The organism is Vibrio sp. 1-Bac 57 (genome assembly GCF_037546855.1).
Lineage (GTDB): Bacteria > Pseudomonadota > Gammaproteobacteria > Enterobacterales > Psychromonadaceae > Psychromonas.
Genome location: NZ_JALAAC010000004.1, coordinates 115,344 through 212,430 on the forward strand (window position 1 = coordinate 115,344; position 97,087 = coordinate 212,430).

General features: G+C 37.6%; 80 protein-coding genes, 1 pseudogene and 1 riboswitch (1 of these 82 running past the window's edge). Of the genes and pseudogenes, 41 read left to right on the top strand and 40 right to left on the bottom strand.

The annotated features are described in order from the left end of the window. The 10 genes from MT391_RS04085 to nlpI all read left to right on the top strand — a co-directional run. Nucleotides 1-708: the 3' end of an ABC transporter permease subunit gene (locus MT391_RS04085; RefSeq protein WP_499497004.1), read on the top strand. 1,518 nt of this gene lie to the left of the window's left edge; the window shows 708 of its 2,226 coding nt (coding positions 1,519-2,226); its start codon lies beyond the left edge, outside the window; the stop codon is at nucleotides 706-708. 16 nt (nucleotides 709-724) lie between these two features. Beyond that, nucleotides 725-2,383 (top strand): phosphate ABC transporter permease PstA, encoded by a 1,659-nt coding sequence (gene pstA, locus MT391_RS04090; RefSeq protein WP_499497005.1) that lies wholly within the window; start codon nucleotides 725-727, stop codon nucleotides 2,381-2,383. Between the two features lie 117 nt (nucleotides 2,384-2,500). After that, entirely contained in the window at nucleotides 2,501-3,313 is an 813-nt protein-coding gene (gene pstB, locus MT391_RS04095) for a phosphate ABC transporter ATP-binding protein PstB (protein ID WP_499497006.1), read from the top strand. 13 nt (nucleotides 3,314-3,326) lie between these two features. Next, nucleotides 3,327-4,031 (top strand): phosphate signaling complex protein PhoU, encoded by a 705-nt coding sequence (phoU, locus tag MT391_RS04100; protein ID WP_028867646.1) that lies wholly within the window; start codon nucleotides 3,327-3,329, stop codon nucleotides 4,029-4,031. A 157-nt stretch (nucleotides 4,032-4,188) separates the two neighbouring features. Beyond that, a complete protein-coding gene (gene queA, locus MT391_RS04105; protein WP_499497007.1) occupies nucleotides 4,189-5,235 on the top strand; it encodes a tRNA preQ1(34) S-adenosylmethionine ribosyltransferase-isomerase QueA in 1,047 nt (348 codons plus the stop codon). A gap of 171 nt (nucleotides 5,236-5,406) precedes the next feature. Beyond that, nucleotides 5,407-6,531, top strand: a complete 1,125-nt coding sequence (gene tgt, locus MT391_RS04110; protein WP_166370199.1) for a tRNA guanosine(34) transglycosylase Tgt — start codon at nucleotides 5,407-5,409, stop codon at nucleotides 6,529-6,531. 61 nt (nucleotides 6,532-6,592) lie between these two features. After that, entirely contained in the window at nucleotides 6,593-6,928 is a 336-nt protein-coding gene (gene yajC, locus MT391_RS04115) for a preprotein translocase subunit YajC (protein ID WP_166370197.1), read from the top strand. 68 nt (nucleotides 6,929-6,996) lie between these two features. Beyond that, nucleotides 6,997-8,859 carry a protein translocase subunit SecD gene (secD, locus tag MT391_RS04120; protein ID WP_499497008.1) on the top strand — a complete coding sequence of 621 codons (1,863 nt, stop codon included), beginning with the start codon at nucleotides 6,997-6,999 and terminating at the stop codon, nucleotides 8,857-8,859. Nucleotides 8,860-8,871: 12 nt separating this feature from the next. Further along, complete coding sequence (gene secF, locus MT391_RS04125; protein WP_499497009.1) at nucleotides 8,872-9,819, top strand: protein translocase subunit SecF; 948 nt, start codon at nucleotides 8,872-8,874, stop codon at nucleotides 9,817-9,819. Between the two features lie 420 nt (nucleotides 9,820-10,239). Further along, entirely contained in the window at nucleotides 10,240-11,199 is a 960-nt protein-coding gene (gene nlpI, locus MT391_RS04130) for a lipoprotein NlpI (protein ID WP_299659639.1), read from the top strand. Between the two features lie 197 nt (nucleotides 11,200-11,396). On the opposite strand, the gene nspC is transcribed toward nlpI, so the two are convergent. The 3 genes and pseudogenes from nspC to MT391_RS04145 form a co-directional block, all read right to left on the bottom strand. Next, nucleotides 11,397-12,524 carry a carboxynorspermidine decarboxylase gene (nspC, locus tag MT391_RS04135; protein ID WP_299659642.1) on the bottom strand — a complete coding sequence of 376 codons (1,128 nt, stop codon included), beginning with the start codon at nucleotides 12,522-12,524 and terminating at the stop codon, nucleotides 11,397-11,399. Between the two features lie 83 nt (nucleotides 12,525-12,607). Further along, nucleotides 12,608-13,828 carry a carboxynorspermidine synthase gene (locus MT391_RS04140; RefSeq protein ID WP_499497010.1) on the bottom strand — a complete coding sequence of 407 codons (1,221 nt, stop codon included), beginning with the start codon at nucleotides 13,826-13,828 and terminating at the stop codon, nucleotides 12,608-12,610. A 237-nt stretch (nucleotides 13,829-14,065) separates the two neighbouring features. Next, nucleotides 14,066-16,953, bottom strand: a pseudogene (locus tag MT391_RS04145) (pyridoxal phosphate-dependent class III aminotransferase). A 512-nt stretch (nucleotides 16,954-17,465) separates the two neighbouring features. Here MT391_RS04145 and MT391_RS04150 point away from each other — a divergent pair. The 3 genes from MT391_RS04150 to MT391_RS04160 all read left to right on the top strand — a co-directional run bounded on the left by MT391_RS04150 (nucleotide 17,466) and on the right by MT391_RS04160 (nucleotide 20,942). After that, nucleotides 17,466-18,200, top strand: coding sequence for a response regulator (locus MT391_RS04150; protein WP_166370181.1), 735 nt, complete (start codon nucleotides 17,466-17,468; stop codon nucleotides 18,198-18,200). Beyond that, a complete protein-coding gene (locus tag MT391_RS04155; protein WP_499497011.1) occupies nucleotides 18,200-19,633 on the top strand; it encodes an ATP-binding protein in 1,434 nt (477 codons plus the stop codon). The genes MT391_RS04150 and MT391_RS04155 overlap by 1 nt, the downstream gene beginning before the upstream one ends. Nucleotides 19,634-19,700: 67 nt before the next feature. Then, nucleotides 19,701-20,942 carry an ABC transporter substrate-binding protein gene (locus MT391_RS04160; RefSeq protein ID WP_240923571.1) on the top strand — a complete coding sequence of 414 codons (1,242 nt, stop codon included), beginning with the start codon at nucleotides 19,701-19,703 and terminating at the stop codon, nucleotides 20,940-20,942. Between the two features lie 430 nt (nucleotides 20,943-21,372). Here the strand turns inward: MT391_RS04160 and ptsG are convergent, their stop codons facing one another. From ptsG to MT391_RS04205, 9 genes are all read right to left on the bottom strand, one after another. Next, nucleotides 21,373-22,779, bottom strand: a complete 1,407-nt coding sequence (gene ptsG, locus MT391_RS04165) for a PTS glucose transporter subunit IIBC (RefSeq protein ID WP_166370177.1) — start codon at nucleotides 22,777-22,779, stop codon at nucleotides 21,373-21,375. Between the two features lie 515 nt (nucleotides 22,780-23,294). Beyond that, the gene (gene dbpA / locus MT391_RS04170) at nucleotides 23,295-24,683 is read right to left on the bottom strand and encodes an ATP-dependent RNA helicase DbpA (RefSeq protein ID WP_166370175.1); all 1,389 of its coding nucleotides are present in this window, start codon (nucleotides 24,681-24,683) and stop codon (nucleotides 23,295-23,297) included. A 217-nt stretch (nucleotides 24,684-24,900) separates the two neighbouring features. Next, nucleotides 24,901-26,601: a S1 family serine peptidase gene (locus MT391_RS04175; protein WP_499497012.1), complete on the bottom strand. Its 1,701-nt coding sequence runs from the start codon at nucleotides 26,599-26,601 to the stop codon at nucleotides 24,901-24,903. Between the two features lie 150 nt (nucleotides 26,602-26,751). Further along, nucleotides 26,752-27,099 (bottom strand): putative quinol monooxygenase, encoded by a 348-nt coding sequence (locus MT391_RS04180; protein WP_166370173.1) that lies wholly within the window; start codon nucleotides 27,097-27,099, stop codon nucleotides 26,752-26,754. 399 nt (nucleotides 27,100-27,498) lie between these two features. Then, the gene (locus tag MT391_RS04185; RefSeq protein ID WP_166370171.1) at nucleotides 27,499-27,963 is read right to left on the bottom strand and encodes an NfeD family protein; all 465 of its coding nucleotides are present in this window, start codon (nucleotides 27,961-27,963) and stop codon (nucleotides 27,499-27,501) included. A gap of 2 nt (nucleotides 27,964-27,965) precedes the next feature. Continuing rightward, complete coding sequence (locus MT391_RS04190) at nucleotides 27,966-28,901, bottom strand: SPFH domain-containing protein (protein ID WP_166370169.1); 936 nt, start codon at nucleotides 28,899-28,901, stop codon at nucleotides 27,966-27,968. Nucleotides 28,902-29,293: 392 nt separating this feature from the next. Beyond that, entirely contained in the window at nucleotides 29,294-29,860 is a 567-nt protein-coding gene (gene efpL / locus MT391_RS04195; RefSeq protein ID WP_499497013.1) for an elongation factor P-like protein EfpL, read from the bottom strand. 23 nt (nucleotides 29,861-29,883) lie between these two features. Further along, nucleotides 29,884-30,210 carry a TusE/DsrC/DsvC family sulfur relay protein gene (locus MT391_RS04200; RefSeq protein WP_499440509.1) on the bottom strand — a complete coding sequence of 109 codons (327 nt, stop codon included), beginning with the start codon at nucleotides 30,208-30,210 and terminating at the stop codon, nucleotides 29,884-29,886. A gap of 80 nt (nucleotides 30,211-30,290) precedes the next feature. Further along, on the bottom strand, nucleotides 30,291-32,483 hold the full coding sequence (locus MT391_RS04205; RefSeq protein WP_499497014.1) for an FUSC family membrane protein: 2,193 nt from the start codon (nucleotides 32,481-32,483) through the stop codon (nucleotides 30,291-30,293). 281 nt (nucleotides 32,484-32,764) lie between these two features. Here MT391_RS04205 and folD point away from each other — a divergent pair, with 281 nt between their 5' ends. Continuing rightward, a complete protein-coding gene (gene folD / locus MT391_RS04210) occupies nucleotides 32,765-33,619 on the top strand; it encodes a bifunctional methylenetetrahydrofolate dehydrogenase/methenyltetrahydrofolate cyclohydrolase FolD (RefSeq protein ID WP_166370161.1) in 855 nt (284 codons plus the stop codon). Between the two features lie 97 nt (nucleotides 33,620-33,716). On the opposite strand, the gene trxB is transcribed toward folD, so the two are convergent. Continuing rightward, nucleotides 33,717-34,667, bottom strand: a complete 951-nt coding sequence (trxB, locus tag MT391_RS04215) for a thioredoxin-disulfide reductase (protein WP_166370159.1) — start codon at nucleotides 34,665-34,667, stop codon at nucleotides 33,717-33,719. 169 nt (nucleotides 34,668-34,836) lie between these two features. Next, the gene (gene rne, locus MT391_RS04220) at nucleotides 34,837-37,926 is read right to left on the bottom strand and encodes a ribonuclease E (RefSeq protein WP_499497015.1); all 3,090 of its coding nucleotides are present in this window, start codon (nucleotides 37,924-37,926) and stop codon (nucleotides 34,837-34,839) included. 330 nt (nucleotides 37,927-38,256) lie between these two features. On the opposite strand from rne, the gene rluC reads away from it, so the two are divergent. The 3 genes from rluC (at nucleotide 38,257) to MT391_RS04235 (ending at nucleotide 40,989) form a co-directional block, all read left to right on the top strand. Next, nucleotides 38,257-39,195, top strand: coding sequence for a 23S rRNA pseudouridine(955/2504/2580) synthase RluC (rluC, locus tag MT391_RS04225; RefSeq protein ID WP_166370155.1), 939 nt, complete (start codon nucleotides 38,257-38,259; stop codon nucleotides 39,193-39,195). A 1-nt stretch (nucleotide 39,196) separates the two neighbouring features. Continuing rightward, entirely contained in the window at nucleotides 39,197-39,841 is a 645-nt protein-coding gene (locus tag MT391_RS04230) for an HAD-IA family hydrolase (protein WP_499497016.1), read from the top strand. Nucleotides 39,842-40,011: 170 nt separating this feature from the next. Then, a complete protein-coding gene (locus MT391_RS04235) occupies nucleotides 40,012-40,989 on the top strand; it encodes a glycosyl transferase family protein (RefSeq protein WP_499497017.1) in 978 nt (325 codons plus the stop codon). 113 nt (nucleotides 40,990-41,102) lie between these two features. Here the strand turns inward: MT391_RS04235 and MT391_RS04240 are convergent, their stop codons facing one another. The 3 genes from MT391_RS04240 to MT391_RS04250 form a co-directional block, all read right to left on the bottom strand. Next, nucleotides 41,103-42,047 carry a CsiV family protein gene (locus MT391_RS04240; protein ID WP_499497018.1) on the bottom strand — a complete coding sequence of 315 codons (945 nt, stop codon included), beginning with the start codon at nucleotides 42,045-42,047 and terminating at the stop codon, nucleotides 41,103-41,105. Nucleotides 42,048-42,068: 21 nt separating this feature from the next. Next, entirely contained in the window at nucleotides 42,069-45,548 is a 3,480-nt protein-coding gene (gene mfd / locus MT391_RS04245; protein ID WP_499497019.1) for a transcription-repair coupling factor, read from the bottom strand. Nucleotides 45,549-45,626: 78 nt separating this feature from the next. After that, on the bottom strand, nucleotides 45,627-46,184 hold the full coding sequence (locus MT391_RS04250; protein ID WP_166370145.1) for a PilZ domain-containing protein: 558 nt from the start codon (nucleotides 46,182-46,184) through the stop codon (nucleotides 45,627-45,629). A 356-nt stretch (nucleotides 46,185-46,540) separates the two neighbouring features. Here MT391_RS04250 and MT391_RS04255 point away from each other — a divergent pair, with 356 nt between their 5' ends. The 3 genes from MT391_RS04255 to lolE are packed head-to-tail and all read left to right on the top strand — an operon-like array spanning nucleotide 46,541 to nucleotide 49,684. Next, complete coding sequence (locus tag MT391_RS04255; protein WP_499497020.1) at nucleotides 46,541-47,767, top strand: lipoprotein-releasing ABC transporter permease subunit; 1,227 nt, start codon at nucleotides 46,541-46,543, stop codon at nucleotides 47,765-47,767. Next, nucleotides 47,760-48,443 carry a lipoprotein-releasing ABC transporter ATP-binding protein LolD gene (gene lolD / locus MT391_RS04260; protein ID WP_499497021.1) on the top strand — a complete coding sequence of 228 codons (684 nt, stop codon included), beginning with the start codon at nucleotides 47,760-47,762 and terminating at the stop codon, nucleotides 48,441-48,443. The genes MT391_RS04255 and lolD overlap by 8 nt, the downstream gene beginning before the upstream one ends. Next, nucleotides 48,443-49,684: a lipoprotein-releasing ABC transporter permease subunit LolE gene (lolE, locus tag MT391_RS04265; RefSeq protein WP_166370139.1), complete on the top strand. Its 1,242-nt coding sequence runs from the start codon at nucleotides 48,443-48,445 to the stop codon at nucleotides 49,682-49,684. The genes lolD and lolE overlap by 1 nt, the downstream gene beginning before the upstream one ends. Before the next feature lie 476 nt (nucleotides 49,685-50,160). On the opposite strand, the gene MT391_RS04270 is transcribed toward lolE, so the two are convergent. The 12 genes from MT391_RS04270 to trhP form a co-directional block, all read right to left on the bottom strand. Further along, nucleotides 50,161-50,817, bottom strand: coding sequence for a Bax inhibitor-1/YccA family protein (locus MT391_RS04270; protein ID WP_499497022.1), 657 nt, complete (start codon nucleotides 50,815-50,817; stop codon nucleotides 50,161-50,163). A gap of 256 nt (nucleotides 50,818-51,073) precedes the next feature. Further along, a complete protein-coding gene (gene tpiA, locus MT391_RS04275; RefSeq protein ID WP_166370137.1) occupies nucleotides 51,074-51,826 on the bottom strand; it encodes a triose-phosphate isomerase in 753 nt (250 codons plus the stop codon). 253 nt (nucleotides 51,827-52,079) lie between these two features. Beyond that, nucleotides 52,080-53,021, bottom strand: a complete 942-nt coding sequence (gene ttcA, locus MT391_RS04280) for a tRNA 2-thiocytidine(32) synthetase TtcA (protein ID WP_499440528.1) — start codon at nucleotides 53,019-53,021, stop codon at nucleotides 52,080-52,082. Between the two features lie 89 nt (nucleotides 53,022-53,110). Beyond that, entirely contained in the window at nucleotides 53,111-54,958 is a 1,848-nt protein-coding gene (locus MT391_RS04285) for an EAL domain-containing protein (protein ID WP_499497023.1), read from the bottom strand. 242 nt (nucleotides 54,959-55,200) lie between these two features. Beyond that, complete coding sequence (locus MT391_RS04290) at nucleotides 55,201-56,010, bottom strand: ATP-binding cassette domain-containing protein (protein WP_205962976.1); 810 nt, start codon at nucleotides 56,008-56,010, stop codon at nucleotides 55,201-55,203. Continuing rightward, complete coding sequence (locus MT391_RS04295) at nucleotides 55,983-56,993, bottom strand: oligopeptide/dipeptide ABC transporter ATP-binding protein (protein WP_166370131.1); 1,011 nt, start codon at nucleotides 56,991-56,993, stop codon at nucleotides 55,983-55,985. The genes MT391_RS04290 and MT391_RS04295 overlap by 28 nt, the downstream gene beginning before the upstream one ends. After that, the gene (locus tag MT391_RS04300) at nucleotides 56,993-57,883 is read right to left on the bottom strand and encodes an ABC transporter permease subunit (protein ID WP_166370129.1); all 891 of its coding nucleotides are present in this window, start codon (nucleotides 57,881-57,883) and stop codon (nucleotides 56,993-56,995) included. Before MT391_RS04300 ends, MT391_RS04295 begins: the two co-directional genes overlap by 1 nt. Further along, nucleotides 57,870-58,844: an ABC transporter permease subunit gene (locus MT391_RS04305; RefSeq protein ID WP_166370127.1), complete on the bottom strand. Its 975-nt coding sequence runs from the start codon at nucleotides 58,842-58,844 to the stop codon at nucleotides 57,870-57,872. Before MT391_RS04305 ends, MT391_RS04300 begins: the two co-directional genes overlap by 14 nt. 1 nt (nucleotide 58,845) lies before the next feature. Continuing rightward, nucleotides 58,846-60,450 carry an ABC transporter substrate-binding protein gene (locus MT391_RS04310; RefSeq protein ID WP_499497024.1) on the bottom strand — a complete coding sequence of 535 codons (1,605 nt, stop codon included), beginning with the start codon at nucleotides 60,448-60,450 and terminating at the stop codon, nucleotides 58,846-58,848. A 348-nt stretch (nucleotides 60,451-60,798) separates the two neighbouring features. Beyond that, on the bottom strand, nucleotides 60,799-62,133 hold the full coding sequence (locus tag MT391_RS04315; RefSeq protein ID WP_499497025.1) for an MATE family efflux transporter: 1,335 nt from the start codon (nucleotides 62,131-62,133) through the stop codon (nucleotides 60,799-60,801). Next, the gene (locus MT391_RS04320) at nucleotides 62,130-62,381 is read right to left on the bottom strand and encodes a YfhL family 4Fe-4S dicluster ferredoxin (protein ID WP_166370121.1); all 252 of its coding nucleotides are present in this window, start codon (nucleotides 62,379-62,381) and stop codon (nucleotides 62,130-62,132) included. The genes MT391_RS04315 and MT391_RS04320 overlap by 4 nt, the downstream gene beginning before the upstream one ends. 1 nt (nucleotide 62,382) lies before the next feature. Next, on the bottom strand, nucleotides 62,383-63,756 hold the full coding sequence (trhP, locus tag MT391_RS04325; RefSeq protein WP_499497026.1) for a prephenate-dependent tRNA uridine(34) hydroxylase TrhP: 1,374 nt from the start codon (nucleotides 63,754-63,756) through the stop codon (nucleotides 62,383-62,385). Between the two features lie 236 nt (nucleotides 63,757-63,992). On the opposite strand from trhP, the gene proQ reads away from it, so the two are divergent. From proQ to MT391_RS04340, 3 genes are all read left to right on the top strand, one after another. Then, nucleotides 63,993-64,622 (top strand): RNA chaperone ProQ, encoded by a 630-nt coding sequence (gene proQ, locus MT391_RS04330; RefSeq protein ID WP_499497027.1) that lies wholly within the window; start codon nucleotides 63,993-63,995, stop codon nucleotides 64,620-64,622. A gap of 11 nt (nucleotides 64,623-64,633) precedes the next feature. Beyond that, the gene (prc, locus tag MT391_RS04335; protein ID WP_499497028.1) at nucleotides 64,634-66,628 is read left to right on the top strand and encodes a carboxy terminal-processing peptidase; all 1,995 of its coding nucleotides are present in this window, start codon (nucleotides 64,634-64,636) and stop codon (nucleotides 66,626-66,628) included. 69 nt (nucleotides 66,629-66,697) lie between these two features. Then, nucleotides 66,698-68,359: an AMP-binding protein gene (locus tag MT391_RS04340; RefSeq protein ID WP_499497029.1), complete on the top strand. Its 1,662-nt coding sequence runs from the start codon at nucleotides 66,698-66,700 to the stop codon at nucleotides 68,357-68,359. Between the two features lie 276 nt (nucleotides 68,360-68,635). Here the strand turns inward: MT391_RS04340 and MT391_RS04345 are convergent, their stop codons facing one another. Continuing rightward, on the bottom strand, nucleotides 68,636-69,376 hold the full coding sequence (locus tag MT391_RS04345) for a UDP-2,3-diacylglucosamine diphosphatase (RefSeq protein WP_499497030.1): 741 nt from the start codon (nucleotides 69,374-69,376) through the stop codon (nucleotides 68,636-68,638). A gap of 6 nt (nucleotides 69,377-69,382) precedes the next feature. Further along, nucleotides 69,383-69,877 carry a peptidylprolyl isomerase gene (locus MT391_RS04350; RefSeq protein WP_166370109.1) on the bottom strand — a complete coding sequence of 165 codons (495 nt, stop codon included), beginning with the start codon at nucleotides 69,875-69,877 and terminating at the stop codon, nucleotides 69,383-69,385. 128 nt (nucleotides 69,878-70,005) lie between these two features. On the opposite strand from MT391_RS04350, the gene cysS reads away from it, so the two are divergent. Continuing rightward, complete coding sequence (gene cysS, locus MT391_RS04355; RefSeq protein ID WP_166370107.1) at nucleotides 70,006-71,409, top strand: cysteine--tRNA ligase; 1,404 nt, start codon at nucleotides 70,006-70,008, stop codon at nucleotides 71,407-71,409. 188 nt (nucleotides 71,410-71,597) lie between these two features. Here the strand turns inward: cysS and MT391_RS04360 are convergent, their stop codons facing one another. The 6 genes from MT391_RS04360 to MT391_RS04385 all read right to left on the bottom strand — a co-directional run bounded on the left by MT391_RS04360 (nucleotide 71,598) and on the right by MT391_RS04385 (nucleotide 78,132). Next, nucleotides 71,598-71,795 (bottom strand): DUF2496 domain-containing protein, encoded by a 198-nt coding sequence (locus MT391_RS04360; RefSeq protein ID WP_240923570.1) that lies wholly within the window; start codon nucleotides 71,793-71,795, stop codon nucleotides 71,598-71,600. Then, nucleotides 71,785-72,354, bottom strand: a complete 570-nt coding sequence (gene priC, locus MT391_RS04365; protein ID WP_499497031.1) for a primosomal replication protein PriC — start codon at nucleotides 72,352-72,354, stop codon at nucleotides 71,785-71,787. Before priC ends, MT391_RS04360 begins: the two co-directional genes overlap by 11 nt. Beyond that, nucleotides 72,339-73,121, bottom strand: a complete 783-nt coding sequence (locus tag MT391_RS04370) for a TSUP family transporter (RefSeq protein WP_166370103.1) — start codon at nucleotides 73,119-73,121, stop codon at nucleotides 72,339-72,341. The genes priC and MT391_RS04370 overlap by 16 nt, the downstream gene beginning before the upstream one ends. 1 nt (nucleotide 73,122) lies before the next feature. Further along, nucleotides 73,123-75,180, bottom strand: coding sequence for an ATP-dependent DNA helicase DinG (gene dinG / locus MT391_RS04375; protein WP_499497032.1), 2,058 nt, complete (start codon nucleotides 75,178-75,180; stop codon nucleotides 73,123-73,125). A gap of 327 nt (nucleotides 75,181-75,507) precedes the next feature. Further along, nucleotides 75,508-76,143, bottom strand: coding sequence for a two-component system response regulator NarL (narL, locus tag MT391_RS04380; protein ID WP_166370099.1), 636 nt, complete (start codon nucleotides 76,141-76,143; stop codon nucleotides 75,508-75,510). Between the two features lie 297 nt (nucleotides 76,144-76,440). Further along, nucleotides 76,441-78,132 (bottom strand): histidine kinase, encoded by a 1,692-nt coding sequence (locus MT391_RS04385; RefSeq protein ID WP_499497033.1) that lies wholly within the window; start codon nucleotides 78,130-78,132, stop codon nucleotides 76,441-76,443. 64 nt (nucleotides 78,133-78,196) lie between these two features. Continuing rightward, nucleotides 78,197-78,349, top strand: a riboswitch (molybdenum cofactor riboswitch). On the opposite strand from MT391_RS04385, the gene moaA reads away from it, so the two are divergent. From moaA to modC, 14 genes are all read left to right on the top strand, one after another. Further along, entirely contained in the window at nucleotides 78,334-79,317 is a 984-nt protein-coding gene (moaA, locus tag MT391_RS04390; RefSeq protein ID WP_499440567.1) for a GTP 3',8-cyclase MoaA, read from the top strand. It overlaps the preceding riboswitch by 16 nt. 166 nt (nucleotides 79,318-79,483) lie before the next feature. After that, a complete protein-coding gene (gene napF, locus MT391_RS04395; RefSeq protein WP_166370093.1) occupies nucleotides 79,484-79,966 on the top strand; it encodes a ferredoxin-type protein NapF in 483 nt (160 codons plus the stop codon). Then, nucleotides 79,963-80,238, top strand: a complete 276-nt coding sequence (locus tag MT391_RS04400) for a chaperone NapD (RefSeq protein ID WP_499497034.1) — start codon at nucleotides 79,963-79,965, stop codon at nucleotides 80,236-80,238. The genes napF and MT391_RS04400 overlap by 4 nt, the downstream gene beginning before the upstream one ends. Further along, the gene (gene napA, locus MT391_RS04405) at nucleotides 80,235-82,730 is read left to right on the top strand and encodes a nitrate reductase catalytic subunit NapA (protein WP_499497035.1); all 2,496 of its coding nucleotides are present in this window, start codon (nucleotides 80,235-80,237) and stop codon (nucleotides 82,728-82,730) included. The genes MT391_RS04400 and napA overlap by 4 nt, the downstream gene beginning before the upstream one ends. Nucleotides 82,731-82,844: 114 nt before the next feature. Next, on the top strand, nucleotides 82,845-83,312 hold the full coding sequence (locus MT391_RS04410; protein ID WP_499440547.1) for a nitrate reductase cytochrome c-type subunit: 468 nt from the start codon (nucleotides 82,845-82,847) through the stop codon (nucleotides 83,310-83,312). A gap of 15 nt (nucleotides 83,313-83,327) precedes the next feature. Then, a complete protein-coding gene (locus MT391_RS04415) occupies nucleotides 83,328-83,903 on the top strand; it encodes a NapC/NirT family cytochrome c (RefSeq protein WP_028870390.1) in 576 nt (191 codons plus the stop codon). A 167-nt stretch (nucleotides 83,904-84,070) separates the two neighbouring features. Further along, nucleotides 84,071-84,880 carry a molybdenum cofactor guanylyltransferase gene (gene mobA, locus MT391_RS04420; protein ID WP_499497036.1) on the top strand — a complete coding sequence of 270 codons (810 nt, stop codon included), beginning with the start codon at nucleotides 84,071-84,073 and terminating at the stop codon, nucleotides 84,878-84,880. A gap of 255 nt (nucleotides 84,881-85,135) precedes the next feature. Further along, nucleotides 85,136-85,654 carry a molybdenum cofactor biosynthesis protein B gene (gene moaB, locus MT391_RS04425; protein ID WP_499497037.1) on the top strand — a complete coding sequence of 173 codons (519 nt, stop codon included), beginning with the start codon at nucleotides 85,136-85,138 and terminating at the stop codon, nucleotides 85,652-85,654. After that, nucleotides 85,654-86,136: a cyclic pyranopterin monophosphate synthase MoaC gene (moaC, locus tag MT391_RS04430; RefSeq protein WP_499497038.1), complete on the top strand. Its 483-nt coding sequence runs from the start codon at nucleotides 85,654-85,656 to the stop codon at nucleotides 86,134-86,136. The genes moaB and moaC overlap by 1 nt, the downstream gene beginning before the upstream one ends. Nucleotides 86,137-86,145: 9 nt before the next feature. Further along, the gene (locus MT391_RS04435; protein WP_499497039.1) at nucleotides 86,146-86,394 is read left to right on the top strand and encodes a MoaD/ThiS family protein; all 249 of its coding nucleotides are present in this window, start codon (nucleotides 86,146-86,148) and stop codon (nucleotides 86,392-86,394) included. Then, nucleotides 86,395-86,844 carry a molybdopterin synthase catalytic subunit MoaE gene (gene moaE, locus MT391_RS04440; protein WP_499497040.1) on the top strand — a complete coding sequence of 150 codons (450 nt, stop codon included), beginning with the start codon at nucleotides 86,395-86,397 and terminating at the stop codon, nucleotides 86,842-86,844. Between the two features lie 126 nt (nucleotides 86,845-86,970). Further along, nucleotides 86,971-87,795 carry a molybdate ABC transporter substrate-binding protein gene (gene modA, locus MT391_RS04445; RefSeq protein ID WP_499497041.1) on the top strand — a complete coding sequence of 275 codons (825 nt, stop codon included), beginning with the start codon at nucleotides 86,971-86,973 and terminating at the stop codon, nucleotides 87,793-87,795. After that, nucleotides 87,795-88,481, top strand: a complete 687-nt coding sequence (gene modB / locus MT391_RS04450; protein WP_499497042.1) for a molybdate ABC transporter permease subunit — start codon at nucleotides 87,795-87,797, stop codon at nucleotides 88,479-88,481. The genes modA and modB overlap by 1 nt, the downstream gene beginning before the upstream one ends. After that, a complete protein-coding gene (gene modC, locus MT391_RS04455) occupies nucleotides 88,474-89,589 on the top strand; it encodes a molybdenum ABC transporter ATP-binding protein (RefSeq protein WP_499497043.1) in 1,116 nt (371 codons plus the stop codon). Before modB ends, modC begins: the two co-directional genes overlap by 8 nt. Before the next feature lie 62 nt (nucleotides 89,590-89,651). On the opposite strand, the gene MT391_RS04460 is transcribed toward modC, so the two are convergent. Then, nucleotides 89,652-90,530 carry a U32 family peptidase gene (locus MT391_RS04460; RefSeq protein WP_499497044.1) on the bottom strand — a complete coding sequence of 293 codons (879 nt, stop codon included), beginning with the start codon at nucleotides 90,528-90,530 and terminating at the stop codon, nucleotides 89,652-89,654. Between the two features lie 28 nt (nucleotides 90,531-90,558). Beyond that, a complete protein-coding gene (ubiU, locus tag MT391_RS04465; RefSeq protein ID WP_166370065.1) occupies nucleotides 90,559-91,554 on the bottom strand; it encodes a ubiquinone anaerobic biosynthesis protein UbiU in 996 nt (331 codons plus the stop codon). Between the two features lie 289 nt (nucleotides 91,555-91,843). Here ubiU and ubiT point away from each other — a divergent pair, with 289 nt between their 5' ends. Beyond that, nucleotides 91,844-92,380, top strand: coding sequence for a ubiquinone anaerobic biosynthesis accessory factor UbiT (ubiT, locus tag MT391_RS04470; RefSeq protein ID WP_499440561.1), 537 nt, complete (start codon nucleotides 91,844-91,846; stop codon nucleotides 92,378-92,380). A 121-nt stretch (nucleotides 92,381-92,501) separates the two neighbouring features. Further along, nucleotides 92,502-92,795, top strand: coding sequence for a YkgJ family cysteine cluster protein (locus MT391_RS04475; protein WP_166370437.1), 294 nt, complete (start codon nucleotides 92,502-92,504; stop codon nucleotides 92,793-92,795). Nucleotides 92,796-92,947: 152 nt separating this feature from the next. Here the strand turns inward: MT391_RS04475 and epd are convergent, their stop codons facing one another. Continuing rightward, the gene (gene epd / locus MT391_RS04480) at nucleotides 92,948-93,964 is read right to left on the bottom strand and encodes an erythrose-4-phosphate dehydrogenase (RefSeq protein WP_166370061.1); all 1,017 of its coding nucleotides are present in this window, start codon (nucleotides 93,962-93,964) and stop codon (nucleotides 92,948-92,950) included. Between the two features lie 605 nt (nucleotides 93,965-94,569). On the opposite strand from epd, the gene MT391_RS04485 reads away from it, so the two are divergent. Continuing rightward, nucleotides 94,570-96,147, top strand: coding sequence for a BCCT family transporter (locus MT391_RS04485; protein WP_499497045.1), 1,578 nt, complete (start codon nucleotides 94,570-94,572; stop codon nucleotides 96,145-96,147). The last annotated feature ends 940 nt before the right edge of the window (nucleotides 96,148-97,087 follow it).

Genomic DNA, 97,087 nt, shown 5'->3' on the forward strand with positions numbered 1-97,087 from the left:
TTACCTGGGATCGTATTATTATTAATTACCTTACCTGCTAGCGTGTTAGTAGCAGCCCTGATTTGGTCGAATTTACCCAAGTCATTAAGCGATAAAATCAGCGAAGGTGTGTTACCGCTGGTCCTATTACCTATTTTGGTGGCTGCGGGTTATTTATCTATGTCCTTTAGCGATACGCTTGAATTATGGTTATTCAATGGTGATACGCGTATGTATTTGACCAATGAATTAGGCATTAATTTTGACCAACGTAACTCGCTTATTGTTGGTATTGCGATGGGGTTTGCAGTTATCCCAACCATTTTTTCGATTGCTGAGGATGCTATTTTTAGTGTACCAAAGAGTTTAACCATGGGGTCATTGGCGTTAGGAGCAACACGTTGGCAGACTCTTTCTAAAGTGGTTATTTTAACCGCTAGCCCAGGTATTTTTTCTGCGGTGATGATGGGTATGGGACGCGCAGTGGGTGAAACTATGATCGTACTAATGGCGACGGGTAATACCCCGATTATGGATTGGAACATCTTTGAAGGTATGCGTTCTTTATCAGCGAATATTGCTGTTGAAATGCCTGAATCTGAAGTGGGTAGTTCACATTACCGCGTCCTATTCCTAGCCGCATTTGTATTGTTCATCTTCACCTTCTTTTTCAACACCATTGCTGAGTTTGTTCGTCAGCGTTTGCGTGAAAAATATTCAAGCCTATAAATAGGAGTTAGTTATTATGGGTAAGTGGTTTAAATCAGGCACACCGTGGATTTGGATGACCGGTGGCGCTGTAAGTTTGAGTTTGATTGCAGTAATAGGGTTGTTCTTATTAATCGGATGGAGAGGATTAAGTTTCTTTTGGCCTGCTACTGTGTATGAGTTTGATATGCAAAATGAGCAAGGTCAAAAATCAGTATTAATAGGTGAAATATACGACACTGAAAGTGTACTAAAGCAACAGTTACTTGATGCAGGGGTGATCGGTCTTGAGAACGAAGGCGATTCTTTGCAACGCTTTTTGATTAAAATAGGTAACCGTGAGTATGTTGATTTGGATTTCCAATGGATATTGGAAACTATTATTAAAGATAAAAAAATTGCCAACGATATTGTTGTGTTTGAAAGAACCAAAAACGGTAATTTTTATGGATACCTTGACGCTATTAATGAGGGCGAGCAGAAGTTAAATATTGAAAAAAGTGGCTTGGTTGATGAGCTAAATAAGCGCATTGAACGTGCGCTTGAGTTTCGAGACAAAGAGCATGCGTTGCTGACTGGTGATATCGGGCGTATCAACTACGACTTAGATCGAATTCGCTTAAATAAACGTAAATTAGAGCTTGATGGTAGTCTAACACCACAAAAGGTTGCTGAATTTGCTGCTCAAAGTGATAGCTTACGCGCCGAGTACTTAGCATTAGAAAATGAGTTATTTGATTACCGAGATCAAGCTAAACGCGATAGTGTGGTAGTGAAAGATATGACTGGGCGTTTAGTAACGATGCCGTTATCTTATATCTTAGATTTCTATCAACCTAATGACATGAGCTTTATGCAGAAAGTAGGGCATTGGTTCCATCAGGTTTATAAGTTTGTAAGTAGCGACCCGCGTGAAGCTAATACAGAAGGTGGTGTTTTCCCTGCTATTTTTGGTACCGTATTCATGGTGATGTTAATGGCTGTGATCGTTACCCCATTTGGTGTGGTTGCTGCTATTTATCTGCATGAATATGCCGGCAAAAATAATATTACTAAATTTATTCGTATTGCTGTGATTAACTTAGCGGGGGTTCCGTCAATTGTTTACGGTGTATTTGGTTTAGGGTTCTTTGTGTATATCTTAGGTGGCAGTATTGACCAACTACTTTACCCAGAAGCATTACCAACACCTACTTTTGGTTCTCCTGGTGTATTGTGGTCAGCGTTAACTTTGGCTATTTTGACCTTACCCGTGGTAATTGTGTCAACTGAGGAAGGGCTAAGCCGCATCCCAAGTACACTACGCGAAGGTTCATTAGCATTAGGCGCAACCAAGTCGGAAACGTTATGGCGTATTGTTATTCCAATGGCGAGTCCTGCTATTATGACGGGACTGATCTTAGCCGTTGCTCGCGCCGCGGGTGAAGTAGCTCCTTTAATGTTGGTTGGTGTGGTGAAGATAGCGCCCACGTTACCTGTAGATGGCAATTTCCCATTCTTACACTTGGATAGAAAGTTCATGCACCTTGGTTTCCACATCTATGATGTTGGTTTCCAAAGTCCAAATGTAGAAGCGGCAAGACCACTGGTGTATGCCACTTCATTCTTATTAGTGACTGTGATTATTGGCTTAAATTTAGCGGCCATTTCAATCCGTAATAATTTACGTGAAAAATACCGCTCATTGGAGCATTAAAGATAGCAATACAATACGCAGCCAGCGTTGATAAGAGTCGCGCATGGCTGCACATAAACAATGACACATTTTAAAAACAGACACAGTCTTGTGTGTGAATAAAGATTAGGAAAGACAATGATTGATTTATCAAATTTAAATATAAAAGGTAATGATTTAAGTGCTTTAACCGCTGAAAATACAGCATTGGAGATTAAAAACTTAGATCTGTTTTACGGTGACAAACAAGCGTTACATAACGTATCGATGAAAATACCAAAGGGTAAAGTCACCGCATTTATTGGACCATCGGGTTGTGGTAAATCAACGTTATTACGTTGTATTAATCGCATGAATGACCTCGTAGAGATTTGTCGTGTAGACGGTAATATAGAGTTACAAGGCATCAATATTTATGATAAATCGGTAGATGTTGCATCTTTACGTCGTCGTATAGGCATGGTATTTCAGCGTCCTAATCCTTTTCCAAAGTCAATTTATGAGAATGTGGTATATGGCTTACGATTACAAGGGATAAACGATCGTCGTACACTGGATGAAGCCTGTGAAACATCACTGCGTGGTGCCGCTTTATGGAATGAAGTGAAAGATAGGCTACACGATAATGCCTTTGGTCTTTCTGGTGGGCAACAGCAACGTTTAGTGATTGCTCGTGCTATCGCAATTGGACCAGAGGTGTTGTTATTAGACGAACCTACCTCTGCCCTAGACCCTATCTCTACACTAACGATTGAAGAACTGATTACTGAGCTTAAGAAAAAATTTACCGTGGTGATTGTGACACATAACATGCAACAGGCGGCGCGTGTCTCGGATCAAACTGCCTTTATGTACATGGGTAAATTGATTGAATACTCAGATACGAATACATTGTTTACTTCACCAAAACAAAAACAGACAGAAGATTACATCACCGGTCGTTACGGTTAGATAAGGAAATAAAATGGAAAACTTAAACTTAAACCGTCATATTTCAGGACAATTTAATAGTGAACTGGAAAGTGTGCGTAACCAAGTTATGCAGATGGGTGGACTCATTGAACAACAGTTAGGCGATGCTTTATCAGCAATGGCGGATAATGATTTAGAGCTAGCGCGTAAAGTAATAGTTAAAGATAATGAAGTGAATCAATTTGAAACCAAAGTGGATCAAGATTGTTCACGAATCATTGCTAAGCGCCAGCCAGCCGCCAGTGATTTACGCTTAATACTGACCATTATGAAAACGATAACTGAGCTTGAAAGAGTGGGGGACAGTGTTGTTGCGATTGCTAAAATGGTCATTGAGAATCACGGTAAAAAAGTGCCTTCATTAATTGGGCTAGAGAACATGGGGCAGATTGTATTAAAAATGTTACATAATGCTTTAGATGCTTTTACTCGTTTAGATATTAATACTGCTATTGCCGTGCATAATGAAGACAAAAAAGTAAATCGTCAGTACGAGAGTATCCTACGTGAACTGATGACTTTTATGATGGAAGATCCGCGTTCTGTACCCTTTGTATTAAATGTATTAGCCTCTGCACGAGCCATCGAACGTATTGGTGATAGATGCCAAAATATCTGTGAGCAAATCGTGTACTTAGTAAAAGGGATTGACGTTCGACACGCAACAGAAGAAGAGATCAATTCATTGATTGAGTAAAGCTCGACAGATTCTCCCACAAGCGTTGCTATTTATAAAAGCGAAGTTGAATGTATTCAGCTTCGCTTTTATATTTCTGCTGCTTTTAAAATCGAGAAACCTTTTCAGCCCATGTGGCATCAGGTATACTGCGCGTTTTATTTACTGGAACCGTTACATGAAAGTTGCTGATTTTTCTTTTCACCTTCCTGAAGAATTGATTGCGCGTTACCCAACGCCGGAGCGTACTCATAGTCGCTTACTTTCATTACAGGCAAACGCGGGCGAATTAAGCCATTTAAACTTTACTGATATTATTGATTTAGTGAATGCTAATGATTTACTTATCTTTAACGATACACGGGTTATTCCAGCGCGTTTATTTGGTAGCAAGGAAACGGGCGGTAAAATTGAGGTGCTAGTGGAGCGGGTGTTAGATGAGAAGTCTTTTCTAGCCCATGTTCGTAGCTCAAAATCTCCTAAACCAGGTTGTCAGTTATTATTAGAAAATGACGTTAAGGCTGAAATGGTGCAGCGTCAAGGTCCATTATTTGAAATTAAAGTCCACAGCAGTGAGACGGTATTACAAATTTTAGAGCGTATTGGCCATATGCCTTTACCCCCTTACATCGATAGACCCGATGAAGATGCCGATAAAGAACGCTACCAAACGGTATATAATAAAAATCCCGGCGCTGTTGCTGCGCCTACTGCGGGATTGCACTTTGATCAAGCCATTTTAGATAAGTTAACGGCAAAAGGAACTGACTTTGCCTTTGTTACCTTGCACGTGGGGGCTGGGACTTTTCAGCCAGTTAAAGTTGATAATATACTCGATCATCAAATGCACAGCGAGTATGCAGAGGTATCGCAACAAGTTGTGGATAAAATTAATGCCACTAAAGCGGCGGGTGGCAGAGTGATTGCGGTTGGCACAACGTCGGTACGTTCCGTAGAAAGTGCTGCTAGTGTTACCTTAGCAAAAGGGCAGGCGCTTGCTCCTTTCTTTTCTGAAACCAGTATCTTTATCTATCCGGGTTATCAATTTCAAGTGGTTGACGCCATGATCACTAATTTCCACTTATCGGAATCAACTTTATTAATGTTGGTCAGTGCTTTCTGTGGCAAAGAAAATATAGATAAAGCTTATCAAACTGCGATTGAAAAAAAATACCGTTTCTTTAGTTACGGTGATGCGATGTTTTTAACTAAAAAAACTAACTAAAAATTAACTGAAAACTAATTAATAAAGCCTTAAAAAGAGATTTTTAAGCTATTAATCTAAAAAAGTAAGACATTAAAACTCAAATCAATGACTTAGATCAAAGGTCATGATTCAGTTCGTTTTAATAATTGTTCAATCAAAAATCAGACTGTTTCTCTGATAAGGAAAACCATGAAATATGAATTAATAACAACCGATGGTCGCGCTCGTCGTGGCCGTTTAACCTTTGAACGCGGTACTGTGGAAACACCTGCGTTTATGCCTGTTGGCACCTACGGTACGGTAAAAGGCATGACGCCTGAAGAAGTACATGAAACAGGCGCAGAAATATTGTTAGGCAATACATTCCACCTTTGGTTACGCCCAGGACAAGAAGTGATCCGTCAACACGGTGATTTACACGACTTTATGAATTGGAGTGGACCAATACTAACTGACTCAGGTGGTTTCCAAGTATTCAGCTTGGGTAAAATGCGTAAAATCAAAGAAGAAGGTGTTTACTTTAGAAGTCCTGTTAATGGTGACCAAGTATTTTTATCTCCGGAAGTTTCCATGGATATCCAGTATGACCTAGGTTCAGATATCGTCATGATCTTCGATGAATGTACTGCGTATCCTGCAACAGAGCAAGAAGCAGACGTGTCAATGAAGCTTTCTCTACGTTGGGCTGAACGTAGTCGTCAACGTTTTGATGAGTTACAAAACCCCAATGCATTGTTTGGTATTATCCAAGGTGGCTGTTTTGAGCACTTACGTGATGTGTCGTTAGATGGTTTAACTAAGATTGGCTTTGATGGTTATGCTATCGGGGGGCTAGCAGTCGGCGAGCCAAAAGATGATATGCACCGTATTTTAGAATACATTGCACCTAAGATCCCTGAAGATAAACCGCGTTATTTAATGGGCGTGGGTAAACCTGAGGATCTTGTAGAAGGTGTGCGTCGTGGTGTTGATATGTTTGATTGTGTAATGCCAACAAGAAATGCACGTAACGGTCACTTATTTACTACCGATGGTGTGATTAAAATTCGTAACGCAAAACACCGTGAAGATACTAGCCCACTAGATGCCGAGTGTGATTGTTACACTTGTAAAAACTATACGCGCGCTTATTTATATCATCTTGACAAGTGTGGAGAAATACTTGGAGCTCGTTTAAACACGATCCATAACTTACGTTATTACCAACGTTTGATGAAAGGTTTGCGTGATGCCATTTCAGCAGGTACATTAGACGAGTTTGTTGATATATTTTATAAGCGAATTGGAAAAGAAAAACCAGTTCTAAATAATTGATAACACAATACAATTACCATACTATTACATAGTTTAATTTTTATACAATAAAGGATATAACATGAGTTTATTTATCTCTCAAGCACATGCAGCAGCAGAAGGTTCGGCAGAAGGCGGCGGCATGCAAATGATTTTTATGTTAGTTGTTTTTGCAGCTATCTTCTACTTTATGATCTACCGCCCTCAAGCGCGTCGCACTAAAGAGCATAAAAACCTGATGGAAAGCATCAGCAAAAACGATGAAATACTAACATCTGGTGGCCTAATTGGTCGTGTTGTTAAAATCAGTGCTGAAAGTGAATACGTTCAAATAGAGTTAAATGAAAATAACACTATCGTAATCAAAAGAGATTTCATTTCAGCGGTACTGCCTAAAGGTACGCTTAAATCAATCTAAATAAGAAGGGCAGGTTATCCTGCCTTTTTTGTTCTCTTTACCTTTAGCATCAAATAAAGGACATTATTGTGTTAAACAAATACCCTCTTTGGAAATATTTACTACTTGGGTTTATCGTTTTATTTACTCTCGTTTATGCTGCACCCAATCTCTATGCAGAAGACCCTGCTGTACAAGTTTCTGCAACACGTGGTGCTAAAGTTGAACTATCTACTTTAGACAAAGTTCAAGATATTTTAAAACAAGTTAATATCTCACCTAAATCAACCGCATTAGAAAATGGTCAAATCTTAGTGCGTCTTTCTTCTAGTGAAGATCAATTAATTGCTCGTGAAACTATCAGCGCACAAATAGGCGATGGTTTTGTGACTGCATTAAATTTAGCCCCATCGACACCTGCTTGGTTAGAAGCGATTGGTGGTGGTCCTTTAAAACTCGGTCTTGACTTACGTGGCGGTGTACATTTCTTAATGGAAGTGGACATGGATGAAGCGATCAGTAAAGAACAAGATCAAATGGTACAAGACTTACGCGCTGAATTACGTGAGCAAAAAATACGTTTTCGTGGTATCGAAAAAGCATCTACTGAAACCGGCGTAATATTGCGTTTTACATCGCAACAGATTCTAGATAGTGCAATTGATTACTTAAAACCGATCAACCCAGGTTTCGTGTTTAGCGAAAAAGAAAATAACGGTGCTTTCTACTTAACTATTAGCATGACAGAACAAAAATTAAAGTCTGCAAAAGAAGATGCATTGCAACAGAATCTAAGCATTTTACGTAACCGTGTTAATGAGTTAGGGGTTGCAGAGCCGCTTGTTCAGCGTCAAGGTGTAGACCGCATTGTGGTTGAATTGCCGGGTATTCAAGATACGGCGCGTGCCAAAGAAATACTAGGTGCAACGGCAACGCTAGAATTCCATCCTGTTGATTCTGATACTGATTTATCGGATGCTTTGGCGGGTCGAATTCCAGCTTCTTCAGTTTTATATAAAGAGCGCGATGGCACTCCTGTTGTTATCAAGAAAAAAATTATCTTAACGGGTAATCACATTGTTGATGCTCAATCGAGTGCTGATGAATATGGACGTGCACAGGTAAATATTTCTTTAGACTCTAAAGGTGGCAGCAAAATGTCACGTTTTACTAAAGATAATATCGGTAAGCCGATGGCCACTTTATTTATTGAATATTTACCAACGGGTAAAAAGAAAGCCAATGGCAAATCAGAAACTAAAAAACGCATAGAAGTCGCTAACGTAGCCACTATTCAAGCGCAATTAGGACGTAGTTTCCGTATCACTGGTTTAGATAATACTGCTGAAGCGCATAACTTAGCGTTGTTATTACGTGCAGGTGCATTAACCGCTCCGATTCAAATCGTAGAAGAACGTACGATTGGTCCAAGCCTAGGTCAGCAAAATATCGATAATGGTATGAAAGCAATGATCTATGGGTTGTTAGCCGTGGTTATCTTTATGTTTATTTACTACCGTAAATTTGGTGCGGTTGCAAATACTGCATTGATACTTAATCTTGTGATGATTGTTGGTTTGATGTCGATGATCCCAGGGGCAACATTAACCTTGCCGGGTATTGCAGGTATTGTATTAACCATTGGTATGGCTGTTGATGCTAATGTACTTATTTTTGAACGTATTCGTGAAGAGTTACATGCTGGTAAGTCGGTTCAACGTGCTATTAATGAAGGTTATGCTAATGCATTCTCTACCATTGCGGATGCGAATATTACCACCTTTATTACCGCCGTTATTTTGTTTGCTGTAGGTACTGGCTCAATCAAAGGTTTTGCTGTGACACTGGCAATCGGTATCTTAACTTCAATGTTTACTTCTATCTTCGGTACCCGTGCAATTGTTAATGCACTATGGGGTGGCCGCAATGATATTAAAAAACTTTCAATCTAAGCAGGGTCAACTATGTTGGAATTAATTAAATCGAAGCAAACCATTCGCTTCATGAAATATGCAAAGCCTGCAACTTGGTTATCCATTTTATTAGTGGTTATCTCGGTAGGGTCATTAAGTATAAATTGGATAAATTGGGGATTAGATTTCACCGGTGGAACATTAATTGAGGTTGGCTTTCAACAACCTGCTAATTTAGAGGATGTACGTTTAACCTTAAGTGAAGCTGATTTTCCGGATGCTGTTGTACAGCATTTTGGTAGCAGCCATGAAGTGATGGTTCGTTTAGCACCACGTGAAGGTGTTAAAGGCCAAGTGATCGGTAATCAAGTGTTAAACGCACTAACAGCTGGTGATTTCGGTGATGTGGATATGCGTCGCATAGAGTTCGTTGGGCCAAATGTGGGTGATGAGCTGGCTGAGAATGGTGGTATTGCTATTATCATCGCACTTATCTGTATCATGTTATACGTGAGCATGCGTTTTGAATGGCGATTAGCGATGGGCTCTGTATTAGCCTTGGGACACGATATCATAATCACGTTAGGTGTTTTCTCGTTATTCCAAATTGAATTTGATCTAACAGTGTTAGCGGCTTTATTAGCTGTAATAGGTTACTCACTCAATGATACGATCGTAGTATTTGACCGTATTCGTGAAAACTTCAGACTCATTGCAACAGCAACACCTGAAGAGATCGTTGACCAATCTTTAACACAAACATTAAGCAGAACGATCATTACGTCTGGTACAACTATCTTCACACTGGTTTCACTGTTTGTTGTAGGTGGTGAATTGATTCATGGTTTTGCTACCGCATTGCTGATTGGTATTTTTGTAGGTACTTATTCTTCAATTTATGTGGCCAGTGCGTTAGCGATTAACCTTGGTATATCGCGTGAACACATGATCCCTGAAGTGATTGAAAAAGAAGGCGCTGATCAAGACGCTTTGATGTAATTGATTTTATAGCCCGTTTACATCAATTTAAAAAAGCACTGCAGCGCAGTGCTTTTTTGTATCCGTTAACTTGCTTTATATTATGGATTTATTGCATCGGGTTTATATAATTGGTTTTAAAAAAGATATGACAAACTAAAGCTATTATAAATAATGCCCTTATCAATAAACCTCTTATTAATAAAGTGCCGAGCAATAAAGGGCTACATAATAAAAGATAAAGTGCGTGAATATGGTGATAGCCTATTACCTATCTGTAACAAATTTAAGTCATCAGCCACTCTTTTATTGTAAATATATTGTCATCAATACACCTTATTCCGTGAAAAATAGTGATTATTTATTGAATATAATGGGTAAAACTTTACATTATCAATGATATGGTACACTCTTGAAAATCTTGTTTATAAGGGTTCAACGATGCGATTATCTTTTAATAAATGGGCTATTGTCCTGTCTTTTGCCACATTGACTGCGTGTTCAAACAATCAACATGAAAGTAAAAGTTATACTTTAGAAGCTACCGGTAACGGTAATTCAGTCTTTCCTCTCGCGACTCCGCTACAAATAACATACCAAGATGAAGTCAAATTATTACGTATTAATCAATTAATTGCCGACAAAGATAAAGTCGATGATAAGCAACGCGCTGCTTTATTGTATGAGCGCGGATTAATTTACGATCGAATGGGACTTAATGCGCATAGTCGTTATGATTTCACTCAATCGATTCAGATTGATCCAACCTTTGCTCAATCCTATAACTCATTAGGTGTTTACCTATTAATGGGTGAAGCCTATGACGAAGCTTTCGACGCGTTCGATTCAGCGATTGAACTATCCGATAAAATGCAATACAGCTACCTTCACCGAGCCATAGGTTTATCACTAGTGAATCGGTATGATGGTGCGCAGAAAGATATAGAGCATTTTTACGAGCTTGATAAAAGTGACCCTTATCGTTCATTGTGGCGTTATATTATTAATGCGCACGTGGATCAAAAGCTAGCGGAAGGGCAATTGAAGGAAGTACAACCGGAAGAAGAAGATAAGCGCTTTGCATGGGCGATTATTGATGTTATCAACGGCGATTTATCTGAAAAAGACTTTTTTGACAATATCGCAAATGGTGTAGAAACAAATGATGAGTTAGCACAGCGTTTATGTGAAGCTTATTATTACTTAGCACATTGGCATATGAATAATAATCACCTTAACAAAGGCATTTATTATTTAAAATTAAGCGTTGCAACCAATGTAAAAGATTTTATTGAGTATAAATATGGTTTGATTGACTTAAGCCACATTCAAGAAAAGCTACAGGCACAAGCGTTAAAAGCCATTGCTGTACAGCAGAATAATTCTGAGCAACCTTTATAGTCTGCTTTGAGGATTTAAAAAATCAGCTAGAGCATTGAAAAATATTAGATTATTGCCAATTATCTAGCTGAATAACTTTCTACTTATTTTTCTAATTAAGCTTTCTAATTCACTCATCAAGCAACTTTAGTTAATACTAGTTAAAGTTGCTTGAATACAGCTAATTCAGATACTTATTCTTACAGGTCATATAGTTTCTATCGACCTAAAGTATCTTTGAAATGTTGGTAATTAAACTCGTTTAACAGATCGATACGACCATCAACTCTTTGAAAATAAATACTTGGCATTTTTAAACCATTAAACCAGTTTAGTTTGACCATGGTGTAACCCGCACTGTCTTCAATATGTAGCTTTTGACCTATTTTTAAGGGTTGTTCAAACTGTGTTTCACAAAACTGATCACCCGCCAAACAAGAGCATGAACCAATCACATAATTGTATGCAGCACCTTGTGTTGCTTCTTTAATCGACGCAGGTTCGTTATAAATTAGTGTATCTAAACGATGCGCTTCGGTAGCACTATCAACGATGGCAGTTTTCTTGTCATTTTCAACAATATCAATCACACTCACCACTAAATCTGCAGTACGCGTAATAATGGCTTCACCTGGTTCAAGATAAACTTGTAAATCATGTTTTTTAGCGAAGTTTTTTAGCGCTAATCCTAGTTTTTCAATGGGGTAACCCGGGTAAGTAAAGAATATACCACCGCCTAAACTAAGCCATGAAAGCTTATCTAAGTAAGTTGAAAATGTGCTTGAGATATGGTCAAGGACAGCAATAAAGGCATCAGCATCTTTATTTTCGCAGTTCATATGAAACATAAACCCATCAACTTTATCGAGTACATCTACACTTAAAAGCTGTTGTTTAACGCCCAGACGAGAATAAGGGCGTGCTGGGTTGGCTAAATCTTGTCCTGCAACACTCATTTCGGGGTTGATACGTAAACCAAGCGATGCATTGTCTTTACAAGCTGTGTAATGCGCTTCAAGTTGTGATAACGAATTAAAAATGATCTTATCTGCAAGGGGTTTAACAGCTTCTATATCTGCAGCTGAATAACCCACGCTGTAGGCGTGCGTTTCACCACCAAAGGTTTCATGGCCTAACTTTACTTCGTAGGGGCCAGAACTAGTTGTTCCGTCTAAATAAGGTTTAATAGTATCGAAGGTACCCCAAGTAGAAAAACATTTTAAAGCCAGCACTAATTTAGCGCCTGATATTTCTTTCAACTGCTTCGCTTTTTCTAGGTTATTGATCAAAGCTTGTTCATTGATCATAAAGTAGGGCGTATTGAGGTGTTGCTGTTGTAACGACATGACGCTTTCTCGACGGGTAAGGTATTTAAAAAACAAAGGCGAAGTTTGAACTTCGCCTTGATAGATAAGTTAGTAACTGCAGTCTATTTGACCTCAAGCTCCATTACTTCCCAACTCAAACCAATTTTAGGCATTAATTCTAAGAAATGATCTGGGTTTAGTTGTTCAACGTTGTATAGACCTTTATCGCTCCATTTACCTTGGAAATAAAGTAAAGCGGCTGTGATAGCTGGCACACCAGTAGTGTACGAGATAGCTTGGTGTTCTACTTCATTATATGACTCTTTATGGTCACAAATGTTGTAAATAAAGACACTTTTAGCTACGCCATCTTTTTTACCGCGTAACCAAGTACCAATACAGGTTTTACCTGTGTAGCCAGGTGCTAGTGAGGTTGGGTCTGGTAATATTGCTTTTAATACTTTAAGCGGTTCAACAGTAATACCATCACAGGTTGTAACAGGTTTTGTATCTAATAAGCCGATAGTACGCATTACGTTGAAGAAGTTTAAGTAGCTGTCTGAAAAGCCCATCCAAAACTCAATACGTTTTGCTGGAATGAACTCTGCCATTGAACGTACTTCATCATGTGCCATAGAATAAACTTTTTGTTTACCGACAACTGGGAAATCAAATTCCATCATACGGCTATGGCAAGGAACTTGGTTCCACTCTCCATTTTCGTAGTAGAAAGAGTCACCTTGAATTTCTAACATATTTGTTTCAGGGTCAAAATTAGTTGCAAATTTTTGGCCATGGTCGCCTGCATTAACATCCATAACATCTATGCTATCGATTTCATCGAATAGGTGTTTATGAGCGTAAGTAGCAAATACACTTACTACACCTGGATCAAACCCAGCACCTAAAATACCTGTAATACCAGCTTCTTTGAAACGATCGGCAAAAGCCCATTGTGGATCGTATGCTTCAGGCACTTGTTGACCTGGGCTACAAAGATCAGTTGCAACAGACGTATCTAGATAAGCCGTTTTAGTCTGTACACATGCTTCCATGATCGCCACGTTCACCCATGGAGGACCTGCATTGATCACTAGATCGGGTTGTACTTGATTAATCAAAGTAATCAAGGCTGAAATATCGTCGGCATCAATCGCTACCGCGTTGATAGTTTTGTTGCTGTCTTTAAGATTATTACGACCTTTGATTGAGGTAATAATCTTTTCGCATTTAGAAATAGTGCGAGAGGCAATAGTAATATCGCCGAATACATCATTATTCTGTGCGCATTTGTGTGCTATCACCCATCCTACGCCACCGGCGCCAATTTGTAGTACAGACATTTTTTTAGTCCCTATTCATTAAATTTTTATTGCTTAGCTAACTACTACTTAACCTTAAGTTAGTGTTAGTAATCTCATGTGTGCTCTGTACTGCTTAATTAACAGTTAGCTAGTTTGTTGTTAACACAACTAACAAGCTAACTTTATTGTTAACCGTATGTAATTAGAACGGATTAACTACTTTTCTATTAACCTATTAACCTATTAACCTATTTACTTATTTTTTTATCTATATATTCATTTCTTGATAATCGCTTGCGCTGCGTTTTCTATTTTTACGATTAAGGTATCAAAATCATGCAAGGTTAAACAAGGGTTTAACAGTGTGAATTTTAACGCTAATTGCCCATTAACTTTTGTTTCAGCAATCACTGCTTCACCACTTGTTAATAGTTTCAAACGCAATTTTTGATGCACTTGATCAAATTCCAGATCAGTTAACTCACCCTGTATAACAGGCGATAAACGGAACAACACGGTTGATAATAGTGGTGTACAACATAATTCGAAGTGCTTATTTTGATCAATTTTTACTGCAACTTGCTGTGTTAAGTCTAATAAATAATCGTAAAACTCTCCGAGCTGTGTTGCTCCGACAGCCTTGAGCGTCATAAATAGCTTTAATGCATCAAAACGCTTTGTCGTTGCAATGCTTTTATCAACCAAATTAGGTAACTCATCACCTTCACGATTTAGATAATCTGCATGGTGCAACAAAGTATTAAAGTTAGCTTTATCTTTAATAAGCAGGGCACCACAACTGATTGTTTGGTAAAACAGTTTATGAAAGTCTACGCTAACAGAGTCGGCAGATTCAATACCTTTCAAGCGAGATTTATGTACTTGGCTAAGTTGTAGCGCTGCACCATAAGCACCATCGACATGCGACCAACAACCTGCTGTACGAGCAATTTCAACCACTGCTTGTAAATCATCAATTGCACCATGATCCGTCGTACCTGCCATTGCTACGACAGCAAAAGGTAATAAATCCTGTGCTTTTAATGCATCAATGGTTAGTTGTAATTCATTAACATCGATTTGGCCTTGCACATTGGTTTTTACTAACACCACACTGCGTTCGCCCAATCCCATTAATGATGCAGACTTTTGTACAGTAAAATGGCTTTTATCTGAACAGATGATACGCATTTTCTGTGCGTAATCAGGTAAACCATCCTGCTGGACATCATGTTTTGATTGCTGATAAGCAAACCAATCGCGAGCCAGTAGTAAACCCATTAAATTGCTTTGCGTGCCACCACTAGTGAATACACCATCTGCGCGTTTACCTAATTGGTAAGTTTTACACAACCAATCAACCATTTGCTGTTCAACAAAAGTAGCTGCGGGAGCTTGATCCCATGAGTCCATTGATTGATTTAATGCGGCAATAAAATGCTCTGCCACAATTGATGCAATCAACGGTGGAGTATGCAAATGTGCAATCGTATGAGGATGTTGCACTAATAGAGAATTTTTAGCGATCAATTCATTGGTGGTTGCTATTACTTCTTGCAAAGGAGCTGCTTGCGAAAAATCCACCGCATTAATCTGCTGTTTTAATAACGTAGGTTCGACACCTGAATATGCATTTTGTGAATGCTTAAACAAGGCATTGATTGCATCTTGTGTTTGCTGGGTCGCTTGCTCAAAAGCTTGGTTTTCACCAAGCTGAGCGAAATAATTTGACCAGTTATTAGCTTGGGTCATTATTGTGTTTCCACCGCAATTTTGATTGCTTTTGCCATTGTCGTTGCAACAAATTCTATTTGCGTTTCACTAATGATAAGTGGTGGCAAGAAACGTAATACCGCTCCACGACGGCCACCTTTTTCAATGATCAAACCTAACTCTAATGCTGCGCGTTGAATCGCAATTGCTAATGCTGGATCTGCTTCGACTTGACCCAAGCTATTTAATACACCCGGTTTAACTATTTCAATACCATTCATCAAACCACGTCCACGTACTTCACCAATTTGTGGAAAGTCAGCTTGAATTGCACGTAATGCTGCACGAAGTTGCTCACCACGTTGCAATGCATTGTGAGCTAGGTTATCACGTTGGATAATTTCTAATGTTTTTGCACCACTAGCCATCGCAAGTTGGTTGCCTCGGAAAGTACCTGTGTGCTCGCCTGCATTCCAACAGTCAAATTTTTCATTAAATAAAATGATCGACATTGGCATACCGCCGCCAATGGCTTTAGACAAGATAAGTACATCAGGTTCAATACCTGATTCTTCAAACGCAAAGTGGTCACCACTGCGGCCAATACCACATTGAATTTCGTCAAAAATCAATAAAATGCCATGTTCAGTTGCAATACGACGCAATTCTTGTAGCCATTTTTTGGGAGCGGGTAATACGCCACCTTCACCTTGAATTGGTTCAACGATGATGGCAGCAGGTTTAGTGATACCTGATTCATCATCACATAAGACAGATTCAAGATAACGAATGCTTTGCGCAGCGCCTTCCTCACCACCTAAACCAAATTTACAACGGAAGTTGTATGGGAAAGGCATAAAATGTACGTCTGACATTAATCCAGTGCGACGACTTTTAGAGCTTAAGTTACCCGTTAAAGATAAAGAACCATTAGTCATACCATGGTAAGCACCGTGAAATGAAATCATGGTATTACGCTTGGTGTATAACTTAGCTAGTTTGATAGCGGCTTCTACTGCATCAGCGCCAGATGGTCCACAAAATTGAATACGCGCTGTTTTAGCAAAGTTAGTCGGTAGAAATTGCATCACCGCTTTGATGAATGCATCTTTGCTAGGTGTTGTTAAATCCAATGTTTGGTAAGGCACACCGGCATTGATTTGGTTAATCAATACTTGGTTGATTTCACTGTGGTTGTAACCTAATGGTAATGCACCAGCGCCCGCTAAACAGTCTAGATATATTTGTCCTTTAGTATCCTCAATAATCGCACCACGGCCACTTTTGATAGCAATAGGCAAACGTCTAGGATATGAACGAACTTCAGATTCATAATGTTCTTGGCTTAATAACATTTCATCTGGTGTTAAGTCATACGGTGTTGTAATAACAGGGACTTCTAGTTCGTTTGTTAATTTGCACTCCGGTGCTAAATTAAGGACGTTTTGCATTATACGCTCCACTAATTGGAAATAAATAAAGTACGAAAATTGGTTTATCAGCAGATAAACAGAATTGTGTAAATAAGGTATAGCAATAAATTTAATTACGAATATACGTTGCACTACAAGATTTTAAGCGTCTTAGCTCAAGGTTCTACTGTGCGTCCAGGATACTGTAATAAGTATTGATTTTGAGGTGTGAAATAACGATTCAAAGGTTCAGATGAGTCAATGTAAGTGTGTTGCATTGTTTGAGCCTCCGTGTTTGGTTAGTCGTTATAATAAAATAGGTTGAGTGTTAAAACGCGCGCATTTTATCATCCATTTTTGCTATAGCAAGGGTAAAAACTAACTAAAATTAACCTTTTTTATTAACATACTGATTAATAATTATATTTTTTATATAAAGTGTAAAAAATAAACACTTTAAACGCACTCGAGGTTTCCTATCTTTAACACTACCCAATGTTGAGTTATTTGGGTATTCTTCGCACATAAATAGTAATAAAGTGGGGGTAATAGTGAGTAACATAAAACAGATATTAGTCGTTGATGATGATCAAGATATTAGAGAATTATTAGCACAGTACCTTTCGAAAAATAGCTTTGATGTGATCACCGCTGCGGAAGGCATTGAAATGGATTCGTTATTAACACAACATACACCAGACTTAATTATTTTAGATATTATGTTACCAGGTGATGACGGATTTACGCTGTGTCAACGCATCCGTCAGCATTCGAATGTACCGATTATAATGCTCACAGCAAACTCCGATGAAATGGATAGAGTATTAGGTTTAGAGATCGGTGCTGATGATTATATTGCCAAGCCTTTTAGTCCTCGCGAATTGTTAGCACGTATTAAAGCGTTATTAAGACGCACTCATTTTTCTCAACAACAAAATAATGAGCAAAAAAATCAAGAAAGTAAGCGTTTTTATTCTTTTGCTCATTGGCAATTAGATACACAACAGCAAGTGCTAATAGATGACCATCAAAATGTATTCACATTAACTGGGGCGGACTTTCAATTGTTAATGTTATTTATTCACAGTAACAAGCAGCCTATTTCTAGAGACCAAATATGCCAAGCATTACATGGTCGAGATGCCTTTGCTAATGAGCGTGGCATTGATGTCCATGTCAGTCGTTTACGACATTTTTTAGGTGATGATGCCAAAGCACCGAATATAATTAAAACCGTGCGTGGTAAAGGTTATCTATTTATTGCACCGCTCAAAAGTGCTGATTAATGTCGATGTTTAAATTGTTTTTTCGCTCACTTATATCGCGCATGTTATTACTGACGATTTGCTCTGTTGTCGCAGGGCAAGCTATTAGCAGCTTTTTTTGGGTTCACCAGTTCTCAGAGAGTGAAAAAAAATCGGTGATTGCTAATGCTCAACATCTCGCTGAAAGTGCGCTAAGTACCGTCGTATTTTTTAATGATTTACCCCTTAAATATCGTCATCTTGTGCTCGAGCAATTGCGGGGCATGGGAGGGAGCCGTTTTTTTGTTTCTCTGAACAGTGAAAAAATAGACATTAATCCTATTCAAGATAGCAAATTGAAAAGGCAAGTCATTGCAACCGTTAGTGAAGTATTAACAACGGGTATCGCTGGTGATAAGAATTTGGAAATTGAATTCTCGTCTCCAGATGATTTACACGTATTAAAGAATGATATCCTATTAAAGGATCTGCCTCCGTCATGGGGCGCTTATTCGCTCATTATCCCTACTGCTGAGCCTCCTATATTGGTGTTGCAAATAGAAGTAGAAAGTAATGAGTGGCTATATCTTGCCGCGATTTTACCTCCCCCTTATTTACTTTCGGATAATCAGTTGATCTCAGCGCAACAGATTTTGACCCTGTTCTTTACAACATTATTATTATTGTTATTTATCTATTTATTATTTAGGCAACAAACTAAACCCTTACAGAAATTAGCGAAGGCTGTCTCTGTAATGAGTATTGACCTAGACCAAGCGCCACTTAAGGAACACGGGGCCACCGAAATCGTTGATGCAACACGTGCTTTTAATCGTATGCAACAAAAGTTACAACGTTACATACAAGATCGCGAATTGTTATTTCGCTCTATTTCACATGATTTAAAAACGCCCATTACTCGTTTGCGATTGCGTGCCGAATTATTAGATGATGAGCAACAAACAGAGCGCTTTAACCATGATTTAGACGATTTAGAGATACTGGTAAAAGGCGCGATACAAAGCGTTCAAGACACAGATATTCATGAAAATATTCAGTATGTTGATGTGCTTAAGTTATTATTACAAATTAGTGAAAATCGTAGTGAAAAAATCGTCATCCAACCGGCTAGTATTTATCCTTATCAAGGCAAACCTTTAGCGTTAAAACGTTGCTTATCTAACCTAATTGAAAATGGCGTTAAATATGGCGGCAAGGTTAATGTGCAAGTGATTGACAGTGATGAAAAATTAGAAATTATTATTCAAGATAATGGGCCTGGTATTCCAGAACATGAACTAAAAACCATCTTTCAACCCTATAAGCGCTTGCATAATGATGACCAAGGACATGGACTTGGACTGGGTATTGCGCGTAATATTATTCATGCTCATAATGGTGATTTACATCTGATCAATCGTGAGCAGGGCGGGTTGGAAGTTGTGATTATCTTCCCGCGCAATTACAAAAAATAAATTGAATGGTCATCTGACCCTAACTTAAAACGCTGGGTGAAAATAGCAATTGCGATTAATGAGACAAATGAAACTGAAAAAAATACTGCCGTTAATTCCTCTATTGTTGAGTATGCCAAGCAATGCAAACTCTTTGGAGGTATTGCACTGGTGGACGGCTCCCGGTGAGTTTGAAGCACAAAAGGTGCTGAAGCAGGCATTAGCAAAACAAGGCATAAGCTGGCAAGACTTTGCGATTGTGGGGTCTGGCGGTGGCAGTGCGATGCGAGTATTACAAATGCGTGCATTATCCGGTAATCCACCCGATGCAGCGCAAATCAAAGGTCCTGACATTGCTGAATGGTCAAAAATAGGCATGTTAAAAGAAGTTGATAATATATTAAATAACAAATTATGGGACAAAAATATTCCAGATGTGGTGAAGCAAACTATCACCTATCAAGGCCACTATATGGCATTGCCACTGAATATTCATCGCGTCAATTGGTTGTGGTTAAATAAGGCTATTTTTGATCAACTTAACCTCTCTCCCCCTACTACATGGGATGAGTTCTTTAGTATTGCAGATAAAATCCAAGCGGCAGGTTATATTGCACTGTCTCACGGCGGTACAAGTTGGGAGGATAATTTATTATTCGAATCGGTTGCGTTGTCGATCTTAGGAGCTGAAAAATACAAACGTGCTTTTGTAGAGTTTGATGAATCGATTCTTATTTCCTCTGACATGATCGACGCGTTTAGATTGTTTAAACGGTTACATCAATATGTCGATAAAGGTATGGTCGGTAAAAATTGGGAAATTGCCAGTCAAATGCTTACCGATAAAAAAGCTGGCATGTTATTCATGGGTGATTGGGCAAAAGGCTTATGGCACACTTCTGGTAAAGTGGCTAATGAGGATTACTTGTGTGTGGATGTCCCTGAAAGCAAAAACTTGTTTAGTTACAATATTGACAGCTTTGTTTTCTTTAAAAAGCAACATCAAAATGGTGATAATTTAAATACGGAAATATTAGCAAATACACTTCTCTCAGAGCAATTACAGCGTGATTTTAATATTGATAAAGGTTCTATTCCGGTACGAACGGATATTGATATTAGTGATTTTGATGCCTGTAGCCATAAATCATACAGTGACTTTAAACAGTCCGCTTTAGTCCCTTCTTTTTCTCAAAATATCGCTACAAGCAGCTTTTTACAAAGTGAAATGAGGAAAGTGATCAGTACTTATTTTAAGAGTGACAATCTCAGCGCTGAACAAGTAACTAAACAGTTAGCGTTAGCCATTAGAGCCGTTAATAAAAAGTAAGTTAAGCTCGTGACCATTCAATATGCAAAAATAAGTCAGTCGAGAGGCGAACAGATTCAAGCATCAAGTTGAACATATAACGGGCTAAATGGAGCTTTCATTCCTATCTATAACAAAAACTATAACAAAAATTTATAACAGCCTATAGCTACCAATAACACTAACCAATAACAAAAACAAAGCTAAGGTTCATTTTAACAAGCATAAATGACTAGCTATTTGCTTTGCTTAAATTGCTATTTGGCATTGTCTAAATGTCCGAGCTAGGCCTTGAATAATGCATATGAGTAGTAACTGAAATATATATAAGCCATAGAGGACACAAAGAGATAAAATCCATAAATAAAATCCATAAATAAAATCAATAGACAAAAAAATAGGCATCTCGAAGATGCCTATTTTATATTGGGTAGAAACTTGTGCCTTAAGGTTATTTACCTAAGTAAGCTTCCATATCTGTTTTTAAGTTATCTGATTTAGTACCAAAGATAGCTTGTACACCATTACCAGAAACGACCACTCCAGCAGCACCTAGTTTTTTAAGACCAGCTTGGTCAACAAGTGCAATATCAGCAACACTAATACGTAAACGTGTGATACATGCATCTAAGTTAACGATGTTTGCTTTACCGCCAAATGCAGTAACTAATGCAGAAGACATTTCTTCATTGTTTAATTTAGCCGTTGTAGCTTGCTCTTCATCTTCACGACCAGGTGTTTTTAGGTTTAGAGCACGGATCACGATGCGGAATAAAGAGTAATAAATTGCTGCATAGATAAGGCCAACAACAATAAAGTAGATAAGTTTTTGTGAGTTAGCTGAAAGTACCAAGAAATCGATTAAACCATGTGAGAATGATGTACCGTGAACCATACCTAACATGTTAGTTACAACAAACGCTGAACCAGCTAGTAATGCATGAATAGCGTATAATACAGGAGCAACAAACATGAATGAGAATTCGATTGGTTCAGTAATACCTGTTAAGAATGATGTTAAGGCAGCAGATACCATGATACCCATTACTTTTGCACGATTTTCTGGTTTTGCAGAGTGTGCAATAGCAATAGCAGCGGCTGGTAAACCAAACATTTTAAACATGTAACCGCCAGCTAATTGACCAAAACCATTACCAGCAGCACGAGAAGCATCATCAGCAGATAAGTAACAAGTTAAAATACCGTTTAATTGCTCACCGCTTGAATTAACACAAGAACCTGCTTCGAAGAAGAAAGGTACATTCCAGATATGGTGTAAACCAAATGGAATTAATGAACGTTCAACCACACCGTAGATACCAAAAGCTACCGTTGGGTTTTGGTTTGCAGCCCAGTGAGAGAATGAAGCAATACCTGCACCAATTGGAGGCCAAATAATTGATAAAATAGCACCCATGATAATTGCCACAAAACCCGTCATAATCGGCACTGCACGTTTACCCGCAAAGAAACCTAAGTAGTCAGGCAATGTGATGTTGAAAAAGCGATTATACATCGCAGCAGCAATACCGCCGGCAACGATACCACCTAATACGCCTGTGTTCGCGCCTGGTGCTAGTGTTTCAATAGTTTGCATCATGATGAAATAACCAACTGCAGCAGCAAGACCGGCTACACCATCATTTTTAGTAAAACCAAGTGCTACACCAATAGCAAATAGTAACGCCATGTTACCAAATACTGCGCCACCGGCTTGTTCCATCAGTTGTGATACAACATCAGGTAGGATACTAAATTTAGCAGCACCTACACCCAATAAAATACCTGCAATAGGTAACACTGATACAGGAAGCATTAAAGACTTCCCTACTTTTTGTAAATTCCCAAATATATTCATAGATTACTCCAAGGTGGTTAAGTTTTGATAAAATATCTGTAGCGATATTTGATGACGGGAGTGTAGCGATCGAAATGCAAAAAAAATGTGTAGATGATCACATAAAATAAGAAGTTACGTTTACTTACATTGTAGATAGTGCTGTTGCAATATGTTACAAATTAAAATTTGAAACAGCCTTTTTTATAGTCTAAGGATCTCGCAAGTTATTGATGTTTATTGCTGCACAAAGTGTTTATAAAAAAGTCATATTTGAAGAGGGTAGCTGAAAGTAATTATAGGAGAAAATTTAGGGGTTATAGGTTATAGGTTATAGGACTAGATAAGCCTCTAAATATTTCCCGCTTAGAGGAGGCATAGACTAAACGGGAAATTTATTTTTAAGACGCTAGATTTGTATAATTACTTTATTCCAGTAAAAATATCACAAGTCGTTAATTTTAAATGAAAAAATTTAATCACTACATGATATTTCTAGCGTGGTAATCGGTAATCGGTAATTGATAATTGCTAAATTAGCCTCTTACTACCATTACACGGAACTTTCTGCCTTTTAGTTTTCCTTCGCTCAGTTTTTTAAATGCAACTTTTAGTAATGCTCGATGAACTGCAACATAAGACCAGTTATCGGCAACGTAAATTTTACCTACTTGTTGTCCGGTAATACCATCTTGGCCGGTTAATGCACCCACGATATCACCTGGGCGAATTTTTTGTTTTTTCCCACCTTCAATACGAATTGTGATCATCTCTGATGGTGGTGGTGTTACTTCAAGTAAAGAGGCATCGGGTAGCGGGCTAGCACTGATATTACGGTCTAGAATATCTTCTAATAACTTAATACGGTAATCATCTTTATTGCTAAAGAAAGTAAAGGCTAATCCTTTGCTACCTGCACGACCGGTGCGCCCAATACGGTGAACATGTACTTCTTGGTCATGAGCAACATGGAAGTTGAATACCGCACTTAAATTATCAATATCTAATCCACGAGCAGCAACATCGGTTGCGACTAAAATACGTGCACTTTTGTTGGCAAAACGGATCAATGCTTGGTCGCGATCTTTCTGCTCTAAATCACCATGTAATGCAATGGCACTATAGCCTCGGTTAGCGAGTTCTTCAGCAACTTCAGTGACTTCTCGCTTTGTATTACAAAATACAACAGTAGATTCAGGTTGGTGACGATTCAATAACAAGCGTAACGCGATCATTCTTTCTTGGTTATTTTGTACCGAATAAAATGTTTGCTCGATAATGTTATTATCGTGTGTGGTTGCAACAGTTACTTGCTTTGGTGCATTCATAATACGCTGTGCAATTTTTTGTATCTGCTCAGGGTAAGTGGCACTAAATAGGAGTGTTTGGCGTTGTTTCGGGCTGTGCTCTATGATGCTATCAATGGCGTCTTGAAAGCCCATTTCTAACATTCTGTCCGCTTCATCAAGAACTAATACGCTGACATGCTCAAGGTTTAAAGAACCTCTGCTTAAATGATCTTGAAGTCGACCAGGTGTACCTACGATAATATGAGCACCGTGTTCTAAAGAAGCTGCCTGTGGGCTCAGTGGCGTACCACCACAAAGTGTCATTACTTTGATGTTATGGATTGACCTTGCTAGTTTTCTAATATCAGTCGCTACTTGATCTGCTAATTCACGAGTAGGACATACAACTAATGACTGGATCCTAAATTGTTTTACGTTTAAACGGTGTAAAATACCCAACGTAAACGCAGCTGTTTTACCTGAGCCCGTTTTACCCTGCGCAATCACATCTTCTCCATTTAGAATTAATGGTAAAGATTGAGCCTGTATTTCAGTCATCTTTAGGTAGTTTAAAGAGTCTAAATTGCTTAATAGGCTGTTTGATAGTGGCAAGGATGCAAAAGAGGTTTCACTCACGATAATAATTTCCTGATAGGGTAATGATAATGATCGCTACCATAACAGTTTGTCTGCTTAGTCACAAAATAATGTTGTAAAAATAAGCCGCTAAAATGCCACAATAACCAGTAAACGTCTCTATAAAATTTCTAAAGGTTGTAAAAGTTTTAAAGAACATTGTTTTCAAAAATAGTTTAAAAAAACTCAGCAAATTGGTTATTGATAGCAATAATGGTCATTGTGGTCGTTGAAAATAAAATAAACGCTGTTTATAACAGGCGAGTAACAACAATAAAAATAGACTCCAGTATTGTAAACTACCTCCGCCGCCTGAGCTTTTTGAAACAGAAGCATTAGTAAAAACTAAAGTAGGTGCGGTGATATCATTACTATCCACTTCACCTGGTTTTTGAAAACGGATATTGTTGATAAATGCTTTATCAGACCCACTGTTAATACTACTATCTTTTGAGTATTGCCAAGTAACAAGGTTGGTTGTGCCTGATAATGAGTAGGTTTTTGATGAAAATTGTTGATCGCCCGAAATCCTATCCATTTCAACGCCGTTAATCAGTAACGTTAATGTATCGTAGCCATCTTCGGAACTGACTGCCCAATCAAAATGTAAACTTCCTTGCCCTGATATAATAGCAACAAATTGAGTTTGTTGATTCGCGTTGATAGCGGGTGAGCTTAAATAGTTAACATCATTGACAACTAACCAAGGTGACGAGTTTGATTGATACCACCTAATTTGATTATTATTAGGCAGTGATACCGCATCTGCACTGACTTTACGCATGGCGGTTGCTGTTAATAATATAGGCGGATTAGTGATTGTACTAACACCTGTTTCAATCTCAATATTGGCTGAATCTTCACTATTATAGGAGCCGCTATTAGGGCTATAGGTTAAGTTTAATGTGCAGGTTGCTTGCGTCGCTAAATTGTCACAATTGTTACTTTCTAATTCAAACAGAGTGTCATTTGTAAGAGAGAATATAGGAGCAAACGATTGTTCTGACTGGTTTTGTATCAATATTTCAAAGGTATTACTTTCATCAATATCTGCCACAAAATAGTGGGTATCTGTGAGTGCTGTAATGCCTGTGATGTTAGACTCTATCCAATCTTGATAGTTAGATACTTTAGTATAAACACCCGCCGTCTGAGGTTGAGCGCATCCTTGACCAAAACTGACAATACCAATTTGTTGAACAGTTTCGGTGGCCGATTCAACTAATAACGGTCCGCCACTATCACCTTGGCAAGAATCTAAACCACCATTGTTCACATCACCCGCACAGATCATGTTATCTGTAATGTTTGGCATGACACTACTGCAACTTTGTGAAGATAAAAGTGGCAGTGTTACCTGCCTAAGGATACTTGGGTAGCTTACGGGTATATCTTGACCCTCGCCTTTAGAGGCATAGGCAATAGTAGATCCCCATCCGATAGCAGTAGCCATAATATTATCTACACTAATAGATTGTGCTGTTTCTAAGCTAGATAAACGGCTAACGGTTTGCTGTGTTAACGTTTCAGATAGTTTTAATAAAGCGATATCATTATTAAATGTTTTTTCATTAAAAGCAGGGTGGATGATAATTTTAGTTATATTTGTGGAAGTGGTACTAGGGTTGGAAGATAAATTATATTCACCCACGGTGGCAATGAGCTTACTTGCTGTTTGATCAATAACACAATGTGCAGCAGTCAGTACCCATTGTTTATCGATTAAAGTACCGGCACAAAAATGTTGTTTACTTGACTGGTATTTTAAACTAACCACCCAAGGGTAATCAGACTGTTCTGAAACCTGATCTCCACCGACGATTCGACTAGATATTTGAGACTCATCAGCCAATACATAAAATGATGGTAATAATAAAAACCAAAGGCTAAAAAGGTTATACAGTTTATATTTTTTCATTTTATCTCTGTCCACGTTAAGGCAATTAATGCATGTAAAGTGTATGTAAATTACTTCTGCATATACTTTTTCTATGACTTTATTATGAATTTTATTGGCTGAATTAAGCCTCAAAACTTAATTGTATTAATAATTATATATTTAATCTTTCTATAGGGTGGGAGCGTCATAGTGATGTGGTTGGTCACTATAAACACACACATTATGATCCTCAACCAAACCTGCTTCATCGACACATTGTTGTTGAAAAAACGCAAGGATCTCTTGACGTTGGCAATGAGCTTCAAAGGCGGCTTTATTTTCCCAAATTTCATTAAAAACCAGTGGAAAGCTGTCGCCCGAAGCAAACTCATTTTCTATTTTTCTGGTCACGAGATATTGTAAACAACCATCTTCTCTTAGTGTATTTGGCTCAAGAGATTGCAATATTTTGAATAGTGCTTCTTCTTTGCCAGGTTTGGCTTTAAACATGGCGATACAATAAATTTTTTGTGACATGGATTATCCTGATTGAATTCAAATAATAAGAGTAATAAATTAAAACGATATTACTGATTAGTCCTTTAATTAACAACTTTATAGCAAGACTAATTAATAAAAAAGCACTTAGCTATTTCTTTGTGAGTGCTTTTAGGGACGTAATACTTTTATTTCATTGGTAAATAGGGATGCAAAGGTTAAGTTGGCTTGAGGTCATGGTGACATAAGCATGTGTAACGATAAGCATAAAAATACTGCAAATTAATTGCGCTTGTCTGACAAGAATCTTAATTGCAGAGATGATCCTATGGCTTTATGAACCTATGACCTGAGTAGATAAGGGTTACTGGAAGCTATTAATTTCGATAAATAAACAAGATTTGAAAAATGCATAGTCAATGAGATATTTAAGTTCGATTAAGCAGATTCTTTAACCGCTTCAACAGTTAATAAGCCCACTTCCATTTTTACGATACTCACTTCAGTACCTGAAGTTAGGGGCTGTTTTGCTTTAACTTGCCAATCAATCCCTGAGTAACGATGGGTGATCCTTTTCCCCACTGTTAAATCTTCTGATAAAGTAAACTGGTGACCTATCATGTCATTGTTAACTTGATTTAACGTTACATTATTTTGCATACGTTTCATCGGTTTCCAACTGATCACCGCGACAATACTAGAGATTATGGCGATCGCTAACAATGCACTCAGTATCGTTTCCGATAGTATTCCTAGTAGCATCAATAAACCTGTAATTATTGTACCAATACCAATAAAAAATAGTACAAAGGTTGAGAAACCTAATACTAGTACTTCGGTTGCTAACATGATCAACCCTAGTACTATTAACATTTCTGGCAGATGAGAAAGTAAGTAGTCCATAATTAGCCTTTATTTAAGCTATTAATAATGGTCATAGCTTGTGCAACCATTGATGCCGCATCATTGCCACTATCAGGTAATAACACAACAGATGATTCTTTTGCGATCGCCGCTTTTGCTTCAATTGCTTTAGTCGCCAAATCGAGTTGAATCGCTTTTTGACCTTCCTCTGTATTAGCCGCTTCACCGACCATACGTAAAGATTCTGCCTGTGCTTTTGCAACGGCAATAATTGCTTGTGCTTCACCTTGAGCTCGTAATACTTGCTCTTCTTTTTCCGCTTCAGCGTTTAAGACAACAGAACGTTTTTTACCTTCGGCAACGTTAATAGCAGCTTGACGATCACCCTCAGACTCTAAAATTTGAGCACGTTTAATACGTTCTGCTTTCATCTGTGTTTCCATCGCTTCCATTACTGTTTGCGGTGGTACGATATCTTTTATCTCATAACGTAAAACTTGAATGCCCCATGGGCCAGATGCCTCATTAATAGCTGCAACTATGTTGGTATTGAGTACATCACGTTCTTCAAAGGTTTTATCTAATTCCATTTTACCTAGTTCAGAACGCATAGTTGTTTGAGATAACTGCGTTACTGCAAACACATAATCATCTACGCCATAACTGGCCTTCACCGGATCTAATACTCTGAAATACAAAACACCATCGACACTAAGAGAAATATTATCGCGTGTGATCGCACTTTGACTCGGTACATCGACAGCTTGTTCTTTTAAAGATCGATCAGCACCAATACGATCAATAAACGGAATAATAAAATTAAGGCCTGCTTCTCGAGTTGATTGGTATTTACCGAATCTTTCAATCATGTAAGCCCGATTTTGTGGAACAAAAATGATTGATGACTTTAAAATAACGAACACTAACACAAGAATAAAAACTTCAATTCTTAAAAAGTACTCAAACAAAATATCCATAGTAAATCCCGTTTTAGAAATAAATCAGTTAACAATCAATAGTCTTAAAATAGCAGGTTGCTTGGCACATTCATACTCTATTTACTTAGACATATAACATAATGGATTGTATTGCTTGGTTTAGTATTGAAGATGATCACGTTTTTAATGAAGGGGGAGGTTAAAAATTATTTAACTAGGGTATGACAAAGTAATTTATTACTATGTAAAGCGCCGTGTAAAGTGATATATAAATTGCGGTGTAAAGAGAAGCCGGTTTAAAAACCGGCTTCTTAACAGGTAGGTTATCTGAGTTGATTTAATTTACAGTCTGTACATTAACTTAAGCCTACATTTAACTTAGATCTACATTTAGCCTAAATCTTTCATTAAAACCAGAACCTGCATTAAAATTATGCACGCCCCATAAATTTCTTCTCGGCAGTGTTCACACGTATTTTATCACCAGTAGAGATATGTTCAGGTACTTGTACGGTTAAACCAGTAGATAAAATAGCTGGTTTAGTACGTGCCGTCGCAGAACCGCCTTTGATTGATGGGTCTGTTTCTACGATAGTTAAATCAACACTGGCAGGTAATTCAACACCTACCGGTGCGCCATCAACTATAACCACTTGTAGACCCTGTGTATTTTCATCAATAAACAAAACTTCATCAGCGATGCTTTCTTTGTTTAAGTTGTATGGTGTGTAGTCTTCACTATCCATGAATACTAACTCATCACCATCAAGGTATGAAAACATAACATTACGACGAATTAAGTCAGCCAGTGTTAACATATCGCTGTCTTTAAACGTTTCGTCGGTTTTTGCGCCAGATACTACATCGTACATACGCATGCGGTATAAACTACCACCTGCACGCCCCTGAGGTACTGAACGTTCAATGTCTTTGATAATGTAAACACTGTTGTTAAATTCAACAGCTGTATTTTTTTTGATATCACTTGCCTTAGGCATATTATATTTCCTTTATGTAGTGCTTATATACATCGTGCTGGTTTAGGTAAACCGGCAATTTTAGTCGCTTGTTTCGCTGGGCCGTCTGGGAATAATCGGTATAAATAACGGCTATTTATTTTCTCTGCTCCGTACTTGTTTTGCATCGCCTTTACTAATGCGCGTATGGCCGGAGAGGTATTAAACTGCTCATAAAAATCGCGTACAAAATAGATAACTTGCCAATGCTCGTCGCTCATGGTGATATTTTCTAATTCTGCGATAGCAGCCGCTAGAGATACATCCCACCCCTTCGCATCAAGTAGGTAACCCTGCGCATCTGTTGCTATTTCTTGACCGTTAAATATCAAGTTTAATTCCTCTAACTAGTGAACGCATAATGGGTGCAAAATTCTATATCAAAAATATTCAGTTGCCTATTCAAAAAATATTAATCTGACACTTTACTTTCAATTTGTTGCAGCAGTACCTGAATATCCATGGCGGTAAAAGCAATTAAACGTAATTGTTCAACGATTAATTTGGATTCATCTGACAAGCCTTGTTTATAGGACTCAAAAGACTCAATCTCAATTTTATCAATAGCCGTCTGTTTTAACTCTGGGCGGTACGTATATAAAATTTGTTCTGCTGTACTATCAAAAAGACGCTGTAATATTACTAAATCTTCATTGGTCTCTATTTTATGGCGATGTGAAGACAGTGCTGCCATATAGCAGTTAAGTGCATCACAACGGTTTACTAACCCATACATCTCTTGTTTAAGGTGCTGTTTGGAACTTGGCTCAAACAGCATGCTTTGCCAAGCCGTGGTTAAACCTGCATCAGCTTTAAATGAAGCAAAGCGGGTTTGTCTAAAAATCATACTTTCGCTACGCCCAAACTGGTACTGTTGAGATATTTGCTTGAAATAACGACTGCTATTAAGCAGTAAGCCATTGACCATCGCAGGAAAACGTTTGAACTGCCAATCAGGATAAATAACACTGATCGCTATTGCACTTAATACACAACCTATGATGGTTTCATAGATGCGCTCATACAACACATCGACTCCGGAAGGAGCCAGTAAGTTAGTTAAGAACATGACAAATAAGGTGATAAAAATAACCGCTAAACCATAGTTTGTTCTGACGTAGTTAATGAATAAAAAGGCGGACAAAATCATTAATACAATTTGTACTGGGTTATTTTCGATCAGGATGAACGCCGGAAAGCACATTAAAATACCGAGTAGCGTGCCAAAACTTCTTAAAACTAAACGTTTACGTGTCTCACTAAAACTAGGCTGGCAAACAAACAGCACCGTCGATAAAATCCAGAAGCCGTTATGAAGTTCGAATTGCACTTGAATTAAATAGGCAAACACCAGGGATAAACTAATCCGTACCGCATGCTTATATACGCCAGTTTTTTGAAGATAAGCATTGTGAATGCTTTTCCAGAATGAGTTTTTAGGTTGTTGCTCATTATCAACGATAATCGGATAGCTATGTCCTGATTTATTAAGTTCATGCATATCCCCCAAAGATACAAGTAAGCAATCTATGCCATCGAGGTTGTCGTAAATAGCTTGCAGCGCTTGCATTGCCTCTTGGTTATTATCAAATAATTGCAGTTTTTGCTTTAACAAATAAAGTTGGTCTGAAAGGGCATGAATGGTCCACTTCAGACGCCTTGAGTGTTGATATTGCTTTTTGTCATTGATGCTAGCACCGAGCATATGACAATCATCACTGAGTTGTAAAAACAGTTGATGGAAGCCTTCGAGAATTTGACTACGGCCAAAGGTATGTTCTAGTTGACTATATAAGTATTGGCTAGCGCTAATACGTTCATGTATTTGCTCTGCGACTAAATAGTATTGGTTTAATAAACTTAATTCACGCTGGTGGTTATTAGCTTGGTATTGGCCACGGATCATATCTCGTGATGATTCTAATCGCACCATGATGCTGATATTAAGCTGAGCTAATTTTTGTCGTGTTTCAGTGATGGCTTTTCGCGAATTACCTTTCTGAGCATCAAAGAGGTCTGATTTTTGATGCTGATAACGACTGATTGCATAAAATAGCTGTGCCAGTTGCTCTCGAATAGTGCGGTTAGGGCTAAAATGAGACCAAAAAATAGCAAATAATCCGTACCACAATACACCGATGGCTAATAACAATGGTTGTTCAAACCAAGCAACATTATCTCGATGTCCTATCATGGTGTAGATAGCAATTAAAATGGCACCAAAGCCAATTTTGCTATAATGCATACCTAAACTTGCCAACATCATAAATGCAAAGGAAGAGGTGCCTAAACCAATGGCAAAAAACAACGGGTAGGGTAGTAGCACTTCGACACTGGATGCGGCGATAAAAAAGCAGGCGATGACGGTTGCAATAAACTTTTGTCTATCTTTAGTATTCTCATCTACCTCTACAATGGCTGATGCCAATACGCCTAAACATAGTGACAGTGAAATAGCTAAATTCGATTGTTCAAAGAATCCAATATCGAGGTCAAATATGGCAGGGATAAAAGTACAGGTCATTGCAATCACGACTCTAAACCCAGAGTGGGCATTCGAGTCAGAAATTAAGCGTCTAACCATCAACGTTAAAGGGTTTTGCATAGATGACTTCTCATGGTTTCAATACTCAATAATGTAAAGTGAGGTGTTGTTATTCACATAACTCTTGAGCAACATACTATTGAATACTTATATTAATATCAGCCTATTTTTCAAGTAACTAAATACGTTAACTAAAAAACCAACTAATTTTGATTTAAAGTCAGGATATTACCTTAAAACCCTAACCCTAAGTTACTAAATTTTGTATCTTTGATGTGACATCTTAAGTGACTTTTGCGACAATAGCGTGGAATTTTTTTAACTAAAAAGAGTAATGTTTGATGTCTGCACAAATCATAGATGGAAAAGCGATTGCCGCTGCGATTACCGATAAAGTAACTGCGGGCGTAAATGCACGGAAAGAAAAAGGATTACGCGTACCTGGACTTGCCGTTGTATTGGTAGGGGGCGATCCTGCTTCACAAATATATGTACAAAGTAAGCGCCGTACCTGTGAAAAAGTAGGGTTTACTTCGAAAGCTTATGATTTACCAGAATCAACTTCTCAAGAGACATTATTAGCATTAATAGACGAGTTGAATGACGATAAGACCATTGATGGTATTTTAGTGCAATTTCCATTGCCAGACGGGTTAGATGAAACATCAGTAATAGAGCGTATTGCGCCTAACAAGGATGTGGATGGTTTTCATCCTTATAATGTCGGCCGTTTAGCACAACGTATTCCCCTATTAAGATCTTGTACTCCACGTGGCATGATCTCTATGATTGAAGCGATTGGTGTTGATATTCGTGGTATGCACGCCGTAGTTGTTGGTGCCTCAAACATAGTAGGTCGTCCGATGACGTTAGAGTTATTATTAGCGGGATGTACCACTACAACCTGCCATCGTTTTACTAGAGACCTCGAATACCATGTTCGTCAAGCTGAAGTTTTAGTGGTTGCACGTGGACAAGCCAACTTTATTCCCGGTGAATGGGTTAGAGAAGGTGCAATTGTATTAGATGTAGGTATTAATCGATTAGAAAATGGTAAAATAACCGGTGATGTAGAGTTTGATGTCGCTAAAGAAAGAGCGGCATGGATATCACCAGTACCTGGTGGTGTTGGGCCGATGACAGTAGCAACATTAATTGAAAATACGTTGTTCGCTTGTAATGAATTTCACTCTTAGACTGCGTAAATATTGTTAATTAATGTTTAAGTTTATGTTTTAGAAATAAAAAAGACTGCAAATGCAGTCTTTTTTATACGAATTTTTGTAAATATTATTACAGGTTATCTAGGTATTTTTCTGCATCTAGTGCAGCCATACAACCTGTTCCTGCAGAAGTGATCGCTTGACGGTAAATATGGTCAGACACATCACCGGCGGCAAAAACACCTTCGATAGAAGTTTGAGTAGCATTACCTTCGCTACCTGTGTGTACTTTTAAGTAACCATGATTCATGTCTAATTGGCCTGCAAACATATCTGTGTTTGGCTTATGACCAATGGCAATAAACACACCCATTACTGCAAGTTCTTCGGTTTTGTCAGATAATGTATCTTTTAAACGTAATCCTGTTACGCCCATATCATCACCTAATACTTCATCTAAAGTACGGTCAGTATGTAAGATGATATTACCGTTTTTAACTTTTTCATTTAATCGATCTAAAAGAATTTTCTCAGAACGGAAACCAGTACGGCGATGTATTAAATGTACTTCAGAAGCAATATTTGACAAGTATAATGCTTCTTCAACAGCCGTATTACCACCGCCAACAACCGCCACTTTTTGGTTACGGTAAAAGAAACCATCACAGGTTGCACAAGCAGAAACACCACGACCTTTAAATGCTTCTTCAGAATCTAAACCTAAATAACGAGCAGAAGCACCCGTTGCAATGATCAACGCATCACAAGTGTAAGTACCTGTATCGCCTTTTAATGTGAAAGGACGTTTAGTTAATTCAACTTCGTTGATATGGTCAAAAATAATTTCCGTATCAAAACGTAAAGCATGTTCTTTCATGCTTTCCATAAGACCAGGACCTGTCATATCCGCTGCGCCGCCAGGCCAGTTTTCTACTTCAGTTGTTGTTGTTAATTGTCCACCTTGTTGCATACCCGTTATCATAACTGGGTTAAGGTTTGCACGTGCGGCATAAACTGCGGCCGTGTAACCTGCAGGGCCAGATCCTAAAATTAACAATTTTTTATGTATAGTTTCGCTCATATCGTTACCTTGAATAATAAAAAGACTAGCCAGTTGTATTTTTTAAACTGCGCTAATTAATAATTGATAAAGTTTATTAATACTAAACTTTTGAAGTGACAATTTCAGTAAAAAAAAACGGATATCTCATCGAAATATCCGTTCTTATTGATAGGTAATAACTACTAAACTATAAAGACGTTTTTACCATTTCGCTACTAGCACGGTTACTTGCAAATGAACTACCAGCTTGTTGTGAAGCTTTCACAATTGCTTGACGTTCAGTTGCAGCTACAATTTGAATCTCTTTAGTTAAATCTAAAGGCTCTGAAATTGTTTTAACCATTGCTGAGGTTGATTTACCCTTAGCGTTGCTGACTGTGCCGTGAGAACTTGAGGTTGATTGATTACTAACAACCTGAGCAACTGTTTCCACAACAGGCGCAGTTTCAACTTCTTCTGCCTTAACTTCAGTTACCTCAATTTCAGTTTCTTCAACCTTAACTGCTTCAGCTTGCTCGGCTTCAGTTTCTTCAACCTTAACTGCTTCAGCTTGCTCAGCTTTAGTTTCGTCAACCTTAGTTTCCTCTGCCTTAGGCTCTTCAACATTTGCAGCTTCAACTTCTACAGTGTCAACTGCATTAGTTTCTTCTGTAACAGGTTGTTCGCTGTTCGTTGTTGCTAACTGCTCAGCGGCTTCTGATTTAACGGCTGCAGGTTTTTTTGTAACCGGTAAGATCTTTTCAGCTGCCGTTACAGGCACTTGTTGAACACTTTTTTGTAGTTGTTCAGCTTCCTGTTGAGGCGCTTGCTTATCCGCAATGTTATTAACATTTTCGGCAACAGGTACAGTGGCTTGTACTGAATTTTCTTCAATTGCTTGATCGTCTGATTCAGGGTAACGGCTAGTTACTGCTACTTCATCTACATTATCTTGGTTACGTTTATTATTACGTTGTCCATTGTTACGTAAGTAACGTGAACGACGGCTAGGGATCGCAACAGGAGTATGTGCTTCTTGATTCGCTTGCTCAGATGTTTCGTTCTCTTTTAGGTCTTTAGCATCATTAGCAGCAGGTGTTTCTGTTTCTGGAGTTTGCTTAGTCTCTTCAGGAGATTTTTTAACCTTAGCTTTCGGTTTTTTCGTTTCTACTGCTGGTTGATTATTTGCTTCAACTTTTACATCAGCAATATCTGCACTTTCTACCTTGCTAGTTTCGACTGCATTTTCAGGCTGTTGAACACGAACTTTCTTACGCATGTTACGACGTTTACGACGTGCGACGATAACTTCTTGGTTATTACCTTTGTCGTTATTATCTTGAGCCGGTTTTGCTTCGTTCTCGTATTTTTTAGTCTGTTGTGTTGCTTTGCGATCTGGAGACTTACGATTAGTGCGGCGATCAGTACTGTTGTCCGTTGTTTTATCGTTACGATCAGTGCGGTCGTTACGAGGATTGCGGTTACGGCTTTGATTGCTTTTAGTATTACGTGGGTTACGCGTATTACTAGGTTGCTCTTTTTTCTCTTCTGGTTTAGGAGAAGTTTCTGCTTTTACTTCTGGTTCTTTTTTTGAATCATCACTAAAGAATTTTGCAATAGATTGCACTATCTTAGTGAATAAAGAAGTCGTTGGAGCAACTACAGCTTGTGGTGCGGCTTTTGTTTCAACAGCAGCTGTTTCTTTATTTGGCGCACTAAAACCTGTTAATAAAGGTTCCTCGATCTCATTACTTTCTATTTGAGCGATATTAGGAATATAAACTGTGTGTTGTTTTTCAAGTGCATCGTAATTGATGTCTTCTTTACCATCTTTACGCGTACGCTTCACTTCAAAATGAGGAGTAAGCAGATTTGCGTCTGGTATGATGTAAACTTCACAATTATGACGATTTTCGATTTTAGCAACTGATTTTCGTTTTTCATTTAACAAATAAGCAGCGACGGCAACCGGTACACGCGCTTGAATTTGAGCAGTGTTTTCTTTTAGACCCTCTTCTTCAATCAAACGTAGGATTGCAAGAGATAAAGAGTCATTATCACGAATTGTGCCTTGGCCATGACAGCGCGGACAAACACGAGATGCTGATTCACCTAAAGAAGGGCGAATACGTTGACGAGACATTTCCATTAGACCAAAACGAGAAATTCGGCCTAATTGAATACGCGCTCTATCTTGACGTACAGATTCACGCATTCTGTTTTCAACTTCACGTTGATGACGAGCTGGTGTCATATCAATGAAATCGATAACTACTAAACCACCAAGGTCACGTAAACGTAATTGGCGAGCGATCTCTTCAGCAGCTTCTAAGTTGGTATTAAATGCTGTTTCTTCAATATCGCCACCACGTGTTGCACGCGCAGAGTTGATATCGATAGACGTTAGTGCTTCAGTTGGGTCAATAACAATGGAGCCACCAGAAGGTAAACGTACTTCACGTTGGAAAGCTGATTCAATTTGGCTTTCAACTTGGTAATGTGTAAAGAGTGGGATTTCACCTTGGTATAGTTTAAGGCGATTAACGTAATCAGGGCGGATCATTTCGATATGATTTTTGGCTAATTCAAAAGTCTTAGCATGGTCAATCACAATCTCACCAATATCACGGCGAAGATAATCACGAATTGAACGAACAATAACGTTACTTTCACGATGGATTAAAAAAGGAGCTGCTTTGGTTTTAGAAGCTTGATCAATAGCTTGCCAGTGATTAACCAGAACGTTTAAATCCCATTCTAATTCTTCAGCTGATTTACCAACGCCTGCGGTACGTACAATCAAACCCATACCATTTGGTAATTTAAGGTCAGATAATGCTGCTTTTAATTCAGTACGCTCATCACCTTCAATGCGACGTGAAATTCCGCCAGCTCTTGGGTTATTTGGCATTAGGACTAAATAGCTACCTGCTAAACTAATAAAGGTAGTTAGTGCTGCACCTTTATTACCACGTTCTTCTTTTTCGATTTGAATAATTACTTCTTGGCCTTCTTTAATAACATCTTTGATGTTAGGGCGGCCTTTGAATGAATATCCTTCTGGAAAGTAGTTTCGAGCAATTTCTTTAAGTGGTAAGAAACCATGGCGTTCAGCGCCGTAGTCTACAAATGCTGCTTCTAAACTTGCTTCAACACGTGTTATTTTACCTTTATAAATGTTTGCTTTCTTTTGTTCGTGACCTGGACTTTCGATATCAAGGTCGTACAGTTTTTGCCCATCAACGAGGGCGACACGTAACTCTTCTGCTTGAGTTGCGTTGATTAACATTCTTTTCATTTGTGAACTCTTGTTTTATTTTTTTCGTTATTTTTATATGTACTAACTGTTTTTGCATGCTTGACCTCATGTCTGGTTATACAATCTCTCGACTGGAAGTATTCTGAGGTGCGTTACAAAGCGGATACAAAAAAGTGTTAAATCAAAAATAATTTAACACTGCAGCGTTACATTCTAATCATTTGATTTGCTTTCGTAAATGCTATGCCTACTAGCGCTTTTAAAATCATAAAATCACGAGGCATTAACTTTGTTATTGTCGCATTTATATCTACTTACAAGCAACAAAGTTTTTACATATTATGTGATTAGGCGTGATAAACTTAACGAATGGAACAGATAAATCACTCAGTACGCATTATTGACATCGCTCAAGAAAATGCACAACAACGTATCGATAACTTTCTTCGCTTACACCTTAAGGGCGTGCCTAAAAGCATGATCTATAGAATTGTACGCAAGGGAGAAGTTCGTGTTAATAAAAAACGCATCAAACCCGATTACAAACTACAGGTAGGCGATAGTGTTCGTATCCCGCCAGTAAAAGTGGATCCGGAAAATGCATTACCGTCCCCTAAACTCAACAGCATCAAAAATTTAGAGTCAGAGATTGTGTATGAAGATGATGGTTTAATCATTCTTAATAAACCTTCTGGACTTGCGGTTCATGGTGGCAGTGGTCTAGATTTTGGTGCAATTGAAGGGTTACGCGCCTTACGTCCCGAAGCCCGATTCTTAGAGTTGGTACATCGCCTTGATAAAGCCACGTCAGGTTGTTTATTAATTGCTAAAAAACGCAGTGTATTACGTGCGTTACATGAACAACTTCGTCAAAAAACCATGAAAAAGCAATATTTTGCTTTAGTAAAAGGGCAGTGGAATATAAAAGACCGCTTAGTCCGTGAGCCGTTATTAAAAATACCTCAAGATTCTGTGGTTAAAGTGAGCCCATTAGGGAAAGCTTCAGAAACACATTTTAAAATTGTTCAGCGTTATGAAGGCGCAACCTTAGTTGAAGCGAGTCCTGTTACCGGACGAACGCATCAAATACGTGTTCATGCGGCATGTAAAGGACATAATATTGCCTGTGATGAACGTTATGGCGATAAAACTTTTGATAGTAATATGAAGTCATTAGGTTTAAACCGATTATTTCTACACGCTGCGCATATTACTTTTTTCCATCCTGTGCTAGAGAAAAGAATGACGGTGAGTGCACCTCTTTGCCCGCGTTTAGAAGAATTATTAGGTAAATTACAGCGAAGCTAATATGAAACATCCATTAATTATTTTTGACTGGGATGGGACCTTAATGGATTCCATCGATAAAATTGTGCTGTGTATGCAGCAAGCAGCAAAAAATCAACAACAAGTTGTGCCTACAGAACAGGCAGTTAAGAATATTATTGGTTTAAGTTTATTAAAAGCAATGCAGCAGTTGTTTCCCTCGTTATTATTATCACAGCAAGCTTCACTGGTTGAGGCTTATCGTGAGCAATATAATACAATGCATCATATCGAGACCCCTTTTTACGACGGAATCGCAGAGTTATTAACTCATCTGAAAGTACAGGGTTATGTTCTTGCGGTTGCAACGGGTAAGGGGCGTAATGGCCTTAACGGCATGATGCAAAAAACAAATACTGAACATCTATTCTCTGCAACCATATGTGCCGACGAATCGAACTCAAAACCGGATCCATCAATGATTCATTCATTATTAAAAGAATTGGATTTCAGCCCTTCACAGGCGTTAATGATAGGTGACTCTAGTTACGATTTAGACATGGCAGCTAATGCGGGTGTTAAAAGTTTAGGTGTGAGTTACGGCGTACACGGACGAGACAAGTTAATGTTATCTAACCCCATTGCCGTTGTTGATTGTTTGGTATCGCAATTACATCGATATATTTAACCTCAATTCTAGATAATGAAAGCACTCCTATATTTAAATTCATAAAGTTATATTACTTACTATAAAGTGCAGCTAGTGTTTTGCTTATCCTGAATAGAGAATTTTTAATTATGTTAGTCATTTTTTAAATATAGTCTTGGTAAAACGGCCATAGATTAATAAGGATCATAATGTTTAGCGAATATATAAAATTAACCGGTCGTGGTGAAAAAGGCCGTCGTTCATTGACGATGGATGAAGCACAACAAGCATTGACTGATTATTTAGAAGGTAGGGCAAGTTTATTACAATTGGCCGTATTGTTAATGTTACAACGTGTCCGCTGTGAAACACCCGAAGAAGCTGCAGGATATATTGCCGCATTACGTAATAAAGTGCCGAGAGAATGGCAGGGTTTATCTGTGGATCTGGATTGGCCATGTTTTGCTGGTAAAAAAAGACAACCACCTTGGTTATTGCTAGCGGCAAAAGTATTAGCCGCTAATGGTGTTAAAATTTTATTACATGGGCATATGAGTGTTGATTTGGTGAAATATCAAGTCGAGTCCGCTTGCCCTGTTTTGAATATTACTATTGCAGATACAACTGAAAAAGCACAATTGGCTTTGCAAAGTGACGCCTTAGTTTATGTTCCTTTATCTGCCTATTGCCCTGAATTAATTGAGCTATTAGCGCTAAGAGAGCAAGTTGGTTTGCGTACTCCTCTTAATACTGTGGCGCGCAGTGTTAACCCAAGTAATGCTCCCTATAGCATTCATGGTGTATTTCATAAAAGTTACGAAAAAATACATGCGCAAGCTGCGCTGTTAAATAATGAACATAGTATTATTGCTTTTAAAGGTGAAGGCGGAGAAAGTGAAGTCAACCCTCGTGTTTCAACGTTGGCTTGTGGTGTTACGCAAATCAATGGTAAAGCACAATATATTGAGCAAGATTGGCCTACGTATTTAGAGGATTTCACCGGTGCACATACTGAGGTATCAGCAGAATACCTATTAAAAGTATGGGAAAAAGAGATTGATGATGCCTATGGTGATGCTGCTGTGATCACCACTATTGCAATGGTTTTGAAGCAGATGCAACCTGACTCTTCTCAAGATGAAGCATTACAAAAAGCCAAACAATTATGGGAAGGTAGGACTTTATAAATTTTAGCTAATTAATCAGCTAATCAAAGTTCTCAGCTAACTAATAGATATAATTGAACACAAAAAAGGAAGCTAATTAGCTTCCTTTTTTGTTTAGTCGATAAACGTTGAGATTATCTAATTTTACGAATTTGTACAATCATGCCAAAAAGAGGGTGATCTAAGTAATGGATCTCACCACTGCGTAAACGTCTTGTTTGGTCAAATAAAGTTTCGGTGACCACGGTTTTTGTTTTAACACGTTGTTGAGGCAATGCCTGATCTACAACTTGAACTGCATCATCCGCTGTACCAGAAATATCCGTTTCCAATTGTGGGTTGGCTAATACAGATTTTGAAGATGACACTTCTTTTTGCGTTTCGGTACGTACAATTAATTGACTTTCAATTTCTAAGTAACGTTGAACATACAGTAAGAAATTACCATCTATCTCATATAAATCCCTAATTGCATTGTCTTTTTGTAACTCATCCAGTACATCTAATTTATCCGTTGCTGCAATAAGAAGAGGGTCTGTTTCCTGGGGGTTATTAAGTTGTGCTTTTGCTGCGTCTGCCGCTTCTTGTCTTTTTTGTGCAATGATTTCTTCTTTATAGATATCTAATGCGTAGTTTTCACCAGCAAAAAGGTGAATAGGTAATGCATTTTGTTTACTTTGTACTGGCATACGCCATGCAACATGTAATAAAGGCTTAAATAATTGATGGTTTTTAAGTCGATTCAATTGTGATTTAAGTTGAAGATGATTACTGCTCAATCGCTGTAATCGATGCCCTCCACTGACCATTTGTTCATCTGTAATTTGTACTGGATTCTGTTCATGTAAACACGGATTATCACCCAAACAGTTTGTTGCTTGCTTAGCTTTTAATACCTCGAGGCGATCTCGTTTTTTTATGTAAACATTATTTTGATCTAATTGCTCACTGAGTTTTTGAACGTCAACATTACGCTTAAAAACGAGTATTTCAACATCAAACCAACGGTCACCAGCTGCTTGTATGTTAAATGAACATAGTGATGCGACGACTAATAATAAAGTAGAGCGAAAATTCAAAAGGTTGTCCTTTTATGAGATTTATTTGACAAGGTGTAATTTAAAGCTATCAAGTAATTGTTTCAACCAGTTTATGCGTTCTGCACTACTTTCTAGCGACATTGTGAATTTTAATTTACTGGGTCCGTCTAGTTTAAAGGTATTTGATTGCGTTTGCAGTAATGAAACAAGAAACATTGGATCCACTTTGGTATGTTCAGTAAAGGTGACTGCACCACCAAGTGCATGCGCTTCAATTCTCGCAATGCCAAGTTTTGAACAACGTTGCTTAATAGAGGTGACCGCTATTAAATTTTTAGTTGAATCTGGTAATAAGCCAAATCGGTCAATAAGTTCAACTTGGATTTCATTTAATTCATTATTATTCTTACTATTAGCAATACGTTTATATAACGATAAACGTGTATTCACATCGGCAATATAATCGTCGGGAATGAGTGCAGGTATGCGTAGTTCTACTTCTGCTTGTGTCGCTAATAAGTGCTCTAAACTAGGTTCTTGCCCATTTCGTAAAGCCTCTACTGCTTGGTTAAGCATATCCATATACAAATTAAAACCAATACTGGTAATCTGTCCGGATTGTTCATCACCTAATAACTCACCAGCACCACGTATTTCTAAATCGTGTGTTGCTAGTGTGAATCCTGCCCCTAACGTATCTAATGAACCAATCGCCTGTAAACGTTTTTTTGCATCTTTGGTCATTAATTTTGGTGTTGGGGTTAATAAATACGCGTAAGCTTGATGGTGGGAACGACCTACACGACCACGCAATTGGTGTAATTGTGCTAAACCTAAGTGATCTGCTCGATTTATAATGATCGTATTCGCCGTTGGAATATCGATACCCGTTTCGATAATAGTGGTACACACCAACACATTTTGGCGTTGATGATAAAAGTCTGACATCACTCGCTCAAGTTGTTGCTCATTCATTTGACCGTGAGCCGTTGAAATCCTAGCTTGTGGTAATAGTTGTTGTAAATCAGCCGCAGCTTTATCAATAGTCTCAACATTATTGTGCAAAAAGTACACTTGACCACCACGCATAATTTCACGTGTAATAGCATCACTGATGGTCTGATCACTGCGTTGCTGTACGAATGTTTTTACTGCTAAACGTTTCGCAGGCGGTGATGCGATAATTGATAAATCACGCATACCATTCATGGACATATTTAGAGTACGCGGGATCGGCGTTGCGGTCAGAGTGAGGATATCAATTTGTGCACGTAGGCGTTTGATCTTCTCTTTTTGGCGTACTCCAAAGCGATGTTCCTCATCGATAATTAATAACCCTAGGTCAGCAAACTTAATGCCATCACTTAATAGCTTATGGGTACCTATTAATATATCGATTTTACCATCGGCAGCTTCTTGTAAAATTTGTTTTTGTTCTTTGGCTGTTTTAAAGCGAGATAATACCTCGACTCTTACTGGCCAATTAGCGAATCGATCTCGAAAGTTTTCGAAATGTTGTTGCGCAAGTAGGGTGGTAGGGACTAATAAAGCCACTTGTCTTGCATTGTCCGTTGCCATGAATGCTGCGCGCATTGCGACTTCCGTTTTACCAAAACCTACATCGCCACAGACTAACCTATCCATGGGTTGCGATGAACACATATCCGATATGACAGCATTGATGGACAGTGCTTGGTCATGGGTTTCTTCAAAGGGGAAATCATCACTGAACGCTGCGTAATTAGCTTTATTTAATTGATATTTATAACCTTTTTTTGCTGCACGTTGCGCGTAAATTTCTAATAATTCAGCGGCGACGTCACGTACTTTTTCGGCCGCACGTTTTTTCGCCTTGGCCCAAGTATCGTTACCTAATTTACTGATCGGCGCGGTTTCTACATCACTACCGCTATAACGCCCGATTAAATGCAACGAAGTCACCGGTACGTAAAGTTTGTCTCCGCGTAAATATTCAAGGGTCACAAACTCATTAACATTACCCGCCACTTCAATGGTTTGAAGGCCTAAATAACGAGCAACACCATGGTCAATGTGGACCACGGGTTGACCTACTTTTAACTCTGCTAAATTACGTACTATATGTTCAGAGTTTTCTTCATTTTGTTTATCTTGGTTTTGACGCCTACGTTGGGTTATTTTATTACCAAGTAATTCCGTTTCAGTAATAAATGCAAATTCACTGTCTATGATTAAAAAGCTATGTTCAACGCGACTCACTGTGATGAAGACTTTGCTTTTACTTTTAATACATTCGGAGATGTTTGAGATTGATTTAATAGCAAGCTTAAGCGGGTGTAATAGTTCTAATAAAGCTTCTTTTCGCCCAGCTGATTCAACACTTAATACTACCTTACCGGAAAATTGTTTAATAAACTGTTCAATATTTTCCAGTGGTGCTTTGGCTTTATGATGTATTTTAATATCTGGTAAAGTAGTGAAAGGCAGATTGGTTTTCCCTGCCTTCGGTAACGCAAATGAGGTTGGCTGTAATTGATACTTAGGAAAAGCATTGATCTGTTTAAAGCATTGCTCTTGACGGAGGTATAATTCAATTGGTTGCAATAATGGACGTAATAAATCTACTCCACGTTCTTCAAAACGATGCGCAATGGTTTTCCAAAAATCATCCATCGCCTTTTGTATATCACCGACAACGCATAAACGTGTTTGTTTAGGGAAATAATCAAATAAAGTGGCTGTTTCATTAAAAAATAACGGTAAATAATACTCGATACCAGCGGGCAAATTGGTTTGCGAAATTTGTTGGTAGATAGAGTCAGCACTAGTACATATTTTCGCTGGAAACTTATCGCTATAAGCAGACTTAAACTGGCTTATTGCTTCTTTATCCGTTGCAAACTCATGCGCGGGCAATAATTTTATCTGTTTAATGGTGGGTAATGAACGTTGCGTTTCTGTATCAAATGGGCGTATCGAATCAACTTCGTCATCAAAAAAATCAATACGATAAGGTGTATCACTGGCCATCGGATAAACGTCTAACAAAGAGCCTCGAGCACAAAACTCACCGTGTTCTCTTACTTGATCAACGGCATAATAACCAGCTTCTTGTAATTGTTCGCGAAGTAATTGCAACTCTAATTTTTGCGACGTTTTAACCACTAACGTATGTTGTTTTAAATAACTAGGTGGCGCTAATCTTAATAATAACGTCGTGATTGGAACGATTAATATGCCATCTTTCATGGATGGTAATTGATACAAGGTTTCTATACGTGTGGATATAATGTCTTGATGTGGTGAAAAATGATCATAGGGCAAGGTTTCCCAATCGGGAAATAAATTCACCTCATATTTGTTTTCTGCAAAGTAAAGTAACTCTTGATGCAGCTTAATAGCACTCGGTGTGTCATTAACGATCACAACTAAAGGAGATTTTTGCGGGTTAGCTTGAGCGCATTGATTAATGACAAAACTTTGGCTACTACCTACTAAATTGCCAAATTGTTGCGTATCAGTAGATGATTTTAAAGGCGGTATCTCGAGTAAATTTTTCATATTATTGACTTTTCTTCATTACTTTATTCTGATGATTATTGCGATACTAAACAGATTGCTGATGACTGTTTTAAGTTATTAACTATTTAATTCACGCTGTTTTGCTCGATTTTTAAGTTGTTGTGATTGCACGTGTAAGCTGGCTCTAATTAATAGTTCTCGATCTTGTTCTCGAATAAAGGTGTAGTTAAAAACACATTCGCTTTCTGAGCTATCTGAAACACAGGCATAACAGTATATGGCAGAGGATTCTTCAGGTAAAAATATTTTTAATCTAACATTATCACCCACTGCCCATTTATCACTGCCAGCAACAATGATACTTCCAGCACTGAATTTAATGCTTTGATGACGAGCCTGTTGCTCATCCTGTTGTGTTAACACATAACTTAATAACGTATTTATTTTTTGATTTTGAGCTTGTAAAAAATGCCAAAGAGCTTGCGTATTTTCACTATTAAGTTTTAAAGGGGCTAGCATACTGACATCAGCTTGCGCCAGATCACTGGCCATTCTAAATGGTCCCGGTATCTCTTCTTCAAAGGCGCCTTGGTCAATAGGTAATTGAGTTTCATTAACAGGGTGCAAGTTAATGGAAAGTGTATGCTGCACTAAAAAATATTCGTTATTATCCATGTTTGCTAACCAAGTCATTATTGAGTGTGAGTGAAACTATTTTGTAAGAGTTTTGTCTGTCTTAGCGATTAAAGATACATTAGAATGGCGACTATTAAAATGTAATCAATGAGATAAGTCTATATTGAGGCTTAATTCTGGTTACAGAGATCGCAGTTATTTATTAAATATCTTGTTAGTCATGTTATTTACAATATCGATAGCTTTGTATCATTCAATTGATCAGTGTAGTAATAACTGATTATTGTTAGATAATTTATCTTAGAAATCCGTGCACAGTAGGGTATTGACTCGCTTTGCTTATCTCTATTTTAATTATAAGTGGCGTCATCATAAACAACTATTAAAAGGCAGTTATGTTTTATCCTTTAAGTGTATTTATCGGTTTACGGTATACAAAATCTAAACGTAATAATCAATTTGTATCGTTTGTTTCAATATTTTCAACTGGTGGCATTATTTTAGGCGTATTAGCATTAGTTACCGTCTTATCCGTTATGAATGGTTTCGAAGGGGAGTTAAAACAGCGTATCCTTGGCGCGATCCCACAGGCTAAACTTAGTAACCAAGCAAAGACCATTGACCATTGGCAACAACGTGTTGATGCAATTCCTGAAGATCCCCTCGTCATTGCTATTGAACCGATGATTAATGCTGAAGCGATATTGCAAAGCACAACGGCTTTGCAAGGTGTGAAGTTAGAAGGTATCTACCCGCAGAAATATAACAGTAAAATAGTTAAAGATAATATCTTTATGGGTGGCCTAGAGCTGTTGAAACCTAGTCAATATAACATCATTATTGGCGACCAATTAGCAAAGCAATTGAATGTGGGTATTGGTGATAAAGTACGCGTCATTTCCACCAGAGGGGCTCGTTATACACCAATTGGTCAAGTTCCTAGCCAGCGTAATTTTACCGTTGTTGGTTTATTTGATGTGGGCTCTGACGTTGATAAGTACTTGGTATTAATGCATGTCCAAGATGCGGCACGTTTAATTCGTATTCAAACAGATCAAGTGACGGATCTGCGTTTTTATTTTACCGAACCCTTTGCCGTTGAAGATTGGCAACCTCCAGTACTCGAAAAAGATGAAATCTTATTAGACTGGCGTAGTACGCACGGTGAACTTTTTGCCGCAGTTAAAATGGAAAGGAATATGATTTGGTTATTATTGTGTTTAATTATTGCGGTCGCTGCATTTAATATCTTATCCTCATCGGTGATGGTGGTAACGGATAAAAGCGCCGAAGTTGCGATATTAAAAACCCTAGGGATTCAAGCGTCTACGATCAACCTTATTTTTATTATTCAAGGTGCTTTCAGTGGTATTCTTGGCGCATTATTAGGGACAGGTTTAGGTTTGTTATTAAGTACTTACATTAATGAAGTGATGTCATTTTTAGGACTGCATCTATTAGCGAATGCTTCCGGTGGTACTCGACTCTTACCCGTTATACACGAACCATTTCAAATAGTATCGATTATGCTTGGTGCTATGTTGTTAAGTTTATTAGCCACTTTATATCCTGCATATAGAGCAGGAACAGTGAGCCCAGTCGAGGCATTAAGATATGAATGATTCAATTATAGTTTGTCAGAACTTAAGTAAAATTTACCAAGAAGGGCGCCTAGCCACGACTGTGTTACAAGGTGTCAATTTGACCGTGGAAAAAGGAGAGTTACTAGCTATTGTAGGTACTTCTGGATCAGGTAAAAGTACGTTATTACATTTGCTTGGGGCACTGGATGCCCCGTCTACTGGAGAGGTTATTTTTAATGATAATAACATCCATAAACTCTCTTCAAAGCAGCAAGCGAAGTGGCGTAACCAAGAGCTAGGTTTTGTTTACCAATTTCATCACTTATTATCAGAGTTCACTGCATTAGAAAATGTTGCCATGCCATTATTGATTGCAGGTGAGCCAGTTAAACTTGCGCAACAAAAAGCAACTGCATTATTAGAAAGAGTGGGGCTTAGTGAACGCATTCAACATCGACCTGCTGAATTATCTGGCGGTGAAAGGCAACGTGTTGCAATAGCACGTGCATTAATTAATAAACCTTCTCTTGTCTTAGCTGATGAACCTACCGGAAATTTAGATGCTAAAAGTGCAGAGTCTGTTTATCAGTTATTACGAGAATTAAATAGTGAATTTGGTACTGCTTTTATTGTGGTGACTCATGACCAACAGTTAGCCAATAAATTGCACAGACAATTATACATGGCGAACGGTATTTTACAGGACACTCCGTAATGTTTAGACCTTTACCATTATTTATTGGGCTACGTTATAGCAAAGCAAAACATAAAAATAAGTTTGTATCCTTCATTTCAATGGCTTCTATATTTGGCATTATTTTAGGTGTTGCTGTCTTAATTGTTGGCCTTTCAGCGATGAATGGCTTTGAAAAAGCATTACGAGATCAATTGTTAACCGTGATCCCGCATGCGGAATTAGAAGTAGTTAAAGGGGAGTTTAAAGATGAAACGGCTATTCTTTCTAAAATAAGAGCACATCCAGGTGTACTAGGTGCAAGCCCTTACATAGTGATGAATGCCCTGTTGCAAAAAGATATTAATATGAAAGCGTTGCAAATGCGCGCCATTACTCCTGAAAGTGAAACGCAAGTGACCGCGATAGAACAGTATATTAAACAGGGAGGCTGGGAGTTATTAAGCGCAGATGAAAATAGTCTTATTCTAGGTGAGCCGGTTGCCAAACAACTAGGCATTGAGGTAGGGCAGTCTTTATCATTATTATTACCTCAAATTGGCTCAACGAAGCTTAAAGCTCCACGCAAGTTTACCTTTATCTTAACGGGTACCTTTAAAATGGGTGGGCAAGTTGATACTACATTGGGTTTTATCCATATCAACACGGCTAAAAAAATGCTTAACCTTAACCATGCTACAGGTATTGCCTTTAAAGTTGAGGATGTTTTAAAAGCACAGGTGCTGTCACGGGAGGTGGCGTATAGTATCCCTGTGTATATGTATATTAAAAGTTGGATCACAAGCCAAGGCTACTTATATCAAGATATTCAAATGGTTAAATCATTGATGTACGTTATTTTATTATTAGTAGTTGCCGTTGCTTGTTTTAATATTGTATCCACATTGGTAATGGCTGTGAATGAAAAACGCAGTGACATTGCTATCTTAAAAACAATGGGGATGGGGAAGTGGTCTCTACGTGCTATTTTTATGGTTCAAGGTGCGTTTAATGGTCTCATGGGAAGTCTACTAGGCGCGTTACTGGGTATCTACTTAGCTAGCAATTTAAGTCAGTTCTTTAGTGCGGTTGAAAATATCCTGGGTAGAAAGTTTATTTCTGGAGATATCTATTTTATTGATTATTTACCCTCACAAATCAACTATGATCAAGTGATCATTATTACACTGATTGCTTTTGTTATGAGTATCGTAGCAACGATATACCCCGCATGGACCGCGAGTAATATTGAACCTGCAAAAGAGTTAGGTTACAGCCACTAACGACTTTTTACCTTATCTCGATGGCCGAAAATCATTATGATCACAGGCCATCTAATCCACAGCATTACCATTTAAGAATGTAGCTATTTAGACACCTATGTATACATTCAGTTATATAGATTAGATATCTAATCATTTAACCGTATCTGCTGTTTACATCAGTTTTACGGTAGCTATTAACCGTATATGTAGTAATCAGGTAATAATCTAACAAACTTTTCTTATGCTCACGTTAATAAATAATTATTTAGAGCAATCTATGCTTTAAGTAAGGCTATTTTTGCTGTGTAAAATTCTATTGCTCGTCATCCCGGTCAATAAATATTATGGAGATTAAAAACTGTTATGAAGGTTAAAAACCGTTATAAAAGTTAAAAAATAAGCAAAAAAAAGCGCATTAATAAATGCGCTTTTAAGAATATATCAGTAATTTAGTAAGCTAAAGTAGCATCTAAAATACTATCGGAGACTGATCATTAATCGTCTAAAATACCAAGAATGCTTAATAAGTGGATAAAGATATTAAAGATGTTTAAGTATAAAGAAACAGTCGCTCTAATGTAGTTAGTTTCACCACCGTTAATGATACGGCTAGTATCAAACAGAATAAAACCAGACATTATCATGACTACAACACTACTGATCACTAATTGGAAAAGTGGGATCTGTAGGAAAATATTAGCAATAATTGCAACAATTACAGCAATCATACCTGCCATTAAAAATCCGCCCATAAATGAGAAATCTTTTCGGCTAGTTAATACGTAAGCTGATAATGCAAAGAATATTATTGCAGTAGTACCAAGTGCCTGCATAATTAAAGCAGGGCCGTTTGGCATTGTTAGGTAATGGTTTAGCATATTACCTAGTGACGCACCCATCACACCAGTAAACATGAATACCCAGAATATCCCCTTGCTAGAATTCGCTGTTTTAGACACTACAAATAAAAGACCAAATCCAACTAGCATTAAGACAAGTGACGTCATTGGGCCGATACCTACCATTGTCGCAATAGTTGCAGTGACTGCACTAAACGCTAATGTCATGCCTAATAGCATATAGGTATTCTTTAATACTTTATTAATTGAAACTCCAACACCTTGTGCTTTAGTGTTAATTGAAGAATTCATAATTTACTCCGTTGAATAATGATTGTTAACAACATCATAACATCAGATTTTTTGCTTGTGCAGTATTTTTTATTGAGCTAATGAAATAGCAGAAAGTTTTTAACTGCAAGTCATACCAGTGCGCATATTTGCTTGATCACTGTTATTGCTTAAAAGAGGGTATTATTGCGTTGTGTTTGATTGGAAAGCTTGAAATTAAAAAAGGCACTATAAAAGTGCCTTATTAGTATTGGGACATGGAGGTAGAAAGTGCTGCTTATTTAGCGCCTTCGATAATACCTACAAATTCCTCAATGATTAGTGCTGCACCACCTACTAAACCACCGTCGATGTCTGCTTGAGCAAATAGCTCTTTTGCACTGTTTGCTTTAACACTACCACCGTAAAGGATCTGTACTTTCTCAGCAACAACTTCACTTTGCGCTTTTAACCAAGAACGGATATGTGCATGAACTTCTTGTGCTTGCTCAGAAGTTGCAACTTTACCTGTACCGATAGCCCAAACTGGTTCGTAAGCGATTACTGAGTTTTCTAATGCTGCGATACCAGTAACATCAACCACTGCTTTAAGTTGAGTTTCAACAACAGCAAATGTTTTATCAGTTTCACGTTCTTCTAGTGTTTCACCGATACATAATACAGGTACTAAACCATTTTCTTGAATCGCAACAAATTTAGCTGCAACAACTGCATCAGTTTCGTTGTGGTATTGACGACGCTCTGAGTGACCTACTAGGCTATATTTAGCGCCAAACTCTTTAACCATAACAGGTGAAGTCTCACCTGTGAATGCGCCTGCAACATTTGTGCTCACATCTTGTGCACCAAATTCAATGCTGCTGTCTGCTGTTAGGTTTGCAACTTGCTCAATAAAAATTGCTGGTGGGCATACTGCAACTTCAACATTAGTTGCTGCATCTGCTGCACTTTCGATACCTTTGATCAATGTAGCTACTGATTCTTTTGTACCGTTTAGTTTCCAGTTACCCATTACAAGAGGTGTTCTCATGTTTGACTCCGTTTTTTATATTGAAAGTTATATTAAAAGTAAAATTGAAAAAATTATATTGAAAATTAAATTAAAGCTTTATGTTCTTAAATAAGCTGGTGACCATGAGTTAGTCTCTCACTAATTCACATCATTCTTTGATTATGCGCGTAAATTATCTCTTATCGACCGTAAATACAAGGCTAGGTTGACTTAAAGGCTACTCTTTATTGGGTTAAATCAATAAAGAGTTTAATTTAACTGAGTAACAAGATTAATTGACCTCTGTAATTTGCACTGCTTGATGCTGTTTATAAAATTCGTTGTCAGCTGTTACTTGGTTTGATAATTGCTCACTGGCTGGTTGTTTAAATGATTCCTTATCAAAGGCAATATCTCCGCCATCAATCACACCGGAATCCTTAGTAATGGATTTAAAATCAAATAAGCTAGTATCTGCTAAATGCGAAGGAACCACGTTTTGCATAGCAGTAAACATAGTTTCTAAACGACCTGGATAATTGACTTCCCAATCATTGAGCATATCTTTTGTTAATTGACGCTGTAAATTAGGCTGAGAACCACATAAATTACATGGAATGATTGGGAATTTTTGCAGTGTAGCAAACGCTTCAATATCTTTTTCTTTACAGTAAGCAAGCGGACGAATAACTACATGCTCACCATTGTCTGAAACAAGTTTGGCCGGCATCGACTTGAGTTTGCCTGCAAAAAATAAGTTAAGCATCATGGTTGCTAACATATCATCGCGGTGGTGACCGAGTGCAATTTTAGTGGCGCCAAGCTCTTTCGCAGTCTTGTATAAAATGCCTCGGCGTAAACGCGAACAAAGGCTACAAGTAGTTTTTCCGGGTTGTAGCTTTTCTTTAACGATACTGTAAGTATCTTGTTCTACTATTTTGTAGTCAACACCTAATGAGTCAAGGTATTGCGGCAATATATGCTCAGGAAAGCCTGGTTGTTTTTGATCTAAGTTAACCGCAATGATATCAAAGTTGATAGGCGCAACGGCTTTAAGCTGGCTTAGCATTTCCAATAGGGTGTAGCTGTCTTTACCACCAGATAAACAGACCATGATTTTATCACCATCTTCGATCATATTATAATCTGCAATGGCTTGTCCGGTTTGTCTACGCAACACTTTATTTAATTTTTTAAGGTTGAATTGATCTTTTTCTGATAGTTGTTGCGTCATGGTATGCCTTGTTAATGGAGTATTAAAACAAGGCGCATTGTATAAAAAGAGGGGCGCAGATGCAAAGAGTAAAGGTCCCGCTAATGCATCTATAATGGAGTCGGCTCTGCGATTAAATAACCTTGTATCCCATCGATATACATGCTTTCAAGGATTTGTTTTTGTTCTAAGTGCTCAATACCTTCAGCGATAACTTGGCACTCCATTCGATGTGCAACATCAATGATCATGCGAATAAATTGTTGATTTGCACTATCTGATTCGAGGTTAGTAATTAAACTTGCGTCAAGTTTAATATAATCAGGTTTTAACTCTTCAAATAAACGAAAAGAACTGATCCCTTTGCCGAAATTGCAAATGGCAGAACGACTTCCCGCCCTCTTGAGCATATTAAAAACACGTTTACTCGCAATCAAGTTATGACCTAATAAACTTTCAGGAACTTCAAATACCAAGGAACCAGCTACATCGGGCTCTCTTAATAATAATCGCTCTAGCCATACCATAAAGCTACTATTGTGCATCGCCGAAGAACTAAGGTTTATACCCCATCTAGTGCTATATTCTGTACGAAGACGACTACGATAAATTATCTTTTCAAGAATTATCTTTTCAAGTTTAATTATCGTATCAGTACGTTGTGCCATGGAAAAAACAGTATCAGTTGGAATGGTGTTGTTATGTTCACTGACAAAACGTGTAAATATTTCCTGGTATCCTTTCATATTGCGATGAATAGCTTGAACAGGTTGTTGTAAAAAAAAGAATGAACGATTAGTTATGATATCAGTAATAATTGATCGCCAATGCTGTTCACCGACTTGCAGTGTTTGGTTATCTATATTCTCTTCAAAAGCCCATGCATTAATACCACTGGTTTGAGCCTTTGCCAGTGCAATATCGGCTCGTGCTAACACATGCTCGGGTAATTGATTGGAGGAAATTAAAGTCATGCCATTAAAGGCAACATTTTCAAGGTTGTTAAGTAGTTGATATTGATCAAACTTTAGTTTTAGTTCATTGGCTAATTGCTGCGCATCGCCAATACTCATGCTATGACTAATGAAAGCAAATTCAGATCCTGAAATCCTAAATAAATGGATATCTTTATATTTATCAAGAACATCGTTAATGATATTTGCAACATTTACAACAAATTGATCGCCTTGTTGAAATCCACGGTGCATGTTAACCACTGATAACTCAAACAGTCGAATGATAGATAGGATGGCATGTTTACGATTACTTTCATCGGATAAAAACTCAGTAAGTTCTTTCCTAAATACATGGCGATTATTTAAGCCCGTTAATGAGTCCGCATTTATTTGTTGCGATAATAACGAGATCTTTTCTTTTTTACTGTGCAAAGCAGAATCAAATAGACGTCTTTGTTCAATGAGTTCGATAGTGACCTTTTTAAAAGGTGTTATTTTAGATTTTTCATTAACGATTTCATTGACTAAGGCACTTTCTATTTTTTTTAGTAATCGAAATGAAATGGTATGATACAACAGCAAAGTGATAATAAGTGCGCTGACAATCAGCACTATAATAGATTGATATAATTTAAATAGTTCCGCATGAACACTTGTATATTGAATGCTTTGATTTTCAGTTGGGCTGTTAAAATTAGAAATCGGGGAGGGTAGTAAATTATTGAAAAGCTGGTTGACTGCTTTTTGACTATAAACAAGTGGGCTATTAAGACGGCTATTATTAATTTTTATATAACTAAATTGACTAAGTTCGAGGCTTTCTTCTAGCTCACCAATACTAGTAATAGTTGGTAATAAAGCTAGCTGAGAGTACGTTTTAGGTAGTTGTTGTTGCTCTAGTAGTATCGTGTTAAACGCACTTTTAGTTGCAATGATTAATGCCAAAGCTATCAATAAAGTGATCAAAGTAGAGATCCAAAGGCTTTTTTTATAATCGTTCACTTAACCTTCTCCTCGCATTAAAAACTGATTGTTATTGATAAGTGGTTATTAGTATTGTTATTAATAAATAGCTATTAGTCTTTTTTATAAAGATGAAATAAAATGCTGATTATTATCTTTAATATAAGCTATTCAAGACGTTCCTATGACAAAGCTTGCTCAATATAGAAAATAAGAAATGCTTTAAGCGGGATAGTATAGACCAAAAGTGGTATTTTATTTACTTTTTTATTAAATAAATGTTATTTTCGATAGTCTGGTTGGTGACTTAATAACAAATATTTTGTTTGCTCTTCCTGTGGCGACTCACAAACGCTCTTAGCTGTACCTTTTTCAATGATTTTTCCCTGATGTAATACCAGGATTTGATCACTCATGTGTTTGACTAAATGCATATTATGCGCAACAAAAATATAACTAGTTCCTTTAGCTTTTTGTATCTTTAGTAACAGGTTAACGATTTTAAATCGCAATGAAATATCTAATGTGGATAAAATTTCATCGGCAATAATAATATCAGGATTTAAAATCATAGCGCGTGCGATGGCCACTTGATGCTTTTGTACACTGGATAACATATTAGGGTAAAAAGCTAAATAATCAGGTAACAATCCTACTAATTTTAAGGTTTCCAGAATTTGCTGATGGCGTTGTTTGTCATTTAAATCTGTATTTAATTGTAAAGGTGCATGTAATATTTTCCCTACCGTCGTTTTAGGGTTTAACGAGCTACTTGGGTCTTGAAAAATCATGCGTATGGATAAACAACGTTGCTGAGAGTTAAGCGAACTAAGATGTTGTCCTTTTACGTAAATATCGCCGGAGTTTGCTATTAACATACCACCAATCGTCCTGACTAATGCACTTTTTCCGGATCCACTTTCACCAACTACTGCCAATGTTTGACCAGGCTCTAGGGTGAAACTGACAGGTCCGAAAGCAAGTTGCTCTCGACTACTGAGAATACCCGTTGCATGTTTAAAACTTTTACACAGATTCGTCACTTTTAATAACGGCTGCACATTTAGCTCACTTTGGTTGGATAGTGACATCGGAAACTATGACCTTTTTTAGTCGTTAAAGTAGGGTTTTCAACACATATTTTTTGTGCTCTAGGGCACCGAGGCCCTAGTCGGCAACCGATTGGCAATTGGTTCGAAGAAGGAATATTCCCGGGTAACGTGTACAGTTGCGCTTTATGCTCATTAAATTGTACATTATTGATTAATGTTTTTAACATAGATTGTGTATAGGGGTGCATGGCACTGCCCATTATTTGCTTATAAGATCCTGATTCAACCGTTTGTCCACAATAAACTAAGGTCATATAATCGGATATGTTACTGGTATTGGCAAAATTATTACTTAATATAAGCAGAGTCGTATTATTTAATTGGTTAAGTTTATATAACAAGCGAAAAATTTGTGATTGAGTAACTGCTTCCATTGCAGTGGTTGGTTCATCGGCAATAATTAAACGTGGACTATTAGCAATCGCCATGGCAATCATCACTTTCTGGCAAACACCCTCTGAAAGTTGGTGTGGGAAACAATTTAATACTGCCACATCATTCTGAATACCTACTTTGTGTAACAACTCTTTAATTTGTAAGCGTCGTGACTGTACGTTTACTTTTTTAATCTTGGTTAATATTAAACGAAAGCGTTGTTTCCACGTTTTTTTGGGTAATACTGATTCAATTTGAACGCGTATTTTTTGACTTGGATCGAGATAAGAGCTGGGCTCTTGAAAAATAACTGAAATTTCTTTACCTAGAATTTGACGTCGTTCTTTATGCGTGAGTTTTGATAAATCCGTCTTGCCTAAAAACATTCGATCAGCTGTAACCGTCCAGTTGCTATTGTGTAAGCCTAATATCGCTTTAGTGATCAGTGTTTTCCCCGAGCCAGACTCACCAATTAAACCGTGAATAGAACCATCTACTATATTCAGAGAAGCCTTGTCGATTACTCGAATTTTTCCCTGTGCAGTATCAATGTCAATACTTAGGTTTCTGATATCCAATAAAGCCATTATTCTTCACCTTCAAGTACAGCGTGCCGTAAACCTTCTGAAAATACATTTACGATAATAATTACTGCGAAAATAGCAATCCCTGGAAAAGTAACCAACCAAGGAGAAAGGTAGATGAGTTCCATACTGCTTGCGATTAAAGATCCCAATTCAGTTTGAGGTAATTGCGCACCAAAACCTAAAAAGCCTAGTGTCGCAATTTCGATAATCGCCATGGTAAATAAACGGTTAATAATAGTAACGGTAGGCTCTAAAATATTAGGTAAAATACCGTATCTAAATAAACGCGTTTTTGTTGCCCCATCAAGTTGTATTGCAACAATATATTGTTTACTTAACTCTTGTTCAATGGCCAAAAAACTAGAACGTATAAATTGCGGCAGTAATGAAAGAGAGATAGCAATCAGGCAGTTAGTGTAACTAGGTCCAAAGATGGTGATCAGTATTAATGCTGAAAGCAATGTTGGAATCGCTAATAAAGCATCTAATAAATGATGTAAGACACTTGCTTTAACACCTTTTGTAAGAGCGGCTGCAGCCCCGATCAGCATGCCAATAATACCGACCAAAAGTGTAATGATTAATGCTCCGCCTAAAGTCAGTTGCAGTCCATGAAATAAACGAGAGAGAGAGTCCCTACCTAAATCATCGGTTCCCAAAATATGATTGGTATTGCCTCCTTCGACCCAATAAGGGGGTAATAACATACTATCAGGGTTTTGCGCCAAGGGAGAATGAGGTACAAACCAAGGGGCAAATAGAGAGATAATAATCAAAACAATCATTAACCACATAGCCACCACTGCAATTGTTTTGGTTTTAAAAATAGACCAAATATAACCTAATGGTGATTGAATCTTATCTTCATTAAAGCCGTTATTTATCAGCATATAAGGAACCTCGTCTTAATGGGCTAATAACAACCATGAGAATTTCGATGAAAATACTGAAGGATAAAATAAATCCGCTAATAATTAATATACCAGCAGGTAATACTAAATAGTCGCCTGTTTTCAATGAAATAAATAACCATTTACCTATACCATTTAAGTTAAATACAATTTCAATGGTCATTGCAAAAGAGATAATGGTGCTTAATTGCAGTCGTAATTGCGGAATAATAGGAGGTAGCGCATTTTTTAATGCATGTGCAAAAACGATTTTTGTTCGAGAGAAACCTTTTGCATAGGCTGCTTGTATATAATTGCTTCGCATCACCATAGTCATGGAGTGACGGGTTAAACGTACAATCTCAGTGATTAAGAAAAAGGATAAAACTAATGCAGGCAGAATCAAATGTGCAACACGGTCTATAAATGCGAATAGCTCATATTGCTCGGTAACCATTAATGTATCAATTAACAAAAATCCCGTCACAACCGGCACTTCATAGATCAAACTGAGATTACCATCAACGGGCAATACTTGCCCCCATACACTAGGTAGTAATACTGCCATTACTCCGACCCAAAAAACTGGTAATGCGAGCCCCATGATCGCAATAGTCATGATTGCATAATCTAAACGAGTATTTCTGAATAAACCGGCTAATAAACCCAGTGGAATGGCGATAATACTAGAGAAAATTAATGCAGTGAAACAAAGCTCAAGTGTTGAAGCGAAAAAAATCAAACCACGCTCGAGTAAGGATTGATTATCCACGGAAGAATAACCGAGATCGCCATTCATAATTTGCCATAAGTAAGCAAAGTACTGCTTTATATAACCATTAGAGTTAACAACTGTTTCGCTGTTGACCGAGACAATACGATCGGTAGCAAATGCAATGATAGTCAAAATCAGTGCGGTGATTAACAGCAGGTTTAGACGTCTTAATAAAAATGACAGCATCTTAATTCAAATCTTGTTTAATGGCATTTTGGAAATTAATACCCGTTAAAGGATTAACTTCCACATTTAAAATTGACTTCGAGATAGCATCTAACCTTAATACATGTGCGATAGGCAGGTAAGGACGTTGCTTGTAAACTTCGTCTTGTATCTGATAATAGTTTTTTATACGTTGTGCAAAATTAGACTCTGTTATTGACTGATCTAATAATACTTGCACCTTAGGTGAGCACCAATGGCTACTATTACCACTTTCAGCTGATGAATTACAGCTTAGTAGCGGTCTAAAAATACTATCTGGATCGTCAATATGAACATTAATGCCGGTTAAATAAGTATCATAATCACCACTTCGTAAGCGTGCTTTTAAAGCGGCACCACTTAAATTAATGATATCTGTTTTAATACCTATGTCATTGAGGTTCGCTTGTATTAATTCTGCTGTTTTATGAAAATTAGGGTTAAATACATCGGAACTATCTGGTAATAAAATAGTTAATGTCTTAGAAAAGTCATAATTTAATAAGGTTAAATTTTGACGCGCTTTTTCTGGATCATATAAGTCTTCCTCAAAACGCGGTTTTAATGCCCATGATTGTTTACTTAATAATGTATCCGTTTGTATTGCGCTACGAAAATAGACAGCCTGTAAAATGGTTTTTTTATCAATAGCTTGTGACAGCGCTTGACGAACTTGATTGTGTTCTAAAATAGGGCGCTCAGTATTAAATGCCCACAGTGCGATATTAGCCGTTGATTTACTATTTAAGGTAATATTTTTGTTTTTACTTATGGTTTCTAACTGGCTTGCCGCAGGATAAGAGATTGCATCGCACTCTCCCGATAATAATTTTGTGTATCGTTTTGTTGCACTAGGATTGGTAAAATAAATTAAGTTTTCAATATTAGTCATTGATTGCCAATAAAGCGGATGTTTTTTGTAACGAATAGTGCCATTACTATCAAAGCTTTTAAATTTAAAAGGCCCGGTACCAATAGGCTGAAAATCTATATTTTCCTGCAGACCTTGTTCTATCAATTGGTCTGCATATTGTTTTGAATGAATCACTGCATAATGTGCAGCAAGGTTTGCTAACAGTGTTACATCGGGTTTGCTTAAAACAAATTCAACCGTATAGTCATCAATCTTATTTATCTCTGATAGCAGATCCGTGAAGGGATGATTATAAAAATAGTTTTCCGTCTGTTTATTCACTTTATGATACGCATCTTGAACATTAAGCATGCGATTAAAACTAAATAAGACATCATCTGCATTTAAAAAGCGTGTTGGTTTAAAAAATTCTGTTTGATGAAAGCTAATATTGTGACGTAATGTAAAGCGATAGCGTAATTTATCATCACTACGTTGCCAACTTTCAGCTAAATCAGGAATAAATTTGTTGGTTTTAGGATCAATGGTCACTAAGCGGCTATAAATTTGATGTGTGGTCGCATCTAAGCTCGCAATATCCTGACTAATTTGAGGATTAAACGAAGTAGGTAAACTTTCTGTGCAATAGATAAGAGTATTTTGTGTTAGTGCTTTATTTTGATAACAGCCGCTAAGGGTTGTGATAAAGAACAATAAGCATATTAAACGCATAAAGCTATTCTATTCCATTAGAGTGAGGTGTGTAATTTAACATTAGCGCCGCTTAATTAACATATTAAATATGGGTAAACCTATTCGTTCCTGTTAAAGATGGCAATAAAGTATCGGTTTAATGCATTAGGTCATCTTTATGCCTAGAATTCGTTCAACCCATTATTTACTGATTGTTACATCTTAGCTTACAGATCGTTGTAGTTTAAAGAGTAAGCACTATAAAGCTATTTATTCTGCCTGATGACTTTTAATTAGCGACTTTTAATTAGTTACTTTTAATTAGTTACTTTTAATTAGTTACTTTTAATTAGTTACTTTTAATTTGTTATTTTTAATTAATGACCTTTATGTAAGCACTTCTAACTTAGTGGCAATACGGTAGCACAGTAAAATCGCTGTTAAGCCAAATATAATGCTACCTAATGCTTGTCCAATCAATATTCCTTGAGCGCCATAATAATAGGCTCCAACACTAACAAAAGGAATAGTGCCTAAGGACATTTTTCCAAGATTCAATAATGTAGCCATTTTAGGGCGACCCACATTATTAAGAAAAGACATCGCGACTAAGTTCATTGCCACAAATATAAAACTAACGCTAACATACTGACAAAAAAAGCGGATTAACATCGCCGTATCCGCCCCTGCATTAAACAAAGAAACGAGGTATTCTTGCAATAGTGAGAGGGTTAATGCTAAAACAAAAACGTATTTAATAATAAAATTAAGTGATTGATTTAAAGTTGTTTTAACACGTTTAAATTGCTTTGCACCTAAGTTTTGACTGATGATTGGGCCAATTGCGCCAGGCATAGCAAACAACATTACAAAAGCGACGGGGATCAAGCGACTAATAATTGCCCAACCAGCAACAAAACTCCCTCCAAATTTAGCCATTTCATAAGTAATATATAAATGACTTAGTGGCGTGGCGACTTGAGTTAAGGAAGCGGGAATCGCAACTGCGGTGATATTCTTTGTGTGTCTGATAAAGTCAGAAAATGTAATACGAGTAATAAACCCACAAACCATAATTAGGTAAAAAGCAGCAACCAATAACATCACACTTCTCGCGACGATTGCAGCAAAAGCTGCCCCTTCAATATTCAACTTAAAATAAAAGATAAACAGAGGATCGAGAATAACATTGCACACACCGCCTGCTAGGGTGCAATACATGCCTAACTTAGCTTTACCTAATGAGCGTAATGTTGCTGTGATCTGCATTGCGAGAGCAATCAGTGGAAAAGAAAAAATGGTTATTTTTAGATAAGCAGTGGCCGCATCTAAAGCAACACCATTAGCACCTATTAATGTTAATAGGTGCTTAGCATTAAAAAAAATAGTGACCGTGATTAGACAACTAATTACCAAGGTTATTAGATAACAGCTCATTGAAGCCTGTTTAGCTTGCTGTTGATGGCCTTGACCTATTAACTTAGCAACAACAGCTGAGTTAGCAATGACCATGGCGATAGTCAATGAGGTGGTAAAAAATAATAGGGCTGCTGCATAGGCAATGGCAGCAACCAAGTGAGGTTGGTTTAATAAACTAATAAAATAGATATTAATCAAATCAACAACAAAGAACACACTCAAGGCAACCGCATTGGTCAGTGCCATTTTTAATATATGCTCAGGAATATTGCCTTGCGTAAATTTAGGCGCGATTGGGTTCATTGATTAACGTGTAAACCTGCAAATTTATCCAACAATTGTTGTTGCGTTTCAACATGGTTAGGATCGATAATGATACAGTTGATAGGGCAAACTGCGACGCAGGTTGCTTGTTCATAAAAACCAACACACTCGGTACATAAATCTGGATTAATTTCATATATTTCAGCCCCAAAGGTGATTGCTTCATTAGGGCATTCTGGATCGCACATATCACAATTGATGCAACTGTCTTCTATTAATAAAGCCATGTTATTTACTATGCGGGTTGCGAGTGTCTGCACCCTGTGTCAAGTTTCTCATCAGTAAACCGTGGCTTAAATCGATCTCTTTTGGTACTGGAATATATAAAACATGACCCGAACCCGGCGCTACATCCACTAATTCACCTTTACGGTTATGCAACTCTTCTAACTTAAAGTTGATGTTACCCTGCGGGGTCATTAGCTCTAGTTTGTCACCCACTAAGAATTTGTTTTTAACATTTATTTCTGCAAGACCTTGTTGGTTACGACCGGTGATTTCTCCCACAAATTGTTGGGTTTCACTGATTGAATAACCGTAATCATAGTTCTGGTATTGATCATGGGTATGGCGGTTTAAAAAACCTTCTGTGTAACCACGATGTGCAAGGTTTTCTAATGAACTCATTAATGATGGGTCAAAAGGGCGTCCTGCAATGGCATCATCCATGGCTTTACGGTATACCTGAGCGGTACGAGCACAGTAATAGAAACTTTTTGTACGACCTTCAATTTTTAAAGAGTGTACACCCATCTTTAGGAGACGTTCTACATGTTGAATAGCACGTAGATCCTTTGAGTTCATGATATAAGTGCCGTGCTCATCTTCAAAGGCAGGCATATACTCGTTAGGTCTTCCTTCTTCTTGCAATAAGAAAATTTGATCCGTTGTAGTGCCACTGCCAAGAGTAGGTTCTGGTTTATGGATAGCGACAATATCACCGGTTTCATTTTCGGTGGCTTCATGAGCATCATATTTCCAACGGCATGAATTAGTACAAGTCCCTTGATTGGGATCGCGTTTGTTAATGTAGCCTGATAGCAAACAACGACCAGAATAGGCCATACAAAGTGCACCATGAACAAATACTTCGATTTCGATTTCAGGGCAATGGTAGCGAATATCTTCAATTTCATCTAAAGAAAGCTCACGTGATAAAATTACACGTTCAATCCCTTGTTGGTACCAAAACTTTACCGTAGCCCAGTTAACCGCGTTCGCTTGTACACTCAAATGAATTGGCATGTCTGGAAAAACTTCGCGTACCATCATGATTAAACCGGGGTCTGACATGATCAACGCATCGGGTTTTAAATCAACCACGGGCTTCATATCGCGGATAAAGGTTTTTAGTTTAGAGTTATGTGGTTGAATATTGCACACAACATATAATTTTTTACCCTGTGCATGGGCTTCATTAATGCCTATTTGAAGTTTTTCAAGATTGAATTCATTATTTCTAACTCGTAAGGAATAACGAGGTTGACCTGCATAAACAGCATCGGCGCCATAGGCAAAAGCGTAACGCATGTTCTTTAAACTACCTGCAGGGGATAATAATTCTGGTTTCATCTGAGCCTCTTCAATAACAAATTTGGACATTCCCACAAAAGGAAAGCGGGCATTCTACTTGTTTTTGTAAAAAAGGTGTAGCGGAAGGCTGGAAATATTGAGTATTGATGATAAATGGCAAAAAATGGTCGGAATAGGTGTACTGAGGTGATAATTAGTTTCACATTTAATAAACGCACCTCTATACTAGCGAATAATTTTCTTACTGATAATCAGAGATTTATTCTGGATATCTTTCAACATCGTTTTTAAATATTAGGTTTTACATGGAAAACACAGAAAAGTTTACAAATAACAAACAAATCATTGCCTTCTTAACGGAACAGTTTCCTGCTTGCTTTATTGCTAGTGCTGAGCCTGCAAAACCATTAAAAATTGGTGTGTTTCAAGAACTAGCAACTCGTTTAGAGAATGAAACTCGCGTCAGTAAAACACAGCTTCGTGGTGCATTACGTCAATACACAATGAGCTGGCGTTACTTGCACTGTGTAAAAGCAGGTGCAAAACGTGTCGACTTAGATGGTGTTGAAGGGGATGAAGTTTCTCAAGAACATGCTGACCATGCACAATTGTCGCTAAAAGAAAGCAAAGAAAAAGCATTCGCCAACAAGAAAAAAACAGACGCCAATAAAGCACCAGCTCGTGCTGCTAAAAAAGTGGCTGTACCAAGTCGTAAGAAAGAAGCGCCTAAAAAAGTAGCTAAAAAACCTGAGATTGACTTAAGTCAGTATAAAGAAGCTAATCATAATGAACTTAAAGTATCGCAATCAGTCAAAGTTCTTTTAGGAAAATCGCCTGTTTCAGCAACCGTTGTTGAAATTTTAAAAGAAGAAGTTCAAGTGCAACTAGACTCAGGAATGGTTGTGAAAGTTAAAGCTAAGCATTTAATCGTATAAAAGGTATTTTAATGAATAAACTCTTTCGTCATGCATTAATTCTATCCCAAATCATTTTTATTGGAGCAGCTTTTGCTTCTTCCTCAAATGTAGATTTAAAAGATATCCCGCAATTGCATCAAGAGTCTCAACATGCAAAAGTGGCGAAACGAGTGAGCGATTTATTTAGTCGCTCTCATTATAAATATATGCCTTTAGATGATCAGTTGTCTGAAAAAGTGTTCAATCGTTATATTGAACAGCTTGATTACAATAAACAGATCTTCATGCAAAGTGATATTGATGCGATTAAAGTTTATCAACATTCATTTGATGATAATCTTAAATTTGGTCAACTTGAACCTGCCTACAAAATCTACCAACTTAATTTAACGCGCCGTTTTGAACGTTTTACCTACGCTTTGTCGTTACTAGACAAAGAAATCACTTTTGATACTGAAGAAGAATATCAATATGATCGTAGTAAAGCAGAATGGGCAAAAGATAAACAAGCGTTAGATAGCCTCTGGCATGCACGTGTTAAGTCGGACGCATTAACGCTTAAGCTAGCTGATAAAAAGTGGCCTGAAATTAAAACGTTATTAACTAAACGTTATACTTATGCGCTTAAACATTTAACACAAACTGAAAGTGAAGATGTATTTCAAGCTTTCATGAATGCCTATGCACATACCATCGAGCCACATACTAGCTACTTATCACCGCGTAATGCCGAACGTTTTAAAATGGAAATGAATCTTTCACTTGAAGGGATTGGTGCTGTTTTACAACTTGAAGATGATTACACAGTGATCCGCAGTTTAGTTCCAGGCGGTCCTGCTGATAAATCAAAGCAACTTGCTAAAGATGATAAAATTATTGGTGTTGGTCAAGAAGGCGAAAAAATTGTCGACGTAGTCGGCTGGCGCTTAGATGATATTGTTGAACTTATTAAAGGACCGAAAGGTACTACTGTTCAATTACAAATTTTATCGGGTAAAGCCGGTGATACCAATAAAGTCATTGAAATTGTACGCGAAAAAATCCACCTAGAAGACAGAGAAGCTAAATCTTCAGTACAAGTGATTAATGGTGAAAATATTGGGGTGATCACTATTCCAAGTTTTTACATTAAGCTGAGTGAAGATGTAGAGCGCGAATTGGATATATTAGCTAAAAAAGACGTTAAAGGCATAGTGATTGATTTACGTAACAATGGCGGCGGCGCATTAAGCGAAGCTACATTGTTAACTGGGTTATTCATTAAAACGGGCCCTGTTGTTCAAGTGCGAGATAGTCGTCAGCAAATTGCTGTGCAAGCCGATGATGATGACAATATTGCTTATAATGGCCCCTTGACGGTACTTGTTAATCGTAATAGTGCTTCTGCATCGGAAATTTTTGCCGCTGCATTACAGGATTATGGTCGTGCAATTATAATTGGTGAGCAAAGCTTTGGTAAAGGCACCGTGCAGCAACATCGTCGTATCGCTCGTTACTACGATACCAACCAAGATGCGGTGGGGTCAGTACAATATACTATTGCAAAGTTTTACCGTATTAATGGCGGTAGCACACAAAATAAAGGGGTTATCCCTGATATCACTTTCCCAAGCGGTATCGACCCACAAGATACCGGTGAAAGTTTAGAAAAAAATGCATTACCTTGGGATAATATTCGTTCTGCTAAATACCGTAAAGTCGCTGATTTAGATAAAAAAATTAAGCAATTAACAGACTCTCATCAATTACGTATCAAGAAAGAAGTTGAGTTTAGTTATCTAGCTGATGATATTGCAGAATATCGTGCTGATAAAGATAAAACCAGTATTTCGCTAGTTGAAAAAGTGCGTGTTAATGAGCGTGAAGTAAAACAAGCGGAAGGTTTACAGCGTACAAATGAGCGACTCAAGCGTGCAGGGTTAAAAGAGGTCACGTCTTTGGACGATATTCCGGATGATTTTGAGCCCCTTGACGCATTTTTGATAGAAGCTAGCCACATTACGTTAGATTACGCTAATCTATAGGTAACTGTTTGGTGTTAATAATAAAACCGACTTTTATAGTCGGTTTTTTTGTTTTTAAAAGGAGTTTTTATGTTTAAACCATGGCTAGATAAATACCCTGAAGGTATTAACAGTGAAATAGATGAAAGCTCATTGATTAATTTAGTTGATATGTTTGAACAAACATTTCAACAACATCCAGAGCACATTGCTTTTATTAATATGGATGAAACGCTGACCTATGCTGAGTTAGATCTTCAATCAAGGAAGATTGCAGTATATTTGCAGCAAACCTCGCAGCTTGCTAAGGGTGACCGTGTAGCCATCATGATGCCAAACCTGTTGCAATACCCTATTATTTTATTAGGTGTCTTAAGAGCGGGATTAGTGGTCGTCAATATAAACCCACTTTACACCGCATCAGAATTAAAGCATCAGCTTAATGACTCAGGTGCAAAAGCTATTTTTATTGTGTCTAATTATGCACAAACGTTACAGAGTATTGTTAAACAAACTCAAATCAAGCATGTGGTGTTAACTAAAATTGGCGATGCATTACCTTTATTAAAGAGAAAGTTCGTTAATTTTATTGTTTCCTATGTCAAACGAATGGTACCTAAGTATCAATTACCTAGTGCAAAAAGTTATCGTAATGCACTTAAAGAAGGTGAAAAAGGTCAATATATTCGTCCTGTGATTAATTTAGATGATATCGCACTTATACAATATACAGGGGGAACCACGGGCGTTTCAAAAGGCGCGGTGATGACTCAGCGTAATATGGCGGCTAGTTTAGCGCAGGCGGACGCTGTATTTGGTTTAACAGTTGATCAAGAAAGCGAAATAATGGTCACTGCGTTGCCTCTTTATCATGCGTTTGCGCTAACGGTTAATTGTCTATTCTTTATTAAAAAAGGTGGTACTAACTTATTAATCACTAATCCTCGTGATCTAGATACTTTTATTAAAACCTTAAGTAAGTATAAATTTACCTACTTTACGGCACTGAATACATTATTTAATGCGTTATTACATCATCCCAAAATTAATGACGTTGACTTTTCTTCTTTAAAGATAACTATCGCTGGTGGCATGGCAACACAAACTAAAGTCGCTAATCTGTGGAAAGAAATCACAGGCAGTACGGTAATTGAAGGCTATGGTTTAACGGAATGTGCTCCTATGGTGAGCGTTAATTCTTATAATGTGACGGCTCATGATGGTTCCATAGGGTTGCCTATGCCTGGAACTGATTTACGCTTAGTCGATGATAATAATAACGTTATCGAAGATTATAATAGCCCTGGTGAAATAGAAATTAAAGGGCCTCAAGTCATGCCTCACTATTGGCAAAATGAGGAAGAAACCGCGTCAGCGTTTAATGATGGTTGGTTTAAAAGTGGTGATATTGGCTTATTTGATGAACAGGGTTTATTGCGTTTAGTGGATCGTAAAAAAGACATGATATTAGTGTCAGGTTTTAACGTGTACCCTAATGAAATAGAAGATACAGTGGTACAAATGCAAGGTGTCTCAGAAGCTGCTGTAGTGGGCATTAGTGACGAACAATCTGGTGAGAGCGTGAAACTGTTTGTGGTGTTAGATGATTATAAAGTTACCGTTGAGATGATTAAACAACATTGTGACCGTCAATTAACGCGATATAAACAACCGAAGTTAATAGAAATCGTCAGTGAATTACCGAAAAATAATGTGGGTAAAGTGCTACGCCGTTTATTAAAAGACAGATAATTGTCAGATAACTTATTGTGGCTAGTTCATGAGTATTTGTGGTTAGCCCATGAAAATACATTTACAAACCGGTCATTACAATTTTCAAAGAAAGCAATAGCTATTCATTAATCAAGCATCCCATATCACCTATGGGAGCGTGGTTAATTTAATGCTTATTACCAACGATGACCATCATCATGATTGATGCATTAAATAGTTAATCTCATTAATAATTAGCGTTATCAAATGCCTCGCATCTAACCCCATAATAACAAACGAATACAACGTGTGTTTTTATTGCTGATAATAATCAATGGGCAATACAACTAGGTTAATGCTCTCAGGGTTAGCATCAACAAAACTTAAGTTCTTGTACCAGTCTCCCACATCAAAACGTTGCCCGGCTTTATCATTAACAGTGAAATCATGTACAAAAGCTTGGTGTGTGTGGCCATGAATCAAACGTTGTACTTGATGTAATGTCATCAAACGATGTACTTCTTGTTCTGTCACGCCCATCATATTTGTGTTTTTATAGACTTTTTTAGATTGGCTCGCCGTACGTATCTTCCAACCAATACGTTTGCGTAGTTTGAGTGGTAAGCAATTGAAAATAAATTGCATGACAGGGTTATGGATCACTTTACGCATGCGTTGATAATTTTTATCAAACAAACACAAGGTATCGCCGTGCATAATTAATGTTTTAGTTCCGTATAAATCTATCTCGGTATGCTCGGGCAACAAAGTCATTGAAGACTGCTGTGCATAACGTTTACCGATCATAAAGTCTCGATTACCGTGAATATAGAAAATTTTAGTATTATTTTTTTTAGCGTAAGCCGTTAATTTCTGCGCAACTTCATCCATTAAAGGAGTGTGTTCATCATCTCCTATCCACACCTCAAACATATCACCAAGGATATAAAGTGTTTCAGCATTAGCGGCTTCTTTTTCAAGAAAAGCAAAAAAGGCATCGCTTATATGACGATGATTTTCGCTAAGATGTAGATCTGCAATGAATAAAGTGCGCATAATCAGTTACGCTACTGTTACGTTAGTAATAACAACGTCATCTAGCGGAACATCTTGGTGTACGTAATGTGCATTACCCGTTGCAACACCTTTAATTTTGTCTACAACATCTTCTCCCGCTACCACTTTAGCGAATACACAGTAGCCCCACCCATCTGTCGTTTCTGATTTAAAATCTAAGAACTTGTTATCGCCAACATTGATAAAAAATTGCGCAGAAGCTGAATGTGGTTCCATTGTACGAGCCATAGCAACAGAGTATTTTACGTTTGATAAACCGTTATTTGCTTCATTTTTAATTGGCTTTTGGCTATCTTTTTCTTCCATACCCGGTGCAAAACCACCGCCTTGAACCATAAAACCATCTATAACACGATGAAAAATAGTGTTATCGTAATGACCACTTGTTGCATATTTAATGAAGTTAGCCACTGTTTTAGGTGCTTTTTCTTCATTCATTTCTAATGTGATGTCGCCAAAATTTGTATGTAAAGTAATCATTGTTAATTCCTGTCTTTAAAAAGAGCATTATCATACCTCAACTCACGAATTCATTAAATACAAAGGATGAATTTGTCACTTGGTCAGGTTAGAATAGGCGTTTTTACAGTAATCGCATTGGATGGAAAATGTTAAAAATCTACAACACCTTAACTCGAAATAAAGAAGAATTTAAACCCCTTGTCGCTGGAAAAGTGGGAATGTATGTGTGTGGTGTTACCATCTATGATTACTGTCATATAGGACATGGCCGTACATTTGTTGCCTTTGATACCGTAGCGCGATATTTACGTTTTAGCGGCTACGATTTAACTTTTATTCGAAACATCACAGATGTCGACGATAAGATCATTAAGCGAGCTAATGAAAATGGTGAAACCTGCGATCAATTAACGACTCGTTTTACCGATGCGATGCACGCAGATTTTGATGCTTTAAATATGATTAGACCAGACATCGAGCCACGTGTTACTGATCACATGCCTGAAGTGATTGAGATGATAGCAACGTTGATAGAAAAAAATCATGCCTATGTTTCTGATTCTGGAGATGTACTTTTCTCAGTATCATCGTTTCCAGAATATGGCCAGTTAAGCGGTCAAAATCTTGAAATGTTGCAGGCCGGTTCTCGTGTTGAAGTTGAAGATAGTAAACATGACCCATTAGATTTTGTTCTATGGAAAATGGCTAAAGCTGGCGAACCATCTTGGTCATCTCCTTGGGGTGAAGGGCGCCCTGGTTGGCATATTGAATGTTCTGCGATGAATAAAAAACACTTAGGTGAAGTTTTTGATATTCATGGTGGTGGTTCTGATTTAAGTTTTCCACATCATGAAAATGAGATTGCGCAATCATGCTGTGCACACCACGGTGAATATGTGAATACTTGGATGCACTCGGGTATGGTGCAAGTTGATAAAGTAAAAATGTCTAAATCTTTAAATAATTTTTTTACCATTAAAGATGTATTGGATGTCTATGACAGTGAATCTGTTCGTTACTTTTTAATTTCTGGGCATTACCGCAGCCAACTTAATTATTCAGAAGATAACTTGAAGCAAGCAAGAGCGAGTTTAGAACGTTTATATACTGCGATACGTGATATAGAAGTCACTGATATTGAGATTGATCAAGTGATTAAAGACAGTAAGTTCTATCAAGGTTTTGTTAAAGCCATGGATGATGATTTTAACACGCCTGAAGCTTTAGCAGTACTGTTTGAACTGGCTAAAGAGTTGAATCGAGTTAAAGCGACTGAGCCTGAACAAGCGGTTCATTTGGCTAGCATGCTGGTTAAGTTTGCTAATGTTTTAGGGTTGTTAAGCCAAAATCCAAATCAGTTTTTACAAGGTGTTGGAAAAGATAATGAAGATGATCAACAAGTTGCTGAGATAGACGCATTAATTTTACAACGTAATACAGCAAGGGCAAATAAAGATTGGCCAAGTGCCGATGATGCTCGTGATAAATTAGCTGCATTAAATGTGGTGCTTGAAGATGGCCCTAATGGTACAACTTGGCGCAAAGTTTAACTGCTAACCTTACTGCCTATATCGGCAAACAATAACTTGAAATAATACTTTAAAAAAATATCAGTAAACAAGACCTAACAAAAAAGGACATCATTTGATGTCCTTTTTTCATTTAAGTTGTTTTTAATGCTTCGATTAGCAGCGCTTATAAAATAAGTGCCTGTGTTTATGGCTTAGCGTTAAGGATCTTACTCTTGGGGATGTGTAAGTTGTTGACGTTGCTTATTTTTAAAGTCACGTAAGGTTATTTCCAATGCTTTAATAGTGGCATCAAGTGGTAGGTCGTTTTCTTCTAACAATTGAATAAGATCCACGGCTAGTTTAATTTCCAAAGGGGCAGAAGCTAATCCTAAATCTGTGCTGTGTTTGTCTTTCTCATTCATCATTGTCTAAAGCTTCCATCTTAAACTCTAAGGCCTGTGTAAATTCGTTACATTTTTGGTAACGTTCTTTAAGCGCGCTGACTCGTGATTTATGAATTTCTTTGTTACAGCTAACCACTGCCTGCTGGTAAAGGCTATTTTCTTCATTAATCATCGCTAATAGCCGCTTTTCATATTGATATTGGCGTTGCAATTGTTGGTAAACTTTTTCCTGTTGCGTCGAATAACGTTTATAGAGTCCTTCTGCTTTACCGGCATCGAGTTGGTTAACAATATTCAACAATGCAGAAAACTGATTAACGAAACGTTCACACTCATAATTAATAATCACCGTATCCATATTTTTATTAATTACGTAGCTAAGGTGATCAAATGTATTTTGGATCTGCTGGCAGTAACCTGACAAGGTTAAGCTACTCGTGGTGAACAAATGCACTTCAAAACGGAAAGACTTATTCTCCGTTAAGGTGATTTGTGCATCCCATTGTTGGCAGCGAGATGAAAGCGTAGCGAGTTGATCGGATAACGCGCTTAAATGTTTTAAATCTAGTGACTGAACCATGCGTTATATCCGAGGTTAATGGCCATAATAAGCACAATAATAATAAATAATGGGCGGATAAACTTTGCGCCAAAATAAATCGCAGAATGAGCTCCAATAAAAGCACCCAGCATTAAGCAAACGCCCATTGTTAACCCAATAAACCAATTAACTTGACCAAAATAGATAAAGGTTAATAGGGAAACAAAATTACTGGTGAAGTTCATTGCCTTAGCTAAACCACTGGATAATAGAATATTCAAGCGGTATAAGTGCATATTAGAGATAACCCAAAATGCCCCCGTTCCTGGGCCAGAAACGCCATCATAAAAACCTAAAACAAAGCCTTGAATACGTTGAATTATTCTTAATAAAGGAGAGTTTTCAGGTAGCTCTGCGTTATCAATTTCTTTTACTCGACTAAATAAAGTATAAATTGCGACCGCTAAAATCACCAAAGGTAAAAACTTATTCAGAAATTCCGTGGAAATATAGTTTACTAAAATGGTCCCAAACATGGCGCCAATTAATGTACTGTAAAAGGTATGTTTCCAAAATTTGGGATTAAATAGCTTTTTACGGAAATAGGTATAAGCCGCTGTACCAGAAGCAAAACATGCAGATAATTTATTAGTTCCTAATGTCAGGTGAGGTGGCAAACCAACACTCAATAAAGTCGGTACAGTTAACATACCGCCTCCGCCAACTACTGCGTCGATAAAGCCGGCTATTAAACCAACTAATGCCAATAGCATCCAGCTACTGGGATCTAATACAAACTCTGTCATTTTATTTCTCTACATTTAAAGCAAAAGGGGGAAGGGCATCAATTAAACTTTTGCCATAGCGTTTGGTTATAACGCGCTTATCTAACAAGGTAATTTGTCCAGTATCTGTTTCTTTACGAATTAAACGGCCACAGGATTGTATCAATTTTTTACTGGCCTCTGGTATAGTGATTTGCATAAATGGATTGCCACCTTTTGAGGTGATCCATTCTGCATGCGCCTCTTCAACGGGAGAGTCAGGTACCGCAAACGGCAATTTTGTGATGATTAAATTGGTTAGGTAATGCCCTGGTAAGTCTAAACCTTCCGCCAGACTGCCAGTACCAAATAGAATGCTGGTTAGTCCCTGATCGCAGTTTTTTTTATGGCTGGTGATCATTTTAGTACGAGACGTTTCACCCTGTACTAACAGCGCTTTAGGATATTTTCGGCGTAACTTATCTGCTACTAGGTTCATTTGCCAATAAGAAGCAAATAATACTAAGTTGGCTTGTTTTTCCTGTATACGTTGAGCAATGTTATCGATTAATTCGTTATCAAATCCAGATTCAGTGGGATCCTTTTTCATATTGGCGACATTGAGAGGGATCGCAGGATAATCGAATGGAGACTTAAGGCGCAAGTATTGCGTGCCGTCATTATTCTTCAAACCTGATTGACGCATAAAATAATCAAAACTATTTAAAGAGGTTAAGGTTGCAGAGCATAAAATAACGCCAGCTGCTTGAGACCAGAGCATATATTCTAATAAACCACCTACTTCTAGCGGACTAGCACAAAGTGTGAATCCATCATTTTCATTGTTCACCCACGCAGCAATAGGAGCTTGATTAGTAGCACGCTCCTTGAGCAACATCTTCCAAAGTGCAAGTAGGTTTTCTAAACGTTGAATATAAAAACCTGTTTCGATTAAAATAGGCTCTGCATCGGATAATTTTATATTAGCGTCTTTTAACTCTTCCGATGTGATGGTAGATAGTTTATTGACCGCACTTAAACACTTTTTGGTTTCTTCCTTTAAACTAATCAATGAATTCACAATACCTTGAGGCACTTCACCCATAGCAAAACGATATTGATTCGACTTATTATAGTTAAGCGGGTTATGACGAAAATAGAGTTCTATTGTTTGTAAATCATTAACCATTTCGTTGGCACTTTCTAGCATAGTTAGGCCCGGTGTAATGGTAGTTTGACGATGTACAACACGATTAATATGTGTGCTTACTTGCTTGATTTTTTTTAGCCAATCTTGACTGCTTTTTATATTTACGCTTGCGCTCGAAAAGTCGCGTGATATTTTAGGTAAATGATGTGCCTCATCAAGTACATAAAAACAGGCATCGGGCTCAGGCAAGATAACGCCTCCCCCTAATTCCAAGTCTGCTAATAACAAGGCGTGGTTAACCACTATCACATCGGCTTTATTGATATTGTCTCGTGCTCGATGAAATGGACATTGTCTATGATTTGATAAGGCTTTTTTACAACTGTGTTTATCGGAAACTATTTGTTGCCAAATGCGACGAGGGATAGGCGTTGCCCAGCTATCTTGGTCGCCATTCCATTTACCATCTAAATATGCGTTACGCATTTTGCTTAATAATTCACTATCACCCGGTTGCGGTTTCTCTGTAAACAGAAGTGTTTGTTGAGAGTCATCTTGCTGTTGGTTGAGTAGCTTATGCTCGCAACAATAGCGTTGTCGACCTTTGGCTAAAGTGAAGGTAAATTTATAATCACTGTGGCGTAGAAAAAACGGTAAATCTTTACTGATTAATTGTTCTTGTAAAGTCACTGTTGCGGTAGAGATAACTAGTTTCTTATTCAACCTTAAAGCTACTGGTAACCCTGCCAAGATGTAAGCTAAAGACTTACCTATTCCTGTGCCGGCTTCCGCCACCAGGATGCGTCGTGACTTATCATAGTTACCTGCTAAAACTTTCGCTATTTCAGCCACTAAATAATTTTGGGCTTTACGTGCTTTAAATTGCGGCAGGGCTTTTGTTATGAGTTCATAATTAGCTCTAATTTCTTTTTTTAGTGAGTCTGAAAGCATAAATATAGGTAGTCTTCTCGGCGCAATGGATAGGTGAAAATAAATATAATTAAAAGCAAAAAACCTTTATTTCGGAAGTTTACCAAAATAAAGGTTATATAGCTGTGGAATATTACTAAGGCGTTACTTTTCACGTGATATTAAATCGAGCTAATAAGCTCTAATAAATATTGCTAATGTCATTCTAGATAAGTAAAACGATACTGTTTTGATTATATATGCCTAATTACGTGAACCTAATTAGGCATCATTAAAAACTGAGCAGCCTAGTTTATTCAGCTACTCAGTTTTATTCATTTTTTACTTGGTATTTTAATCTAAGTTTGCTTATTTAGGTTGTTCTAAGAATAACACCGCCGCTTCAACGCGTGATTTTATGCCTAGTTTTTTCAGTAAACTTTTAACATGCACTTTTACCGTACCTTCTGAGATATTCAGGTTTTCTGAAATTTCTTTGTTACTTAAGCCTCGCGAAATTTCTTGCATTATTTGGCTCTCTCTACGAGTAAGAGAAGAAAGTTTATCTCGAATATTGTTTTCTTGATCCAAGCAATCTAGGTAAGGACGTAAATCGTCACTCACTACTAATTTACCTTGTTTGATATCATATAAATTCTCAAGTAAACGTTCAGGGTCGGTATCTTTTAAAAGATAGCCATCAGCACCTTGATTAATTAAGGAAATAACGTCTTGTTTAGCATCGGAAACCGTAAGCATGACAATTTTACTGGTGATGCCATCATTACGTAATGCTTTAAGGGTTTCTAAACCAGACACTGCCTTCATGTTTAGATCTAATAACACCATATCGGGATGTTGTTTTTTGACCATACTGACGGCTTCAATTCCGTTTGTTGCTTCATCAATTACCACAAAGTTTGGGTCAATACTGAGTAGTTGAGTGATGCCTTTACGCATAAGAGGGTGGTCATCAACAACAATAACTGTAGATACATTGTTCATTTGTGATTCCTTTAATTGGTCATGGTTAACGTGAAATTGCTCACAAGTATAAATGTAAACGATGAGTGGGGGTATACCTGTTATCAATCAAGATGAAAAAAGTTATTCGTGAGTCATAAATACCTATACACAATCTAAAATAAGAAAGTATTGAATTTGAGTATTTACATTAAGCCTATATATGATTCTTTGCTTAAACACTTGAGCTAGGGCATTAATAATATACCTTGAATAATAACAGGTATGTGAATTATAAGTGATTTATAATCATAGGTATAAAAAATTATGAATAATTACTCAAATTTTGAAGGTAAGTTTGACTTCGGTACCAACTGTTAGGTTTTTTATTCGTAAAACTGCATTAAGTTCTTCTGCACGTTGATTCATTATCTCAATACCGTAATGATTATTTTTACCCGGTTTATCTTCAATACCAATGCCATCATCACGTACGGTAATAATCACTTGCTTTTCTTCAATCACACAGCTGATCAAAATGTTATTACAATCAGCATGTTTCATTGCATTGATCATTGCTTCCCTAACTATTTGCAACATATGAATGTGTTGATTCGCATGAGTTTGAAAATTAGAATCGAATTTGCCCATCTTTATCTTGGCGGTTGTTTGTTTTTGTAGTTGTGAAGTCATAATAACAACGGCTTCTTTGAAGTCAGAGACACCGATGTTTAAGCGGAAAGTGGAGAGTAATGAACGCAACTGTACATAAGCTTCTGTGACTGCTTCTTCGATATTGTTAACGGATGTTTTTGCACCTTGATTGTCTTTATCGGCACTGGCCTCTAATTGGCGGCGTAAAACAGTACATTGAATTTTCAAAAAAGACAGAGCTTGCGCTATGGAGTCATGTAATTCTCGTGCAATAACGCCACGCTCTTCAACTAATAATAGTTTTTGTTCCTGCAAACTGTATTCTTCTTGGTACAGGGCACGAGCAAGCAAACTACTGAAACTATTAATCACGGAGTTATCTTCACTGTCGTTAGCCCCTTGAATATAATTTAAATAACCATACGGGCTCCCGTTAATATTGATAGGGATACGTTTATTATTGCCCGTTTTTGTTGCACATCCAATGTCACTGTCAATTTCAATTCCATTCTCTAACTCCAAACATAACTTAGTTAAATTGGTTTGTTTAGCGAGTGCATTTAAGGCATCACGAATTATCGAGTGGGTTAGTTTAACGGTACTAAGTTGCTGCGAAATAGTGAACAAGAATTGAATCGTTTCGTTAGCTTTTTCTAGTTCTGTCTTTTTATCAAATACTTTTTTCTGCATCGCATTAATCAAGGATTCGAGTTCTGCAGACATACTTTGTAGGCCGGTTGAAAGAGCACCAATTTCGTTATCATTATCAGAAAAATTAACGTTAAAGTGATGATTTGAAATAGAATTAACATTGGCTTCAAGTTGATTGATAGGCGCAACGATATAACGTCGACAGTAAATAAGAAGAAATAAGGCGCTTGAGGCAATAAGTAAGAAAACGACCACTTCAGAAACTAAAATAAGTGATGATTCTTTTTTTAATAATTGCTGATATTGTTGAATGGTAAGTTGAGCGTGTTCTACAACGTGAGATAACTGAGTTTTTAATTCTTGCTCTGAAAGTTGATATAATTGCTGCTGTAAAGTCAGTAGTTCAGCGCGTAGGTTGATATTTGATAAATGGATGTCACTGACATCTAAATATTTATTTTCTAATAGCTTATTAGCTAACAATGGCGAAAATCCATTAAGAGAAGAATGGATTTGGTCTCGTTCTGCTTGGTCTTCATAAAGGAAATGTATGGCTTTATGCTTGAGCGTGACTAAATTATTGATCGCTTCATTGTTGTTATCTTGACTATGGGAGGTAGTAATAAAGATAAGCGTATGTGTTCCTGCTATGATAAGTAGCAGTACGGAGAATGTTGAAATCACTCTTGTGATAGAAAGTGAATGAAATAGTAGATTAATCTTCATACATAGTTAAGAATAATAGGTAACGAGTTGATAGAGTCTCCTTGATATGGAGGATGATGTCATCTAATTTTTATAGCTCCGAGCTTGAATCGCTAAGTTTATCATAACTTTTAGTAAATATGCGAGGCAAGCCGCTTATCCCGTTAATGGATAAGAAGGGTAAACTTAGAAATGAGTTTGCCTCCCGTGTTTGGAAAGGAACTGACCATGCAATTAATAGATAAATACCAGCGTAAATTTGAATATTTACGGTTGTCGATCACCGATGAATGTAATTTCAAATGTAATTATTGTTTACCCGATGGATACCAACGAACCCATCAAAAACAATTTTTATCAGAAAGTGAAATTAAAAACTTAATCAATGCCTTTGCTGAACTAGGTACTACCAAAGTAAGAATTACCGGTGGAGAGCCAAGTTTACGTAAAGACTATGCGAATATTATTAAGCTGGTGGCTAACACCGATGGCATTAAAAAAGTCGCAACCACCACCAATGGTTTTAATTTAAGTAAACATGCCGTTGAATGGTATGAGGCAGGGTTAAGTGCGATCAATGTCAGTGTCGATAGTTTAGATGCCAATACCTTTAATCTTATTACCGGTAAAAATATCTTTCATAAAGTTATGGAAGGCGTAGAAGCCTGCGCAAAGGCTGGCTTTAAGCAAGTTAAAGTGAATAGTGTATTGATGAAAGGCTTAAATGATACGGATCTGACAACCTTTATTAATTGGATCAAACATCAACCGATTCAACTGCGCTTTATTGAATTGATGAAAACAGAAGATAATACCGAGTTTTTTAATCGTTATCATCTATCAGGTCAAAGCATAAAAGAAACGCTATTAAAGCAACAATGGGTACAAAAAACGCGTCACGCAAATGATGGTCCTGCAGAAGTATTTACCCACCCCGAACATCTCGGGGAGATAGGGTTGATCATGCCCTACAGTAAAGATTTTTGTGATAATTGTAATCGCTTACGTGTCTCTTCTGTGGGCCGATTACATTTATGTTTATTTGGCGAAGAGGGGGTTGAACTGCGTCATTTGTTACAAAATAAAACTGATAAAGAGCAATTAAAAGCAACAATTGTTGCTGCTTTGAAAGAGAAAAAGTCATCACATTTTCTTGATTTAGGACTGTCAGGAGGAACACCGCACTTAGCATCAATAGGCGGTTAGTTATTGAGTTGTCTAAATATTCTCCGCTATTTGCGGGGAATGTCTCAAACCTGCACAAATCTCTTGATCTATATCAACTGCACTTCAACTACCCTCTTTTTTTTAAATGCTTCTGCTACAGTTACATCCATATTTAATTCACATTAATTTAACAATTAGTTTCAGTATGCCCGACATTGATTTACATAAACGCAATTTATTTCGTCGACAATCAGATTTGGTGATCAACAACTTGATGCCATGGATTGAAGACAGTCAACAATTTGTTAATAACTGCACCCAATGCAAAAGCTGTATTAGCAGTTGTCCTGAAAAAATCATTGTTCAGGGTGATGCAGGTTTTCCTGTGGTGGATTTTTCATTAGGGGAATGCACCTTTTGTGGAGAATGCGCGAAAAGCTGCGAAGAAGATATTTTTGTAGCGACAACAGAAACACCTTGGCATAAAAAAGCAATTATCGCAGAAAGCTGTCTAGCTAACCAAAATGTTTATTGTCGCAGTTGTGGTGAAAGTTGTCCCGAACAAGCCTTGAGTTTTAAAATTGGTATCAATGCTATACCAGAAATCGATTTAACATTATGTAATGGCTGTGGTGCCTGTTTTTCTCCCTGTCCAACTAGCGCCATTAGTATTAAGGAAGATAAATGAAAGAAGAAGAATTACATGTGTCGAGTTTAATCGTACATGTTAAATGTGAACAAATACTAGACCTAACTAACAGCATCAAAACGATGTCTAGAGCGGAATTAGTAACAGTGACTGAGCATGGAAAGGCGATTGTCATTATTGAAGCGGCTAATCAACGCCAAATAATGGAATGCATTGACCAAATTAACGACATTGACGGTGTAGTACACACTAGTCTTGTTTACCACGAGTTTGAAAAATCTACGCAAAATAACAGCGAGGAAATACAATGAAATTTACCAGACGTGAGTTTATGAAAGCACAAGCGGCAGCCTCAGCTGCTGCAGTTGCAGGCATAGCATTACCCGTATCAGCTAGTAATATTATAGCGAGTAAAGATGCGACTAAAATTAAATGGGAAAAAGCACCATGTCGCTTTTGTGGAACTGGTTGTAGTGTTTTAGTCGGTACACAGGAAGGCAAAGTGGTCGCAACACAGGGCGATCCTGAGTCTCCTGTTAATAAAGGCCTTAACTGTGTGAAAGGTTATTTCCTTTCTAAAATCATGTACGGTAAAGATCGTTTAACAACACCATTATTACGTATGACCAATGGTATTTATGATAAAAATGGTGAATTTGAACCCGTTTCTTGGGACGTTGCCTTTGATATTATGGCGGTTAAATTCAAAGATGCTTTGAAAAAAACAGGGCCTACTGCAGTAGGCATGTTTGGTTCTGGTCAGTGGACTGTAATGGAAGGTTATGCAGCTAGTAAATTAATGAAAGCAGGGTTTAGAACGAATAACCTTGATCCTAACGCTCGTCATTGTATGGCTTCTGCGGTAGGTGGTTTTATGCGTACTTTCGGTATCGATGAGCCAATGGGTTGTTATGATGACTTAGAAAATGCAGATGCATTTGTATTATGGGGATCGAATATGGCAGAAATGCACCCGATCCTATGGTCTCGATTAGCTGATCGCCGTTTAAGTAATCCAGATGTTAGCGTACATGTTTTATCTACTTATACACATCGTTCGTTTGAGTTAGCAGATAATGGCATGATCTTCACGCCACAAACTGACCTCGCAATACTTAACTTTATTGCAAACTACATTATTCAAAATGATGCGGTAAATAAAGACTTTGTTACTAAACATACTAATTTCCGTAAAGGGACAACCGATATCGGTTATGGACTTCGTCCAGAGCATCCTCTACAGCAGGCGGCTAAAAATCCAGACTCGGGCGCTTCAACCCCAATGACTTTTGAAGAGTTTGCTGAATACGTTTCTGAATTTGATGTTGAATATGCAGAAAAAATGTCAGGCGTACCAGCTGATAAACTGATTAAACTTGCTAAAATTTATGCCGATCCAAAAATTAAAGTAACTTCTTATTGGACGATGGGCTTCAACCAACATACACGTGGTGTATGGGCAAATAACTTGATGTACAACATCCATTTATTAACGGGCAAAATTTCTCAACCAGGTTCTGGCCCGTTCTCTTTAACTGGCCAGCCTTCTGCTTGTGGTACTGCTCGTGAAGTAGGTACTTTCTCGCATCGTTTACCGGCTGATTTAGTGGTTAAAAACCCTAAACATCGTGCTACTGCAGAAAGAATCTGGAAGTTACCTGAAGGAACTATTGAAGCGAAGCCGGGTTATCATGCCGCTTTACAAAATCGTATGCTCAAAGACGGCAAATTAAATGCTTATTGGGTAATGTGTAATAACAACGTACAAGCGGCCGCAAATATAAACGAAGAAGTGATCCCAGGTTACCGTAACCCAGATAACTTTATCGTGGTATCTGACCCTTATCCAACCGTGACTGCACAATTAGGTGACTTAATTTTACCAACAGCGATGTGGGTAGAAAAAGAGGGTGCTTATGGTAATGCGGAACGTCGTACTCAAGTTTGGCACCAACAGGTTAAAGCACCAGAGGGCGCAAAGTCTGACCTATGGCAGATGATGGAGTTTGCTAAACGCTTTAAAATTGAAGACGTATGGGATGCAGACTTGATTGCAAAAATGCCAGAAGTGAAAGGTAAAACCATGTACGACGTACTTTATCGTAATGGACAAGTCGATGCATTTGGTTTGGATGAAGTGAAAGATGATCAATTAAATGATGAAGCTCGTCATTTTGGTTTTTATGTGCAAAAAGGCCTATTTGAAGAATACGCAAGCTTTGGTCGTGGCCACGGACATGATTTAGCACCTTATGATAGATATCATGAAGTACGTGGTTTACGCTGGCCGGTAGTTGATGGAAAAGAAACACAATGGCGTTTCCGTGAAGGTTCAGATCCTTATGTTGAAAAGGGTACTGGTTACCAATTTTATGGACATGCAGATAAAAAAGCGATTATTTTTGCTCTACCTTATGAGCCTGCTGCAGAGTCGCCTGATGAAGAATATGATTTATGGTTAAGTACTGGTCGCGTACTAGAGCATTGGCATTCAGGTTCGATGACAAGGCGTGTACCGGAACTTTATAAAGCTTTCCCTGACGCGGTGGTGTTTATGCACCCGGATGATGCTCAGCAACGTGGTTTACGTCGTGGAGACGAAATTGTGATGGCTTCAAGACGTGGTGAATTAACTTCTCGTGTTGAAACGCGTGGACGTAATCGTCCGCCTAAAGGTTTGGTATTTATGCCTTGGTTTGATGCTAAACAGTTAACTAATAAGTTAACTCTTGATGCAACTGATCCGTTATCAAAACAAACTGATTACAAAAAATGTGCTGTAAAAGTTACTAAAAAAGCGTAATTAAGCAACGCTAATAAAATAACGCTACTTGGATAATGCAAGTAGCGTAAGCAACACATGTACTCTATTAAATGGATTCTTTGTTATATAAATATAACAAGATGGAGAAAAGCAATGAAAAAATTTATCACAGCGATTTTTACTGCATCAGTGATCGCATTATCTGCACCTAGTGCTTACAGTGCCGATGATGTTGTTATGTCAAATAGTGGTGGTGTGCCATCTCTACGTGGCTTAGTTGAAATATCAGATGTTAATCAATCTGAAGCACTTAAAAAAGTGCCAAGAGAACAGCACCTTATGGATCGTAACTATGTTCAGCAACCACCATTGATTCCACATTCTATCCGTGGTTATCAAGTGAATTTAAATGCTAACAAATGTTTGTCTTGTCATAGTTTTAAAAATGCAGGTGCGATGGGAGCGACTAAAGTCAGTGTAACTCACTTTATTACTCGTGAAGGTACAACATTGTCTGATGTTTCACCTCGCCGTTACTTTTGTTTACAGTGTCATGTGACACAAGCAGATGCTAAGCCTCTGGTTGATAATACATTCACACCGGTAGATTCATTACGCTAAGCGGGAGCACAAATTATGCTTAAACTATTAAAGCGTTTATGGGTGATCATGAAGTCACCTTCAACTGCCTCATTTGGATTTATTCTAGTGATTGGCTTTTTAGGTGGGATCATCTTTTGGGGTGGTTTTAATACCGGCATGGAAGCAACTAATACCGAAGCTTTTTGTTCTGGTTGTCATGCACCAATTGTTAAAGAAATCCGTGAAACTATCCATTATTCAAATCGCTCTGGTGTACGTGCTATTTGTTCGGATTGTCATGTGCCCCATAATTGGACAGATAAAATTGTACGTAAAGTACAGGCATCTAAAGAGTTGGTTGCATTTGCAATGGGTACCATTGATACGGATGAAAAATTTAAAGCTCGGCGTGCGCATTTAGCTAATCGTGAGTGGCAAAGGATGAAGGAAAATAACTCACAGGAATGTCGTAACTGTCATCAATTTGAATATATGGATTTCAGTGAACAAGGTAAACGTAGCGTGAGCCAACATTCAACTGCACTTGCTTCAGGAGACAAAACCTGTGTTGATTGTCACAAAGGTATTGCGCATCAATTACCTGACATGAAAGGCATAGAAGGCTGGTAAATTAGACGTTATACTAATATAAAAAAGGAGCTTTGAGCTCCTTTTTTATTGTCTAGAACCGCATACGCATAATGGTTACTAGGGAATAGTTACTCGCGTAATAGTTACTAAAATAACAGTTACTAGACTAAATTAATTTTATAAACACAACACCATTAGGAAAAAATGTGAACATAGCGGGTATCGTATTAGCGGGTGGACAATCATCTAGAATGGGCCAAGACAAAGCCAAGCTCACTATTGAAGATCATACACTGTTATCGCGTGCAGTTAATTTATTACATGCTGCTGGGTTTGAGGATTGTTACGTTAGTGGTGATTATCAAGGGTTTAATTGTATCCCAGATACACAATCAGAGTTGGGCCCCATTGCAGGTATAGCGGCTTGTGCGACACAACTAAGTGGACTAAAACAGGCTTGCCCGTCAATTGATAATTCAGCGTATTCTGCTCCAGAATATTACGCCCCAAAACATTACGCCCCAAAAAATTATGTCCCAAAACATAGTACATCCGAGCATAAAGTCCCTGAATATAATGTCGCAGAACATTCAACTCCAGAATGGTCTACTGTAGAACATTGCAATACAAAACAAAGCAAAAAATACGATGCGCTGTTTATTATGCCAGTGGATATGCCGTTATTAGCTGCAGAAGATTGTAAAAAATTGCTGCAACATTTTATAAAGCAATTTACAAATCAATCCATTACAGGTAAACAAGGCGTATATTACAAAGAAACGACGTTTCCAATGTTATTATCGCTGAATGATACATTAATAACCTATTTAAACGACGCGCTTAACTCTGTTCATAAAAAGCAGCGTTCTTTATATCGTTTAATTGAAACGTTAAATATAGAGGGGATAAGTCAACAGCAAGTTGATCTATTTAGATTTGAAAATACCAATACGCCGGAGCAATGGCAGCGGTGCTTAGTAACCTATAACAAAATGCAGACGGTCAAATTTAAATAGTCTCTACACAATTTTAAAAAATACTTAGGCACTGATATAACTCAATTTGATATAACAGAAAATCAAGTACAGTGTCACCCATGTTTTAAAGTAGCTGTTACAGAAAATCTGTATTCAGAAAAACTGGCATAGAAACATTAAAGCAGTTATTTTCTAATAAAAATAAGCCACTTAATGAGTGTGATAGCTAGTATTTCAAATGCTACTTTTATTTAACCAGAACAAAGCAACCATTTAAAAATTATAAGGATTAACATGAGCCATCTATCAAGCAAAGAATTTACGCCTGCTAACATCGCAGTATTGACCGTTTCAGATACTCGTAACGAATCTACAGATACTTCAGGCGGTTACTTAGTTGAGGCTTTAAAAGCAGCAGGGCACCAACTAACAGATAAAAAAATAGTGATTGATGACCCTTATAAAATTCGTGCTGTTGTATCTCAATGGATAGCAGATGAAAAGACCGAAGTGATCATGATCACGGGTGGCACTGGGTTTACTGATCGCGATACAACGCCTGAAGCTGTATCTGTATTGTTTGATAAACAGGTGGAAGGTTTTGGTGAATTATTTCGTGCCGTGTCTTACCAAGAAATTGGTTCTTCAACGATTCAAAGTCGTGCATTGGCTGGGTTTGCTAATAATACCGTTATTTTTTGTATGCCTGGTTCAACAGGGGCATGTAAAACGGCATGGACAAAAATTATTGTTGAGCAAATCAATGCACAGCATAAACCATGTAACTTTATGCCGCATTTAGGAGCTAAATAATGTCTGCAACTTTTACGCACATTAACCAAGATGGTAAAGCGAACATGGTCGATGTTACTGCTAAAGAAGTAACGGTTCGTCAGGCAATTGCCGAAGCTTATGTGGATATGTCACCGGAAACACTTGCTTTAATTGTTAATGGTCAACACCATAAAGGTGATGTGTTTGCGACCGCTCGAATTGCAGGTATTATGGCTGCCAAAAAAACCTCAGACTTAATACCACTTTGCCATCCATTGGCATTAACAAAAGTGGAAGTAAATATCACAGCAGAAACAGATATGAATCGAGTACGTATTGAAAGTCTTTGTAAATTATCTGGCAAAACCGGCGTTGAAATGGAAGCTTTAACAGCTGCTTCAGTTGCTGCATTAACCATTTATGACATGTGTAAAGCGATTCAAAAAGATATGGTTATTTCTGCAGTGAAACTATTAGAGAAAACAGGTGGTAAGTCAGGCCACTTTAAAGCTGGGAAATAAGGAGCTAGGATGATTAAAGTACTATTTTTTGCCAAGTTAAGTGAACAGCTGGGAGTTAGAGAATTACAAGTTGATGCAGAAAATGCTGAAGATACTAAGCAACTATTTGCTTACTTGTTAAACCATAAAGCAGAATGGACGCCGATTTTAACTTCCCAACCTTGTTTAAAAGCAGTTAATCAAGCGATGGTCGCTAATGATGTTGCACTAAAAGACGGTGACGAAGTAGCTTATTTTCCTCCCGTTACAGGAGGTTAAATGATTAGTGTTCAGGAGTTAGATTTCAACCAACAGGTTGAGTACGATCGCTTAAAAAGCACCACTAAAATCGGTGCTATCGTAACATTTACCGGATTGGTTCGAGATATTAACGAAGGTCAACAAGTCAGTGATCTCGCATTAGAACATTATCCTGGTATGACAGAAAAATGTTTACAGGATATTGTCGAACAAGCACAGCAACGTTGGAATATTATTGACTTTAGCGTTATCCACCGCGTTGGTCAATTGGCTATTTCTGACCAAATCGTGTTTGTAGGCATTGCAAGCCAACATCGTGGTGATGCGTTTGCAGCTTGTGAATTCATTATGGATTATTTGAAAACACAGGCACCATTTTGGAAAAAAGAAACCATGGTAAACGGTGAAACTAAATGGGTCGATGCAAGAGATCACGATCAACATGCACTGACGAAGTGGCAAAGTTAATCGCTAGTTAGTGAAGCTGTCTTTAAAACTTAAGCTAATGCGGTTGAAAGTATATTCAAGGTAGCAAGTGGCATATTAAGGTAAAAAACAGATAAACCCGCATACGTAATACCAAGGTGAATATCAATGTTGAAAAGATTAAATAAGCGTTTTCTATGTTTTGCTATATTGCTTGTTAGCTCATTAATGGCTGCTAATGTGATAGCAGCAACAGTCGCAGTAAAAGAAGTAAAGCCGGTTACCTCTGTGAATAATCAAAATACGCCTGAAAATATTAAAGCGCTTAATCTTGAACCCTTAAATATTGCTGTTGCCAGTAATTTTAAAGTAGCCGCGTTAGACATTGCTCGACAGTTCACTAAGCAGTTTGCCATTGAGGTTCATATTTCCAGTGCTTCCACCGCGACGCTTTATCAACAAATCATACGTGGCGCTCCCTTTGACCTGTTTTTATCGGCGGACCAAAAGCATGTAAAATTATTGATTGATGCGAATAAAACGGCACAGCACCTTGGTTTCATCTATGCTCAAGGACGCTTAGTGTTTTGGCAACCAGCACTCAATCATCAACCTACGTTAGATGATTTTATGACTTATCAAGATAGGCTTGCTATTGCTAACCCTAAATTTGCACCCTATGGCATTGCAGCCCAACAAGCATTAACGTTTACTGAAAAATGGCAATCGCAACCCTACGTTATGGGTAATAATATCAATCAAGCTTTCCAGTTTGTGGACTCTAAAAGTGTTGCCGCGGGCTTAGTCTCATACGCTGCAGTGATTCAAAAACAGCAAACACATTATGTGCTGATTCCTCTGCAATGGCACCAACCTATTACACAATATGGTGTGATCATAAATGATCAAAAAAGCCAGCAAGCTGAATTATTTAAGCAATTTTTACTGTCCTCGACGATACAAAAGCAAATTGCACAGCAAGGTTATAATTAATGCTTAGCGCAGGTGATTATCAAGCAATTTGGCTGACTTTAAAGTTAGCAGGATTAACTACTTTTTTGTTGATGATAATGGCACCGCCTTTAGCTTGGTGGTTAGCGCGCAGTCAAGCTAAATTACGCCCTTTAATTGAGTCGCTGGTGGCATTGCCATTAATATTGCCGCCAACTGTTCTTGGTTTTTACCTGTTAATCGCCTTTTCACCGGAGCACTTTTTAGGGCAGTGGTGGTTGGGTTTTAGTGAAACCTCATTGGCTTTTTCTTTTACAGGTTTAGTCATTGCTTCAGTGATCTATTCATTACCCTTTGTAGTTCAGCCATTACAAAGTGCTTTTGTCCACCTTGATAAAACATATTTAGAAGTCAGTTCCACCCTTGGTTATGGAAAGTATGAACGGTTATATAAAATAATTTTTCCTATGTTATTGCCTAGTTTTATTATTGCTGGTGCATTGGGATTTGCACATACCATTGGCGAATTTGGCGTGGTTTTGATGATTGGTGGGAACATTCCAGGAGAAACGCAGGTCTTATCTATCTTGTTATTTGACCATGTGGAATCTTTACAATATAGCTCTGCACATCAACTTTCATTTATTTTATTAGTATTTTCAATGTCACTGCTGGTGGTCATTTATGGTTTTTTGCAAAAGCGTCAGCAACGGGTATTAAATGCTTAAGTTCGATATTCAAAAAAACTTCAAAATTAACAGTACTTCAAGTCATAAAACTAGAACGTTGCACTTTAAAGGTGAATTAAACTTATCCGGTGTATGTGCTATTTTTGGTGATTCAGGTGCGGGTAAAACAACCTTATTACGTTGTTTAATTGGTTTAGAACAATGCACCGGGCAGATCAGTTTTCAACAACAACAGTGGTTGAACCAACCCGAAAGCATTAATGCGAAATCTAAAAGCACTGTTCATAAACCATTGCGGGTGGCGACAGAGAAAAGAAACATTGGCGTGGTCTTTCAAGAGCCTAGATTATTTCCGCATTTAAACGTGCAACAAAACCTACAACTTGCGGTTAATAAATCTGAAAACAGTGCCTTTACTATTCAAGAACTGGCTGAGAACTTAGGGTTTACGGAGTTGTTAAATCACCAAACTACACAACTTTCCGGAGGGCAAAAGCAACGCATCGCTATTGCGCGTGCTTTATTAACGAACCCGCAATTATTAGTGATGGATGAACCTCTTTCGTCATTAGATGCCAGTAGCAAACAGTTGTTATTGCCCTTTATTAAACAGATCAGTGAACATATTCCCATTTTGTACATTACTCACTCTGAACAAGAACTTTTTTATCTGAGTAAACAAATGGTATTGGTTAATAATGGTGAAATAGAAGCAATCGGTGAGCCACAACAACTGTTTTTAGACAGTGAATTATCATTGATTAAGTTTGCTCAGCAAGGTTTGATTTTAAACGTATTAGTTAAACAATTTGATCCAGTCGAAGGGTTAATAAAAGGCTGCTTAGATGGCCAAACCTTATACATATCAGCGGACCGAGCTCCATTAACAAAGCAAATACAGGTTAAAATTAATAGCCGAGACGTGATCGTCGCACTTAAACCGATTGAAGGAAGTTCTTTATTAAATTGTCTCACTGCACAGGTGATTGATTTCTTACAGGATCAACAAAAAGCAGTGATATTAACCTTAAAAATTAACTCACAGTTTATCTATGCTTATATAACCTTACGCTCATTTAACAAGCTTAATCTCGCTATCGGCAGTAACGTTTTTGCACATGTAAAAACCATGAGTATTATTAATTAGGTACGCCATCATAGAACCGCCACAGCAATGCGGCGGCTAATTTGAGGGCTCTGATTGAATACTTATTGCTGTAAAGAAAGGCCTGCTATTTTGTGCCAATATCCATTACATTGTAAGTTATCGTGTTTAATCGTTTGTGATTCGCCTAGGATCTGCTGCTTAAACTGCTGTAAAGTCGCTAAGCTATCTAACGAGCTTGGGCTAACGCGTATAACATCAACTAATCCTTGCATGCTTTCAACATCATTTAACAAGTTATAACAATAACCTGATTGTGTTTGTATCCCATTTAAAACAAAGACTTGTTGTCCTTCTTGAGTGCTTGTAATACGACCTTGCGGGTATTTAATACAACATAACTCACAATCATCTTTAGCTTTATTTTCTGAACGAGCGGTAAAACAACGCGCGGAATAAGCGAGGGGTAAATGACCATGGGCAAAGACTTCCACTTCAAAATGTTCGCGGATCCCCATTGCTTGTGCATCAATCAATGCTTTTTGTAACCAATCACGAGAAAGCTCTACTGGCATTACCCAGCGTTGCATTCCTTGGTTAACAAATAATTTAAGCACATGTGCGTTATAACAATTAATAGCTGGGCCACAAACAAAGGGGACTTTCTTTTCAGATAATAATTGAATCGCTCCAATATCGTTTGCTTCAACCGAAAGTTCGCCATTTTCACAAAGTTGCTTTAATACTTTTACTTCAGAAGGTGCTTCTAAAAGCGCCATACTTGATAATACAATTTCTTTACCCTGATTATTTAAGGCTTTAGCTAGGCTTATCCAGTCACGTGCTTTTAGCTCACGACGTTTACTACACACAGTTTCACCCAAATAAATAATATCAGCATCACTGCTTAGTGCTTGTTGATAAAAGTCTTCAGTGGTTTGTTTTGGCCAGTAATATAATAAAGGCCCTAGTGATAATTTCATAAATTTCCCTGTTTAAACCGTTAGCACACTATTGCCAGTCACGATGGTAGGCACCTAAAGTAGTTTGGCTGCCCTCTGAAACATTCGCTAATACTACATCCCAATCTTTTTTAACTTGGTATTGTTGCGGCGCTTGTTGATAGCTATCAATTGCGGCTCGCCAAACACGCGTAATTTGTTCAACATAAGCAGGGCTGCGTTGACGGCCTTCAATTTTGACCGAGGTAATACCGGTTTCCATTAATTCAGGGATCATCGATAAAGTATTAAGACTGGTGGGTTCCTCTAGTGCGTGGTAAAGCTGATCATCTACGGTAAATTTACCTTTACATAAGGTTGGATAACCGGCTTTTTCGTTGCTTTGGTAGCGATCAATCAGAATATTATTTAAACGAGACTCTAATCCATTATCTGTTTCTTGCCAGCGAACATACTTTGCAGGAGAGCATGCGCCCACCGTATTAGGTGATTCACCGGTAAAGTAAGAGGATAAATAGCAACGGCCTTCCGCCATAATGCATAAACTACCAAAGGCAAACACTTCTAAATCAACATCGGTATTACGTGATAACTGTTTTACTTGATGAATAGATAGCACTCTTGGTAGAACAACGCGTTTGATATTAAAGTTTTTTTGATAAAAATCGATGGCAGCGGTATTAGTGGCTGATGCTTGTACCGATAAATGTAACTCTAATTCAGGGTATTTATTAACGGCATAATCCAAAGTTGCAATATCAGCAATAATTGCGGCATTTGCGCCTAAATCAACACATTTGTCGACGGCATTAAACCATCGTTTTTGTTCACCTGGGTGGGCAAAAGTATTAATAGCAACATGTAAATGTTTGTTATGGTCACGAACATACTGTGCCCCTTTAGCCAACTTTTTGTCGTTAAAATTTAAACCAGCAAAATGACGAGCGTTGGTATCATCTTTTAATCCCACATAGACGGCATCTGCACCACAATCGATAGCGGTTTTTAATGCGGGCAAACTACCTGCTGGACATAAAAGCTCCATGTTATTTCCTTTATGAATTTTCAAAGGGCTTATTGTAAAAAAAGTGATGAGAATTTTATTGATATAGGGCAGGCAAACACGATTCATTTAGTTATCTTGAGTTGTTTTATTCTGTTCTGAGTTAATCACTTACAAATAATCGTCCAATTGATAACTGTTAAATTGATTTAAGCTAAGTAGTTCTTTTAAAGGCGGGTTTATAATCAGCAGAATTTACGGTTGTTTGCCTTTTATCATTTTTTTAGTCTATTTAGATTCCTAAAAAAGCCTGCATTTAATAAGGAAATCCATGTTCACTCCATTACGCAATAAAATACAGCAACAGTTGGTTGTTAAAACGCCGTCTTTGTTAGCATTACCGAGTCGTTTTTTACCTTTTTCAGTTCAACAAAAGTGTTTAAGTAGCATTGTTAGTTGTGTGTTTAAAGAAGCTATTGAAGATGGAGACCTTGAATTTTTACAACATAAATGGTTAAAAGTGACCATTAGCGACTTAAATCTGAGTTGGTACTTAAGCTTTGAAAATAACCATATTATTATCAAGCAAAATGCACCACAAACAGATGTCTCTTTTAGCGCAACGGTGAATGACTTAATTTTAGTTGCGGGCCGAAAAGAAGATCCTGATACTTTATTTTTTCAACGCCGTTTAAGTATTGAAGGTGATACCGAGCTGGGCTTAGAAGTTAAAAATTTAATGGATAATATTGAGTTTGAACAGTTACCGTCATTGGCAGAAAAAACCTTAGCGCACTTCTCAAGCTTTGTAAAAACAGGACTAGCCTTGAATACCGAGGACCTTTCAACTAAAAAAGTCGTTGCTTAATATAAAATCAGACTGTTTAAGTTAAAATCAGAGCGCTTAAGGTAAAAAATAAACATCAAACTATCTTTTACGTACAGAGCCCTATAGGCTTAGCGTTTTGATGTTAACTAATTGTGAAAAAATGACCAACCCGATCCCAATAAAAGAAGTAAATAGCCCTGATTTAACCTGCTCTAAATGTAAAGCCGCTTGTTGTCAGCTAGAGGTAATGTTGATTACAGATACGGGTGTACCTGAACGGTTTATTAAGCGAGACCAATGGGGAGGGGAAACCATGAAACGTTTAGAAGACGGTTGGTGTATTTGTGTTGATCGAGAAACAAAGCTGTGTACTATCTATGAGAATAGACCCTGGGTTTGTAGAATTTTTGAAATGGGATCTTATGAATGTAGCATAGAATTCATTGAAGCCTAGTTTATTAAAGAGTAGTTTCTTGAAGAGCAGCTTATTAATAAGAGTAAATTGAATAATAGTTAATAAGCTATATTATGTCGAAGATGGTATGCGTCTTGAAATGGTTTAGCATCTAAATACGTTTTATGTACGCGTTCAGATGCTAACAATGACTATTCCGCTAATTTTTTAAAGTGTAGGCAAGTATCCAATAAACGATTTGCAAATCCCCACTCATTATCACACCACACCAATAGTTTAACTAAATGTCCATCACTCACTCTTGTCTGCGTTCCATCAATAATGCAAGAACGAGGATCATGATTAAAATCGACAGACACTAAAGGTGCTTCAGTATAACCTAAAATACCTTTTAATTCTGTTTCTGCTATTTGTTTCAAGCAGGCATTAATGTCCGCAATTGATACTTTACTATCAACCGTGATACTCAGATCCATTGCGGTGACATTAATGGTTGGAACACGGACAGCAATGGCTTCAAACTTATTCGCAAACTTAGGTAAAATACGTTCAATACCCGCTGCTAATTTGGTATCCACTGGAATAATAGACTGGCTGGCGGCTCGTGTTCTGCGCAAATCATGGTGGTAAGAGTCGATCACTGGTTGGTCGTTCATCGCAGAGTGGATAGTGGTGATGGTGCCACACTTAATCGTAAATGCACTGTCTAAGCTAGCAATGACAGGCACAATACAGTTAGTGGTGCAGGATGCGCCAGATATATACTGCTCATCACCCGTTAATTGTTGGTGGTTAACACCATATACCACAGTGGCATCAACATCTTGGTCGGCAGGATGAGAGAAAATGACCTTTTTTGCGCCTGCTAATATATGTGCATCAGCGTCTGCTTTTGTACCATATAACCCAGTACAATCAATCACAATATCAATATCAAGCGCTTTCCAAGGTAGCTCATTGATCTCTTTAAATGCGAGCAACTGAATAGGGTGGTGTTCAATAATCAGTAAATCATGGCTTTGTGAAACTTCAAAAGGAAAGCGTCCATGGGTTGAGTCATATTGCGTTAAATGACAAATCGCTTCCGGTGTCGCCAACTCATTGATCGCGACAATATCGATTTGTGTTTGATGATTTCCCTCAAATAATGCACGTACAACACTACGTCCAATACGCCCATAACCATTTATTGCAATACGAAGTGACATTGACATTCCATTTGAAAAAAGTAAAAAAATCATTGTAATAAAAAAGCCAATAATTATCTATCAATTACCCATTATTAAGCATTTCAAATTTCATTTTGAATAAAATTGATTAGATAATTATAACAATAAGTTATGCATTCATTATTTGAATCTAAGTGAGGCTGTAGTGAATCGAAGCTTGGTTGTTTTAATAGTGATAATCAAAAATCTAATCAGGTATAACAAAAGAAGGGGGATTGTTAGCAAACTCGCTTTCAATGCAGACCAAGCATAATGATAAGTGTGCAAATTGAACCTAAGCATAATTTTCAAACGTACAAATAAGGACCATTGCTAAGAGAAATAAAATAAAAAAATAAATATTTGTAAATATTTTTTGTTTTTTAAATTCCTCTAAATAGCGGTATACGGGCAGCAGCTTGGTCATTTAGTTCCTGAATAATGGTTGTTTTTAGCTTGATTTTAGATAAATATGATTTAATTGAGGCGGTTCCACTGAAATGTAACATTCATTTTGTTACTATGTTTCGCCGAAACACGTTTGTTATCATTTATTCGGTAATATGGATTAATAATTAAGAGCGGTTTGCTCTAAATGAGGAATAATGAGTTTAAATAAAGATAAATACAGTATCGATAACACCGATTACACTGTAGGTCAGGATAACGTTCAAAAATGGGGATTTGATGTTCATAATCCCGTTTTTGGATTTAGTGCAGGTTTAATCGCCCTGTTTTTAGTTGCGATTATGTTAGTTGAACCAGAAGTTTCTAAAGCTGCATTAGATGGAATAAAATGGCAAATTATCGGCGCATTTGATGGCCTATTTATGTGGTCAGCAAATATATTTGTTATTTTCTGTTTGGTTTTAATTGTTTCACCCTACGGTAAAATCCGTCTAGGTGGAGATGATGCTAAAAGTGATTATACAACCATGTCATGGATTTCAATGCTCTTTGCCGCAGGTATGGGGATTGGATTGATGTTCTGGGGCGTTGCGGAACCTGTCGCGTATTTCACTGGTTGGTATGAAACACCATTAAATGTAACACCAAATACACCGGAAGCTGCAAAACTGGCGTTAGGCGCTACCATGTTCCATTGGGGTCTTCACCCATGGGCTATCTATGGTGTGGTTGCATTGTCATTAGCATTTTTTGCTTATAACAAAGGTTTACCACTTTCAATGCGATCTATTTTTTACCCTATCTTAGGTGATCGTACTTGGGGTATTGCTGGTCATATTGTTGATATTTTGGCTGTTATCGCTACCTTATTTGGTCTAGCAACGTCATTAGGTTTAGGTGCACAACAAGCTGCAAGTGGATTCCATCATGTATTTGGTATTGACTCTGGTTTAACCACACAGATTATTATCATTGTAGTGGTGACTCTGTTAGCGGTGGTTTCAGTTGTACGTGGTATCGATGGCGGTGTTAAAGTCATCAGTAATATCAATATGCTATTAGCTATTGTTTTAGTACTGTTTGTCGCGCTAGTGACACTTGCAGTTTCAATGGGGACTATTCCTACTACTGTAATGGGCTACATAGAAAACATTATTCCACTGAGTAATCCTATGGGTCGTGAAGACGAGGCTTGGATGCATGGTTGGACTGTTTTCTATTGGGCATGGTGGATTTCATGGTCACCATTTGTAGGTATGTTTATTGCTCGTATTTCTCGTGGTCGTACTGTCCGTGAATTCTTAATGGCTGTACTTATCATTCCAACCACTGTGACTATTCTTTGGATGTCAGTATTTGGTGGTGTAGCGATCGATCAAGTGATTAATAATGTTGGTGAACTAGGTACTAACGGTTTAACTGAAGTACCATTAGCGATGTTCCAAATGTTTGACCAATTACCATTTGGTAGCATGCTTTCATTATTGGCTGTTGTGTTAGTGTTGGTATTCTTCATTACCTCTTCAGACTCTGGTTCTTTAGTGATCGATAGTATCACTGCCGGTGGTAAAGTTGATGCACCTGTTCCTCAGCGTGTTTTCTGGGCGCTAATTGAAGGTGCGATTGCGGCTGCATTACTGTGGGTTGGTGGTACAGAAGCGATTCAGGCACTACAAGCTGGAGCAATTTCCACCGCATTACCATTCACTATTATTTTGTTAATCATGTGTGTTAGCTTAATAATGGGAATGAGAACGGAACCGCGTAATAAATAATTTTATGTGTTAGTTGAAAACGTACTTAGATTAAAATGATGAGTAAGTTTTATAAGGCCGATTAATCGATGATTAATCGGCCTTTTTTGTTTTAAGTTTTTGTTTAATGGCTTGATTCATAGCTTCTTACAAAAGCATTAAACAGCGTTGAAAAAATGAAGTGGAGGAGGTTGTATTTCTCTGCATTCAAGATACATCCTCCAGTAGCTAACTCATTCGTAGTTCAAGGCAAGATATACATGATGGCCTTTGCTACGATTAACTGCATCAATCTTATTTTTGCAATTGTATAAAGTTGTTTGTCTCACATAACTAGTTTTTAAGGGATGTTACAACGCTATTTTATATCGAAAGTAAGAGGTTTGAGTTTCCTTACATAGGGTAAATCGTGAGGAGAATATCCTCGTATCTTTTTATAAATTGGACGTAAAGTCTTGATTGAGCCCATTAGCGCCTAGTATTTGTTAACTTTCACTTTAAGCTTGAAGTAGGCTTCTGATTGTTAGAGAAAATAGGGAATATTATTTAACATTAATCAGAATAAGGGAATTAATTTAAGATAGAAAATTGCATGCAATAGGTTGCAGTCTGTGCAAAATTTCTAATGAATAAATGATCTATTAACCAACAAGAATTATTCGCTACTCTGCGCAGTTATTTTCACTAATAAGATCGGTCAAAAATAGCTAAGGGATATTTAACAACTAGTACTAGTTGCTAGTTTGTAACGGGTAATAGCAGATATCAAAACAAATGAATAAACAAAAAAATGCCGCTAACTATGTAAGTTAACGGCATTTTAGGTGATGAACCTTTTCCTATCGTCAAAATTATAAGTTAAAACGATAAGTTAAATTAGTTTTGTGTTTTCAGTGTAGTGAAGTGGTAATCCACATCAACGACTGCACGGTAAGCAACTTGATCACGTGTTTGAGCGAAT

Bases quoted from the DNA above. Each gene is read 5' to 3' on its own strand.
- MT391_RS04315 (WP_499497025.1), bottom strand. From the start codon at position 62,133: ATGAACCCAATCGCGCCTAAATTTACGCAAGGCAATATTCCTGAGCAT.
- modB (WP_499497042.1), top strand. From the start codon at position 87,795: ATGCTTAGCGCAGGTGATTATCAAGCAATTTGGCTGACTTTAAAGTTA.
- MT391_RS04485 (WP_499497045.1), top strand. From the start codon at position 94,570: ATGAGTTTAAATAAAGATAAATACAGTATCGATAACACCGATTACACT.
- tgt (WP_166370199.1), top strand. From the start codon at position 5,407: ATGAAATATGAATTAATAACAACCGATGGTCGCGCTCGTCGTGGCCGT.
- rne (WP_499497015.1), bottom strand. From the start codon at position 37,926: ATGAAAAGAATGTTAATCAACGCAACTCAAGCAGAAGAGTTACGTGTC.
- prc (WP_499497028.1), top strand. From the start codon at position 64,634: ATGAATAAACTCTTTCGTCATGCATTAATTCTATCCCAAATCATTTTT.
- trhP (WP_499497026.1), bottom strand. From the start codon at position 63,756: ATGTCCAAATTTGTTATTGAAGAGGCTCAGATGAAACCAGAATTATTA.
- MT391_RS04435 (WP_499497039.1), top strand. From the start codon at position 86,146: ATGATTAAAGTACTATTTTTTGCCAAGTTAAGTGAACAGCTGGGAGTT.
- ubiU (WP_166370065.1), bottom strand. From the start codon at position 91,554: ATGGAGCTTTTATGTCCAGCAGGTAGTTTGCCCGCATTAAAAACCGCT.
- modC (WP_499497043.1), top strand. From the start codon at position 88,474: ATGCTTAAGTTCGATATTCAAAAAAACTTCAAAATTAACAGTACTTCA.
- moaB (WP_499497037.1), top strand. From the start codon at position 85,136: ATGAGCCATCTATCAAGCAAAGAATTTACGCCTGCTAACATCGCAGTA.
- ttcA (WP_499440528.1), bottom strand. From the start codon at position 53,021: ATGACGCAACAACTATCAGAAAAAGATCAATTCAACCTTAAAAAATTA.
- MT391_RS04155 (WP_499497011.1), top strand. From the start codon at position 18,200: ATGTCGATGTTTAAATTGTTTTTTCGCTCACTTATATCGCGCATGTTA.
- mfd (WP_499497019.1), bottom strand. From the start codon at position 45,548: ATGAAAAATTTACTCGAGATACCGCCTTTAAAATCATCTACTGATACG.
- folD (WP_166370161.1), top strand. From the start codon at position 32,765: ATGTCTGCACAAATCATAGATGGAAAAGCGATTGCCGCTGCGATTACC.
- napA (WP_499497035.1), top strand. From the start codon at position 80,235: ATGAAATTTACCAGACGTGAGTTTATGAAAGCACAAGCGGCAGCCTCA.
- trxB (WP_166370159.1), bottom strand. From the start codon at position 34,667: ATGAGCGAAACTATACATAAAAAATTGTTAATTTTAGGATCTGGCCCT.
- MT391_RS04370 (WP_166370103.1), bottom strand. From the start codon at position 73,121: ATGACAGAGTTTGTATTAGATCCCAGTAGCTGGATGCTATTGGCATTA.
- MT391_RS04415 (WP_028870390.1), top strand. From the start codon at position 83,328: ATGCTTAAACTATTAAAGCGTTTATGGGTGATCATGAAGTCACCTTCA.
- MT391_RS04460 (WP_499497044.1), bottom strand. From the start codon at position 90,530: ATGAAATTATCACTAGGGCCTTTATTATATTACTGGCCAAAACAAACC.
- pstA (WP_499497005.1), top strand. From the start codon at position 725: ATGGGTAAGTGGTTTAAATCAGGCACACCGTGGATTTGGATGACCGGT.
- MT391_RS04180 (WP_166370173.1), bottom strand. From the start codon at position 27,099: ATGTCACAAAAAATTTATTGTATCGCCATGTTTAAAGCCAAACCTGGC.
- MT391_RS04300 (WP_166370129.1), bottom strand. From the start codon at position 57,883: ATGCTGATAAATAACGGCTTTAATGAAGATAAGATTCAATCACCATTA.
- moaC (WP_499497038.1), top strand. From the start codon at position 85,654: ATGTCTGCAACTTTTACGCACATTAACCAAGATGGTAAAGCGAACATG.
- nspC (WP_299659642.1), bottom strand. From the start codon at position 12,524: ATGTCGTTACAACAGCAACACCTCAATACGCCCTACTTTATGATCAAT.
- MT391_RS04230 (WP_499497016.1), top strand. From the start codon at position 39,197: ATGAAACATCCATTAATTATTTTTGACTGGGATGGGACCTTAATGGAT.
- MT391_RS04205 (WP_499497014.1), bottom strand. From the start codon at position 32,483: ATGCAAAACCCTTTAACGTTGATGGTTAGACGCTTAATTTCTGACTCG.
- MT391_RS04160 (WP_240923571.1), top strand. From the start codon at position 19,701: ATGAAACTGAAAAAAATACTGCCGTTAATTCCTCTATTGTTGAGTATG.
- tpiA (WP_166370137.1), bottom strand. From the start codon at position 51,826: ATGAGAACACCTCTTGTAATGGGTAACTGGAAACTAAACGGTACAAAA.
- MT391_RS04475 (WP_166370437.1), top strand. From the start codon at position 92,502: ATGACCAACCCGATCCCAATAAAAGAAGTAAATAGCCCTGATTTAACC.
- MT391_RS04320 (WP_166370121.1), bottom strand. From the start codon at position 62,381: ATGGCTTTATTAATAGAAGACAGTTGCATCAATTGTGATATGTGCGAT.
- MT391_RS04185 (WP_166370171.1), bottom strand. From the start codon at position 27,963: ATGGACTACTTACTTTCTCATCTGCCAGAAATGTTAATAGTACTAGGG.
- MT391_RS04360 (WP_240923570.1), bottom strand. From the start codon at position 71,795: ATGATGAATGAGAAAGACAAACACAGCACAGATTTAGGATTAGCTTCT.
- MT391_RS04270 (WP_499497022.1), bottom strand. From the start codon at position 50,817: ATGAATTCTTCAATTAACACTAAAGCACAAGGTGTTGGAGTTTCAATT.
- nlpI (WP_299659639.1), top strand. From the start codon at position 10,240: ATGCGATTATCTTTTAATAAATGGGCTATTGTCCTGTCTTTTGCCACA.
- MT391_RS04295 (WP_166370131.1), bottom strand. From the start codon at position 56,993: ATGGCTTTATTGGATATCAGAAACCTAAGTATTGACATTGATACTGCA.
- MT391_RS04140 (WP_499497010.1), bottom strand. From the start codon at position 13,828: ATGTCTGTACTACAAATTGGCGCCGGTGGCGTAGGATGGGTGATAGCA.
- MT391_RS04290 (WP_205962976.1), bottom strand. From the start codon at position 56,010: ATGTCACTATCCAACCAAAGTGAGCTAAATGTGCAGCCGTTATTAAAA.
- proQ (WP_499497027.1), top strand. From the start codon at position 63,993: ATGGAAAACACAGAAAAGTTTACAAATAACAAACAAATCATTGCCTTC.
- MT391_RS04345 (WP_499497030.1), bottom strand. From the start codon at position 69,376: ATGCGCACTTTATTCATTGCAGATCTACATCTTAGCGAAAATCATCGT.
- MT391_RS04400 (WP_499497034.1), top strand. From the start codon at position 79,963: ATGAAAGAAGAAGAATTACATGTGTCGAGTTTAATCGTACATGTTAAA.
- MT391_RS04305 (WP_166370127.1), bottom strand. From the start codon at position 58,844: ATGCTGTCATTTTTATTAAGACGTCTAAACCTGCTGTTAATCACCGCA.
- queA (WP_499497007.1), top strand. From the start codon at position 4,189: ATGAAAGTTGCTGATTTTTCTTTTCACCTTCCTGAAGAATTGATTGCG.
- phoU (WP_028867646.1), top strand. From the start codon at position 3,327: ATGGAAAACTTAAACTTAAACCGTCATATTTCAGGACAATTTAATAGT.
- secF (WP_499497009.1), top strand. From the start codon at position 8,872: ATGTTGGAATTAATTAAATCGAAGCAAACCATTCGCTTCATGAAATAT.
- MT391_RS04175 (WP_499497012.1), bottom strand. From the start codon at position 26,601: ATGAAAAAATATAAACTGTATAACCTTTTTAGCCTTTGGTTTTTATTA.
- rluC (WP_166370155.1), top strand. From the start codon at position 38,257: ATGGAACAGATAAATCACTCAGTACGCATTATTGACATCGCTCAAGAA.
- napF (WP_166370093.1), top strand. From the start codon at position 79,484: ATGCCCGACATTGATTTACATAAACGCAATTTATTTCGTCGACAATCA.
- yajC (WP_166370197.1), top strand. From the start codon at position 6,593: ATGAGTTTATTTATCTCTCAAGCACATGCAGCAGCAGAAGGTTCGGCA.
- ubiT (WP_499440561.1), top strand. From the start codon at position 91,844: ATGTTCACTCCATTACGCAATAAAATACAGCAACAGTTGGTTGTTAAA.
- MT391_RS04255 (WP_499497020.1), top strand. From the start codon at position 46,541: ATGTTTTATCCTTTAAGTGTATTTATCGGTTTACGGTATACAAAATCT.
- MT391_RS04190 (WP_166370169.1), bottom strand. From the start codon at position 28,901: ATGGATATTTTGTTTGAGTACTTTTTAAGAATTGAAGTTTTTATTCTT.
- moaE (WP_499497040.1), top strand. From the start codon at position 86,395: ATGATTAGTGTTCAGGAGTTAGATTTCAACCAACAGGTTGAGTACGAT.
- efpL (WP_499497013.1), bottom strand. From the start codon at position 29,860: ATGCCTAAGGCAAGTGATATCAAAAAAAATACAGCTGTTGAATTTAAC.
- epd (WP_166370061.1), bottom strand. From the start codon at position 93,964: ATGTCACTTCGTATTGCAATAAATGGTTATGGGCGTATTGGACGTAGT.
- ptsG (WP_166370177.1), bottom strand. From the start codon at position 22,779: ATGAATATATTTGGGAATTTACAAAAAGTAGGGAAGTCTTTAATGCTT.
- cysS (WP_166370107.1), top strand. From the start codon at position 70,006: ATGTTAAAAATCTACAACACCTTAACTCGAAATAAAGAAGAATTTAAA.
- MT391_RS04340 (WP_499497029.1), top strand. From the start codon at position 66,698: ATGTTTAAACCATGGCTAGATAAATACCCTGAAGGTATTAACAGTGAA.
- MT391_RS04385 (WP_499497033.1), bottom strand. From the start codon at position 78,132: ATGAAGATTAATCTACTATTTCATTCACTTTCTATCACAAGAGTGATT.
- MT391_RS04410 (WP_499440547.1), top strand. From the start codon at position 82,845: ATGAAAAAATTTATCACAGCGATTTTTACTGCATCAGTGATCGCATTA.
- modA (WP_499497041.1), top strand. From the start codon at position 86,971: ATGTTGAAAAGATTAAATAAGCGTTTTCTATGTTTTGCTATATTGCTT.
- MT391_RS04250 (WP_166370145.1), bottom strand. From the start codon at position 46,184: ATGGATAATAACGAATATTTTTTAGTGCAGCATACACTTTCCATTAAC.
- narL (WP_166370099.1), bottom strand. From the start codon at position 76,143: ATGAACAATGTATCTACAGTTATTGTTGTTGATGACCACCCTCTTATG.
- lolE (WP_166370139.1), top strand. From the start codon at position 48,443: ATGTTTAGACCTTTACCATTATTTATTGGGCTACGTTATAGCAAAGCA.
- priC (WP_499497031.1), bottom strand. From the start codon at position 72,354: ATGGTTCAGTCACTAGATTTAAAACATTTAAGCGCGTTATCCGATCAA.
- dinG (WP_499497032.1), bottom strand. From the start codon at position 75,180: ATGCTTTCAGACTCACTAAAAAAAGAAATTAGAGCTAATTATGAACTC.
- MT391_RS04235 (WP_499497017.1), top strand. From the start codon at position 40,012: ATGTTTAGCGAATATATAAAATTAACCGGTCGTGGTGAAAAAGGCCGT.
- pstB (WP_499497006.1), top strand. From the start codon at position 2,501: ATGATTGATTTATCAAATTTAAATATAAAAGGTAATGATTTAAGTGCT.
- lolD (WP_499497021.1), top strand. From the start codon at position 47,760: ATGAATGATTCAATTATAGTTTGTCAGAACTTAAGTAAAATTTACCAA.
- MT391_RS04350 (WP_166370109.1), bottom strand. From the start codon at position 69,877: ATGATTACTTTACATACAAATTTTGGCGACATCACATTAGAAATGAAT.
- MT391_RS04310 (WP_499497024.1), bottom strand. From the start codon at position 60,450: ATGCGTTTAATATGCTTATTGTTCTTTATCACAACCCTTAGCGGCTGT.